Source organism: Clostridium ljungdahlii DSM 13528, assembly GCF_000143685.1.
Taxonomy (GTDB): Bacteria; Bacillota; Clostridia; order Clostridiales; family Clostridiaceae; genus Clostridium_B; species Clostridium_B ljungdahlii.
In genome coordinates this window covers 4497158-4612500 of sequence record NC_014328.1, presented here as the reverse complement: position 1 = coordinate 4612500, position 115343 = coordinate 4497158, and the positions used below count along the sequence as shown (strand labels likewise).

Annotated in this window: 107 protein-coding genes, 14 tRNA genes and 1 pseudogene (2 of these 122 running past the window's edge); 85 read left to right on the top strand and 37 right to left on the bottom strand. The window is 31.0% G+C overall.

All coding sequences use genetic code 11. The annotated features are described in order from the left end of the window. The 4 genes from CLJU_RS21055 to CLJU_RS21040 form a co-directional block, all read left to right on the top strand. Window positions 1-958, top strand: the end of a protein-coding gene (locus CLJU_RS21055) for a DHH family phosphoesterase (RefSeq protein WP_013240837.1). Its footprint begins 1028 nt before the window's first position; 958 of the gene's 1986 nt are visible here — the last part of the coding sequence; the start codon falls outside the window, past its left edge; the stop codon is at window positions 956-958. After that, window positions 959-1402: a 50S ribosomal protein L9 gene (gene rplI / locus CLJU_RS21050; RefSeq protein ID WP_013240836.1), complete on the top strand. Its 444-nt coding sequence runs from the start codon at window positions 959-961 to the stop codon at window positions 1400-1402. It begins immediately after the preceding gene. A gap of 12 nt (window positions 1403-1414) precedes the next feature. Further along, a complete protein-coding gene (gene lonC, locus CLJU_RS21045) occupies window positions 1415-3310 on the top strand; it encodes a Lon family ATP-dependent protease (RefSeq protein WP_013240835.1) in 1896 nt (631 codons plus the stop codon). 99 nt (window positions 3311-3409) lie between these two features. Continuing rightward, on the top strand, window positions 3410-4744 hold the full coding sequence (locus tag CLJU_RS21040) for a replicative DNA helicase (RefSeq protein WP_013240834.1): 1335 nt from the start codon (window positions 3410-3412) through the stop codon (window positions 4742-4744). Between the two features lie 72 nt (window positions 4745-4816). Here CLJU_RS21040 and hsp18 (CLJU_RS21035) read toward each other — a convergent pair whose 3' ends face one another. Further along, window positions 4817-5263, bottom strand: a complete 447-nt coding sequence (gene hsp18 / locus CLJU_RS21035) for a heat shock protein Hsp18 (protein WP_013240833.1) — start codon at window positions 5261-5263, stop codon at window positions 4817-4819. A gap of 54 nt (window positions 5264-5317) precedes the next feature. Beyond that, entirely contained in the window at window positions 5318-5764 is a 447-nt protein-coding gene (gene hsp18 / locus CLJU_RS21030) for a heat shock protein Hsp18 (protein ID WP_013240832.1), read from the bottom strand. Window positions 5765-6066: 302 nt separating this feature from the next. On the opposite strand from hsp18 (CLJU_RS21030), the gene CLJU_RS21025 reads away from it, so the two are divergent. The 4 genes and pseudogenes from CLJU_RS21025 (at window position 6067) to CLJU_RS21010 (ending at window position 8630) form a co-directional block, all read left to right on the top strand. After that, window positions 6067-6142 (top strand) — tRNA-Thr (locus CLJU_RS21025). A 141-nt stretch (window positions 6143-6283) separates the two neighbouring features. Then, window positions 6284-6960, top strand: a pseudogene (locus CLJU_RS21975) (ammonium transporter); the annotation flags it as partial. 252 nt (window positions 6961-7212) lie between these two features. After that, a complete protein-coding gene (locus CLJU_RS21015; RefSeq protein WP_013240829.1) occupies window positions 7213-7578 on the top strand; it encodes a P-II family nitrogen regulator in 366 nt (121 codons plus the stop codon). 215 nt (window positions 7579-7793) lie between these two features. Further along, a complete protein-coding gene (locus tag CLJU_RS21010; RefSeq protein WP_013240828.1) occupies window positions 7794-8630 on the top strand; it encodes a methyl-accepting chemotaxis protein in 837 nt (278 codons plus the stop codon). 197 nt (window positions 8631-8827) lie between these two features. On the opposite strand, the gene CLJU_RS21005 is transcribed toward CLJU_RS21010, so the two are convergent. Next, complete coding sequence (locus CLJU_RS21005; protein ID WP_242825739.1) at window positions 8828-9670, bottom strand: LysR family transcriptional regulator; 843 nt, start codon at window positions 9668-9670, stop codon at window positions 8828-8830. Between the two features lie 364 nt (window positions 9671-10034). Beyond that, entirely contained in the window at window positions 10035-10793 is a 759-nt protein-coding gene (locus CLJU_RS21000; protein ID WP_013240826.1) for a DeoR/GlpR family DNA-binding transcription regulator, read from the bottom strand. A gap of 497 nt (window positions 10794-11290) precedes the next feature. Here CLJU_RS21000 and rhaB point away from each other — a divergent pair, with 497 nt between their 5' ends. The 7 genes from rhaB to arcC all read left to right on the top strand — a co-directional run bounded on the left by rhaB (window position 11291) and on the right by arcC (window position 19063). Beyond that, complete coding sequence (gene rhaB / locus CLJU_RS20995) at window positions 11291-12745, top strand: rhamnulokinase (protein WP_013240825.1); 1455 nt, start codon at window positions 11291-11293, stop codon at window positions 12743-12745. A gap of 17 nt (window positions 12746-12762) precedes the next feature. Then, on the top strand, window positions 12763-14022 hold the full coding sequence (gene rhaA, locus CLJU_RS20990; RefSeq protein ID WP_013240824.1) for an L-rhamnose isomerase: 1260 nt from the start codon (window positions 12763-12765) through the stop codon (window positions 14020-14022). A gap of 9 nt (window positions 14023-14031) precedes the next feature. Then, a complete protein-coding gene (gene rhaD, locus CLJU_RS20985) occupies window positions 14032-14874 on the top strand; it encodes a rhamnulose-1-phosphate aldolase (protein ID WP_029170184.1) in 843 nt (280 codons plus the stop codon). Between the two features lie 108 nt (window positions 14875-14982). Next, window positions 14983-16248, top strand: a complete 1266-nt coding sequence (locus CLJU_RS20980) for an MFS transporter (RefSeq protein ID WP_013240822.1) — start codon at window positions 14983-14985, stop codon at window positions 16246-16248. A 34-nt stretch (window positions 16249-16282) separates the two neighbouring features. After that, a complete protein-coding gene (gene rhaM / locus CLJU_RS20975; RefSeq protein WP_013240821.1) occupies window positions 16283-16597 on the top strand; it encodes an L-rhamnose mutarotase in 315 nt (104 codons plus the stop codon). Window positions 16598-17060: 463 nt separating this feature from the next. Next, window positions 17061-18077, top strand: a complete 1017-nt coding sequence (ptcA, locus tag CLJU_RS20970; RefSeq protein WP_013240820.1) for a putrescine carbamoyltransferase — start codon at window positions 17061-17063, stop codon at window positions 18075-18077. A gap of 47 nt (window positions 18078-18124) precedes the next feature. Continuing rightward, a complete protein-coding gene (gene arcC / locus CLJU_RS20965; RefSeq protein WP_013240819.1) occupies window positions 18125-19063 on the top strand; it encodes a carbamate kinase in 939 nt (312 codons plus the stop codon). A gap of 97 nt (window positions 19064-19160) precedes the next feature. On the opposite strand, the gene CLJU_RS20960 is transcribed toward arcC, so the two are convergent. Together CLJU_RS20960 and CLJU_RS20955 are read right to left on the bottom strand one after the other, a co-directional pair. Further along, window positions 19161-20603 (bottom strand): HAMP domain-containing protein, encoded by a 1443-nt coding sequence (locus CLJU_RS20960; protein ID WP_013240818.1) that lies wholly within the window; start codon window positions 20601-20603, stop codon window positions 19161-19163. A 137-nt stretch (window positions 20604-20740) separates the two neighbouring features. Further along, window positions 20741-21610, bottom strand: coding sequence for an amidohydrolase family protein (locus CLJU_RS20955; RefSeq protein WP_013240817.1), 870 nt, complete (start codon window positions 21608-21610; stop codon window positions 20741-20743). Between the two features lie 148 nt (window positions 21611-21758). Between CLJU_RS20955 and CLJU_RS20950 the strand changes: the two genes are divergently transcribed. From CLJU_RS20950 to CLJU_RS20925, 6 genes are all read left to right on the top strand, one after another. Continuing rightward, window positions 21759-23096: a sigma-54 interaction domain-containing protein gene (locus CLJU_RS20950; RefSeq protein ID WP_013240816.1), complete on the top strand. Its 1338-nt coding sequence runs from the start codon at window positions 21759-21761 to the stop codon at window positions 23094-23096. Between the two features lie 151 nt (window positions 23097-23247). Beyond that, on the top strand, window positions 23248-24585 hold the full coding sequence (locus CLJU_RS20945) for a sigma-54 interaction domain-containing protein (protein WP_013240815.1): 1338 nt from the start codon (window positions 23248-23250) through the stop codon (window positions 24583-24585). A gap of 476 nt (window positions 24586-25061) precedes the next feature. After that, window positions 25062-26441: an APC family permease gene (locus CLJU_RS20940; protein WP_013240814.1), complete on the top strand. Its 1380-nt coding sequence runs from the start codon at window positions 25062-25064 to the stop codon at window positions 26439-26441. A 41-nt stretch (window positions 26442-26482) separates the two neighbouring features. Continuing rightward, complete coding sequence (aguA, locus tag CLJU_RS20935; protein WP_013240813.1) at window positions 26483-27580, top strand: agmatine deiminase; 1098 nt, start codon at window positions 26483-26485, stop codon at window positions 27578-27580. A 168-nt stretch (window positions 27581-27748) separates the two neighbouring features. Beyond that, entirely contained in the window at window positions 27749-29842 is a 2094-nt protein-coding gene (locus CLJU_RS20930) for a methyl-accepting chemotaxis protein (RefSeq protein WP_013240812.1), read from the top strand. Window positions 29843-30058: 216 nt separating this feature from the next. Beyond that, window positions 30059-30559: a putative ABC transporter permease gene (locus CLJU_RS20925; protein ID WP_013240811.1), complete on the top strand. Its 501-nt coding sequence runs from the start codon at window positions 30059-30061 to the stop codon at window positions 30557-30559. Between the two features lie 69 nt (window positions 30560-30628). On the opposite strand, the gene CLJU_RS20920 is transcribed toward CLJU_RS20925, so the two are convergent. Next, window positions 30629-31024: a response regulator gene (locus CLJU_RS20920; RefSeq protein WP_013240810.1), complete on the bottom strand. Its 396-nt coding sequence runs from the start codon at window positions 31022-31024 to the stop codon at window positions 30629-30631. A gap of 11 nt (window positions 31025-31035) precedes the next feature. Beyond that, window positions 31036-31791, bottom strand: a complete 756-nt coding sequence (locus CLJU_RS20915) for a sulfite exporter TauE/SafE family protein (RefSeq protein ID WP_013240809.1) — start codon at window positions 31789-31791, stop codon at window positions 31036-31038. 156 nt (window positions 31792-31947) lie between these two features. On the opposite strand from CLJU_RS20915, the gene CLJU_RS20910 reads away from it, so the two are divergent. Next, a complete protein-coding gene (locus CLJU_RS20910) occupies window positions 31948-32811 on the top strand; it encodes a LysR family transcriptional regulator (RefSeq protein WP_013240808.1) in 864 nt (287 codons plus the stop codon). Between the two features lie 6 nt (window positions 32812-32817). Here CLJU_RS20910 and CLJU_RS20905 read toward each other — a convergent pair whose 3' ends face one another. Beyond that, window positions 32818-33153, bottom strand: a complete 336-nt coding sequence (locus CLJU_RS20905) for a cupin domain-containing protein (protein ID WP_013240807.1) — start codon at window positions 33151-33153, stop codon at window positions 32818-32820. A gap of 185 nt (window positions 33154-33338) precedes the next feature. Between CLJU_RS20905 and CLJU_RS20900 the strand changes: the two genes are divergently transcribed. Continuing rightward, window positions 33339-33725: a GtrA family protein gene (locus CLJU_RS20900; RefSeq protein ID WP_013240806.1), complete on the top strand. Its 387-nt coding sequence runs from the start codon at window positions 33339-33341 to the stop codon at window positions 33723-33725. Between the two features lie 88 nt (window positions 33726-33813). Here the strand turns inward: CLJU_RS20900 and CLJU_RS20895 are convergent, their stop codons facing one another. Continuing rightward, window positions 33814-35118 carry a M18 family aminopeptidase gene (locus CLJU_RS20895; RefSeq protein WP_013240805.1) on the bottom strand — a complete coding sequence of 435 codons (1305 nt, stop codon included), beginning with the start codon at window positions 35116-35118 and terminating at the stop codon, window positions 33814-33816. Window positions 35119-35156: 38 nt separating this feature from the next. Continuing rightward, window positions 35157-36236: an FAD:protein FMN transferase gene (locus tag CLJU_RS20890; RefSeq protein ID WP_013240804.1), complete on the bottom strand. Its 1080-nt coding sequence runs from the start codon at window positions 36234-36236 to the stop codon at window positions 35157-35159. A 121-nt stretch (window positions 36237-36357) separates the two neighbouring features. On the opposite strand from CLJU_RS20890, the gene CLJU_RS20885 reads away from it, so the two are divergent. Further along, entirely contained in the window at window positions 36358-37587 is a 1230-nt protein-coding gene (locus CLJU_RS20885) for an Nramp family divalent metal transporter (RefSeq protein ID WP_013240803.1), read from the top strand. 63 nt (window positions 37588-37650) lie between these two features. Here the strand turns inward: CLJU_RS20885 and hydF are convergent, their stop codons facing one another. From hydF to CLJU_RS20870, 3 genes are all read right to left on the bottom strand, one after another. After that, window positions 37651-38886 carry a [FeFe] hydrogenase H-cluster maturation GTPase HydF gene (hydF, locus tag CLJU_RS20880; protein ID WP_013240802.1) on the bottom strand — a complete coding sequence of 412 codons (1236 nt, stop codon included), beginning with the start codon at window positions 38884-38886 and terminating at the stop codon, window positions 37651-37653. A 19-nt stretch (window positions 38887-38905) separates the two neighbouring features. Further along, window positions 38906-40303, bottom strand: coding sequence for an aspartate ammonia-lyase (locus tag CLJU_RS20875; protein WP_013240801.1), 1398 nt, complete (start codon window positions 40301-40303; stop codon window positions 38906-38908). Between the two features lie 160 nt (window positions 40304-40463). After that, a complete protein-coding gene (locus CLJU_RS20870) occupies window positions 40464-40760 on the bottom strand; it encodes a hypothetical protein (protein ID WP_023162498.1) in 297 nt (98 codons plus the stop codon). Window positions 40761-40936: 176 nt separating this feature from the next. On the opposite strand from CLJU_RS20870, the gene CLJU_RS20865 reads away from it, so the two are divergent. The 3 genes from CLJU_RS20865 to CLJU_RS20855 all read left to right on the top strand — a co-directional run bounded on the left by CLJU_RS20865 (window position 40937) and on the right by CLJU_RS20855 (window position 44777). Continuing rightward, window positions 40937-42340: an NAD(P)/FAD-dependent oxidoreductase gene (locus CLJU_RS20865; protein WP_013240800.1), complete on the top strand. Its 1404-nt coding sequence runs from the start codon at window positions 40937-40939 to the stop codon at window positions 42338-42340. A 64-nt stretch (window positions 42341-42404) separates the two neighbouring features. After that, window positions 42405-43691 carry an adenylosuccinate synthase gene (locus tag CLJU_RS20860; RefSeq protein WP_013240799.1) on the top strand — a complete coding sequence of 429 codons (1287 nt, stop codon included), beginning with the start codon at window positions 42405-42407 and terminating at the stop codon, window positions 43689-43691. Between the two features lie 330 nt (window positions 43692-44021). Further along, window positions 44022-44777 (top strand): acyl-[acyl-carrier-protein] thioesterase, encoded by a 756-nt coding sequence (locus tag CLJU_RS20855; RefSeq protein ID WP_013240798.1) that lies wholly within the window; start codon window positions 44022-44024, stop codon window positions 44775-44777. A gap of 24 nt (window positions 44778-44801) precedes the next feature. On the opposite strand, the gene CLJU_RS20850 is transcribed toward CLJU_RS20855, so the two are convergent. Then, window positions 44802-46031, bottom strand: a complete 1230-nt coding sequence (locus CLJU_RS20850) for a BaiN/RdsA family NAD(P)/FAD-dependent oxidoreductase (RefSeq protein ID WP_013240797.1) — start codon at window positions 46029-46031, stop codon at window positions 44802-44804. Window positions 46032-46234: 203 nt separating this feature from the next. Here CLJU_RS20850 and CLJU_RS20845 point away from each other — a divergent pair, with 203 nt between their 5' ends. The 9 genes from CLJU_RS20845 to CLJU_RS20805 all read left to right on the top strand — a co-directional run bounded on the left by CLJU_RS20845 (window position 46235) and on the right by CLJU_RS20805 (window position 48387). Continuing rightward, the gene (locus CLJU_RS20845; RefSeq protein ID WP_013240796.1) at window positions 46235-46615 is read left to right on the top strand and encodes a CoA-binding protein; all 381 of its coding nucleotides are present in this window, start codon (window positions 46235-46237) and stop codon (window positions 46613-46615) included. 10 nt (window positions 46616-46625) lie between these two features. Next, window positions 46626-47441 (top strand): pyruvate, water dikinase regulatory protein, encoded by an 816-nt coding sequence (locus CLJU_RS20840; RefSeq protein WP_013240795.1) that lies wholly within the window; start codon window positions 46626-46628, stop codon window positions 47439-47441. Window positions 47442-47666: 225 nt separating this feature from the next. Continuing rightward, a tRNA-Glu gene (locus CLJU_RS20835) sits at window positions 47667-47741 on the top strand. A 15-nt stretch (window positions 47742-47756) separates the two neighbouring features. Beyond that, window positions 47757-47832 (top strand) — tRNA-Val (locus tag CLJU_RS20830). A gap of 5 nt (window positions 47833-47837) precedes the next feature. Then, window positions 47838-47914, top strand: a tRNA-Asp gene (locus CLJU_RS20825). Between the two features lie 144 nt (window positions 47915-48058). Then, window positions 48059-48133 (top strand) — tRNA-Glu (locus tag CLJU_RS20820). 15 nt (window positions 48134-48148) lie between these two features. Continuing rightward, window positions 48149-48224, top strand: a tRNA-Val gene (locus CLJU_RS20815). 5 nt (window positions 48225-48229) lie between these two features. Then, window positions 48230-48306: transfer RNA gene (locus CLJU_RS20810), tRNA-Asp, on the top strand. 5 nt (window positions 48307-48311) lie between these two features. After that, window positions 48312-48387: transfer RNA gene (locus tag CLJU_RS20805), tRNA-Thr, on the top strand. A 51-nt stretch (window positions 48388-48438) separates the two neighbouring features. Here CLJU_RS20805 and CLJU_RS20800 read toward each other — a convergent pair. Further along, a complete protein-coding gene (locus tag CLJU_RS20800) occupies window positions 48439-49425 on the bottom strand; it encodes an ATP-binding protein (protein ID WP_013240794.1) in 987 nt (328 codons plus the stop codon). After that, window positions 49418-50416, bottom strand: a complete 999-nt coding sequence (locus tag CLJU_RS20795; RefSeq protein WP_013240793.1) for a DnaD domain protein — start codon at window positions 50414-50416, stop codon at window positions 49418-49420. Before CLJU_RS20795 ends, CLJU_RS20800 begins: the two co-directional genes overlap by 8 nt. 355 nt (window positions 50417-50771) lie before the next feature. Between CLJU_RS20795 and CLJU_RS20790 the strand changes: the two genes are divergently transcribed. The 13 genes from CLJU_RS20790 (at window position 50772) to CLJU_RS20730 (ending at window position 62514) form a co-directional block, all read left to right on the top strand. After that, complete coding sequence (locus CLJU_RS20790) at window positions 50772-51839, top strand: NAD(P)H-dependent flavin oxidoreductase (protein WP_013240792.1); 1068 nt, start codon at window positions 50772-50774, stop codon at window positions 51837-51839. A 38-nt stretch (window positions 51840-51877) separates the two neighbouring features. After that, window positions 51878-52354: a MarR family winged helix-turn-helix transcriptional regulator gene (locus CLJU_RS20785; protein ID WP_013240791.1), complete on the top strand. Its 477-nt coding sequence runs from the start codon at window positions 51878-51880 to the stop codon at window positions 52352-52354. After that, window positions 52347-53327: a beta-ketoacyl-ACP synthase III gene (locus CLJU_RS20780; protein WP_013240790.1), complete on the top strand. Its 981-nt coding sequence runs from the start codon at window positions 52347-52349 to the stop codon at window positions 53325-53327. The genes CLJU_RS20785 and CLJU_RS20780 overlap by 8 nt, the downstream gene beginning before the upstream one ends. A 70-nt stretch (window positions 53328-53397) precedes the next feature. After that, entirely contained in the window at window positions 53398-54336 is a 939-nt protein-coding gene (gene fabK, locus CLJU_RS20775; RefSeq protein ID WP_013240789.1) for an enoyl-[acyl-carrier-protein] reductase FabK, read from the top strand. 21 nt (window positions 54337-54357) lie between these two features. Next, the gene (gene fabD, locus CLJU_RS20770; RefSeq protein WP_013240788.1) at window positions 54358-55296 is read left to right on the top strand and encodes an ACP S-malonyltransferase; all 939 of its coding nucleotides are present in this window, start codon (window positions 54358-54360) and stop codon (window positions 55294-55296) included. A 10-nt stretch (window positions 55297-55306) separates the two neighbouring features. Then, on the top strand, window positions 55307-56053 hold the full coding sequence (gene fabG / locus CLJU_RS20765) for a 3-oxoacyl-[acyl-carrier-protein] reductase (protein ID WP_013240787.1): 747 nt from the start codon (window positions 55307-55309) through the stop codon (window positions 56051-56053). A 25-nt stretch (window positions 56054-56078) separates the two neighbouring features. Further along, window positions 56079-57317 carry a beta-ketoacyl-ACP synthase II gene (gene fabF, locus CLJU_RS20760; RefSeq protein WP_013240786.1) on the top strand — a complete coding sequence of 413 codons (1239 nt, stop codon included), beginning with the start codon at window positions 56079-56081 and terminating at the stop codon, window positions 57315-57317. A 2-nt stretch (window positions 57318-57319) separates the two neighbouring features. Then, window positions 57320-57832, top strand: a complete 513-nt coding sequence (gene accB, locus CLJU_RS20755) for an acetyl-CoA carboxylase biotin carboxyl carrier protein (protein WP_013240785.1) — start codon at window positions 57320-57322, stop codon at window positions 57830-57832. A 22-nt stretch (window positions 57833-57854) separates the two neighbouring features. After that, entirely contained in the window at window positions 57855-58310 is a 456-nt protein-coding gene (gene fabZ, locus CLJU_RS20750) for a 3-hydroxyacyl-ACP dehydratase FabZ (protein ID WP_013240784.1), read from the top strand. A 24-nt stretch (window positions 58311-58334) separates the two neighbouring features. Continuing rightward, the gene (locus CLJU_RS20745) at window positions 58335-59678 is read left to right on the top strand and encodes an acetyl-CoA carboxylase biotin carboxylase subunit (RefSeq protein WP_013240783.1); all 1344 of its coding nucleotides are present in this window, start codon (window positions 58335-58337) and stop codon (window positions 59676-59678) included. Between the two features lie 101 nt (window positions 59679-59779). Beyond that, window positions 59780-60655, top strand: a complete 876-nt coding sequence (gene accD / locus CLJU_RS22750) for an acetyl-CoA carboxylase, carboxyltransferase subunit beta (RefSeq protein ID WP_013240782.1) — start codon at window positions 59780-59782, stop codon at window positions 60653-60655. Between the two features lie 27 nt (window positions 60656-60682). Then, window positions 60683-61528: an acetyl-CoA carboxylase carboxyltransferase subunit alpha gene (locus tag CLJU_RS22745; protein ID WP_013240781.1), complete on the top strand. Its 846-nt coding sequence runs from the start codon at window positions 60683-60685 to the stop codon at window positions 61526-61528. Window positions 61529-61566: 38 nt separating this feature from the next. Then, window positions 61567-62514 carry a phosphoglycerate dehydrogenase gene (locus tag CLJU_RS20730; RefSeq protein ID WP_013240780.1) on the top strand — a complete coding sequence of 316 codons (948 nt, stop codon included), beginning with the start codon at window positions 61567-61569 and terminating at the stop codon, window positions 62512-62514. 73 nt (window positions 62515-62587) lie between these two features. Here the strand turns inward: CLJU_RS20730 and CLJU_RS20725 are convergent, their stop codons facing one another. The 12 genes from CLJU_RS20725 to CLJU_RS21955 all read right to left on the bottom strand — a co-directional run bounded on the left by CLJU_RS20725 (window position 62588) and on the right by CLJU_RS21955 (window position 73791). Next, complete coding sequence (locus CLJU_RS20725) at window positions 62588-63787, bottom strand: S8 family serine peptidase (RefSeq protein ID WP_013240779.1); 1200 nt, start codon at window positions 63785-63787, stop codon at window positions 62588-62590. Window positions 63788-64109: 322 nt separating this feature from the next. Further along, complete coding sequence (locus tag CLJU_RS20720) at window positions 64110-65003, bottom strand: selenium metabolism-associated LysR family transcriptional regulator (RefSeq protein WP_013240778.1); 894 nt, start codon at window positions 65001-65003, stop codon at window positions 64110-64112. Window positions 65004-65100: 97 nt separating this feature from the next. Beyond that, window positions 65101-65532, bottom strand: a complete 432-nt coding sequence (locus CLJU_RS20715) for a DMT family transporter (RefSeq protein ID WP_013240777.1) — start codon at window positions 65530-65532, stop codon at window positions 65101-65103. A 114-nt stretch (window positions 65533-65646) separates the two neighbouring features. Beyond that, a complete protein-coding gene (locus CLJU_RS20710; protein WP_013240776.1) occupies window positions 65647-66111 on the bottom strand; it encodes a dUTP diphosphatase in 465 nt (154 codons plus the stop codon). Between the two features lie 298 nt (window positions 66112-66409). Further along, window positions 66410-66655, bottom strand: a complete 246-nt coding sequence (locus CLJU_RS20705) for a TM1266 family iron-only hydrogenase system putative regulator (protein WP_013240775.1) — start codon at window positions 66653-66655, stop codon at window positions 66410-66412. Window positions 66656-66757: 102 nt separating this feature from the next. After that, the gene (gene asnS / locus CLJU_RS20700) at window positions 66758-68149 is read right to left on the bottom strand and encodes an asparagine--tRNA ligase (RefSeq protein WP_013240774.1); all 1392 of its coding nucleotides are present in this window, start codon (window positions 68147-68149) and stop codon (window positions 66758-66760) included. Window positions 68150-68393: 244 nt separating this feature from the next. Further along, window positions 68394-70211: a DUF4434 domain-containing protein gene (locus CLJU_RS20695; protein ID WP_013240773.1), complete on the bottom strand. Its 1818-nt coding sequence runs from the start codon at window positions 70209-70211 to the stop codon at window positions 68394-68396. A 123-nt stretch (window positions 70212-70334) separates the two neighbouring features. Then, complete coding sequence (locus tag CLJU_RS20690) at window positions 70335-70835, bottom strand: SEC-C metal-binding domain-containing protein (RefSeq protein ID WP_013240772.1); 501 nt, start codon at window positions 70833-70835, stop codon at window positions 70335-70337. 231 nt (window positions 70836-71066) lie between these two features. Further along, the gene (locus tag CLJU_RS21960) at window positions 71067-71228 is read right to left on the bottom strand and encodes a CxxH/CxxC protein (protein ID WP_013240771.1); all 162 of its coding nucleotides are present in this window, start codon (window positions 71226-71228) and stop codon (window positions 71067-71069) included. Window positions 71229-71291: 63 nt separating this feature from the next. Beyond that, window positions 71292-72077 carry an MBL fold metallo-hydrolase gene (locus CLJU_RS20685; protein WP_013240770.1) on the bottom strand — a complete coding sequence of 262 codons (786 nt, stop codon included), beginning with the start codon at window positions 72075-72077 and terminating at the stop codon, window positions 71292-71294. 29 nt (window positions 72078-72106) lie between these two features. After that, window positions 72107-73369: a UDP-N-acetylglucosamine 1-carboxyvinyltransferase gene (locus CLJU_RS20680; protein ID WP_013240769.1), complete on the bottom strand. Its 1263-nt coding sequence runs from the start codon at window positions 73367-73369 to the stop codon at window positions 72107-72109. 254 nt (window positions 73370-73623) lie between these two features. Then, a complete protein-coding gene (locus CLJU_RS21955) occupies window positions 73624-73791 on the bottom strand; it encodes a DUF1540 domain-containing protein (RefSeq protein ID WP_013240768.1) in 168 nt (55 codons plus the stop codon). 217 nt (window positions 73792-74008) lie between these two features. Between CLJU_RS21955 and CLJU_RS20675 the strand changes: the two genes are divergently transcribed. Continuing rightward, window positions 74009-74557, top strand: coding sequence for a 2'-5' RNA ligase family protein (locus CLJU_RS20675; RefSeq protein ID WP_013240767.1), 549 nt, complete (start codon window positions 74009-74011; stop codon window positions 74555-74557). A gap of 230 nt (window positions 74558-74787) precedes the next feature. Here CLJU_RS20675 and CLJU_RS20670 read toward each other — a convergent pair whose 3' ends face one another. Further along, window positions 74788-76686 carry a type I glutamate--ammonia ligase gene (locus CLJU_RS20670; protein WP_013240766.1) on the bottom strand — a complete coding sequence of 633 codons (1899 nt, stop codon included), beginning with the start codon at window positions 76684-76686 and terminating at the stop codon, window positions 74788-74790. A gap of 341 nt (window positions 76687-77027) precedes the next feature. Here CLJU_RS20670 and murI point away from each other — a divergent pair, with 341 nt between their 5' ends. Beyond that, complete coding sequence (gene murI / locus CLJU_RS20665; protein WP_013240765.1) at window positions 77028-77813, top strand: glutamate racemase; 786 nt, start codon at window positions 77028-77030, stop codon at window positions 77811-77813. A gap of 87 nt (window positions 77814-77900) precedes the next feature. Beyond that, window positions 77901-78569 carry a helix-turn-helix domain-containing protein gene (locus tag CLJU_RS20660; protein ID WP_013240764.1) on the top strand — a complete coding sequence of 223 codons (669 nt, stop codon included), beginning with the start codon at window positions 77901-77903 and terminating at the stop codon, window positions 78567-78569. Between the two features lie 103 nt (window positions 78570-78672). Here the strand turns inward: CLJU_RS20660 and CLJU_RS20655 are convergent, their stop codons facing one another. Together CLJU_RS20655 and CLJU_RS20650 are read right to left on the bottom strand one after the other, a co-directional pair. Next, window positions 78673-79572, bottom strand: a complete 900-nt coding sequence (locus CLJU_RS20655) for a radical SAM protein (RefSeq protein WP_013240763.1) — start codon at window positions 79570-79572, stop codon at window positions 78673-78675. Window positions 79573-79650: 78 nt separating this feature from the next. Continuing rightward, window positions 79651-80700 (bottom strand): YkvI family membrane protein, encoded by a 1050-nt coding sequence (locus tag CLJU_RS20650; RefSeq protein WP_013240762.1) that lies wholly within the window; start codon window positions 80698-80700, stop codon window positions 79651-79653. A 415-nt stretch (window positions 80701-81115) separates the two neighbouring features. Between CLJU_RS20650 and CLJU_RS20645 the strand changes: the two genes are divergently transcribed. The 3 genes from CLJU_RS20645 (at window position 81116) to CLJU_RS20635 (ending at window position 84214) form a co-directional block, all read left to right on the top strand. After that, the gene (locus tag CLJU_RS20645; RefSeq protein ID WP_013240761.1) at window positions 81116-82219 is read left to right on the top strand and encodes a hypothetical protein; all 1104 of its coding nucleotides are present in this window, start codon (window positions 81116-81118) and stop codon (window positions 82217-82219) included. A gap of 59 nt (window positions 82220-82278) precedes the next feature. Then, window positions 82279-83211, top strand: a complete 933-nt coding sequence (gene mnmL, locus CLJU_RS20640) for a tRNA modification radical SAM protein MnmL/YtqA (RefSeq protein ID WP_013240760.1) — start codon at window positions 82279-82281, stop codon at window positions 83209-83211. A 292-nt stretch (window positions 83212-83503) separates the two neighbouring features. Beyond that, window positions 83504-84214: a 2-phosphosulfolactate phosphatase family protein gene (locus tag CLJU_RS20635; protein ID WP_013240759.1), complete on the top strand. Its 711-nt coding sequence runs from the start codon at window positions 83504-83506 to the stop codon at window positions 84212-84214. Between the two features lie 38 nt (window positions 84215-84252). On the opposite strand, the gene CLJU_RS20630 is transcribed toward CLJU_RS20635, so the two are convergent. Further along, entirely contained in the window at window positions 84253-84651 is a 399-nt protein-coding gene (locus CLJU_RS20630; RefSeq protein WP_013240758.1) for a hypothetical protein, read from the bottom strand. 64 nt (window positions 84652-84715) lie between these two features. After that, window positions 84716-85369 carry an HAD family hydrolase gene (locus CLJU_RS20625; RefSeq protein WP_013240757.1) on the bottom strand — a complete coding sequence of 218 codons (654 nt, stop codon included), beginning with the start codon at window positions 85367-85369 and terminating at the stop codon, window positions 84716-84718. Window positions 85370-85565: 196 nt separating this feature from the next. On the opposite strand from CLJU_RS20625, the gene CLJU_RS20620 reads away from it, so the two are divergent. Both CLJU_RS20620 and CLJU_RS20615 read left to right on the top strand, forming a co-directional pair. Further along, window positions 85566-86600, top strand: coding sequence for a helix-turn-helix domain-containing protein (locus CLJU_RS20620; protein WP_013240756.1), 1035 nt, complete (start codon window positions 85566-85568; stop codon window positions 86598-86600). Beyond that, on the top strand, window positions 86597-87304 hold the full coding sequence (locus CLJU_RS20615) for a CPBP family intramembrane glutamic endopeptidase (protein ID WP_013240755.1): 708 nt from the start codon (window positions 86597-86599) through the stop codon (window positions 87302-87304). The genes CLJU_RS20620 and CLJU_RS20615 overlap by 4 nt, the downstream gene beginning before the upstream one ends. Before the next feature lie 316 nt (window positions 87305-87620). Here the strand turns inward: CLJU_RS20615 and CLJU_RS20610 are convergent. The 3 genes from CLJU_RS20610 to murC all read right to left on the bottom strand — a co-directional run bounded on the left by CLJU_RS20610 (window position 87621) and on the right by murC (window position 89788). Next, a tRNA-Pro gene (locus tag CLJU_RS20610) sits at window positions 87621-87696 on the bottom strand. A 328-nt stretch (window positions 87697-88024) separates the two neighbouring features. Beyond that, on the bottom strand, window positions 88025-88348 hold the full coding sequence (locus tag CLJU_RS20605; protein ID WP_023162491.1) for a hypothetical protein: 324 nt from the start codon (window positions 88346-88348) through the stop codon (window positions 88025-88027). A 66-nt stretch (window positions 88349-88414) separates the two neighbouring features. Beyond that, a complete protein-coding gene (gene murC / locus CLJU_RS20600; RefSeq protein ID WP_013240753.1) occupies window positions 88415-89788 on the bottom strand; it encodes a UDP-N-acetylmuramate--L-alanine ligase in 1374 nt (457 codons plus the stop codon). Between the two features lie 263 nt (window positions 89789-90051). On the opposite strand from murC, the gene purR reads away from it, so the two are divergent. The 28 genes from purR to ftsH all read left to right on the top strand — a co-directional run. After that, complete coding sequence (gene purR, locus CLJU_RS20595) at window positions 90052-90867, top strand: pur operon repressor (RefSeq protein ID WP_013240752.1); 816 nt, start codon at window positions 90052-90054, stop codon at window positions 90865-90867. A 101-nt stretch (window positions 90868-90968) separates the two neighbouring features. After that, window positions 90969-91259 (top strand): septation regulator SpoVG, encoded by a 291-nt coding sequence (spoVG, locus tag CLJU_RS20590; RefSeq protein WP_013240751.1) that lies wholly within the window; start codon window positions 90969-90971, stop codon window positions 91257-91259. A gap of 183 nt (window positions 91260-91442) precedes the next feature. After that, the gene (glmU, locus tag CLJU_RS20585) at window positions 91443-92813 is read left to right on the top strand and encodes a bifunctional UDP-N-acetylglucosamine diphosphorylase/glucosamine-1-phosphate N-acetyltransferase GlmU (RefSeq protein WP_013240750.1); all 1371 of its coding nucleotides are present in this window, start codon (window positions 91443-91445) and stop codon (window positions 92811-92813) included. 22 nt (window positions 92814-92835) lie between these two features. Continuing rightward, window positions 92836-93795: a ribose-phosphate diphosphokinase gene (locus CLJU_RS20580; RefSeq protein WP_013240749.1), complete on the top strand. Its 960-nt coding sequence runs from the start codon at window positions 92836-92838 to the stop codon at window positions 93793-93795. 214 nt (window positions 93796-94009) lie between these two features. After that, window positions 94010-94696, top strand: coding sequence for a response regulator transcription factor (locus CLJU_RS20575; protein WP_013240748.1), 687 nt, complete (start codon window positions 94010-94012; stop codon window positions 94694-94696). Then, the gene (locus CLJU_RS20570; protein ID WP_013240747.1) at window positions 94697-96112 is read left to right on the top strand and encodes a sensor histidine kinase; all 1416 of its coding nucleotides are present in this window, start codon (window positions 94697-94699) and stop codon (window positions 96110-96112) included. Between the two features lie 82 nt (window positions 96113-96194). Then, entirely contained in the window at window positions 96195-97373 is a 1179-nt protein-coding gene (locus tag CLJU_RS20565) for a S1C family serine protease (protein WP_013240746.1), read from the top strand. Window positions 97374-97464: 91 nt separating this feature from the next. Next, entirely contained in the window at window positions 97465-98040 is a 576-nt protein-coding gene (gene pth, locus CLJU_RS20560) for an aminoacyl-tRNA hydrolase (protein ID WP_013240745.1), read from the top strand. A 275-nt stretch (window positions 98041-98315) separates the two neighbouring features. Next, window positions 98316-101837: a transcription-repair coupling factor gene (mfd, locus tag CLJU_RS20555; protein ID WP_013240744.1), complete on the top strand. Its 3522-nt coding sequence runs from the start codon at window positions 98316-98318 to the stop codon at window positions 101835-101837. A gap of 75 nt (window positions 101838-101912) precedes the next feature. Then, entirely contained in the window at window positions 101913-102938 is a 1026-nt protein-coding gene (locus tag CLJU_RS20550; protein WP_013240743.1) for a peptidylprolyl isomerase, read from the top strand. A 158-nt stretch (window positions 102939-103096) separates the two neighbouring features. Continuing rightward, window positions 103097-103654 (top strand): stage V sporulation protein T, encoded by a 558-nt coding sequence (gene spoVT, locus CLJU_RS20545; protein WP_013240742.1) that lies wholly within the window; start codon window positions 103097-103099, stop codon window positions 103652-103654. 151 nt (window positions 103655-103805) lie between these two features. Further along, window positions 103806-105341: a putative polysaccharide biosynthesis protein gene (locus CLJU_RS20540; protein ID WP_013240741.1), complete on the top strand. Its 1536-nt coding sequence runs from the start codon at window positions 103806-103808 to the stop codon at window positions 105339-105341. 14 nt (window positions 105342-105355) lie between these two features. Next, entirely contained in the window at window positions 105356-106801 is a 1446-nt protein-coding gene (gene yabN, locus CLJU_RS20535; RefSeq protein ID WP_013240740.1) for a bifunctional methyltransferase/pyrophosphohydrolase YabN, read from the top strand. 280 nt (window positions 106802-107081) lie between these two features. After that, window positions 107082-107357: an HU family DNA-binding protein gene (locus tag CLJU_RS20530; protein ID WP_013240739.1), complete on the top strand. Its 276-nt coding sequence runs from the start codon at window positions 107082-107084 to the stop codon at window positions 107355-107357. 59 nt (window positions 107358-107416) lie between these two features. Then, window positions 107417-107665 carry an RNA-binding S4 domain-containing protein gene (locus tag CLJU_RS20525; RefSeq protein ID WP_013240738.1) on the top strand — a complete coding sequence of 83 codons (249 nt, stop codon included), beginning with the start codon at window positions 107417-107419 and terminating at the stop codon, window positions 107663-107665. A 69-nt stretch (window positions 107666-107734) separates the two neighbouring features. Continuing rightward, on the top strand, window positions 107735-108025 hold the full coding sequence (gene yabP, locus CLJU_RS20520) for a sporulation protein YabP (protein ID WP_013240737.1): 291 nt from the start codon (window positions 107735-107737) through the stop codon (window positions 108023-108025). Between the two features lie 26 nt (window positions 108026-108051). Beyond that, a complete protein-coding gene (gene yabQ / locus CLJU_RS20515; RefSeq protein ID WP_013240736.1) occupies window positions 108052-108462 on the top strand; it encodes a spore cortex biosynthesis protein YabQ in 411 nt (136 codons plus the stop codon). Window positions 108463-108589: 127 nt separating this feature from the next. Then, window positions 108590-108862: an FtsB family cell division protein gene (locus CLJU_RS20510; RefSeq protein WP_013240735.1), complete on the top strand. Its 273-nt coding sequence runs from the start codon at window positions 108590-108592 to the stop codon at window positions 108860-108862. Between the two features lie 186 nt (window positions 108863-109048). Beyond that, window positions 109049-109459 carry a S1 domain-containing RNA-binding protein gene (locus CLJU_RS20505; protein WP_013240734.1) on the top strand — a complete coding sequence of 137 codons (411 nt, stop codon included), beginning with the start codon at window positions 109049-109051 and terminating at the stop codon, window positions 109457-109459. 130 nt (window positions 109460-109589) lie between these two features. Then, window positions 109590-109678 (top strand) — tRNA-Leu (locus CLJU_RS20500). An 8-nt stretch (window positions 109679-109686) separates the two neighbouring features. Further along, a tRNA-Met gene (locus CLJU_RS20495) sits at window positions 109687-109762 on the top strand. A 16-nt stretch (window positions 109763-109778) separates the two neighbouring features. Beyond that, window positions 109779-109855 (top strand) — tRNA-Met (locus CLJU_RS20490). Between the two features lie 11 nt (window positions 109856-109866). Beyond that, window positions 109867-109955 (top strand) — tRNA-Leu (locus tag CLJU_RS20485). 8 nt (window positions 109956-109963) lie between these two features. Continuing rightward, a tRNA-Met gene (locus tag CLJU_RS20480) sits at window positions 109964-110039 on the top strand. A gap of 306 nt (window positions 110040-110345) precedes the next feature. Then, window positions 110346-112733, top strand: a complete 2388-nt coding sequence (gene spoIIE / locus CLJU_RS20475; protein ID WP_013240733.1) for a stage II sporulation protein E — start codon at window positions 110346-110348, stop codon at window positions 112731-112733. 427 nt (window positions 112734-113160) lie between these two features. Then, window positions 113161-114567 carry a tRNA lysidine(34) synthetase TilS gene (gene tilS / locus CLJU_RS20470; RefSeq protein ID WP_013240732.1) on the top strand — a complete coding sequence of 469 codons (1407 nt, stop codon included), beginning with the start codon at window positions 113161-113163 and terminating at the stop codon, window positions 114565-114567. Next, entirely contained in the window at window positions 114554-115099 is a 546-nt protein-coding gene (gene hpt, locus CLJU_RS20465) for a hypoxanthine phosphoribosyltransferase (RefSeq protein WP_013240731.1), read from the top strand. Before tilS ends, hpt begins: the two co-directional genes overlap by 14 nt. Window positions 115100-115181: 82 nt before the next feature. Continuing rightward, window positions 115182-115343, top strand: partial view of an ATP-dependent zinc metalloprotease FtsH gene (gene ftsH / locus CLJU_RS20460; RefSeq protein ID WP_013240730.1) — the 5' portion only. 1647 nt of this gene lie beyond the right edge of the window; the window shows 162 of its 1809 coding nt (coding positions 1-162); the start codon lies at window positions 115182-115184; its stop codon lies off the right edge, out of view.

Sequence of the window (115343 nt, the reverse complement as noted above, 5' to 3'; positions counted from 1 at the left end):
AATAAAGGATAGTAGAAATGTATTTATAATTGGACACATGAAACCAGATATAGATTGTTTAGGATCTGCTGTTGGAATTCGCAGTGTAGTTAGTTTAATGAATAAAGAATGCTTTATCATATTAGATGATAGTAATGAAAGCATAAAAGTTATATTAGATAAGATAAAAGAAGAGAAGGAATACGATAATGTTTTTATACACAGCAAAAATTGTGAAGATAAGATAGATGAAAATAGCCTTCTTATAATTGTAGATGTACATAGTGAAGGACATGTACAAAATATGCAATTAGTTAAGAAGTTTGATAGAATAGTTATAATAGATCATCATAGAAGAACTACAGATCTCATTAAAAATTCTCTTTTAAGTTACATTGAACCTTATGCTTCATCTACCTCTGAATTGGTTACTGAAATGCTGCCTTATATGGTAGAAAAACCAAATATAAAGCCAATAGAGGCAGAAGCACTTCTAGCAGGCATATGTGTGGATACAAAGAATTTTTATTTTAAAACTGGTGTAAGAACTTTTGAAGCCGCTTCATTTTTAAGAAGATTGGGAGCAGACACCATAGATATAAAAAAGCTTTTTTCCTATGATTTTGAAACTTATTTAAAGAGAGCTGAAATTATAAAATCAGCAAAGATAAATAATGGTATTGCTATAGCAGTATGTCCCCCAGAAATGGCAAATTTATTATTAGTTGCCCAAGCAGCAGATGAGCTACTAAATATTACAGGTATTCAAGCATCCTTTGTTTTTGTTAAAATAAAAGATGAAGTATTTATTAGTGCTAGATCCTTAGGGGATATAAATGTTCAAATTATACTTGAAGGCCTAGGAGGGGGAGGACATATGACTATGGCAGGAGCTAAATTAGAATCTGTAACCATAGATGAGGCTATAGAAAAATTAGATGAGGCTATAAATGAATATACTGAGGAGAGTGAAGAATAGATGAAAGTTATATTATTAAAGGACGTAAAAACTTTAGGGAAAAAAGGGCAAGTAATAAATGCTTCAGATGGATATGCTAGAAATTATTTAATACCAAGGGGAGTTGCAGAAGAAGCAAATCAGTCAAATCTTCATATATTGAATAACAAAAAGGAAGCAGAGAGAAAAGAAAAACTTGCTGAAATAGAAGCAGCACAAAAACTTGCTGCTAGCTTAAAGGGCAAAGAGATAAAACTAACTGTAAAATCAGGGGAAAATGGAAGGTTGTTTGGATCAATAACAGGAAAAGACATTTCAGATGAATTAAACAAAAAATTTCATATAAATGTGGATAAAAAGAAAATAGCAGTTAACAACATAAGACAACTTGGTACCTATGATGTAGAAGTTAAATTGTATCCTGAGATATCCACTAAAATAAAAGTAGTTATTGCAGAGAAATAAGGAGGAAAATTTGTGAAATTACAATTTGTTGATGGATTAAATAGGGAATTAAATGATTCTATTCCAATAAATACTCAAGTAAAAGTTTTATATGATCTTTTGAAAAAGATAATGGATAAAGGTACTGTGAATGCCAGAGTAGTAAGGTATAATTTAAAAGGCTATATGAATAGTGAGAATTTATTTGAAAGAATATATGCTCTAAATAAAATAGTTAGTGATGGAAAAGGATTAACTGAGATACCAGATGAATCAAATGTATATGATGCACTAGAAAGCACCAACAATTGGATAGCAGAAACATTAGCAGAAAGATATGTAAGAACTAAGATTGAAAAGGAAGTAGAGAAAAACCTTACAGAACATCAGGACAAATATATGGATGAGGTTAGACTCAGTATTATAAAAAAGCGAAAAGGACCTGAAAACGCAAAAACCTTGAAAAAGTATGCTCAACTTGAGGTACTGGATTCTAAGGGGCTTAGCAAAAACATTCAAAAACTTCTAAGACCAGAAACTTTTGATGAAATAATTGGCCAAGAGAGAGCTATAAAGTCTATACTGTCTAAAATAGCATCACCATATCCGCAGCATATAATTTTATATGGGCCGCCGGGAGTAGGGAAAACTACAGCAGCTAGAATTGCTTTAGAAGAAGCAAAAAAGTTAAAATTTACACCTTTTAGAAAAGATGCTAAGTTTGTAGAGGTAGATGGAAGTACTTTAAGGTGGGATCCTAGGGAAATTACAAATCCACTTCTTGGATCTGTACATGACCCTATATATCAAGGAACTAAGAGAGACTTAGCGGAAGTAGGAGTACCAGAACCAAAACCTGGACTTGTTACAGAAGCTCATGGTGGAGTTCTTTTCATTGATGAAATAGGAGAATTGGATGAAATGCTCCAGAATAAGTTGCTAAAAGTACTGGAAGATAAAAGAGTTGAGTTTTCATCTTCATATTATGATCCAGATGATGAGAATATACCTAAGTATATAAAGTATTTATTTGAAAAGGGAGCTCCTGCAGATTTTTTACTTATAGGAGCTACAACTAGAGAGCCAAGTGAAATAAATCCTGCCCTTAGATCAAGATGTACTGAGGTTTATTTTGAGCCGCTTTCTGTGAAGGACATACAGAGAATAGTGGAAGATGCCGCTGAAAAACTTAATATTGAAATTGAGAGTGGGGTTTCTGAACTTATAAGTAAATATACAATTGAAGGTAGAAAAGCTATTAACATATTATCAGATGTCTATGGGTATGTACTTTATAATAATGGAATAAGTGATTTAAATGATAAAGTTAAAATTTCAGTAGAGGATTTAAAGAAGGTTATATCTATAAGTAGATTTGTACCTTTTGAAGAAGTGCCTTCAAAGTCTACCTATGAAATTGGCCATATTTATGGATTAGGAGTAAGTGGATATATAGGCTCTACTATAGAGATAGAAGCTGTTACATTTGAAGCTAAAGAAAAAGGCAAGGGAATTGTAAGATTTAATGATACAGCAGGAAGTATGGCAAAAGATTCTGTATTTAATGCAGCTTCAGTTATAAGAAAAATAACAGATAAAGATATGAGTGATTATGATATCCATGTAAATGTAATAGGCGGAGGAAGGATTGATGGTCCTTCAGCAGGAGCTGCTATTACAGTATGTATTATAAGCGCCCTTTTACAAAAACCTTTAAGGCAAGATGTAGCTGTAACAGGAGAGATATCTTTAAGAGGAAAGATAAAACCTGTAGGTGGAATATTTGAAAAAGCTTATGGTGCTAGGAGAAAGGGAATAAAGACAATGTTACTACCTGTAGAAAATTTAAAAGAAGTACCTACTGATATTAAGGATATAGAAATTAAGGCTGTATCAAATATTGAGGAACTTATAGAATTGATCTTCTGATTCTAAATAAACAGAGTGTTAATTTGAAACAATTTCTATTTCACCTGTAGATCAATTAAGCAAATGGTAACATTTAATTCTAGGGAGTGAGACATCTGTATGGATACATCTATTAGAAGCATACCTCATAATATAGAGGCTGAACAAGGTGTAATTGGATCTATGCTTATTGATAAAACTTCCATAGCTGAAGCTATGGAAGTTCTAAACACCGAGGATTTTTATAAGGATTCACATAAGGTTATTTTTGATTCAATACTTGATTTGTATAAAAAAGATATAGCTGTAGACATAATAACTTTGACTGAAAACTTAAAATCGAGATCAAAACTTGAAGCAGCAGGTGGTATAACTTATATAAGTGAACTAAGCGGATCAATAGTGTCCACTGCTAATTTAAAATCCTATATAAAAATTGTAAAAGATAAATCTGTTCTGAGAAAACTTATTAGGGCTTCTACCAAGATAATAGAAGAAAGTTATAAAAATCAGGATGATGTTGTAGGAACCATTGATATGGCTGAAAAATCTATATTTGATTTGTCAAGTAATAGAAAAGTTTCTGATTTTGAGCCTATGAATGTTGTACTTGAAAGAGGATTTACTGAAATAGAGAGGTTATTTAACAATAAAGGTGAAACTACAGGAGTAGCCTCTGGATTTAGAGAGTTAGATGCTAAGACGTCAGGTTTTCAAAAGGGAGATATGGTACTTGTGGCGGCTAGGCCTTCTATGGGTAAAACAACTTTTGCCTTAAATATAGCGGAATATGCGGCTTTAAGGGAAGGTAAAAAAATAGCTATGTTTTCTCTTGAAATGTCAAAAGAACAATTAGCTTATAAGCTTTTATGTTCCGAGGCACATGTAGATATGCTTAATTTAAGAACGGGAAATTTAGAAGATAAGGACTGGGAAAATATAGCTAGAGCTTCAGGGCCTCTTGCTGCTGCAAAGATATTTATAGATGATACTGCAGGTATAACCATTATGGAAATGAGGTCTAAATGCAGAAGATTAAAGATGGAACATGGTATAGATATGATAGTTGTGGATTACCTACAGCTTATGAGTGGAGGTAAAGGCTCAGAGAATAGGCAGCAGGAAGTTTCAGAGATATCCAGATCCATAAAAGCACTAGCAAAGGAAATGGAATGTCCTGTTATTGCCTTGTCCCAATTATCACGTGCGCCTGAAGCTAGAACGGACCATAGACCTATGCTGTCAGATTTAAGAGAATCCGGATCAATAGAGCAGGATGCAGATATAGTTATGTTTTTGTACAGGGATGAATACTATGATAAGGATACAGAAGATAAAAATGTTGCGGAATGTATTATTGCAAAACAGAGAAATGGTCCTACAGGCACTGTAAAATTGGCCTGGATGGGTCAGTTCAGTAAGTTTGGTAATTTAGATGTTATACATCAGGAATAGCTAAAAAGCACTGTAAAGTTTATTTACAGTGCTTTTTAGTCTGATTATATTGATTTCGTAGTAAGTAATTTTTTATTGTATATCTATTTTCTTACCTTGTCTTTTACCTTGTGAAAGTTTTGGAAGGATAACTTTTAAAACTCCATCATTAAAAGAAGCTGTAATGTTTTTGTCATCTACATTATCAATATAAAAACTTCTTCTGAATTCACCATATCTTCTTTCACGTCTTACAAAGTTTTCGTTTTTATCTTCTATAGAGTCATCCCTTTTTGCAGATATGGTCAAGTAGTTATTATTAAAGTCTAAGTCTATAGAATCTTTATTTATTCCTGGTAGATCAGCACAAACTATATAAGAAGTTTCATTTTCCTTAAGATCAACTTTAAAACCATTGCCAAAACCATTCATGTTCATAGGTGCAAAAAAGTCATTATTAAAGAATGAATCTACAAAGTTATCGAATGCATCGCCTCTTTTTAAAGAATTGTTTTTTCTAAATGGAACCATATCAAACATAATGAATACCTCCTAAATAAAATTTTATTATTTTCTAAAAATTATCAAATTTTATTAATGTATATCTATTTTTTTGCCGTTTCCTTTTTCTCTATTAAGTTTTGGAAGATCAACTCTTAAAACTCCATCTTTAAAGGAAGCTGTAATATTTGAATCATCTACATTGTCGATGTAAAAACTTCTTTTGAATTCACCGTATCTTCTTTCACGCCTTACAAAGTTTTCATTTTTATCTTCAATAGAATCATCTCTTTTTGCACATATAGTCAAATAATTGTTGTTAAAATCTAAGTCTATGGAATCTTTATTTATTCCTGGTAGATCAGCACAAACTACATAAGAAGTTTCATTTTCCTTAAGATCAACTTTAAAACCATTGTCAAAACTATTCATGTTCATAGGTGCGAAAAAGTCATTATTAAAGAATGAATCTACAAAGTTATCGAATGCATCACCTCTTTTTAAAGAATTGTTTCTTCTAAATGGAACCATATCAAACATAATGAATACCTCCTTATAGATTTTATTTTCTATGTTTTCTAAATTGTTTTTATATTTTGTAAATCCTTATTACAGTTATTATAGTACAATAAAGGTCAAAGAAAGTCAAAGTCTAAAAATAAATGAATGGCATAGATATGATTAGTTATTATTAGAGCTAACTATATAATTTAGTATTATCCATATATTTTCAAGATATGCTAAGAAATCAATCATATTTGGATGATTATGATAACAATATAAAAAAATTTTTTTTATATTTGATTAAAATAGAATTTTGTATTAAAATAGTATTGTGTTTTGCTCCTATGGCTCAGATGGTAGAGCAACTGATTCGTAATCAGTAGGTCACAGGTTCGAATCCTGCTAGGAGCACCAAGAAAGAATTTCACAGGTTCTAAATACAGAAACACTCACTTGTTTATTGTAGTGATATTACAGTAGACTAGTGGGTGTTTTTGTGTGTTCTTTGATTGGACTTAATACCACTATAGGGTGTTTAATTAAAATTTATATCCTTTAGGGTATACACTATGTTTTGGAAAGGATATAGGAGGATTAATAGGTGGTCTTAATTTTGCTGGCTTAAAAGGAGTAGAATTTGCGCCAAACGTCAATTATGGAAGTACAATTCCACAGCAAGCATTTATGCTATTTCAGCTTATGTTTGCCATAGTAACTGCAGCAGTTTCGGTAGTAAGTTGGAGTGTTTGTGAATTTACTTATAGAAAGAAAGTAACTTCTCTTGGAGTTGTTAGTGGAATAGTTGCAGGTCTTGTAGCTATAACTCCAGCTGCAGGTTTTGTAAGCCCTCTAGCTTCAATGATTGTTGGTTTAGTAGCAGGAGTTATATGTTATATATCTATTACTTTTATTAAGGCTAAGTTTGGATATGATGATGCATTAGATATCTTTGGATGTCATGGTGTAGGAGGAATATGGGGGGAATCGCTACTGGAATATTTGCATGGAAGTCAGTAAATTCAGCTGGTGGAAATGGATTAATACATGGAAATCCGAAATTGATTGGAATTCAGGTTATAGGCATTTTATCTAGTATTATATATGTAGCAGTAGTTACATTTATTATAATTAAAGTAATTAATGTCGTAAGCAGTATAAGAGCAAGTGAAAAAGATGAACAGATGGGTTTAGATATTACAGAACATGGTGAAGAAGCCTATGGAGGATTGTAAGTTTAATATAAATATAAAAATATAGTTGAAAAGTCTTTATAAAATAGTATAAAATTTAAATACATAATATAAATTTGTATTTTAAGTGATTTCGGAATTAAAATCTGAAAAGAGTAGGTAACCTTTGAAATCGTACTTGATATAATATTATGTAAAGGATTAATTTACGGATTTGTACATTTTAAGTATCCAGATCAATGCTAGTAGAATTATGAAAGAAACTGAAATATATTTAATAAGGGAGGTAAAACAATGGGTAATAAACTTAAAAAGGTGGATATTATTACTCACAAAGCTAAATTAGAGGAATTAAGAGAAGCATTAAATGACATTGGTGTTACAGGTATGACTGTTACAAATGTTTTAGGGTGCGGAGTACAAAAAGGTTATAAGGAATATTATCGTGGGTTGACCATGGATATTAATCTACTACCAAAAGTAAAATTAGAAGTGGTAGTCTGTGAGGTACCCGTAGAGCTTGTTATTGAAACTGCTAAAAAAGTACTTCATACAGGAGAAATGGGTGATGGAAAAATATTTGTTTATGATATTGAAAACGTTATACGTATAAGTACTGGTGATGAAGGGAGAAAAGCCTTACAATATAGTAAGCCTTAGATTTAATATTAAATGGAAATACCCACTTGTTTATTGTAGTAATATTGCAGGAGACTATTGGGTGTTTTCTTATTTGTAGTTTTTTCATAAAATAGACATATGGTGGATTCAACACAAATTTACTTATATACAAATGTAAGGGATATATTTCAATTTATATAAATAAGATGTATAATATATGTTGTATTTATAGTAAATTACTTGGGGGGAAAGATATGTTATCACCAATAGTTGAAAATACAATATTCAATTCTTTAAATGATTCACTGCAATACATAGATATACTTTTTTATCATCATATGACTATATATATTACTGATACAGAAAAAATTTTGAAAATTCTTTACAGCGATAAACTAAGTTTAGGAGACAAGGAAGGAGATCCGATACCTAAAGTAGGTCCTCCAGCTGAGGCATTAAAAACTGGGAAACCAGTAATAGAAGTTGTTCCTAAAGAATTGTATGGAGTACGTTTTAGATCATATTCAATTCCAATTAAAGACAACAATAACAAGGTGATAGGTCTTTTGCTAGCAGCACAAAGTCTTGAAAATATGGATAAGGTGCTGACTCTATCTAAAAATGTATCTGGTTCTCTTAAACAAATGTCTTTGGCAAGCAGTGATATTTGTGAGCAAATCCAAAACATAGTTAACTCAAATGAAGATACTTCTAATGCATTAAATAAAGCTAATAAAAATGCTAAAGATACAAATGAAATCTTGAAATTTATACAAAGCATTTCAAAGCAGACAAATCTTTTAGGATTAAATGCAGCTATTGAAGCTTCAAGAGCAGGAGATAATGGAAAAGGATTTGGTGTAGTTGCACAAGAAATAAGAAAGTTGTCTAAATCAAGTAGTGAATCAGTTAAAGAAATTGATTCTGTTCTAAAAGAAATTACTAGCTCTATGGAGCTTGTTACTAATAGCATAAATAAATCAAATTCCAATTTTGAGGCAGCAAGTAGTGCAATAGAGGAAATAACTTCATCTATTCAAGAACTTTCTTCAACTGCTGAAGTATTGGAAGAAGTATCTAAAAAAATTTAATTAGCATAATATAAAAATGCTAATTGATAATCAGTAGGCCTGCAGGGTCAAATGCTGCTATAACTGCCAAAAAATGAATGGTTATAGGAATTACAACTGCTTATCTTTTGGCTTTTGAGTGCAACTGGAAATCCAATTAATTATAGTACAGAGGTTACGGCAGCTTAGTAAGTAAAAATAGCGCATGTATAGTAGTTTTAGTAATTTAGCATATAATTTGTGAATATTTTCACTAAATTGGGCTCAAATCGATGTTTCTTAGTTATTAAACAAATTTCCCATTTGAAAGAAGGGTCTTTAAAAGGAATCGGATAAATGTCCTCATAGTTAATATCTTTAGCCATGAAATCAATACTTATTCCAATACCTTTATTGAAATGACTTAGTTTATGAACGGTAATAATTTCTGAGGTAGTAAAGACTATATTTGGTTCAAAACCTGATTCTCTGCATTTATTAATAAAGTTGTGATAAAAATGAAATTTTTCATTAAGAATAATAAATCTTTCGTTTTTTAATTCTTTAAAATCCACTGATGTTTTTTTAGACAATGGATTTTTTTTATTTACTAAAATGCAAGGATACTGAGATTTAATGGCAGTAGAATTAAAAGTTTTTTCATTAATAGGGCCAATTGAAACAGCTAGATCTGCTTTTTCATTCATAACAACTTCTTCACAAATTGAATCAGGATAAGTTTTTATAACTAACTTAATGTTAGGATAAGTTTTTTGAAAGTCAGATATAATATCTGGTGATAGAGCATTAAGAACTCCAAAGCTAAAACATACGGTTAGAGTTCCCTCATTGATATTAGCCATTTTATTCATGTCATCTAAAATCAAATCAAACTCCTGTACAATATGTTCCGATCGTTTTTGCAAGTATTGCCCATATTTTGTTATTTTGATTCCTTTAGGTGTAGTATGAAGTAAAGGATATTGAAGTTCTTCTTCCAAATTACTAATTGCCTTGCTTAAGCCCTGTTGAGTAATATAAATTTCTTTAGCAGCCTTTGAAAAACTCTTATGTAGGAACAGGAATATGGCTGAAGTCGTGTTGAGGTATAAATGGCATGATGTTGTATAGAAATATTCCTGCGTCTTTAACAGTTTTAGCTATTGAACCTATATGTTGGTTATTAATGCCTGGAATCAATACCGAATTTACCTTATTTACATAGGATATATAATTTTACTTCCAATACATGGATCCACAGCGTTTACAGTAACTGTTATAGTTCTTACTCCTACATCATAAATTTCTTGGGCATACTTATTAGGAATAGGAGCTAATGGGCACATAGGCTTTAATGAACCAGATGTTAATTTTTGGATGGAGATGAACATAGATTTATATAAAAATTAAATCTATGCTCATCCCCCAAATATATGGAGTAAGGATTTAGAAGATAAGTTCTATATTGTGTTTATGTAAAAAATCTATCCAATCTTGAGAAGGACTAATATCTGTAACTATATAGTCTATATTATTAAAATCAAACAAGTGGATAAAAGCTACTTTGGTAAACTTTGAACTGTCTACTAATAGAAATACTTTGCTAGATTGACTAGCCATAGCTCTTTTAAGTTCAACTTCAGATTCATTAGAATCAGTAATACCTTTATTTTTATCAAGTCCCTTACAACTTATAAAAGCTAAGTCAACATTATATTTTTTTATAACATCTTTGGAGATAGAACCTGTTAATGACATTGAATTGTAATTAAAAATTCCTCCAGTTGAAATAACATTTACGGAGGATCTTGATAAACTATTTAATATTTCAATGGAATTGGTCATAACAGTAATATCTTTAATTCCTTTGCATAGTTTCAATAATTCTAGAACAGTAGAACTTGAATCTGCCATAATTGTAGATTTTTCTTTTATAAATGGAAGTGCTTTTAGGGCAAGTTTTTGTTTTGCATCTAAATTTCTTGTTGCTCTTTTCAAGAATGGTTGATCATCATTAGTCTGTTCTCTATTTAATATAGCCCCTCCATAAGTTCTTGTTACGATGCCTTCCTGTTCTAATTTTTCTAAATCTCGACGAATAGTTTCTTCTGTAACTTCAAATAGTTTACTTAAATTATTTACATAAATCTTTTTTTCGTTCATAATAATTTCTTTTATCTTTTGTTTTCTTTCTATTGCTAGCATAGGACAAAATACCTCCCATTAGTATATAAAACTATAATATATTATTTATTGTAACAGAATATAGTCCTTAAATCTATAGAAAGCAATACAAAATGTTGCTTTATGTTGTTTTGAGACTTAAGTAAAGATAATTCTAAAATAGATATAACTAATCTTTTATCTACTTATTAGTTGTACAATTTTAGTAACAAATGATAATAAGGTTTTAGTGAATACTGTGGTATAGTCTATCCAATAAAGCTAGTATCTATTAAGATATTTATAAAGTAGTAAAAAATATAATATTAATATTTCCAAAGGTTTTAAAATAGTAAATAAATTTGAAATAAGAGGTTGATTTAATAACGAATGTAGATAAAATACAACAAAATAAAAGATAAAAACAATAGATAACAATAAAATATGTTGACAACAAACACTGACAAATATATAATATGTATGTAAACGAGTACAAAACATTTAATTATTGGGAGTTCTAAAAAGAGGTGTTAAATAAGATGAGATTTCACATAGCAGTAGATATAGGGGCATCTAGTGGACGTTTAGTATTAGGAAAAATGGTAAATAGTAAAATAGTCATTGAAGAGATCCACAGATTTGAAAATAAAATTATAAGAAAAGATGGAGAGTATTTTTGGAATATAAATAATTTATATAACAATATAATAATAGGACTTCAAAAAGCTGCTAAGTTAGGAATAGATAAATGTACATTAGGAATAGATACCTGGGCAGTTGATTATGTTTTACTTGACAAACATGGAAATAGAATATCAAAAGTTTATTCTTATAGGGATGAAAGAACAAAAAATGCTATAGAGGAATTTTCAAAATTCATGTCACTTGAAGAAATATATAAAAAAACGGGGATTCAATTTTTAAATTTTAATACACTGTATCAACTTTATGTACATAATAAAGATGAACTCAAACAGGTGGAAAAAATATTATTAATTCCAGACTATTTATACTATTTACTTACGGGAAATTATATAAATGAGCTTACAAATGCCTCAACAACACAATTATTGAATTTGGAGACCAAAGAATATGATGGGGACTTATTAAATATTTTAGGGCTTAAAAGAAGCCAATTTGCAAAACTAATTCAGCCTGGACAAAATGTTGGCAGTATAAAACAAAGTTTAAAAGAGAAGTATAACCTTCCAGAATGTACACTTATATCGGTTGCAACGCATGATACAGGATCGGCAGTCCTTGGAGTACCAGGATGTGATAAAAATTTTGCTTATTTAAGTAGTGGAACCTGGTCTTTGCTTGGCGTAGAAATGAATAAGCCGATAAATAATAAAGCTGCATTTGAAAATAATTATACAAATGAAAGAGGAGCCTTTAGCACCTACAGATTTTTGAAAAATATAATTGGGTTGTGGTTAATACAGGAGGTGCGTAGAAATTATAATAACAAATACAGTTTTTCGGAATTGGTTGACGAAGCTCTTAAAGTGCAAGCTTTTAAATATATTATAAATTGTAATGATTGTAGATTTATAAAACCTGAAAACATGATAGAGGAAATTCAGAGGTATTGTAAAGAAAGTGAACAAAATGTTCCTCATACTGCAGGTGAGATATCAAGGTGTATTTTCGACAGTTTAGCTCTTACTTATAGAAGATCGATTGAAGAGCTGGAAGAAGTAACCGGAAATAAAATTAATACTTTGAATATAGTTGGTGGTGGAGTGCAAAATAAGCTTTTGTGCCAGACGACCTCAGATGTTATAGAGAGAGAGGTAATAGCAGGTCCGGTGGAATCGACGGCACTTGGAAACATAATAGTCCAAATGATATCAAGTTTTGAAATTCAAAATATTACCGAAGCCAGAAAATTAGTTAGGCAATCTTTTAAGATAGATGAATATAATCCTTGTAAAGTTAAAAATTTAAGTGGTATATATGAAAAATTCTTAAAATTGTGTATTTTAAAATAATTTATGGAGGTAAGAATATGAATCAGAGTATATTAACGAGATATAGTGAGGCTAGAAAATTATATGGTAAATATGACATTGATGTGGATAAGGTTTTGGACAAGCTATCCAAAATAAAAATATCGCTGCACTGTTGGCAAGGAGATGATGTCAGAGGATTTTTAAACAAAGACCAAGAATTAACTGGAGGAATATCAGTTACAGGAAATTATCCTGGAGCAGCTAGAAACGTATTAGAACTTAGAAATGATATAGAAAAGGCACTTGCATTAATTCCTGGAAAGCATAAGGTAAATTTGCATGCAATATATGCAGACACCCATGAAAAAGTTGAACTAGATGAATTAGAACCCAAGCATTTTGAAAGCTGGGTTAAATGGGCTAAAGAAAATGGACTGGGACTCGATTTTAATCCCACATGTTTTTCTCATCCAAAATCTGAAGATGGATTTACACTAAGTAATCCTGATAAAAAAATTCGAGATTTTTGGATAAAACATTGTATGGCATGCAGGAAAATAGGAGAGTATTTTGGAAAAGAACTTGGACAAAAATGTGTAACTAATATTTGGGTGCCAGACGGATATAAGGATACTCCAATAGATAGGTTGGAACCGAGAAAGAGATTGAAGGATTCTTTAGATGAAATATTTTCTCAGAACGTAGATGAAAAATACAATTTGGATGCAGTTGAAAGTAAAGTATTTGGGATAGGATCAGAAAGTTATGTAGTTGGTTCTCATGAATTTTATATGGGATACGCAATTAAAAATAACAAGGCAATATGCCTGGATGCTGGACATTTTCACCCAACAGAAACTATCTCAAATAAAATATCATCAGTTTTGATGTTTACTGATGAACTGTTATTACATGTAAGCAGACCAGTTAGATGGGATAGTGACCATATAGTTATAATGAGTGATGAACTTGAAGAAATTGCTCATGAACTTGTTAGAAATGATTTAATAAAGAGAACTCATATAGGATTGGATTTCTTTGATGGAAGCGTAAATCGTATAGCAGCATGGGTTATTGGAGCAAGAAATATGATAAAGGCACTGCTTAAGGCTATGCTGGAACCTACAGAATTATTAAAGAAATTGGAATTAGAAAAAGATTATACTTCAAGAATTGTGTTATTAGAGGAATTTAAATCATATCCATTTTCCGATGTATGGGATTATTACTGTGAAAAAATGGATGTCCCTGTACGTGAAGAATGGTTTGATGAAGTAAAACAATATGAAAAGGATGTATTAGTTAAGAGGAAATAGTTGAAAGGAATGATTACATTGGATAACAAATGCTGTAATAATAAAATATTAGAAGCTCCATTTTTAAAAGAAATGATGAAAGTTACTTATAATATGTGGAGAATGGGATGGGATGAACGAAATGGAGGAAATATAAGCTATTTGCTTTATGATGATGAAGTAAGTAAATATATTGATACAAATAAATTCACAAGGGAAATCAAATTATCTTTCCCGGTAAAAGAATTGGCAAACAAGATATTTTTAGTTACAGGAACAGGTAAGTATTTTAAAAATGTGATTGATTCTCCAGAAACAAATTTGGGAATAGTAAAGGTTTCAGAGAATGGAAATAGTATATACGTTCTTTGGGGATATGAGGATGGATCAAGTCCTACAAGTGAGCTGCCAGCCCATTTTATGAGTCATATAGAAAGGTTGAAAATTGACAAAAATCATAGAGTAGTTATACATACACATGCTACAAATGTTATAACTATGACATTTGTTCATGAATTGGATGAAGCAACTTTTACTAAAACATTATGGAAAATGTGTACGGAGTGTCTTGTTGTATTCCCAGATGGTGTTGGTATATTACCGTGGATGGTGCCCGGAAGTGATGAAATAGGAAGAAAAACTGCTGAAAAAATGAAAGAATATCGTCTAGTTATATGGCCTTATCATGGCATATTTGGGACAGGTTCTACTGTAGATGAAGCTTTTGGACTAATTGAAACTGTAGAAAAGGCAGCAGAAGTTTACGTTAAAGTTCATTCATGTGGTCAGATTAAACAAGAATTAACTGACGAACAGTTAAAAGAGCTTGCAAGGGAATTTAAAGTTATCGTGAGAGATGGAATATTAAAATAAAAACGTTTTTTAGAAAAATTATTTCATGAGAACATATTTTATTTTGGAAGATGTTCTCATGAAAGTGTAATAATCAATAATTTTAATAAACGGGGAGGATGTTATGTAATGGAAGTTTCTGAAAAAAGAAAACACTGGAGATGGACCATATCAGCAGCTTTGGCTAATTACTTGGATTCAGGCTCTATTGTATCTGGCGCAAGTGCATTGACTCTTTGGGCAGCCCAATTTCACTTGAGTAATACAACTGTTGGACTATTAGGAGCTATAAGTTCTAATGCAATATCTGCCGGGGTAGGAGCACTTATAGGAGGAAGAATCTGCGATAAGTTTGGAAGAAAAAAGATATATGCTTATGATCTTTTAGTATATATAATAGGTATGTTTATATTGGTTTGTGCTGTAAAACCATGGATGTTGTTTTTGGGATATATAGTGGCTGGATTGGCTGTTGGAGCAGATATACCAGCATCATGGACATTAATTGCAGAGCAGGCACCCGCAGATTCAAGAGGAAAACATGGAGGTTTGGCACAAGCTTTGTGGTCACTTGGACCTGTTTGCACATTAGCTTTATCATTTATATTAACTCCTTTGGGTATATGGGGAGCTAGAATAGTATTTTTACATCTTATAGTAATAGCATTTATAACATGGTTAATGCGTCATGATATGTCAGAATCTCAGACATGGGAAGAAGAACAGAAAAAGTTAAAGAACATAGATAAAAGTGAAAAAGTTAGTGTATCCAGCTTATTTAAAGGTCAAAATTTAAAGTCAATTATTTTTCTTGTAGCTATGTATGGATTGTGGAATTTGGTAGCAGGAACTGGAGGATTTTTCTTACCATATATTCTTCAAAATTTTGGATCCCAATCCCAAGCAACTAGTGTGGGACTTCAATGTCTGGAATTTGCAATATCTGTATTTACAACAGTAACTATATTTATGCGTTTTAGCGATAGTTCCAAAGGTAGAAAGTGGACATTTTTTATAGGGGCTATAGTAAACGTTACCTCTATGGCGTTGTTTGCATTCTTCAAATTAAATTTTGTTATTTCTCTATCATACGTTATACTTTGGGGCATTGGACAGGGTATGGCACAGCAGCCATTTTTTCAATTATGGTCAAGTGAACTTTTCCCTACAAGATTTAGATCTACAGCACAGGGAATTATGTTCTCAATTGTACGTATTGGACTTGGATTTTGGAGTTTCTTCGTACCAACATTAGCAACATTGGGATTTCAGGGATTAGCTTTAACCATGACTGCTTTCTTATTAGTAAGTATGATAGTTGGCATAGTATTTGCCCCTAAGACATCTGGTAAGAGCTTAAAACAAATTGAAAAAGAAATGAATATGTCTATATAGTATAATGTAAATATTATAGGTGGGGGATTGTTATATGATTAGAAAAGTTTGTAAAATGAAGTTATATAAGAATTGTTATGATGAATATAAAAAAAGGCATGATGAAATATGGCTTGAAATGAAAGAAGAATTAAAAAAGCATGGCTATGATAATTATTCTATATTTTTAGATGAGGAAACAGGATATTTGTTTTCATATGTTGAAGCTAGAGATGAAAAATCATACAATGAAATGGCAAATACTGAGATTTGTCAAAAGTGGTGGAAGTATATGAAAGATATAATGGAAACTAATGAAGATAACAGTCCTAAAAGTGTAGATTTGAAGAAAATATTTTATTTACCTTAAATGTGATATTTTGAGCCTAGATAGCATAAAAGTTATTCTAGGCTTTATTTTTGTATAGTGAAATTATTTACAAGGAGCATTTTAGCTTGTGAGGCTATTCATAATAGAAGTTTAACTTTATGAAATCTTTAAATATGTTTTAATTATTTTTAATAACACGAAAAAGTTTTTACTTGATATAGATTTTCTTGTTATGTCAAATAAACTTGCGTACAATTTCTAATATATAAAAGGTATATGTCATTTTGAAATATAGAAACTGATTTAAACACAGTAAATTTTTGTGACATATCCCAAATTGAAATAAATTATTTAATATTTCAAGTATGGTATTTCAGTAAAATAGCCATTTCCTTATAATTAATTTTTGGCATGGATATTGCTAAATAGTTATGTGAGAAAACTTTTACAAGTAGTAATAAAAAATTCATAACAAAACATTAATTTTTAGGAGGAAGAAAAAATGGCAGTAAAAGATTTTATAGACACAAATGATTTTACAAAGGAAGAATTGATGGATATTATTAACTTATCCTTAAAGTTGAAAAGATGTATCAAGAATGGATATTATCCACAGTTACTTAAACATAAAACATTAGGAATGATCTTTCAACAGAGTTCAACTAGAACAAGGGTATCTTTTGAGACAGCAATGGAACAACTTGGTGGACATGCCCAGTATTTAGCTCCAGGTCAGATTCAATTGGGAGGACATGAAACTATCGAGGATACAAGCCGTGTTTTATCTAGATTAGTAGATATTCTTATGGCACGTGTAGACAGACATAAGAGTGTAGTTGATCTTGCAAAAAATGCTACAGTACCAGTAATTAATGGTATGTCTGATTACAACCATCCAACCCAGGAAATGGGAGACATTTGTACTATGACAGAACATTTACCAGAAGGAAAGAAATTAGAAGATTGTAAAGTTGTATTTGTAGGAGATGCTACTCAGGTATGTGCTTCCTTAATGTTTATTACAACTAAATTAGGAATGCATTTCGTTCAATATGGACCAAAAGGTTATCAATTAAAGAAAGAACTTACTAAGATTGGAGAAGAGAATTGTAAAGTATCTGGTGGTTCATTATTGATTACAGATAATGAAGATGAAGCATTAAAGGATGCAGATTTTGTTTATACTGATGTTTGGTATGGTTTATATGATGCTGAACTTTCTAAAGAAGACAGAATGGCAATATTCTATCCTAAATATCAAGTAACTAAAGAGATGATGGCAAAAGCAAGCCCTAATGTAAAATTTATGCATTGTCTACCTGCAACAAGAGGAGAAGAGGTAGTAGATGAAGTAATAGATGCTGATTATTCTATCGTGTTTGATGAAGGCGAAAACAGATTGACAGCTATGAGAGGATTACTTGTATATTTCTTAAACCAAAATGCAAAAAAAGAAGATAAAGTTGCACAAATGAAGGCTAGAGCTGAATTGGAAGTAGTTCTAAATTCTATTGGCTAGTAGGAATAATTATCTATAGAAATTTGTACAAATAAAGGAGAAAAAATATGTCAAGAATTGTAATTGCCCTTGGGGGAAACGCTTTAGGAAAAACTCCAATAGAACAACAAAAAATGATAGATAATGCAGCTCCATCTTTAATTGGATTAATCAAACAGGGGCATGAAATAATTATAAGTCATGGCAACGGCCCTCAAGTAGGAATGATTAGTCTGGCACTTGATATTGCTTCAGCTAATAATGATAAAGTTGCAAAGTTTGAGCTACCAGAGTGTACGGCTATGAGTCAGGGATATATAGGGTATCATTTGCAAAAGGGGTTAAAAAAAGAACTAAAGAAGCAGGGAATGCCATGGCATGTGGCAACTGTAGTAACACAAATGTTAGTAGATAAGAATGACAATGCTTTTAAATGTCCTACAAAACCAATTGGAGGATTTTATTCAAAAGAAGAAGCATTAAAGATGATGGAAGAAGACCCTAAATTAGTAATGAAAGAAGATGCAGGCAGGGGTTACAGGCAGATGGTTGCATCCCCTAAGCCAGTTGATATTGTAGAAAAGGATTCTATATTAAACTTGCTTGACCACGAATTTATAGTAATTGCTTGTGGCGGCGGTGGTATTCCTGTTGTCTTAAATGATAATGGTGATTATGAAGGAATTCCAGCAGTTGTCGATAAAGATTTTGGTTCTGCGAAATTGGCAGAACTTGTAGATGCAGATTATCTGTTTATTTTAACAGCAGTTGATCGTGTTGCTATCAATTATGGAAAGCCAAATCAGAAGGAGCTAAAAGAAATATCCGTAGAAGAGGCAAAAAATTTAGCTAGTGAAGGCCATTTTGCACCAGGAAGTATGCTGCCTAAGGTAGAGGCTGCAGTTCAGTTTGCCACTAGTAAAGCCGGGAGAAAATCAGTAATTGCTTCTTTAGAAAAGGCACCACTTGCTATGAAAGGCCTTAGTGGTACAGTAATTACTTTGTAATAAGATCTATTAAAACATTTGCTAGATTAAAAGTACCATATAAAATTCCAGGTTGGAAATTTATATGGTACTTTTTAATACTGCCTAAATATAATTATTAGTTTTTCTTATAGTAGTTAATCTTTTTAAGGTTCTTATTTAAATTATTTGAAATCTCTTTTAAATTTACTATTTCTTCGAGGATTCCCTCAATTGCTTTTGCCTGATCGTTTATGCCATCAGATATGTAAACATTAGCACTGTTGACTTTGTCAAACTTTTCAATTATTTTATTGTTATAATTAAATAGTTCGTTTTCCGATAATTTATTATTTCTTATATCATTGGCATTTAGTTCATGTAAAATATCTAATGACAGATTAAACATACTATTTATCTCTTCTAATTCGTTATCAAGATTATCCATATACTTTTTAATAAGTTTTGTATCAGGGCTTTTTGTATTATTTAAGCATACAAGTTTCAGCTTATTAAAATTGTCAGTAACTTTTCTAATTTCTTCATTGAAATTGTCAACTAAGTTTTTAAAACCAGTATAAGTTTTTTCAAGGTTTGTTGTATAATTATTTTTATTTTTTCTTATAGTTTCTATAGTAAAATTTCTTATGTTTTCATAGGTATAAACCATTTCCTCAACTATTGATGTAATTACTTGAGCAGATAAATTTACTTTATCTACTAAAGAGTTCAATTTCTCTGCTTTTAATTCAATTTCTCTGGAATTTTCAGAAACTATTTTTATTAGAAAGCTTATGTTCTTATTCATAGTGTTAATAGTATGAGTAAAATCTTTTATCTCCTTGATTTTAATAATAGATTCATCAAAGTCTGAGGAGAAATCACCCTTTGAAACTTTTAATACAAGTCCATTCAATGATTTTATAACCTTATTTATAGGTTTAACAGAGAAATAACTAATAAATATTCCAATTAAACAGGTTAGTAAAAACAATAAAATAAATGTTATAAATATTTTATGTTTTAAATTTATTATTTGCTGTGCTGATATATCTACTCCGATTAAAGCTACTACTTTTCCCTTGGAATTATAAAGAGGAGCATATGCTGAATAAAATGTGCCCTCAAGGTCAGTAATAGGAGTATCTAAAACTGTAATTTTTCCATTGTAGTATGCGGACTTCATTTTATCATTAAACATATAGTCTTTCATAAAGGTTGATTGTGCATCATAGGAAGCAAGTACAAACTTTGTATGTGAGTTATCTGATTTTATCATAGTATATACATCAGACACATTACTTTTACGTCTAAAATCTGTAAGAATATTACACATATCTTTATATTGCTGTGAGGTATCAGTAGTTATTTTTTCGTGTTCGTCTCCATTTATAATATACTGAGATGCTACTGCAACTTTTTTTAGGGCATCTTTTGTATCATTTATCATTATATTTGTACAATATACATAATAAATTACTGATGTTAATGCTACACATAAAATTATTATAAATAAGAATCTTTTTATTATGTATTCATAAAATGTTATTACTTTGTCAGATTTAAGCTTCGATTTTTTCATTCTATCCCTCCGGATCTTCTAGTGTATTTAATATTGTGATACTCTTATAATAATGTTAAATGTAGTTATTTTCAATAAGAATATAGTCCCATTGAGAATAGAATAGGTAAATGTTATGAGTTAAATACTCATAACATTTACTTAAAAAAGCTATTCAATCTAGGAAATACTTTTAAAGCATTTTTATAAAAAATATAATCATAAAATTTTTCATCAAAAAGGGACTTTATAAGTTCAACATAATTTTTTATAGGTACCAACGGCCAGTCTGTTCCAAATAGAAATTTTTCGTACCAATTTGGAATAACTTTAATAAATGTAATTCCTCTTTGAATATGCTGGATAAAATACTGGTCATTTTTAAATGCCTCAATATCATTTTGATTGCCTACTAGAAGTCCTGAAAGATCAGTGTAAACATTGGAATTTTTATATATCACTTCAGCAGCACTCATTATCCAGGGGTTTCCAAAGTGAGCAATAACAAAATTTATATTTCTATGGCTTACTGCAAGTTCATCTATGTGTATTGGATGAGAATATTTTACAAGGGCTTTGCTTGAATATGGGTCACCGCCATGGATGACAACTGGTATTTTATAAGATGAAGCTAATTTATATATAGGGTCGTATATTTTGTCCCAAACATAATAAGGATAATATCCCGGATAAATTTTTAATCCTACTACTTTACTATTTTTAATTCTTTTTTCAATTTTTGATAGTTCTTCATCATTTAATTTTTGTGGATTAATTCCTAAACAGTAAACTAGATTATCGGGTATTTTTTCTTCAAGATCTAAATCCATAGGATTATCAGAATTTAAATCTGGAAATCCTCCAATTTCTTTTTCTGTTAATCCCATACCTATGCCAATGATTACGTGGCTTTTTTGAAATTCCTCCTTTAATCCTGTACTGGAGTAGTTTACGTTTGATAAGTTTAAGGCTGTTTCTTTAAAACTATTAATATTTGAAAAATGTAAATGTGAATCAATTATTTTCATTTAAATCACTCCTTCAAATTAAATAATAAAGCATAAACTATACCAAATGATTAAGTAAAGTATAATTAAAAGTGAATTTTAATGTTTGTAGAAATTTGTAGAAAATTATGATATTATAAAGCTAATTAGAAGAAAAGAGTGATTGTATATGTTCATTTTGAAGTATTATGATGAAAAAAATGCTTTCAATAACAGTATTCTTGATAAATATATCAATATTATGAATATGTATGATAAAGGCGTAATATTTTTTGATTTAATCAAAAATACAGCTTACTTCAATGAAAAATGCAGAAATATTTTTAATACTAATAGTGGTATGAGCGAAATTGGAAAGTTTATAAATGGTATAGAAAAAGATTTTTATGAAGATGATAGAGAAAATAAAGAAGTAAATTTGATAGGTTTAGAAACTGATATTACATATACGATTAAGCATTTAATAGAAGAAAAAAAAGTAAAATATGTTTTATGTACTATTGAAATGAAATCTAATAAAAGAAACATCAGAAAAAGTAATTATATTTCTAAAATCATTGGTGAAAGCGATGTCATGTTAAATCTCAAGGCGAAAGTTAAAATAGTTGGAAGATACGATTCTACCATTCTTTTATTGGGACAGACAGGTACGGGAAAAGAACTGTTTGCAAAAGCTATTCATGATATTTCACCAAGGAGGAATAAGAAGTTTATAGTAGTTAACTGTGGTGCTATACCTGATTCACTTCTTGAGAGTGAACTCTTTGGTTATGAAAAGGGAGCCTTTACAGGTGCAAACTCCAATGGAAAAGTTGGAAAGTTTGAAGAAGCTGATGGAGGAACAATTTTTTTAGATGAAATAGAAAATATGAGCCAGTTTATGCAAAATAAAATATTAAGAGCTATAGAAGACAGGAAAATATGCAAAATAGGTTCAAATAAAGAAGTCGGTGTAAACGTTAGAATAATAGGGGCAACAAATATAGAGCTTAAAAAGATGGTAGAGGAAGGTAAATTCAGAAAGGATCTATATTATAGATTAAATGTAATATGCTTTAAGATTCCCAGCTTGATAGAAAGAAAAGATGATATTTTTCTCATAAGTGATTATTTAATTGAAAAGTATTGTAAGGTGTTTAAAAAAAATATAATTGGCTTAAGTCCTAAAGTTAAAAAGTTATTTAATATTCATAAGTGGGAGGGTAATGTAAGGGAACTTAGAAATGTAATTGAATATGCGATGAATTTTGAAAACAGCAAGTATATAACTGAGGCAAGTTTGCCAGATGAATTTATAGGAGAAAATGAAGTAAAAATAGAGCCAAAAGATATTATATCAATTGAGGAAATGGAAAAAGAAATACTTAGAAAAACATTAGACTGGTTTGGGTGGGATGAAGCCGGAAAGATTAAAGCTGCAGAAGCTCTTGGAATAAGCAGATCATCAGTTTACAGAAAAGTTATAAAGTATGGTCTTGAATATAGTGTAAACGATATTTCAAATTGATATGTCAAATTGAGATGAATTTATAATTTAATATAATGAAAAGCCTTATAAATCATATATTTATAGGGCTTTTTTATTTGGTATAAATGTTGCTTATAAAAAGTATTATAAGTTTATAAATTAAAAATTAAGTTAAAAAGGGATGTTGTATATGTTTACTTTAAAATATTATGATAAAAAAAATACTTTTGATAACAGTATTCTTGATAAGTATATTAATATCATGGATATGTATGATAGAGGCGTAATATTTTTTGATCTAATTAAAAATGCAGCTTACTTCAATGAAAAATGCGGAAATGTTTTTGATACTTATAGTGATATGAGCAAAATTGAAAAGTTTATAGATGATATAGAAAAGGATTTTTATAAAGATGACGAAAAAAATAAAGAAGTGAAGTTAACTGACCTAGAAGACAGTATTACATATACAATTAAACATCTAACAGAAGAAAAAAAAATAAAGTATATTTTATGCACTGTTGAGAAAAAAGCAAATGCAGGAAATAGTAAAGAAAGAAAGTATCTTTCTAGAATTATTGGTGAGAGTGATGTTATGTTAAATCTCAAGGAAAAAGTTAAAATAGTTGGGAGATACGATTCTACCATTCTTTTATTGGGACAGACAGGTACGGGAAAAGAACTGTTTGCAAAAGCTATTCATGATATTTCACCAAGGAGGAATAAGAAGTTTATAGTAGTTAACTGTGGTGCTATACCTGATTCACTTCTTGAGAGTGAACTCTTTGGTTATGAAAAGGGAGCCTTTACAGGTGCAAACTCCAATGGAAAAGTTGGAAAGTTTGAAGAAGCTGATGGAGGAACAATTTTTTTAGATGAAATAGAAAATATGAGCCAGTTTATGCAAAATAAAATATTAAGAGCTATAGAAGACAGGAAAATATGCAAAATAGGTTCAAATAAAGAAGTCGGTGTAAACGTTAGAATAATAGGGGCAACAAATATAGAGCTTAAAAAGATGGTAGAGGAAGGTAAATTCAGAAAGGATCTATATTATAGATTAAATGTAATATGCTTTAAGATTCCCAGCTTGATAGAAAGAAAAGATGATATTTTTCTCATAAGTGATTATTTAATTGAAAAGTATTGTAAGGTGTTTAAAAAAAATATAATTGGCTTAAGTCCTAAAGTTAAAAAATTATTTAATATTCATAAGTGGGAGGGTAATGTAAGGGAACTTAGAAATGTAATTGAATATGCGATGAATTTTGAAAACAGCAAGTATATAACTGAGGCAAGTTTGCCAAATGAATTTATAGGAGAAAATGAAGTAAGAATAAAGCCAGAGGGTATTGTGCCAATTGAGGAAATGGAGAAGGAGGTGCTTAGAAAAACACTAGATTGGTTTGGATGGGATGAAGCTGGAAAGATTAGAGTTGCAGAGGCTCTTGGAATAAGCAGGTCATCAGTTTATAGAAAAATTGCTAAATATCATCTCGAGCCCCCCGACATGATTAATATTTCTTGATAAAGATTAGTATGTTATTATATTTAAAATTAGTATGAAAAATATAATAACATGCTAATTTTAATTTTTTGTACAGTAAAATACAATTAGATTACGTTTCATTTTATATTTAAAGTATATAGTTTTATCATATATTTCAATATGAAATGCATTTTTAAATCCAGAAACCTAGATATAATACGGTGTTTATATATTTTTATGTCACTTTGACATGATTTTTTAAATTAGTATAAAAAAAAGGCTTGAATTGGCGCGATTCAAGCCTTTTTTTATTGGCACGAAGATTGCTTAATAAAAATATTGTAAACATTTAAATGTAGTAATATGAAAAATAAAATTTAGGACCTAAAGATAATCTAGATTATGCTATTTCCGGAATGTAGTGTAATGAATAAAGGTTATGTAAGACAATATGTAAACAATTTATAAGAACAAGAAGTGAAGAGAAAATTAAAGTAGGAAAGGAGAAATTTAAAATGGATAGTGATAAAAAAAAGTTTAGGATGTTTGATGTCATTTTAACAGTTATATGTGTAGTATTTGTAGCAGAAGCAGCTGCTCCTGTAGCTGCAATTGGAAATCAGCAGTTTTTTTGGTGGATATTACTTATAGTGGCATTTTTATTACCTTATGGATTAATAGCAGTAGAACTTGGTACGACTTATGAGGGACAAGGAGGTATGTATGATTGGGTAAAGAGAGCTTTTGGAAATAGAATGGCATCTAGGACAGCTTGGTATTACTGGCTTAATTTCCCACTGTGGATGGCTTCTTTGGCCGTTATGATACCTCAAATTTTACAAATAATTACAGGGGCTTCAATACCAACATTGCCAACAATTATAATAGAACTTGCATTTATTTGGATTGTTGTATTTATTAGTTTTTATCCAGTAAGTGATAGTGTATGGATTCTTAATGGAGCAGCAGTTCTAAAAATGCTTTTGGCACTCACACTTGGAGGCCTAGGAATTTATGGCGCTATGACACATGGTGTGGCTAATGCATTTACAGTAAGGTCCTTTTTACCAACTTTGGATATGAAGAGTATATCACTTATTTCAGTAATAATATTTAATATGCTGGGATTTGAAGTTGTATGTACTTTTACAGATAGCATGGAAAACCCAAAAAAGCAAATTCCACAGGCAATTATTATCGGTGGTATTGTTATAGCTGCAATTTATATATTTTCAAGTTTTGGTATTAGTGCTGCAATACCTACATCTCAAATTAGTACAAGCAGTGGAATGATTGATGCTCTTCAGATATTGACGGGCCAAAAAACTGGGATGTTTATTGGAGTTATGGCTTTTATATTTATGCTTACATTGTTTGGAAATATGATTTCATGGTCATTAGGTGTTAATAATGTAGTTCAATATGCGGCAGAAGATGGAAATATGCCAAAAGTATTTATTGGAAAAAGTAAAAAAAATGGTATGCCTATAGGAGTATCTATAATGAATGGTATTGTTGCAACTGTTGTTGTTGTAATTGCACCATTTATACCTAATCAAGATTTATTTTGGAGCTTTTTTGCCTTAAATTTAGTTATGTTTTTATCAAGCTATATACCAATGTTTCCAGCTTTCTTAAAGCTTCGTAAAATTGATTCTGATAAGGAAAGACCATTTAAGGTTGGTGGAAGTAATTTTGTTATTAAACTAGCTGCATATGCTCCAATGACAATAGCTATAATAGCTATCATCTTGACGGCTATACCATTGTCTGCAGACGATATTGGATCAAAATTGCCAATTACAATAGGAGCTATTATAGGTTATGTAGTTGAAGAAATTTTTATAAGAGTGAAAAAAATTAAAAATGAAGAACTAGTAAAGCAAAACCAATAATTAACATAAAATATTGATCTAAAATTAGGAGGGTTATAATTATGACAAAAAGAATTGAAGGAACAACACCAAAACAGGATGGATACAGAATGCCTGGAGAATTTGAAAAACATACAAGGACTTGGATGTTATGGCCAGAAAGACCAGATAACTGGAGAGATGGAGCAAAACCTGCACAGAAAGCATACGCTGAAGTAGCAAAAGCTATCAATAAGTTTGAACCAGTTACTATGTGTGTTTCTAAAGAACAATATGCAAATTGCCGTGAGCAATTACCATCAGAAATTAGAGTAGTTGAAATAGCAAGTAATGATTCTTGGATCCGTGATTGCGGTCCCTCTTTTGTAATTAATGATAAGGGTGGAATTAGAGGATGTGACTGGGAATTCAATGCATGGGGTGGCCTTGTAGATGGACTTTATTTCCCTTGGGACCAAGATGACTTAGTAGCACGTAAGGTATGTGAAATTGAAGGAATTGATACATACAGAACTACAGGTTTTGTATTAGAAGGAGGTTCAATCCATATAGATGGAGAAGGTACAGTAATAACAACTGAAATGTGTTTGTTAAGTGAAGGTCGTAACCCTCACATGAGTAAAGAAGAAATAGAAAAAAAGCTTTGCGATTACTTGAATTGTGAAAAAGTAATTTGGGTTAAAGATGGTATTGATCCAGAAGAAACTAATGGACACATTGATGATGTAGCTTGTTTCATACGCCCTGGAGAAGTAGCTTGTATTTATACAGACGATAAGAAAAATCCATTCTACGAAGAGGCACAGGCAGCATATAAAACTTTATGTGAAGCAACAGATGCAAAGGGACGTAAATTAAAGGTTCACAAATTGTGTTTACCAGAAAAACCAGTTACAATTTCAGGTGATTTTGCTATAGATGCCATTGAAGGAACTATGCCAAGAGAAGACGGAGACATTTGCATTGCTTCATATATGAATTTCTTAATTGTAAATGGTGGAGTTATTGTTCCTCAGTATGGAGATGAAAATGATGCATTAGCATTGAAACAGGTTCAAGCTATGTTCCCAGAACGTAAGGCAGTTGGAGTTAATACTCGAGAAGTAGTATATGGTGGAGGAAATATTCACTGCATTACACAACAACAGCCAGCAGTTTAAAATGTATTGAGAGTTTATGATACTAGAATCACAAATGTAGAGAAAATGTAAAATAGAATACCTTTTCAAATTGACCCAGTGGAATGATTTAAATTTAAAGTTTCACTGGGTATTAATTTAAAAAAGTACATGAAATGAACTTAGTCCGTTAAGGAGGAAGGTTTCGAGTTGAAGAATAAAATCATAACAAAAATAGTTTCTACTATAGTAGTTTGTTTTATTTTAGTTGCTATTATAGTAGGTGGTGTCAGCGTTATAAAATCAACGCAGGTAATTAAATCGGAAGCAATTGACAAGCTGTTGAATATAGCATCCAGTAAAGGAAATGAGTATTCTATACAACCTGCCAAAATGGAAAACACAGTTAGTGAATTGTCAAAAGCAATTCTGCAGAGTATGGATGTTTCAAAGATAAATGATACTAATTATATGAATGAATATGAAAATAATATAGGGCTACTAATGAAAAGCTTAGGTGAGAATAATAAAAATATAGTAGATTTATATATGAATTTTGATCCAGATTTTACAGGAGGACATGAAACTTATGATATAGGATATGAATATGACAATGTGAAAAATCAAGGTAATATTAAATTAAATTTATACACACTTGCAGACTATAAAAAGGGTGATAGTAAGATGTCCTGGTATTATGATCCTATTAAATCAAGGAAAGGACTATGGTCTAAGCCCTATGTTGATTCTTTAAGAAACATAAATGTGATATCATATACTGCACCTATATATCTTAATAATGTACTAGTAGGGGTAGTAGGAGCAGATATGTCTTTTGAGAGCCTAAAAAGCTTGATATTAAATACAAGAGTGTATGATACTGGCAGGGCATTTTTGTTAAGTAGCGACTATACTTTTATAGTTGATAAAAGCATAACATCTAAATATAATTTAGGTACTATGAATGGCGGAAAGTATAAAAGTGTAATAAGTAAAATAAAAAATAATAAGTCATCGGTTATTGAAATAAATTTTGAAGGGCAAAAAATGTTATTTGCATATTATACCGCATATAATGGGCAAATTGTAGGGCTTATTGTTCCTAATAAAGAAGTACTTAAGAGTTTAGATAATACAATATATACAATTTTAGGAGCTATTATAATAGGAATAATATTTTCAACAGTTGCTGCGTTATATATGGGAAAAAGAATATCTAAACCAATAGAAGTGGCAACTGATTTTATTACTAAAATGGCCAAGTTAGACTTAACAAAAAATGATTGTTCTAATTTAAATATTATAATATCTAATAAAAATGAAATAGGTATTATGGGAAACAGTTTGGAGCTACTTAGGAAGGAACTATTAGAAACAGTCCAAACGATAAAGCAACATTCCACAGAAATTGTACAATATTTGGATTGTATGGCTGTGTCTTCATCACAGACAACATCTTCTATTGCTGTTATTACGAAAACTATTAATGAACTAGCCAAAGGAACTAGAGAACAAGTAGATAAAATACAAAATAGCTTTTCCAAACTAAATTTACTTGCTAGTAATATAGAAAAATCCGTATTAAGTATTTCTAATCTTGGAAAGTATTCAGAAGAAATGAAAAAGATGCAGGCACAAGGTTGTGAATCTATTGAAGTACTTAATGAGAATTTAAACAAAAATGATAAGATCTCAAAAAATTTAGGCGGTAATATAGACAAGTTATGCAAAAAATCAAATTTGATAGGTGAAATTATGTCTACAATTAATTCTATTGCGGAGCAAACAAATCTTTTAGCTTTAAATGCGTCTATTGAGGCGTCTAGGGCTGGAGAAAGTGGTAAGGGGTTTGCAGTTGTTGCAGATGAAATTAAGAAACTTGCAGATAGTTCTCTTGATGAAACTCGTAAAATAGGCAAGATATTGAACGAGATACAAGAAGAAATAGCTTTAAATAAGGATAATATGGATGAAGCTAAAATTACTGGTAGGGAAGTGAATAAGTCAATGGTATTATGCATGAAATCATTTCAATTTATCGGTAAATCAATTTCTAATACTATGCTTCAAATTGAAGACTTAGAATGTACTATTAATGAGGTTAATGAAGGCAAAGATCATTTGATTAGGTCTAATGAAGAAATATCTGCAATAATAGAAAAGTCATCATCATCAACAGAAGAAGTTGCAGCAATAATGGAGGAGCAAGAATCAGCTGTTGAGAATATAGTTGAATCTATAGAGAAAATAAATACATTGGCAGTAACTTTAGATGGCATAGTTCAGAGGTTTAAAATTGTTTAAAAGATTAAATTCCCAGTTTTATAAAATTTTCAATGTAAAGCTAGGATGTAATTTGACAGAGAAAAATTACAGGTTTTAAATATAGAAACATCCACTTGTCTATTGTAGCAATATTTACAGTAGGCTAGGGATGTTTTTTTTGTGTCACAAAAAGTAATAATAAGAAATTAAATAGAACAAACTAGTATATGGACTTATACATGAGAGGTGTTTTGTTTGAAATATAAAAAGAACAAGATAATCCATTTTTTTATATTTGGAAGTATTTATTTAAATGTAGAAATAATTTCCAGAGCATGCTGTGGTGCATTAACAGGTTTTAGTGGTATCTGTAAATGGAGTTTATGCGGATGGACTTCCCTTTGGATGTTTCCTATAGGAGGATTATGTGCTGCATTAATTGGAAGTTTGAATGATAGACCTGAATATTATAATTTGAAAATGTGGCAGCAGGTTATAATGGGAGGTTCTTTAATTTGTATAGTGGAACTACTTACAGGAGTATTTTTTAACTTATATTTGCATTTCAATTTGTGGGACTATTCACAAGAGAAATTTAACTTTATGGGACAAATATGTTTAAAGAACAGTATTTACTGGTATGTATTAAGTATTGTAGTAATATGGTTTGATGATGTTTTATCTTACTATTTTTATGAAGGAGAAAAACCATCCAGCTTATTAAGTTACGTTGTAAAGTTAGTTAAGTTGCAATAAAATAAATTTATATATGATTTTTAACTTAGTGTATACAATAGTAGAAAAGAATTTTCGCTTTGTATATAATCAAAATTTCAAATTCTTCAATATATTTTTAGCATTTTTTATACATTTTTTAAATTGTGTAAGTTTAATTACTTTTTTTAGAATTTCTATTACTTCAGAGGAATATATCGGTTTAACAATGTAATATTCAATTCCAAGAGAATATGATTTGGCAATAACTTCTTTATCCTTTATTTGTGAAACTATGATGATTTCGCCGCTAAACAAATTAGTTAATTTGTACAATCTTTCAAGGCTGCGGTTAGCAGGCTTTGATAGTTCCATAATAAGTATATCTGCTTTTTCGTAATTCAACAAATGGTTGCCTTGAATAATTTTACCTAAGCCATTATTTTCAATAATTTCAGCTAATGGACAATAAACTTCTTTATTATTACTTACAATAAGAAAATTCATAGCATCACCTTTTATAGTACCATACTATAAAGTAGTTTAACCGCTACAGTTAAAGACATGGTAATAAAAATAGGCTTTATGAGTTTAGAACCTTTCATTAAAGCGATCCTTGTCCCAAGATTTGCACCTATTATCATGCATAGTGCGATGGGGATACCTATCTTATAATTAATTTCTCCCCTTATTGCAAATACGAGTACAGAAGCAACATTCCCTATAAAGTTCATTATTTTACAATTTCCGCTGGCTCTTACAAAATCAAATTTGTATATGCTTACAAGTCCGAAAATTAAGAAAGTACCTACACCAGCACCTAGAAAACCATCGTAAAATCCTAAAGATAAAGCAAGAATAATGCCTAAACATATATTCTTTGGTGATATATGCTTAAATTTATCTTCAAGTCCTATATTTTTAGAAAATAAGCTGTACAACCCTACAAATAGTAATAATATAAGCACTATTACATTAAGGTAATGTGATTTTATGCTAAGTACAACATTTGCCCCTAAAGTAGCCCCGATAAAACTAAAAGGAAGTAAATACTTTAGTATTTTAAAGTCTACCTTTTTAGATTGAGTAAATTTAATTGGACTGGATAATGTTGAGCAGCAAGAAGTAAATTTATTTGTACCTAATGCTAGGTGAGGAGGAATTCCCATTAGTAAAAAAGCTGGCAAACTTATTATTCCACCACCTCCAGATATAGAATCTACAACAGCTGAAAAAAAGCATATTATACATAAAAAAATTAGGTTGTTAGTCATTGATATCCCCCTAATATAAATAAATATTTTATGAATGTAATGTGGTTAAATTTTCATGTGTAATTATAACAAAGAAGATTACATACAAAAAATATATAAAAAGTATTACAATTATATTAATAAAATATAACTATAATTTGGGAAGTGATTATTTATATGGACATCAAACAGTTAAAATATTTTCTTGCAATTGCAAAAGAGAAAAATATAACGAAAGCTGCTGAAAAGCTATATATGGCTCAACCTCCACTTAGCTATCAATTGAAATTACTTGAGGAGGAGTTGGGTGTTAAGCTTATAGAGAGAAATACTCACAAAATACAATTAACAGATGTAGGCAAGAGATTACAATACCGTGCCCAGCAAATGTTAAAATTAATGGAAACTACTGAAAAAGAATTAAAAGATATAAATGAAGGTCTCCAAGGAACATTATCAATTGGTACAGTACCATCTTCAGGAGCAGCACTTTTACCAGATAGAATTCAGAAATTTTATAAAAAATATCCAGGCATTGATTTTCAAATATGGGATGGAGATACTCATAGAATATTAGATTTACTAAAGAGTGGAATAATAGAAATTGGAATTATACGAACACCATTTAATGGAGAAATTTTTGAATCTATATGTTTACCAAAGGAGTCAATGGTAGCTGCTAGTAGCAGTTTAAATTGGAATGAAAAACAGAATTATATGGAGATGACTGAGCTTGCAAATAAATCTCTAGTAATAGACAGGAGATTTGAAAATTTTATAGTTAAGGCATGCCGTAAGGAAGGATTTGAACCTAAAATTATTTGCAGAGGAGATGATGTCAGGTCAATATTATTGTGGGCAAGTACTGGAATAGGAACAGCTATTGTACCTGAGGCTGCTATTGGACTTATTCCCAATTCAAATTTGAATTATAAGAAAATTGAACTAGTTTCTGTAGAAACACAGACAGCTATAATATGGATGAAAAATCAATATTTGTCTTCAGCAGCCAGACACTTTTTAAAAACATTTAAGGTGTAAAATTATTTAATATTTTACTACTGTTAAAAGCATTTTGAATTTTTCTACAGCTTTTAGTCCATGAGGGATGTCAGAAGGCATTATTATAGTTTCACCTGATTTTAAAATAAAAACATTACCACCTATTGTAATTTCAGCTGTGCCATCTAGTATTTGAACCATAGCATCGCCAGAAGTCACATGCGTGCTTATACCTTCACCTTTGTCTAGTGAAAATAAAGTAATATTTGAAGTAGGAATTTGTGCTATAGTTTTGCTTATAACCTGACCTTCTTGATAAGAGATAAGATCTTTTAAATTAAGCACTTTTGAAAATTCTATGTTCCTCATTAAATTGTTCATAATGTTACCTCCTAGAAATTTTAATTATAGTATAAGCTTGTTTTTGGTAAAAATACGTACCATAAGATACCATATATAATAATTATTTTTTAAGGGATTATTAAGATTAATAGACTAAAATCATCTATAATCAATACTTATTTTGTTTCAAAATTAAACAATAATGAATATGGTAGGGATATAAGATGATTCTAAGTTTATTAGGTAGAAAAAAACAATTTATAAAATATGCTACTTCAGGAACTTTAAATACGATTATAACATTGGTTATTTATAATTTACTCATTAAGGTTAATGTTGATTATATAGTTTCAAACACTATGGCGTATATTTTTGGAGTTGCCAATGGATTTGTCTTAAATAAGATATGGGTATTTAAAGCTGATGGGAGAGTAAGTGCTTTACTTACGAAATTTGTTATTGTAAATTTAATTTCACTTATTTTTAGTACTGCAATTTTATTTTGTCTGATCAACAATTTATATATCAATGAAATATTAGCTCAGGTGATAGCAACTATTATTACTGGAATAGTTAACTATATATTAAATAAGTTATGGACATTTTCTTGAACATATATTAATATTTTGCTTCTTTATTAATAGATAGATAACTAAAAAAGGTTTTTGGAAAATCTAAAAACCTTTTTTATATAAAATATTATAGATCGTAAAATTTATTAAAGGATTCTAAGGCATACACATAATCTTTTATGCCACCTAATTCTCTTACAGAATGCATAGATAATATAGCTAAGCCCATGTCTAAGGACATCATGTTTATATGACTTGAAGATATTGGACCTATAGTTGAACCTCCTCTTTCATCTGACCGATTCACAAATACTTGAACAGGAACTCCAGCCTTGCAGCATATATTTTTATATATGGCACTGGATACAGCGTCTGTAGTATAGCTCTGGCTGGCACTTATTTTTATAATAGGGCCTTTATTTATAATAGGTCTGTTTACAGGATCAGATTTCTCTCCATAATTTGGATGCAGTGCGTGACCCAAATCACAGGATATTATAAATGATTTTGATATAGCTCTGTAAAAATCATCTTTGCTTTTACCAAGATTGAAAGCTATTCTTTCTAATATAGACAAGAGCATAGGTGAATTTGCACCTTGTTTTGTGGTGCTCCCTACTTCTTCATTGTCAAAGCATACCATTACATTTGTAGTATTTTTAATCTTGCTATTTGAAATTGCTTTTATTCCTGAATAAACCATGCTTAAATCGTCCAGTCTTCCTGAGGATATAAATTCCTGGTCAGCTCCTATTATGCTGCCTTTTTCAAATTCATATAGGAATAAGTCAAAATCCAATATGTCTTCTTCGGGTACTGAAAGTTCTTCGCTTATAATTTGAGTAAGGTAATGCCCCTGCTTGAATTTGTCATTTACTAGTGCTAAAAGAGGGAGCATATGCTTTTGTCTATTTAATTCAACACCTGAATTTATATTCCTATTCATATGTATTGCTAAGTTTGGTATTATCATGAGAGGTCTTTTTATGTTTAAAAGTTTTATTTCAGGATGAAAGGAGTCTTTACCTTTTAGAACAATCCTTCCTGCTAATGAAAGAGGTCTGTCCATCCATGTATTTAATATAGGGCCTCCATACACTTCTGTATTTAGCTTTACATAAGCACCTTCTACTTCTATGTCTGAATTTGGCTTTACTCTAAAGCTGGGTGAATCAGTATGGGCTCCTATTATTCTAAACCCCTCATTTTCAAGTTCACCTTTTCCAACTGTAAAAGCAATAAGGGCAGATTGATTTTTAGTTACAAAATATTTACCACATTTTTTTATTTTTAAAGCTTCTTCCTCTTTAATTTCTACAAATCCAAATTTTTTAAGTTCAGATATAGCATTTTTTACTGCATGAAAGGAAGTTGGACTTTCATAAATATAATTTATAAGTTCCTCTGCCTGTTCAATTTCATAATTTTTCATAATATCCTCCTTAAAATTCAATAGATAATTTATCTATGTTAGTTTGCCATTTTAAAATTTTTATTTAAATCAGAAAATTTATCTTTAAACTTTGATGATGTGTAAATTTTAGTATCTTTAGTAGTTACTTCACAAGATATACCAGGCATTTTGTTTACAAGGTTCACACCATCTTTGGGGCCTAATTCAAATACAAGAAGAGACATGATGTCGGCTATGGTATTACTATCAGAGATATTATTGTCAACTATAACAGTTACACTCATAACTCCATTATCTACAGGATATCCTGTTGAAGGATCAAGTATATGGTGATATCTTTTACCATTTTTTATAAAATATCTTTCATAATCACCTGAGGTAGATAATCCTTCGTTTGATAGTTTAACTGTACCTAACATATCATCACCTCTAGGGTTTTTAATTCCTATTCCCCAAGGGGAATTACTTTCATTTTTACCAACTGCATATATAGAACTTGAACCTAAATCTATAAAACCGTTTTTTATATTATATTTTTTGTAAATCTTTAATACTTCATCGGCAGCAAAACCTTTGGCAATTCCGCCTAAATCTAAGGCCATGCCGGGCTGTGTTAGCATAACACTCTTATTTTTTTCATCAACTTTAATCTTATCATATCCGACCAGTGGTAATTTAGATTTAATTTCTGAATCAGATGGTAGTCTTGCTTTGTCGGTACCTATTCCCCATAGATTTACTAGAGGACCTACTGTAATATCCCATTTATTACTTATTTTTGAATATTTTTGTGAGAGGTTTATCATTTTAATTATTTCAGGATGAACCTTTACATAATTTTTGCCTGAAGCATTGTTAATTTTCATAATATCGCTGCTATTTACAGTAGTACTTGCCATATCATTTAGTTGATACAATTTTTTAACACTTTCATCTACTGCTTTTTGAGCATTAGGCCCATAGGCTTTTAAATCCATTGGCGTATCCATCGTTATTATGTTTTTTTCATAAAGCTGATTATTAGAAGTATTATTGTAAGAACATGAACTAAGTAGTAAAATGAATGACAAACAAACTATTAGTTTTAAAACATGGAATTTTATCTGTGAACTGTATTTTTCACCATTTCGTAACATTTTACATCACCTCATATGTTATATTATATATGACTCATGTTTGTACATCAACTAAAGGAAAAGAGGTATAATTTATGTATATATAAATGTAATGTATATATAAAAATAGGAGAATAAAAATATGAAAAAGAAAAATAAATTTTTATTGATATTAAGCATAATTGGTCCTGGATTAATTACAGTAAATGCTGGAAATGATGCAGGAGGTATTACTACTTATGCGACTGTTGGAGCATCCTATGGTTACAACATGCTTTGGGGATTGTTATTAATAACATTTAGCTTGTCTGTTATACAGGAAATGAATGCTAGAATGGCTGTTGTGACAGGAAAGGGACTTTCTGATTTAATCAGAGAAAATTTTAGCGTTAAGCTTGCTTTTTTTGCAATGATAATTTTATTTGTTGCTAATTTTGGTGTTTGTGTAGGTGATTTTGCTGGTATAGCTGCTAGCATGGATATGTTTGGAATAAATAAATATATTTCTGTTCCTATAATGGCGTTTGTTGTTTGGTTTCTTATTACAAAAGGGTCTTATTCAAATATAGAAAAGATATTTTTAGCTTTTACATTTGTGTTTTTTTCTTATATAATAACTTGTTTTATAGAAAAACCAGATTGGAATCATGTAATAAGAGCAACTTTTACTCCTACTTTAAAATTTGACAGTGGATTTATTTTGGCATTTATAGGAATGATAGGTACTACAATTACACCATATATGCAGTTTTATCTTCAATCTTCTGTAGTAGATAAGGGATTGCAAATAAAAGACTATAAATATGAAAAATTAGATGTATATTTAGGTTCCATTTGGGGAAATTTGGTTGCATTTTTTATAATAATATGTACTGCTGTTACCTTATACAAAGCAGGAATAAAAATAGATAGTGCCAGCCAAGCTGCACAGGCACTTAAGCCGCTAGCAGGAAACTATGCGTCGATCCTCTTTGGAGTTGGACTTTTCGGAGCATCTGTGCTTGCATGTATGGTTATTCCATTGTCTACTTCATATGCAATATGCGAGTGCTTTGGACTTGAAAGCGGATTAGATCATAAGTATAAGGAATCACCTGCTTTTTATGGTATTTTTACTTTTATGATAATATTTAGTTCAATAATAGTATTGATACCTAATGTATCATTAGTAGGGGTTATGCTTATTACCCAACAGCTTGCAGGAATTTTATGTCCTATTATATTAATATTTATGGTATTACTTACTAATAACAAAGAACTTATGGGTGAGTATGTTAACAATGGATTACAAAATATTATTATATGGGTAACAGTAATATTTATAATTGTTCTTTCAGTAATTCTTTTTGTTTCACCTTTTATTAAAATTTAGTATATATAAAAAATTAGAAATAAAAAATCAACGGTAAAAATTGCAGCCGCTGATTTTTTTAGGTCAATTTTCATCATCCCATGCCATTTTAGCTAGTGGAAATGGTTTTAAAGCTCTATCTAGTATACCTTGGACATATGCAATAAGTATGCCATAGTTTACAATAGGGACATTAAGCTCTTTTGCAGTATTTATTCTATAAAGCATTGCGGCTCTATTTAACATGCAAGCACCGCAGTGAACTACTAAGGCATATTTCTTTATTTCTTCTGTAAAAGAAACGCCAGATGAAAATTCGAAATCTATTTTTTTACCGGTAATTTGTCGTATCCATCTAGGAATTTTTACTTTACCTATATCATCAGATTGTCTATGGTGAGTGCAGCCTTCTGCAATAAGTACTTTGTCTCCATCTTCTAATTTTTTTACAGCTTTTACTCCTTTTATAAGTTCTACTAGGTCTCCTTTGCATCTTGCAAATAGGATGGAGAAGGAAGTCATCAATATATCTTTTGGGGTATCTGCTGCTACTTTTAAAAATGCCTGAGAATCTGTAACTACTATTTTAGGTTTTTTCCCTAGGTTTTGTAAGGTTTCTCTAAGTTCGAATTCTTTAGTTACCACTGCAGTAGCATCACTTTCCAGTATATCTCTTATGGTTTGCTGCTGAGGGAGAATAAGTCTTCCTTTAGGAGCTGCTTTATCTATTGGAGTTACAAGAACCACAAAGTCTCCAGGGTTTATTAAATCACCAATTACTTTAAATTTATCTTCACTTTGAGGTTGCGCAGCTATTATTTGATTTTTTAACTCAAGTATACCTTTTCTTTTAAGTGCAGATACTTTTACAATTGGTATTTTGAGTTCTTTTTTCATATGTTCTACATCTAAATCTTTTATATCAGCAGCATCGATTTTGTTTAAGACTCCTATAAGGGGAATTTTTTTATTTTTTATTTGATTTATTATAGACTCGTCATAATCTGTAATTCCAACAGTTGAATCTATTACAATTATTGATATGTCAGTTTTATTTAAAACACTTAATGTTTTTTCTTTTCTAAGTTCGCCGAGCTCGCCCTCATCATCAAGACCTGCGGTATCTATTATTACACAGGGGCCTATGGGAAGTATCTCCATAGATTTATAGACTGGATCTGTAGTAGTACCCCTTACATCTGATACAATGGCTATATCTTGTCCTGTTAAGGCGTTTATAATACTTGATTTGCCTGCATTCCTTTTGCCAAAGAGTGCTATATGTGTTCTTACTGAGCGAGGTGTTTCATTTAAACTCATAAGTAATCTCCTCCAATATTTATTTGCCAGGTATACCTGGTTTTGTCAGCTGATATGGATTTATTATTTCATCTATTTTTTCCTTAGGCAGTATTTTTTCTTCATATAGAATTTCTCTTATAGTTTTATGATTTTTTAAGGCTTTCTTTGCAAGCTCACTAGCTTTATCATAACCTATGTAATGTACTAATGCAGTTACCAGTGCTGTGGAATTTTCAAGATTTTTTTTACAATTTTCTTCATTTACTTTGATTCCGTTAATGCACTTTTCTCTAAATAGTGTAACTGTTCTTTCTAAAAGTTCTAGAGATTCAAGTAGACATTCTGCAATGAGAGGAGTGAATGCATTTAACTCCAATTGACCTGAACTGCTGGCCATAGTAATTGCTGTGTCGTTTGATATTACTCTCATACTTACTTGTGCCACCATTTCAGCTATGACTGGATTTACTTTTCCTGGCATAATAGTAGAACCTGCTTGTACCTTTGGAAGAATGATTTCTCCTATTCCTCCAAAAGGTCCTGAATTTAAAAGCCTTAAATCATTTGAGATTTTTAAAAGGTTGCAGGCTAGGGACTTTAAAAGTCCTGAGACCTCAACAAATACATCGCAATTTTGAGTAACATCCATAGGATAATCGGAACGGGCAATTCCAAGACCGGTTAAGTCTTGAAGTACATCGGTTATCTTATATATAAATTTATTAGTTGCATTAAGGCCTGTACCTATAGCGGTACCGCCTATGTTGATTTCCCTGAGTCTTTCTTCTACTTTATATATTCTCCATCTATCTCGAGCGATTGCTTTGGCGTAAGCCCCAAAACCTTGTCCTACCATCATGGGAAGCGCATCCATTAGCTGAGTTCTACCTAATTTCAATATATCTGAAAAATCGTTTTCTTTAACTTGAAGTTCTTCCTGAAGATCGGACAGGCAACTGCTTAGTTTTCTTATGCGTCGTATAGCTGCGATTCTAAGAGCAGTAGGATAAACGTCATTTGTGGATTGAGACATATTAACATCATTTAAAGGATGTACTAATGAATAGTTTCCCTTTTCGCCGCCAAGTATTTCTATAGCTCTATTTGCTATGACTTCATTTACATTCATATTTGTGGATGTGCCGGCTCCACCTTGAAATGCACTTAACTTAAATTGATTGTCAAATTTGCCGCCGATAACTTCTTCACTAGCTTTAATTATGGCATCGGCTTTTTCAATTTTAAGTTCTCCTAAATCTTTATTGACTAGGGCAGCTGCTTTTTTTATGAGTGCAATTTCTTTAACTAAATTTAAATTAATAGTTTTGTTCTGTAAATTAAAATTTTCTAAAGCTCTTTCAGTATTAATACCAAAATAGGAAGAGGCTTCAACTTCCTTTTCTCCAAGTAAATCTTTTTCTACTCTAAAGTTCACATTTTATCCCCCTTAAGTTAATAACTAAAATTTAACTTATTAATATTTTATAACAAAAAAGCTAAAAATAAAATAGAATGCAATTTTGAAGACAAACATAAAAATAAGCACTTAAATTTAATTAAGTACTTATTTTCAAGAGGTATAGAAGTATTAAGATTTACCAATCCCAGTCATCAAAATCAATTGGGAATACAATCGGGAATATGAATGGGGAATATGGCATTCTGTGTCTACGTCTACGTCTGTGTCTTCTTCTCCTTCTTCCATGTTGCCTGTATAGATCATCTCCTGATTCAGCAAAATCATCCTCTTCATCCATCATTTCTGGATTGTAGGGGCAGTTATATACAGGGCAGTAATAAGCAGGGGAAGAAGTATAAGTATCTTCATCAGCACGATCATAATACTGGATGTTTTCTTCTTTATCATTTGAGTTATTTTGACTGGTATTCATTTAATGCCTCCATAAGATTTACTATATTATCATAGTATGATGAAAGGAAAAACTTGTTACAGAAAATTTAACTATGGAGTTTTACGAATTTTATTATTATTTTAATAAAAATTATTCGTACTTTTCTGTTGACTGTAACATACAATTTTGATACCATATTGTAGGAGGGATGCTATTTGAAAGAAAAATATGATGTAATAATAGTTGGAGCTGGTCCTGCGGGAATATTTACTGCTTTAGAAGTTACAAAGCTTAACAAAAATCTAAGTGTACTTATAATTGATAAAGGCAGAAATATAGAGGATAGAAAGTGTCCGGCTAGGATAAATGGAAAGTGTGTAAATTGCAATCCATGTGGTATCACTTCTGGCTGGTCAGGTGCAGGAGCTTTTTCTGATGGAAAGCTTTCTTTAAGCCCAGAAGTCGGGGGTAGAATTTTAGAGTATTTTTCAGAAGATGAATGTAAAAGGTTAATAAAATATTGTGATGATATATATTTAAATTTTGGAGCTAACAAGGTTGTATATGGATTAAACAATGAAAATATAGATAAGATAAAATATGAAGCAAGCAAATATAATATTCGTCTTATACAGTGTCCTGTTAGGCACCTGGGAACAGAGTTAGCCTATGAAGTACTGAAAAAAATGTATTACCATCTTTTGAATAACACAAACACTGAATTTAGTGAACTTACTACAGTAGATGAGATATTGGTAGAAGGTGATAGTGTAATTGGAGTTTGTGTGGAGAACAAGGATGGTAAGAAAAAGGTTTTAGCAGATAATGTAGTAGTTGCTCCAGGCAGGGGTGGTGCAGAATGGTTTTCAAATCAATCCAAAAAGTTAAAATTAAGAACTACAAATAATGCTGTAGATATAGGTGTTCGAGTTGAAGTACCAAATTCAATAATGGATCATTTGACTAAAGACTTATATGAAGCCAAACTTGTATATTATTCTGATACTTTTGATAATAAGGTTAGAACTTTTTGCATGAATCCAGGTGGTGTAGTATCAGAAGAGCACTATGATGGCACCATAGCAGTTGTAAATGGGCATAGTTATGAAGAAAAAGAATTGAGAACAGAAAATACAAACTTTGCAATGCTCGTTTCTACATCCTTTACGGAGCCCTTCAACCAACCTATAACCTATGGTAAGTATATTGCAAAGCTTGGAAATATGCTTACTGGAAATGGCATAATGGTGCAAAGGCTGGGAGATTTATTAAATGGAAGAAGGACTGATTATTCAAGACTTAAAAAATCTACTACTATTCCAACTTTAAAATCAGCAGTGCCTGGAGACTTAAGTTATGTTTTGCCTCAGAGATATCTTACATCTATAGTCGAGGCACTAAAAGCTTTTAATAATGTTGCACCAGGACTTTATAGTAAAAATACACTTTTGTATGGAGTGGAGGTAAAATTCTATTCTAGTAAATTTGATACAAATGATAAGTTTGAAACTCCTATAAAGAATTTATATGCCATAGGAGATGGTGCAGGTATTACAAGAGGACTTATGCAGGCATCAGTAACAGGTGTAGTAGTTGGAAGAGACATAGTTAGCAAGTAATTGTAAATTATTATATATTATTTTGAAAGATTTGGGTTATACAAAAAAAGGGGAGGAAATTCTCATGTCAGCATTTATTGTTTTAGGATCCCAATGGGGTGATGAAGGAAAAGGAAAGATGACAGATTATCTTGCAAAAGGGGCAGATGTTGTTGTCAGATTTCAAGGTGGAAATAATGCAGGTCATACAGTTGAAGTAGGAGATAAGCAATATAAACTTCATCTTGTACCATCTGGAATATTGTATAAAGATAAGGTGAATGTAATTGGAAATGGAGTAGTGCTTGATCCAAAAGCATTATTTGAAGAAATGGATTATTTAAAAGACCTAGGAGTAGACATATCACCTGAAAATTTAATAATAAGTGATAGAGCCCAACTTATTATGCCGTACCATAAGATATTAGACGGTATAAAAGAGAGAGCAAGAGGTAAAAAAGATATAGGAACTACAGGAAAAGGAATTGGACCGTGCTATACGGATAAAATGGAAAGAAGCGGCATAAGGGTTTGTGACCTTATGCACCAGAACATATTTGAAGAAAACCTAAAAGAAAATTTAAAAATAAAGAATGACATAATAACTAAGGTTTATGGAGAAAAGGCTCTTGACTTTGATACTATATACAATGAATATATTGATTATGCAAAGAAATTAGCCCCTTATGTTAAAGATATATCTGTAGAAGTATATAATAGTATAAAAGGTGGAAAAAAGGTATTATTTGAAGGTGCACAGGGTACTTTGCTAGATATAGATTATGGAACTTATCCTTATGTTACATCTTCAAGCACTATTGCTGGTGGAGTATGTATTGGTTCAGGAATAGGACCTACTATGATAACAGGAGCAGTAGGTATTGCAAAGGCGTATACTACAAGAGTAGGAAAAGGACCTTTCCCTACAGAGCTTTTTGACAAAACAGGAGAATGGATTAGGGAAAATGGTCATGAATATGGAGTTACTACAGGAAGAGCTAGAAGATGTGGATGGCTAGATCTAGTAATACTTAAGACTAGCAGCAGAGTTTCTGGACTTACAAGCTTTGCTATTACAAAAATAGATACTTTAGCAGGACTTGAAAGGGTAAAAGCATGTGTAGGATATAAATTTAATGGAAAAGTTATAGACTACGTACCTGCAAGTTTAGAAGATTTAGCTAAATGTGAACCTGTATATGAAGAATTTGAAGGTTGGGGCAGGGAAATAGAAAATGCCAAAACTTATGACGAGTTACCACAGAATGCTAAAAAATATTTAAATAGAATAGAAGAATTTACGGGAACAAAAGTATCTATAGTATCTGTTGGACCAAGAAGAGATCAGACAATAGATGTAAGTGAAATATAAACAGAGTTCTTGGCATCATATGGAGTTTTGGCTCCACCTGATGCTTATTAACAGGCTTCTTAGTGCTTCAGCACTTAGAAGGCGTTATCCTTTAGGGAAAATCGTTATCCAGGGACGTAGCTGCTCTTTACTCCTACTTGGAGAAGAAGGAGGATTAGAGCAGGTAGTCATCGGATAAATTAAATTTATCACCCTTAAATAAATTTATTAAATTAAGTTTATTTAAGGGTGAATTTTTTATCTTTAGCAATTTTATTCTACAGAAAAAATGAAAATTATATTATAATATAGATGTGATCAAAATGCATAAGGTGAGGAGGGTAAATAAAATTGGGAAAGTTAGTTACTGAAAAAGAATACGAGGTCCAATACTATGAAATAGATTTTAGAAAGAAGTTGCTTGTAACAAGTCTTATGAATTATTTTGAAGATGTATCTACAAAACAATCAGAAGACATAGGAGGAGGACTTGATTACTTAAAACGAAAAGGGGTAGCTTGGGTACTATATAAATGGGATATACATATTGATAGGCATCCTAATTATGGTGAAAAAATAGCAGTTCAAACTAAAGCATATTCCTTTAGAAAGTTCTATGGATATAGGACCTTTAAGGCTTTAGATGATAAGGGAAATGTCATTGCATCAGCCAATTCAATATGGCTTCTTATAGATAAGGAAAAACGTAAAGTAATCAGGATAACTGAAGATATGTATAAAATGTATGGTGTAGCTGAAAATGAGATAAAACCGTTGATCATTAAAAAGATAAAGTTACCAGAACAGTTTGACATAGAAAAAAGTTTTAATGTAAGATACAGTGATATAGATACCAACAGGCATGTCAATAATGTTAAGTATGTAGACTGGATTGTGGAAACTATACCTCTTGATATAGTGCTTAATTTTACTATAAAAAATCTAAATATAACTTATGAAAAAGAGGCATTATATGGAGAAAAAATAAAAATATATACTAAACTGCAAAAGAAACAAAATAGTTATATATCTCTGCATAAGATAGTAGATCAAGAGGAAAAGGAATTATCAGTAATAGAAGCGGTTTGGGATAAAAATGAAGAATAAAAAGCAGAGAGAAAGGCTGATGAATTATGTTTCAGCAGCACTTTTCCCTGCAGTAAATCCTGAACTCCAGGCCCATTGTAAATTAAAACCACCACAGTCACCATCCACATCCAAAATCTCTCCTGCAAGATATAAATTTTTTATTTTTTTTGATTCTAAAGTAATGCTATTTACTTGAGAGGTGTCGACTCCTCCGCAGGTAACTTGAGAATTTTTGAAGGAATTAGTATCATATACTGTAAATTGCCAGGATTTGAGCAAGCGACATATATTCTTTTTTTCCTGCCAGTTTAATTCACTACATGGTTTGTGAATATCTTCAACGGATGATTCCTTTAAAAGTATAGGTATGATTTTTTTATTTATCACTCCTATGAAGGAGTCGAATATACTTCTGTAACCAAAAGTTCCCCAACGATTTTCTAAGAATTCTATTAAATCCTTTTCTTCAAAATCTGGAAGCATGTCAATTTTGATCTTAACGGACTTTTTACTAAATAAATTACAGGAGGCTATACGACTTATATCAAGTATAGGTGGCCCTGATATTCCATAGTCTGTAAATAATATTTCTCCATATTCCCTTTTTTGTATTATATTATCCACAATTATATATACATACCCATTGAATTTTACTCCCGATAAGGCTTTTAAATGATTATAGCTTAATTTCAACTGTACAAGGCCAGGAAGGGGAGGTATTATACTGTGGCCAAGGTTTTTACATAGAGTAAATCCCGAACCGTCAGATCCTGTATTAGGGGCAGATTTGCCACCTGTACATAATATTAGTTTATTACATTCGTAAATTTCATCATTACAGTATATTTTAAAGGATTTTTTATTAAAGGCTATATTACTGACTTTTGAATTTAAATAAACAGGTATATTTCGATCTTCAATAGCCATTTTTAATATATCTAGTACGGAAGATGATTGAAGAGAAAGGGGATACATCCTTCCATTTTCCAAGGTTGTAATCGGAAGACCTAGTGAATTAAAAAAGTTTATTGTGTCGTCAAGGGAAAAACTATTTAAGACACTTTCAAAAAAATGAGTATTTTTACTGTGATATCTGCAAAAATCTATATTTTTATTAGTTATATTACATCTACCATTTCCAGTTGATAATATTTTATTACCTATTCTACTTTTAGATTCTAAAATTGCTACGTCTTTTCCTCTGTCTTTTACTGTAATTGCAGCCATGATACCAGAAGCACCTGCACCAATTACTATGATTTCATGAAACATGTAGATACATCTCCTATTTAAAAAAATTCATTTATAGCTATATTTTAACTTACTTGTACTTTTTTTAATACAGTTTGCAAAAAAATATATATTTAACTGCAGTTTGTAATATAATAAAAACAACATTATAAACATGAACGAAGTAAAAATTCGTTTCTATAACCTTATATATTATATATTTTGTAAAAAGGAGTGTTGTCCAAATGGAAGCTGCTAATTTTCTATACTATAAGAACTGGGTAGTAGTTGGTGATGTGTCTAATGAAGAAAAATATGCTTTTAAAATATTAAGTTCTCTTAAGGGTGCAATGTATAATGCAGAGGGAGTGAATCCTAGAGATGCTAGCGGAAAGGTATACAAATCTTTAAGTGAAATACCTTTTAAAGTAGATGTACTTGATTTATGCATAAATCCTAAAACTGGTATTGATATAGTTAAAAAGGCTTTTGAGATTGGTATAGACAAAATATTAATACAGCCAGGTGCAGAAAGTGAGGAAATATTAAATTTCTGCAGTAATAATGGAATTTCTGCAGTAAAAGGATGCGCACTTGTAGAACTTACGAAAAAACATAAAGCTTAGGAGGTTTTTTATGCTTAAAATATATGCAGTTTCTGACTCTATAGGTGAGACTGCAGAACTTGTTGCTAAAGGTGCTGCTAGCCAATTTTATTCAGAGATAGAAGTACATAGGGTACCTTATATAAAGAGTTATGAGGATGTAAATGAATTTATAAATGGGTTAGAAAGCAAAGAAAATATCATGGTTATATCTACAATAGTCCTTGTAGAAGTAAGAGAATTTCTGGTTCAAAGGTGTGTAGAATGTGGTATTCCTATAAATAATATTTTAGGACCTTGTATAAGTATGGTATCAAGGATACTAAATAAAATACCTGAATATAGGCCAGGTGCTGTATGGGAAATAGATTCTGAGTATTATAAAAAGGTAGAGGCAGTAGAGTTTGCCATAAAGTATGATGATAGCAAGGATAATTCAGGAATAAAATATGCGGATGTTGTTCTTTTAGGCCTTTCTAGAACTTCTAAAACGCCACTTTGTATGTACCTTGCAAATAAGGGAATAAAAGCTTTGAACATACCGCTTATGCCGGAAGTACCTGTGCCAGAGGAGTTGTTTGAGATTGATAGAAAAAAGATTGTAGCCCTTACTATAGATCCAGTCCACTTAATCGAAGTAAGAAAACATAGAATAGATAGATACAATACTATATCTAATAGGTTTAAGTATGCAAATGAAGAAAGGGTTCTTCAGGAATTAGAATTTTCAGATAAGCTTATAAGAAGATTAAGGTGTAAGGTAATAGATGTGACAAAAAGGGCAATAGAGGATACAGCATTAATTGTAATGGAATATATAGGATACATGGAATCAAAAGGTTATTAAAGTACAAATTTTATTATAAGAAGGCCGTTTTTTGCTTTTAGATTCAAAATTATATGAGAAATTTTAAATTATGAAATTTACTTAATACGTTGATACATAAGGGATTACAAAGAAAAGCCTAAAGATGTCCAATAAAATATCACAAAAAAGTATTGACACTTTATAAAAAATTTTGTATTATAGTGTATGTCAGGTCGTCAGGTACGACTTAATAAAACAGTATAAGGCCCCTTGGTCAAGTGGTTAAGACACCACCCTTTCACGGTGGTAACAGCAGTTCAAGTCTGCTAGGGGTCACCAAGAGTAAGTATATGTGGGCGCATAGCTCAGCTGGGAGAGCATCTGCCTTACAAGCAGAGGGTCACAGGTTCGAGCCCTGTTGTGCCCACCACATATGGCTCAGTAGCTCAGCTGGTTAGAGTGCCGGCCTGTCACGCCGGAGGTCAAGGGTTCGATCCCCTCCTGAGTCGCCATTATCTATGGTTATGCATAGAGTTGATTTTTAAGTTTAACTTAAAGAGAAGTCTACACTTAAGGTGAGGGTTACTTGTTTAAGTTAAAGCTCTTAGCTTATGCTGTGTAGTAATAGTTAAAGATTTGCATTGACAATTAAATAAGGCCCCTTGGTCAAGTGGTTAAGACACCACCCTTTCACGGTGGTAACAGCAGTTCAAGTCTGCTAGGGGTCACCAAGAATAAGTATATGTGGGCGCATAGCTCAGCTGGGAGAGCATCTGCCTTACAAGCAGAGGGTCACAGGTTCGAGCCCTGTTGTGCCCACCACATATGGCTCAGTAGCTCAGCTGGTTAGAGTGCCGGCCTGTCACGCCGGAGGTCAAGGGTTCGATCCCCTCCTGAGTCGCCATATGTGCTGGCATGGCTCAGCAGGTAGAGCAACTGACTTGTAATCAGTAGGTCGTGGGTTCGATTCCTACTGCCAGCACCAAAAATAAGAATGTATTTTTAAATACATTCTTATTTTTTTTATTTAGATATTTTATTTGAAATTTTTATTTTGTATATTTTGTTTTATTCTTATGTCCTCTCCGAAAAATTTGTATAAGGTAAATTCTCCAAGCAATCTAGATGAAATTCTCTCTGAATAGCATTTTAAAATTTCTTCTAAGTCATAGTTTGTTGATACAAGCATTTTGCTTTGTTTCAATAGTTTTTTATTTAAAAGGTTAAATAGTTCAGTTTTAGAAAAATCGGTTATTTGTTCAGATCCTAAATCATCTATTATAAGTAGATCACAATTCATTAAAATATCTTCTAATTCTATGCTATTGTTGAACCTTATATCCTTTAGGTCTTTAATCAAGGATTCAGAGGTTCTATAAATTACTAAAAAACCTCTGTCTATCAATTCTTTTGCTATACAATTTGATAAGAAGGTCTTTCCAGTTCCGGCAGATCCATAAAATAATAAATTCTCGCTGCAGTTAGAAAAATTTTCTATGTATTTCCACGATGTAGATGCTATTATTTCTATATTTTTTCTAGGGCTTGTAGGATTTCCCTCACTTTTGGTGGAGGAATATAGTTGAAAGTTAAAGTTATCGAAGTTATTCTTAACTAACATATTTTTGAAGTCAGAATTGCTATAGTAAAGTTTAATAAGTTTTTGTTTGTAACAGTTGCATTTTTTGTTCCCAATGAATCCAGTATCTTTGCATTTATCACATTTATAGGACATATCTAAATAATTTACAGGATAATTATTAGATGTTAAAATATGAGCTTTTTTTATCCTTAAATCTGAAATTTTTTGGTGAAGCTCCTTTAAGTAAATATCCTTGTTTGAAACATTGTTTAATATATTTATTGATAATTTTAAGGAAAGTCTACCTATTTGATTTTGTATGTTTAATACTTCAGGTAGGTTTTTTTTAATTTCTTCCTTCCGTAAGCCTAAAGCCTTTTTATCATCGTCTCTTATTTTTTCATATATCTTCATTATATTAGAGTGATAGCTTTTAATCATTCTTATCCCATCCTAGTAGTTTTTTCTCCAAGTCTTTAAAGTCATAGTTTCTCTGTTTAAAATTGTTGAAGGTTCCTTTTGAACTTTTATTTTCTGTAATTCTCTTTACATTTTTAAAATTGCTTTTATTTACTTTCTTTAAATCCTTTTTTTCTATATCTTCTAATGTCTTAATTTTATCTTTATTCCAGCTTGTTAATATTCCATCAATATATTTAAAGTCAGCCTTATTTATTCTTTGAAAACATATATCACAAGCTTTATATATAATTTCCACTGAGAAATTATAAGCTTGAATCCATTTAGAAAGTAAATCCTCTTGAGGCTTCATTATTTCCCCATCTTTTATACCAAGATAGCCTAAAATTTTTCTTATTTTAATCCATTTATCTTCATGTTTTTTTATAAAAGACTGTGCATCATTTATATCTTTTATTTTAGCGTCAAACCAAGATATTGCAGTTTTTTCTATATATCTGCTGTTGGTTTTACCTTTTAAAGCACAGTATTGAACTAAAAGAAGTATAATCTCTGGAGAAAAATTAAAATCATTTAACCAGCTTATGTACATAGTCATTTCTTTTGAAGACAAGGTCCTACCCAAGGATTTTTCTATGTCTTCAAGCATATCTTTAATAGAAGTTTTATTTAATTCTTCAAGTAAATTTATATCATCTTCTTTTTCATTGTCTCTATCTGATAAATCTAAAAATTCTATGTTATAATTCCCCATATTGTCAACAGGTACCATTTTAATAACATTTTCGTCATTCCAGTAGTTCCAAGCATTTAAAACATCCGTTTCTAAAAGATGCAAAGCACTTGCAACAATTTGAGAGCTAACTCCTAACTCACCTGATTTGCAATATTTTAGCCCAAGCAGGTATACTTTAACAAATTCCCCTCGGGCTTTAGGCATAAACTTATCTATAAAAACGTTGCTTACAGGAGTATAATTAGCTTCAGCAGTCTTAAATACAAAAGTACTCATATATTTTTTACCTACCTTTATAAGCTTTGTTTTAAAAAGCTATCATATAAATATTATAACAAAATATAAAAAGTATAACAATGTAATACTTTTGGAATTATTTTCTATATTTAAGTTTACTAACTTTTCAATTTATTATATTATAGAGTTTAAAGACATAGTTTTAAACTATTTTATTTTAATATTATATTAAAATTACTTGATTATACTAAGGCAAATAGGATAAAATTAAATTTTAGGATATAGTAGTCTTTAATCTTAAAATTTTAAGATGCTGGACAGTTAAAAGTTTTTAATATATACTTTGAATATCAAAATATTCGAGTATCAAAAATTATTTGAAGGAGGGGGTCACATGAAATTACCTCCATTAATCATAGGAGATCTAAAAGCTAAAATACCTATTATACAAGGTGGAATGGGCGTAGGAATTTCCCTACATAATTTAGCACAGGCAGTAGCAAATGAAGGTGGCATAGGTATAATTTCTACAGTGCAGATAGGATATAGAGAACCTGATTTTGAAGCTAACCCAACGGAGGCTAACCTTAGAGCATTGAGAAAGGAAATACAAAAAGCTAAAGAATTAAGTCCTAAAGGTATAATTGGAGCAAATATTATGGTGGCTATAAATGATTATAATGATATGGTAAAGACTTGTATCGAGGAAAAAGCTGATATTATAATATCCGGAGCAGGACTTCCACTTAATCTACCTAAGCTTGTTGAGGGAAGCAGCATAAAGATAGCACCTATAGTTTCTTCAGGAAAGGCAGCTTCTCTTATAATTAGACACTGGTTGAAAAAATATTCTAGACTTCCGGATTTAGTTGTAGTAGAAGGACCTAAAGCTGGGGGACATTTGGGATTTCATTTAGAACAATTGCAAGAGGGAAAAGAATGTTTAGAAGATATAGTATGTGAAGTAATCAAAGTAGTTAAATATTTTAGAGAAAAATATAATAAAAATATTCCTGTAGCAGCAGGTGGTGGAATATATACAGGAGCGGATATTGCAAAATTCTTCAAGTTGGGTGTAGATGCAGTACAGATGGGAACACGTTTTGTGGCAACTGAAGAATGTGATGCTAGCATAAACTTTAAAAAGGCATACATAGATTCAGAAAAAGAGGATATAAAAATAATAAAAAGTCCTGTAGGGCTTCCTGGAAGAGCTTTAAGAAATAAGCTTATAAGGCAAGCTGAAGAAGGGAGAATTGCGCCTAAAAGGTGTTACAATTGTTTGAAAAAGTGTAATCCTAAGGAAACTCCTTATTGTATATCTAGAGCACTGATCAATGCTGTTAAAGGAAATATAGATGAAGGGCTTATTTTTGTTGGAAGTAATGCTTATAGGGTAAACAAAATTGTAAAGGTTAAGGAACTTATGAAAGAGTTAGTTTTAGAGGCAGAAAGTATTTGATATAAGTGGCATAAATTAATTGTCAAAGTGGTGATCTAGTGAACAAAGGTATAAATGTTATAAATGAATTGTTAGTAGATCTTTTTAACGATATTTTAGTAATAGAACAAAAATCCCTTCAATATGCAACATTTAAAGATTTATCTGTTACGGAGGTACACACTATAGAAGCTATAGGTATGGATAAACCGAAGAGAATGAAAGATGTTGCTTGTCAACTAGATATAACTATGGGGACCTTAACTACGGCCATAAATCGTTTAGAAAGAAAGCAATATGTTACACGAACAAGGAGTAAAGAAGATAGAAGAATTGTATACATACAGTTGACCCAAGAAGGAAAACTTGCCTTTAGAGTTCACCATAAGTTTCATTCTAATATGGTTGAAGAAATCGTAGGAGAGTTAACGGAAGAAGAAGAAGGGGTTTTAATTAAATCATTGGAGAAACTCAATAATTTCTTCAGATCAAAGTATAATCTAAAAATTGGATCAAAGGAGAAGAATAATGAATAAAGTAGAAATTACAGGTACAGGAAGCTATGTTCCTCCCAAGATTGTGGATAATAATGATCTGTCTCTCATAGTAGATACCAGTGATGAATGGATAACAAGCAGAACAGGGATAAAGGAGAGAAGGATATCTCAAGGAGAAGATACCTCAGATATGGCAACAAAAGCAGCTATAGAGGCAATTAAAGATGCTAAAATAAGTGTAGAAGATATTGAACTTATAGTGCTTGCAACTGTTACTCCAGACAGCTTTATGCCTTCTACTGCCTGTATAGTTCAGAAAAATATAAAGGCAGTAAATGCTACATGCTTTGATGTATCGGCAGCTTGTTCAGGTTTTGCATATGCAATGGATATTGCAGTTCAATTTATAAGGGCTGGAAGGTTTAAAAATGTTCTTGTCATAGGAGCAGATACATTTTCTAAAATACTTGATTGGAAAGATAGAAGCACTTGTATATTGTTTGGTGATGGTGCGTCAGCTGCATTTTTGCAAAGTGGAGAAGAAGATCAGATACTTTCAACTTATACTGGATCAGATGGAAATAAGGGAGATTCATTAACATGTCCTGCAGTAGCTGTAAACAATCCTTATGTTGATGGTGTTATAAGCCCTATTAAGAGTGTAGTTGGAATGGAAGGAAGAGAAATATTTAAATTTGGAGTAAAAGTTTTAGAAAAATCAGTTAAAGCCCTGCTTCAACAGGCTAATTGTACTTTAGAAGAAATTAAATATATAATTCCTCATCAGGCAAATTATAGGATAATAGAATGTGCAGCAAAAAAACTTGGAATAGGTATGGATAGGTTTTACATCAATTTAGATGCTTATGGCAATACCTCTGCTGCAAGTATAGGAATAGCTCTAGATGAAGTTCGCAAAAAAAACTTAGTTAAAAAAGGGGATAAAATACTTATTGTAGGTTTTGGAGGAGGATTAACCTATGGAGGATTTATATTAAAGATAAATTCATGATTTATATAAAACTCTGGAGGTTAAAAATGATATTAGAAAAAATTAAAGAGGATAAAGGGAGGTTAAATTTATGATTAATTCTGTATTTTCAAATATGGTAGGAATAAAGTATCCGATTATTCAAGGAGCGATGGCTTGGATTGCAGACAGCTCACTAGCAGCTGCAGTATCAAATGCAGGAGGACTTGGAATAATTACTGGAAACGCACCACTTGAATGGGTAAGAGATGAAATACGAAAGGCCAAAAAACTTACAGATAAACCTTTTGGCGTAAATATAATGCTTTTATCAGAAACAGCTGAAGCAGTAGCTAAGATGGCATGTGAAGAAAAAGTTAAAGTTGTAACTACTGGAGCAGGAAACCCAGGAAAATACATAGATATGTGGAAGGAAAATGATATAAAGGTTATACCTGTTGTAGCATCTGTAGCATTAGCTAAAAGAATGGAAAGAGCAGGAGTGGATGCAGTTATTGCAGAAGGCTGTGAATCTGGAGGACATGTAGGAGAGCTTACTACTATGTCATTAGTACCTCAAGTAGTAGATGCTGTAAGTATCCCTGTAATTGCAGCAGGTGGTATTGGAGACGGAAGAGGTGCAGCAGCTGCTTTTATGTTGGGAGCTCAGGGAATACAGCTTGGAACTAGATTTTTAGTTGCAAATGAATGTACAGTCCATGCAAATTATAAAGAAAAAGTGTTAAAGGCAAAAGATATAGATACACAGGTTACAGGTAGGGTCACGGGCCATCCCGTTCGTGTTCTTAGAAATAAACTAGTGAGAAAATTTCAGCTGTTAGAGAAAAATGGAGCACCTATGGAAGAATATGAAAAGTTAGGAAGAGGAGCTCTTGCAAGGGCAGTTCGAGAAGGAGATATAGATAACGGTTCTGTTATGGCAGGTCAGATAGCAGGGCTTGTATGTAAAGAACAAAGCTGTGATGAGATTATTCAGGAAATATTTAAAGAAACTCAGGAGAACTTAAAAAGAGTTGAAAATATGTTTTAAAAATAAAATTTGGAGGTATATATGGGTAAAATAGCTTTCTTATTTTCAGGACAGGGAGCCCAGTACGTAGGTATGGGAAAAGACCTTTTTGAAAATATAGATGTATGTAAAAATGTGTTTAAAGATGCGGATGAGGTATTGGATTTTTCAATAAGTAATATGTGTTTTGAAGGTCCGGAAGAAGATTTAAACAAAACTGAAAATACCCAACCTGCAATTTTAACTACAAGTATAGCAGCTTTAAGAGCATTGGAGGGCTTTGGAATTAAGCCTGATATAGCAGCAGGTTTAAGTCTTGGTGAATATTCAGCTCTTGTATGCAGTGGTGTTATGGAATTTAAAGAAGCAGTTTCCCTAGTTAAAAAGAGAGGAAAGTATATGCAGGAGGCAGTGCCTGAAGGTATTGGTACAATGGCCGCAATACTAGGATTAGATTATGTAAAAGTGGAAAAAATATGTGCAGATAGTTCTTCTTTTGGTATAGTGGAAACTTCAAATATGAACTGTCCGGGTCAGGTAGTAATTGGAGGAGAAATAGAAGCTGTAAAAGCTGCTTGTAAGCTAGCAAAAGAGCGGGGGGCTCGCAGAGCTATAGAGCTTTCAGTTAGCGGACCTTTTCATACTTCTATGTTGAAGCCGGCAGCAGAAAAGTTAGAAGGAGAATTAAATAAATTATCCCTTAAGGAGTTTTCAATTCCAGTTGTAACAAATGTTACAGGGGAGGTAATTGAAAAACTAGATAATGTGAAACCTTATTTGAAAAGGCAGGTTATGAGTACTGTACTCTTTGAAAAAAGTATAAATACTATGATTGAAGCAGGGGCAGATACTTTTGTAGAAATAGGACCTGGAAAGGTTTTGAGTGGATTTGTAAGAAAAATAGACAGAAAAGCCCTTATATTAAATGTTCAGGATATTAAATCATTAAATTCTACTGTGGAAGAATTAAAAAATAGATAGGAGAATTAAAATGGATATTGTTGGTAAAAAGGCAGCGGTAGTTACAGGCGGAGCTAAAGGTATTGGAAGAGCCATTGCACTTAAATTGGCAGAAGACGGATTTAATATAGTAGTTAATTATAGAAGCAGCTTAAATTCAGTAGAAAAAGTAATAGATGAAATTAGGGAAAGAGGGTCTGAAGCCATTGCAGTTCAGGGTGACGTAAGTATATTTGAGGATGCAAAAAATATTATGAAGCAGGCAGTAGATACTTTCGGTAGAATAGATGTGCTCGTAAATAATGCAGGAATAACTAGAGATGGACTGATACTTAGAATGAAAGAAGAAGACTTTGATAAAGTAATAGAGGTAAATTTAAAAGGAGCCTTTAATTGTATAAGGCATGTGAGTCCTATAATGGTTAAACAAAGAAGTGGTAAAATAATAAGTATATCTTCAGTAGTAGGAGTTACAGGGAATGCTGGCCAAGTAAACTATTCTGCAGCAAAAGCTGGAATAATAGGCATTACGAAGTCTACAGCTAGAGAATTAGCATCAAGAGGAATAAATGTGAATGCTGTAGCACCTGGTTTTATAAAAACCGATATGACAGAAGTTCTTTCAGATAAAGTTAAAGATACTACATTAAATAATATACCTCTAAAAAAATTTGGAAATGCTGAAGATGTAGCAAACGTAGTAGCCTTTTTAGCATCTCCAAGTGCAGATTATGTAACAGGTCAGGTAATAAACGTAGATGGTGGAATGGTAATGTAAAAATTTTTAAGGGTTGGTGAAAGATATGGAAAAGAGAGTAGTAATTACAGGACTTGGAGCAATTACACCAGTAGGAAATGATACCAATACATTTTGGAATAATATAAAAAATGGAGTTTGTGGAATAGACTTTATTAAGGCTTTTGATGCAGAAAATTATAAAGCAAAAGTTGCAGCAGAAGTTAAAGGATTTGATCCGCATGAGCATTTAGACAGAAAAGAATCAAAAAGGTTTGATAGATTTTGTCAGTTCGCTATGGTTTCAGCAATGGAAGCTGTAGAAGATTCTAAACTTGATATTGAAAGTGTAGAGAAAGAAAGGTTTGGAGTAGTTATTGGTTCAGGTATAGGGGGAATAGGAACTATAGAAAAACAACATTCTGTGTTAGAGGAAAAAGGACCTAACAGAATAACTCCTTTATTTATACCAATGATTATAAGCAATATGGCTGCTGGAAATATAGCTATAAAATTTGGAGCTAAGGGACCATGCAGCAATATAGTTACGGCTTGTGCTACAGGTACAAATTGTTTGGGTGAAGCTTTTAGAATGATTAAAAATAATCTCGCAGATGTAATGATAGCAGGTGGAACCGAAGCATGTATTACACCATTGTCTATGGCTGGATTTGCTGCAGCAACTACTTTAACTAAGAGCACAGACCCTAAAAGAGCATCTGTTCCTTTTGATAAGGAAAGAGATGGATTTGTAATGGGAGAAGGTTCCGGTATATTGATATTGGAGTCATTAGAACATGCTCAAAAAAGAGGAGCTAAAATATATGCGGAATTAGTTGGATATGGTTTTACATGTGATGCATATCATATGACATCACCAGCACCAGGTGGTGAAGGCGCAGCAAGGGCTATGAGCCTTGCTATAGAAGAAGCTGGAATTGAAAAAGAAGAGGTATCTTATATAAATGCTCATGGAACAAGTACAAAAATAAATGATAAAGTTGAAACAGAGGCAATTAAAAAAGCTTTCGGAGATTATGCAAAGAATATACCTATAAGCTCTACAAAATCAATGACTGGACATTTGCTTGGAGCTGCAGGAGCAATAGAGGCTATAATAAGTGTTAAGGCTTTAGAAGAAGGAATTATACCTCCTACAGTAGGATATAAAGTTCAGGATGAGGAATGTGACTTAGATTATGTTCCAAACAAGGCAAGAAAGGCTGAACTTAAATATGTTATGTCTAATTCTTTAGGATTTGGCGGACATAATGCAGTAATTTTATTAAAAAAGTGGAGTGAGTAAATATGGACTTTAAAGCAATTGAGAATATGATAAAAACTATGGATAATTCAAAGCTTGGATATTTAGAAGTTAATTGGGATAACGTATCTATAATTATGAAAAAGCAGGGTGAAGAAGGAAATATAAAACAGGTAAACATAGTAAAAGGAAATGGAGAAAATGTAAAACCTGTCTTTGAAAAACAAAGTGACAAAATTGAAGCAAAAGAAGATAATATAGATAAGGTAAAAAAAGTTGAAGAAAAAAAAGATGATGATATAGAGGACAGCAATATAAAAGAAGTAAAGTCACCTATAGTAGGTACTTTTTACAATTCATCAGGACCTGAAAAACCTGTTTTTGTAAATGTAGGATCTAAGGTAAAAAAAGGAGACACTCTGTGTATAATAGAAGCTATGAAACTTATGAATGAGATTCAAAGCGAGGTAGATGGAGAAGTAGTGGATATTTTAGTTAAGAATGAACAGATGGTAGAGTATGGCCAGCCGCTATTTAAAATAAAAACTGAATCTTAACAGCTGTGGGAGGAGAATACTTATGGAACAAGACGAATTTAATGTGAATTTTGGAATAAATGAAATAAAACAAATTATTCCTCATAGATATCCATTTCTTTTGTTGGATAAGGTAACGTATATGGAGCCAGGTAAGAAAGTTATAGCATATAAGAATGTTACTGCTAATGAATATTTTTTTCAGGGACATTTTCCAGAAGAACCTGTAATGCCTGGAGTACTTATAATAGAAGCATTAGCTCAGGCTGGAGCTGTAGCTATTTTAAGCAAAGAAGAATTTAAAGGAAAAATAGCTTTCTTTGGAGGAATAAATAAGGCAAAATTCAGAAGAAAGGTAGTGCCTGGGGACACACTTAAATTAGAAGCAGAGATTGTAAAAATTAAAGGACCTGCAGGAATTGGAAAGGCAGTAGCCTATGTGGAAGGCAAAAAAGCTGCTGAAGGTGAATTGTTGTTTATGATAGGAGACAAAAATTAAATTGTCAGGAGTTGAATTTTAAAAGTGTTTAATAAGATTTTGATTGCCAATAGAGGAGAAATAGCAGTTAGGATAATTAGAGCTTGCAGGGAAATGGGAATAGAAACTGTAGCAGTGTATTCAGAAGCAGATAGGGATGCACTTCATACTCAGATGGCGGATGAAGCCATATGTATAGGACCGGCATCTCCTAAAGAAAGTTATTTAAACGTACAAAATATAATAAGTGCCACAGTTTTATCAGGAGCGCAAGCTATTCATCCTGGATTTGGTTTTTTATCTGAAAACAGTAAGTTTGCAAGTATATGTAAACAGTGTAATATTACTTTTATAGGCCCTACTCCGGAATGTATTGACAATATGGGCAATAAGTCTAATGCTAGAGATATAATGGGAAAGGCAGGAGTTCCTATCGTTCCAGGGTCAGATGGTGCTATAAAAACAAATGAAGAACTTTTGGAAACTGCAAGAAAAATAGGATATCCTGTTATGATAAAAGCCTCTGCAGGCGGTGGTGGACGTGGTATAAGAGTCGTATATGATGAATCTGAGATTATAAAAAATTATGAAAATGCTAAAGCTGAAGCTAGTGCAGCCTTTGGAGATGACACTATATACTTAGAAAAGTTTATAGAAAGACCAAAGCATGTAGAAATTCAGATACTTGGAGATAATTTTGAAAATGTAGTTTATCTGGGGGAAAGAGACTGTTCCATGCAGAGAAGAAATCAAAAAGTAATGGAAGAAGCACCTAGCAAGGTAGTTACGGAAGAACTTAGAAAATCCATGGGAGAAACAGCTGTAAGGGCAGCCAAGGCTGTACATTATAATAATGCTGGAACTGTAGAATTTCTTTTAGACAAAAATAATAATTACTATTTCATGGAGATGAATACTCGTATTCAAGTAGAACATGCTATAACAGAAATGGTAACAGGTATAGATCTTGTAAAAGAACAGATAAAAATTGCAGCAGGAGAAAAGTTAGATTTTTCTCAAGAGGATGTTAAGATAACCGGTCATTCTATAGAATGCAGAATAAATGCAGAAGATGTAAAAAGAGGTTTTATGCCTTCTCCAGGAAAGATAAAAGACTTATATGTACCTGGAGGTTTTAATGTAAGAGTAGATAGTGCAGTGTACTCGGGATATAATATTCCTCCCTATTATGATTCTATGATAGCAAAGCTCATTGTATATGGAAAAGATAGGGATGAGGCTATATGCAGAATGAGGAGAGCCTTGGGAGAGTTTATTATAGAAGGGGTTAGTACCAATATAGACTTCCAATTTGAACTCATAGATAGTAAGGAATTTATAGAAGGAACTTATGATACAAAGTTTATAGAAAATAATTTCAAGTATTAATTCCTTCCTTTATTTGTAGTAAAATAGTTATATTGCTTTACTATAAAATAAATTGACTATTTACGATTTGGTGGTCAATCTTATAAGAGAGGTGATAAAGCTTGTTAAATAAATTCTTTAAAAAAACAAAATATATTACAGTTAGTCAGAGGGCTTTAAATAATATCCATGAAGATTTAGATTCAAAGCCAAGTATACCAAATGGAATGTGGGTAAAATGTGATGGATGTGGTAAGGTACTATATAAGCAGGATCTAGAAAAAAATAATAGGGTATGCCAGTATTGCAAGCATCATTTTAGGATGAATGCTAAAGAAAGAATAGATCTTATAACAGATAAGGATAGCTTTTGCCAATTTGATGAAAACATGACGTCTACTAATCCTATAGGATTTAAAGGATATGAAGATAAAATCAGCAATATGCAGAAAAAGACTAACCTCAAAGAAGCTGTAATTACAGGAAAGGGTACTATAGGAGGAGAGTCTGCAGTAATTTGTGTTATGGATAGTAATTTTATGATGGGAAGCATGGGTTCCGTGGTAGGAGAGAAAATTACTAGAGCTGTAGAAAAAGCTATTGAGTTAAAAATACCTCTAATTATTTTTACAGCTTCTGGAGGCGCTAGAATGCAGGAGGGTATTTTTTCATTAATGCAAATGGCAAAGATAAGTGGAGCTATAAACAGGTTGAATGATGCAGGACTTTTATATATATCGGTTCTTACAGATCCTACTACTGGTGGAGTTACAGCAAGTTTTGCTATGCTTGGTGATATAATTTTAGCAGAACCTGGAGCACTTGTTGGATTTGCAGGAAAGAGAGTAATAGAGCAGACCATAAAGCAAAAACTTCCCGATGGATTTCAAAGTGCAGAATTTCTATTAAAACATGGATTTGTAGATAGTATAGTTTCAAGGGAAAATTTAAAGAGTACCTTGAAGAAGATATTGTATATTCATAATAGGAATAGGTAAATTTTCTAAATGAAAGGAAGCTCTTATATGGAAAAATTAGAAAAGGTTCAAAAAATTTTTAATAAAAAATTTGAGAGTAAAAGTGCGTGGGATAGGGTTACTTTAGCTAGAATGATAGAAAGGCCAACTTCACTTGATTATATAAATAGAATATTTGACTCTTTTATGGAGCTTCATGGAGATAGATATTTTAATGACGATCCTTCTGTAGTAGGAGGCATTGGATTGTTAAATGGTGAGCCTGTAACCATTGTGGCCCAGCAAAAAGGTAGGAATACACAGGAGAATATAAAGAGAAATTTTGGTATGCCGGAGCCTGACGGATATAGAAAAGGATTAAGACTCATGAAGCAGGCAGATAAATTTGATAGGCCTATTATATGTTTTGTGGATACACCTGGAGCTTTTTGCGGCATGGAAGCAGAGGAAAGAGGACAGGGAGAGGCAATAGCCAAAAATCTGATGGAGATGTTTAATTTAAGAGTACCTATAATATCTATAATAGTTGGAGAAGGTGGAAGCGGAGGTGCTCTTGCTTTTGCTGTAGCGGATTCAGTTTGGATGCTGGAGAATTCTATATATTCTATTTTAACCCCAGAAGGTTTTGCAGGTATACTATGGAAAGATGCTTCCAAAGCTAAGGAAGCAGCTGAGATTATGAAAATTACAGCTCAAGATTTAAAAAAATACGGTATAATAGATAAGATATTAAAGGAACCTGCAGGAGGGGCACAAAAGGATGTAGATAAAATGTCCTGCACCATAAAAGAAGAACTTATAGAAAAAATAGGCATACTTAGGAAAAGGTCTAAAGAGGAATTACTTGAACAAAGATACAATAAATTTAGAAAAATGGGTAAGTTTATGGAATAGCTGGATGTTAGGTATTTGATTTTATAGGGGTGAGTCTTATGGGAATTAAATTACTGTGTACTCGTGATTTTGGTAAGAAAAGTATCAGTGGCATACAAAGATTGGGATATGACATAGAAGTAGTTGAAGATGACAATTTGTATTATAAGGATGAATTTAAGGAAGCAGAGGTTTTATTATGCTATGATCCTTTTAAAACTCTAGATATAGGTAAAATGAACAAGCTAAAATGGATACAGCTTTTTAGTGTTGGAATAGATCAGGCTCCCAAGGATGATATTAGGAAGAAAAATATAATCTTGACTAATAATAAGGGTGGATATAGCATACCTATGGGGGAATGGATAGTATTAAAGATATTAGAAATGCTGAAACACAGCCAGAAATTCTATGAAAAACAAAAAAATAAGATCTGGAAAATGGATATGGGAATATTGGAGTTGTGGGGCAAAACGGTAGGATTTATAGGCACAGGTAGTATAGCTAAAGAAGCGGCAAGTAGATTGAAACCATTTGGTGTAAAAATTTTAGGCTTAAATACAAAGGGTAGTGACGTGGAATATTTTGATAAGTGTTTTTCTTTGGAAAATGTAGAAAATATGTTAAAGTTATCTGATATAGTAGTAGTGTCTATTCCCTATACTAAGAAAACTAATCATTTAGTAAATGAAAACTTATTTAAAAGTATGAAAAATGGAGTTTACATAGTGAACATTGCTAGAGGATCTATATTAGATGAAAAATCTTTGCTAGAGAATATAAAAAATGGGAAAATAGCAGGAGCTGCTTTAGATGTGGTAGAAAATGAGCCTTTAGATGAGAGTAGTCCTTTTTGGAAATTTGAAAATGTAACTATAACGCCTCATAATTCTTGGGTATCGGATCAAGTTGACATTAGGAGATTTAATATGATTTATGATAATCTAAAAAGGTATGCATCAGGAGACAAATTAGTAAACATAGTAGATATAAATAAGGGTTATTAGAATTAAATTATATTTTGTTAAATGATAAACTACAAAGAATAGATCAAACTATTCATTTGTAGTTATTTTATATTTAAGGCAATAATTTATTTAAATCTAGCATACCAGAACCTTGACACCACTTTGGTACGTTGAGTAGGTTGCAGGATATTTTTAAAAGAGAACTTAGATCATTGAAAGTGAGCTCAGGATTATTTTCATACAGTAAGGCACATACACCACTTATATAGGCTGCGGCACAGGAGGTACCAGTATAATATACATATGGATTTTCAAGCGGTTTTGGATATAGTTTTGCTCCATTTCGCTGGGGTATATATTGTGTATTTGAGTTTATAGAGCATATATTTACGCAGGCAGCACTCAGATCAGGTTTTTGAACTTTATTAATAGGACCGCAAGAAGAGTATTTATAGGATTTAGGATCTTTAAAAGTTGTATCAATACCTGCAGCAGTTATACAATTGTTTAAAGTGGCAATGCCTTTTATGCTGCCTTGAAGGTTACCTTGGTGACCAGACGGCACTATAATTGTTATGTTTAATTTAACAGCTATTTGAAACATTTTTTCAAATAAGGATAGTATGAAATGATTATCAATATCTAGTTCAAAGGGAAGGCAAATTATTTTTATTTTTTCATCTGAGCTTTCATTCAATAATAGTTGAAGTGAAAATAATATATCCGATACATAGCCTTTACCTAGGGCATTAAAGGCTTTTATAGAGTAAATACTGCTGTTTTCTGCAATACCTTTATATAGTCCTTTGGACTCAATACCGCTGCCGCACATAATTCCACTCATAAAAGTACCATGTCCATTGTCATCATAGGGATATTTATATGAGTTTATTAAATCCACAAATTTTGTTATCTTATTTTTAGGATTCAAAAGATCTGGATGAGGGTAAGAACCTGAGTCTATTAACCCTATACACACATTTTTGCCTGTGAGCTTATAGTTACCTTCAAAGACTACACCATTTGAAGCAAGCACGCTATTATTAGCGCACAGTAGAGCACAGCAGTCATTTAGCACATAACGTACTTGAGGAAATTCTATTATCCTGTTTATAGAACGGGAGGTTAAGGTAGCACATATGCAATTTATAATTGGAATTGAACGTATTATTTTACCGTTGTACAGCTTTACCTTTTTTTCTATAGTTTCCATAAGGGAATTGCATTTTATTATAACTCTGTAAGTTTTATATAATCCCTTGTCCATTGATAATTTTAGGTTAAGTTCCAATTTGCTTTTTATGGAAAACATATTATTCTCCTTAAAATTTATTACAATATATTATAATGCTTATTACAGTATATGTGCTATAGATATAAATGATAATTAAAAACTCAATTTTAGCAGTTTAAAAAAATTACGAAGCAAAGCTTTTGAAAATAACAAAGTTCAAATAACAAAGAACAGATAAAGATGATTTCCCTCGTACCTCAGGAAATCTATAATTTTAATATTTTCTGACGTTAGAAAGAAAATTATCCTTATTTGATATTTGATATTTGAACTTTGAACTTTATTCTTTAAAAAAATTTTATGTATAAGTTAATTTATGAAAGAAGGGCCCTATATCATACTAATCTATCTTAAAACATTTTTTACAAAAGTTAAAAAATGATTTTGCTGTTGGAGTAAGGGATCTTTTAGAACTTATAATAAGATATATTGATCTAGTTAGTGGAATATTTTTTATAGTACTTTCCTTTACAAGTCCTAGGGATACATAATTTTTAAGTACTTCTTTTGAAACTACAGCTATACCAAATCCTTTTCTTACAAATTGTATAAGAGTACTTATATTATTTACTTCTAAACTTGAAGTTATGTGAGAAATGCTATATCCATTTTTTGTTAAGGCATCTTCAAAGGTCTTTCTTGTAGCAGAACCTTTTTCTCTTAATATAAAATTGTATTTAAAAAGGGAAGGCATGTCTATAATATCAGGAAAGTTAAAGGAAGGATGAGATATAATCACTAGCTCATCTTTAGTTAATTCATAACTTTCAATTTTTTCATCGTCTATAGGTTCTCCTATTAATCCAATTTCAAAATTAAATTTTATTATGTTATCAATTATTTTTGAAGAGTTTAATTCTAATACATCGAAGGTTACACTAGGATGTATATTATGAAATTTTTCTATTAAGGAAGGAACTAAGGTGTTACAAGGAGTAGTACTAGAAGCTAATTTTAAATTACCAGTTATAGTTTCATTGAAATTAGTTAATGTATATATGGCGTTATCACGGATTTCTAAAAGTTCTAATGCAAAGTTTAGAAAAGATTCTCCTGCAGGAGTAAGATGTACCTCTTTAGGAGTCCTGTCAAATAAGTATACTTTTAATTCTTTTTCTAAAATAGAAATGTGAGAACTAATGGCAGGCTGGGATAAAAAACTGAAATTTGCAGCCTTTGAAAAGCTTTTAAATTTGGCTACATTTATAAAAGCTTCTATCTGTTTAAAATCCATTAAAGATTCCCCCTCAAAATGGTAACTTTAGTTTTTTAACATATCCTGTATTAATTATATATTTATTTAATTAATTAGTCTAATATATTAAAAATTACTAGCTTCTCCATTTAAGTATAATTATGCCTAGAACCATCATAATTAATCCTATTATTTTATTTGTTGTAAAACTTATTTTCTGGGAATCAAACAGTCCCCAAAAATCAATTAAGGCTGCAGTAGCAAGTTGAGCAACTAAAATTATTGCAATAGAATGAGTTGGTCCTAGAAATTTAATGCCCTGTATTACAGTTACTGTTATGATTATACCTAAAATCCCACCTAAAAGATATAACTTTTTACAGCAGCCTATGTTTTGCAAGGTGTTTTTTTTGCTGAAAAAAGCTAACATAAGAGCTATTACAAATCCAGTACCTTGAACTATTGTAGTTGTGATCCACAGCCCTAATTTATCGCTCAATCTAGTATTAAATACACCCTGAATGCTCATGCTTACTCCTGCTACTATTGAATAAAGTATACCAAACAATTTATATCGCCTCCCACAGTAGTTTAACCATAGGAGATCTATATTATTAAAACTTTATTTGTAAAAAAATATTCTCAAGGCTATGCACTTGAGAATATTAGAAATTAAAATTATTTACATAAGAACAGAATGTTTAGAGTAGTAAGCATTTTCTATAGTTTTAGTAGAAAAACCTAGGCTGTATCCTAAACTCAAAAAATCTTCGAATAAAGTTATGTAATGATCCTTAGATGAACAGACGATAAAGTCGTTTATATCAATATATAAATTTAAAAATTGAGATGTAATATCTCCATCGTTGGTTTTTATGTTTATTTTAATATCAGTAAATTCTTTTTCAAGTCCTAGAGTTAATATAAAATTTAAAGAATTTATATACTCCTTTAAAATTAAATCATTGTTTGCAGTTACATCATTACTCCAAAAATTAAAACACTGGGTTTCATTAGCCAGTTCAGCCATCTTTACTTGAAGTGCAAGAGTTTCCTTTGAAATTAAAGAATCTTTTTTTATAGAAGTGTTATTTCTAATTCTGCTATTTAAATTTTCTTGTAATTCAAATAATTTTACTATATTCATGCATAGGCCGCCTTTCTCTATATATAATTATTATAAAATTTTTTTACAATGACTTTTCCTACATATTATATTTTAGCGAAATTTAATAAATATTGAAACAATGTGCAACCGGTTACAATGAAAAAAATTATAAAAATTTATAAATTTTTATAATTTTTCGTATAAAGTAATTTTGATGTCAAAAATAAAAGGTTTACAAAGCAATTCTAGTATGTAAGGTTATTTTAAACACAAAAATAAGACCTCCTTAATTTTATGCAAATTTTAGAAGTCTTATTCTTATTCTTATTTAATAAAATTACTTTTTAGTTATAGCAGTTTTTACCGTTATTCCATCTAGTTTACCTAACTTGCCGGTCATGGAACTTATTTCATCTGAAGTACCGTCTACTATTACTGATATAACTGAAACGTTTCTTTCTCTGTATGGAATACCTAATCTTCCTACTATGATATTTGAAAAAGAGTGAAGTATAGTATTTACTTTTGGAGAGTTTTCAAGATCGTTTACTACTATACCAACTACACCTATTCTTTTTTCCATACAATATTACCCCCCTTAAGGCATTTGAAAGAAAATAACAAGTTAAAAATAGTCTAGCATACTGACTAGTTGTTTCTTTCAAAATGCCTAACAATTAGTGCGTTAAAATTCAGCAGAACCAGTTGTTCTAGGAAATGGAATTACATCTCGTATATTAGACATACCAGTTATATACATTAGTATTCTTTCAAACCCAAGGCCAAAACCAGAATGTTTAGTTTCTCCATATTTTCTAAGTTCTAAGTACCACCAATAATCTTTTTTATTAAGTCCAAGCTCTTCTATTCTTTTTTCAAGAACTTTATATCGTTCTTCTCTTTGGCTTCCTCCAATTATTTCTCCTACTCCTGGTACCAAAAGATCTGCAGCTGCAACTGTTTTACCATCTTCATTTTCTCTCATATAAAATGCTTTTATGGCTTTTGGATAATCAGTAACAAATATAGGCTTTTTAAATACCTTTTCAGTTAGATATCTTTCATGTTCTGTTTGAAGGTCAATACCCCACTCTACTGGATATTCAAATGATGCCCCACTTTTCTTTAATATATCTACAGCCTCAGTGTAAGTTATTCTACCAAATTCTGAATTAGCTACATTATCTAATCTACTAAATAAAGTTTTATCTATGAAAGAATTGAAAAAGGCCATTTCTTCTGGTGCGTTTTCAAGCACGTAATTTATTACATACTTTACTAGTTCCTCTGCTACATCCATATAATCTTTTAATTCAGCAAAGGCCATTTCAGGTTCTATCATCCAAAATTCAGCAGCGTGTCTAGCTGTATTTGAATCCTCTGCTCTAAAAGTAGGACCAAAGGTATATACATTTCTAAAAGCAAGAGCCATAGTTTCTGCGGACAATTGACCACTTACAGTTAAATTTGTTTCTTTGCCAAAGAAGTCTTTTGAATAGTCTACGCTGCCATCTTCCTTTTTAGGAATGTTATTTAAATCCATAGAAGTTACTTTAAACATTTCTCCAGCACCTTCACAGTCACTTCCAGTTATTAAAGGTGTGTTTGCATATACAAATCCTCTTTCTTGGAAGAACTTATGAACTGCATAGGCGGCTATAGAACGAACTCTAAATACTGCAGAAAAAGTATTGCTTCTTGATCTCAAGTGAGCGATGGTTCTAAGATATTCTAAAGTATGTCTTTTCTTTTGAAGAGGGTAGTCTGAAGATGAATTACCTTCTAATGTTATTTCCTTGGCCTGTATTTCAAAAGGCTGTTTTGCGTTAGGTGTAAGAACCAAGGTGCCCTCTATAGACAATGATGAACTGATAGCTAATTTTGTTAGTTCTTTAAAGTTAGGCAATTTTTCATCAAAGACTATTTGAATGTTTTTGAAAAATGATCCATCATTTAATTCTATAAAGCCGAATGATTTAGAATCTCTTAGGGTTCTAATCCAGCCTGAAATTTTAATATCTTTGTTTACAAATTTTTCAGTTTCTCTATAAAGAGATCTTATCAATGTGGTTTCCATAAATTTTCCTCCATAGGTACATTGTATTTTAAATTTTCATAACTGCTTTAAAATATTGGATTAACTGAATACACAGCTTTTAAGATTAGCATGAACTTTATAAATAGGTTCTTGGTATCAGAGGGAGTTTTAACTCGATCTGATGCTTAGGAATCGTTATTTAGTCACATTCTATTATATTATACAATAATATAATAGGTATGCAAACGAAAAGTTTACATTAAACATATGTACAGTGGTGTTTTTAGTTACCTCGTACTTCAAATTCATCTATAAAAGTATAATAATTAGGTTTAGTAACAGAAGTCAGTTTTACGTATCTTGCATTTATAGGCCTGGACAAAGTTAAATATAGTGGATATTTGGAACCATATCTATCTGAAAAAGGTACAGAAGGAATCCTAAAAAGTCCTACAGGTGTAAAATTTACACCATCTTCAGATACGGCAATAGAAGCTCTATCAGGAAGTTCAGCCCAAGAAATTGTGTCTTTAAAATAACTTACCATGAATTGTTCCACTTGTTTTGAGCTTCCTAGGTCTATAGTTATATCTATGGGTTTAGTGTACCAACCTACCAAAGCTTTGTCTTTTACTGAATTTACAGAAGCAAACTTTCCGTCAGTAAGTTTTTTAAGCATTGCATCATTGTAATTTTCGTGGGGCATAGGAAGCAAGGTATAAGTACAATTCCTTGAAAGCAAGTTCGGAAGCTTTTTTATAGAATCCACTGCAACTACTGCAGGCTTTGAAGGTTTTGATACATTGCCTGAAAAACCTAGAGATCTTACCTCATAAGTACAATGTTTTGTATCTTCCCGTAGTAAAGGTATATCTGTAATGGATTTAGTAAAAGATTGAGGATTACCCCCATATTTCCTTTGGGTCATAATACGAGAAATTAGGGTACCGTTTCTGTAAATTTCATAGCCGCAAATATTATTAGAGTTTTTAGGGCTTGACCAAGTTATTTTAAACTTATTTTTCTCTATAGTTGATACAGTTAAATTTTGGGGAATATCTAATTTTTTTATAGGAAGTTTTCCTTTTTTTACATAATAAGAATATGCTTCATTAAAGCCACTGTCTATATTATTTGGACTATAATAATGGCTGTAAGAAAAACATATTATATTATCCACGCAGGGCTGTTCCAAAGTGAGTTGTTTTAAAAATCTGTCTAAAGGTGCACTGGAGTTATTGGCATAATCAAAGTTTTCAGCGTTGGCCCAAAATAACATGCCAGGTTTGCTGTCTACAGCCTTTCTAAGGGCAGTATACCATGAATTAACTTCTTCTAGTTTTAGTCTGCCACTTCCTACGCAATCTTGAGGACAAAATACATCTCCTTTTCTAAAGTTTGTTTTTGAAAATACATATTTCCAGTCTGCTTCATATTCTTTGGCAGTACCTGCAGATGAATTCATGAAAGGAGATAATAAAATAGGAAGACGCTCGTTTCTTTCACTAAGAGTTTTAAGGTGGACATTTATAGCATTTATTAGATAGTCATACTTATTGAATTTATTAAATTTGGCATTGTCTACTTCATAGGGAAAGTACCATCCATAAAAAGCATTAGGATATTTACGGTGATAGTTCCTATATAAATCATCAGCTATAAGACTACTTCTTTCCATTTGAGAATTTAACCAGGCGGAGTTTTCAGGAGATATTTGCCACCACTCATCGTTATAGTTGGTATCCATAAAAACTTTCATGTTTAATTTTTGGGCATTTTTTAAACATAAATCCACAGGATCAACATTAGGATATAATTTTGGGTAGTTTGTGTTTGAATTTTTATATGAAATCTTAGTAATGTTGCCATTAGTTTGGGAAACACCAGAGAGCACCAAATAATTCATTTTGTTTTGTTTTAGATATGTTAGCTCCTTCTTCCAATCACTATCGGACCAATTTTGAGTTAGATCTAACTGAATAAATGATCCGGTGACTATGGGGTAATTTTTATTAGACTTGAGTGGGCTATTAAAATAAATAAACGTAAAAAGAGCAATTGCTAAAATTGAAACTATTAGTATAGCTTTTTTATTTTTCATATTTATAAAATCCCTCCTTTATGAAAACTTAAGGTTTATTTAATAATAATACATATAATATAATAATAAAAATGGAGCAAACTTTAAAAAGCTTACTCCAAATTAAACATGAAAATCATATGCTTATTTTTTGCCACAGCATTGTTTATACTTTTTACCGCTGCCGCATGGACAAGGATCATTTCTACCAACCTTAGTTTTATTTACTATGGTTTTAGAAGAAACCCATTGTTTATGTATTTCTCTTCTTTTTTGATTTGAAAATATAGACTCCCACTGAGGAAGATCATACAGATAATCAGCTTTGGCATCTAACATGTTAAAGTACAATTTTTCAAAATTAATTTTTATAGCAATCTTTGAATCTACATTTAAGTCTTCAAGAACTAAAGGTTTTTCAAGACTGTCATTTATTCCATCTAAAAATCCCATAAAAAATACTTCTGAAGTTTCAAATTTTTTTGCTAAATCCTTTATAGCTCCATCTATAGTGCCCTCATGTTCAGATAAAATTTTTGTATAAATATTTTTTTCAATTGAGCCATATTCTTTCCAAAAGGCAGCTTCACCTTTTGACTTTACAAAATTTACAACCATATTTGTCCAATCTTCATACAAACTCATACTTTATCCTGCTGCATACATTTTTTACAGCAGTACCTCCCTTCAAACTACAGATAAATATATAGGTGTTCTAATTTAAGGACTAATTTGTATTAATACAATGCTAGCCTTTGCCTAAAACAACCACATTTATCTTCTATTTTAAATATTTTGTCTAAGTTAAAAATCTCTTTAATAAAAAACCTATACTGAGGTATTATAATAAAAATTATTATATTTTGCAATTCCTTTTTAAGGTCTTGATTTTAAGGCGTAAGAGGCCTCTTTGTTGCAATAAGTACACTTATGACCTGTTATATTCACCAAATAGGGAAAAGTTTCATTATCCACCAAAAAGTCATCAAAAGCTATGTCAACATGATGATCACAGCAGTATGTAGTTTCTCTTTCCATTCTAATATCACTCCTGACAGTTTTCACAAGACAAAATTAACGGTATAAAACCCTCCCATACTTTTAAAAGCTTATATAATTGCTGGGCTGATCACGTCTTGCCATGGATATACTTACATCAGTATTTAATTTAATACCGCATTCTCTTAAACTATTTGTTACAGTTTCATAGGCCAATTCAGGATAATTATTTATTTTACTTAAATGTCCTAAAATAATTCTTTTGAATTTTCCATTTAAAATGTCTGGGATGACCATTCCACAGTCATCATTAGATAAGTGACCTACTTTACTTAGAATTCTCCTTTTTAAATCATAGGGATAAGGTCCAAACTTTAACATTTCTACATCGTGGTTACTTTCTAAAAGAATTAAATCTGAATCTTTTAATATATCTTTGATGTGATCTGACATAAAACCTAAGTCTGTTGCTACACATGCTTTCTTGTTTTTGCAGTTAACTGCATATCCATAAGGATCTGCAGCATCATGGGATATACCATAACTTACTATGTCCATGTCTTTTATGTTTATATAATTGTCATAAATTATTTTAATATTATGCTCTTTTATCTTGCCTATAGATTTTAACATGGCTTTCCAGGTAAGGGTGTTTGCATATATAGGTATATCATATTTCCTAGATAACACACCTACACCTTTAATATGGTCACTGTGTTCATGGGTAACTAGTATGGCGTCTATGTCATTTGGCTTATGTCCAATTTTTAAAAGAGCATTTTCTATACTTTTACCAGAAAGTCCTGCATCTATCAGAATTTTAGCATTATCAGATGCTATAAATATGGAATTTCCACTGCTGCCGCTGTATAAAGGACAAAAAATCATAATAAATCTCCCTATTAACAATATTTGTATTACTCAGAATAAGATACTCTCTTTATATCGGCACCTAGAGCTCTAAATTTATCTTCTATGTTGGGGTATCCTCTATCAATGTGCTTAATACTTAAAACTTCAGTAGTGCCCTCGGCAATAAGGCCAGCTATAACCATTGCAGCACCAGCTCTTAAGTCTGTTGCTTTTACAATAGCTCCACTGAGCTTACTTACGCCATCTATAATAGCGGTTCTACCTTCTACTTTAATATTGGCACCCATTTTTTTGAGCTCATCTACATGCTTAAATCTACTTTCCCATATACTTTCATTTATAATGCTTCTTCCTTCTGCTACGGTTAAAAGAGTACTTAAAGGTTGTTGTACATCTGTAGGAAATCCAGGGTAAGGTTGGGTTTTTATATTTACACCCTTTAATTTTCCACTTGATTTTACAGTAACAGAATCACCATCTTCTATTACCTCAGCTCCCATTTCTATAAGCTTTGCTGATATAGATTCCAGGTGTTTAGGTATAACATTTTGTACAACTACTTCTCCACCGCAAGCTGCTGCTGCAATCATATATGTACCAGCTTCTATTTGATCTGGTATAACACTATAGGAGCAACCTTTTAGTTCTTTAACCCCTACTATTCTTATTATATCAGTGCCTGCACCTTTTATATTTGCACCCATGCTATTTAAGAAATTTGCTACATCTACTACGTGGGGTTCTTTTGCTACATTTTCTAAGGTAGTTACACCTTCTGCAAGGGAAGCAGCTAACATTACGTTTATAGTGGCTCCTACGCTTACTACGTCAAAAAATATACTTGTTCCAATCAATTTTTTAGCTTCTACTAATACACAACCGTGTTTAATTTTAACTTGGGCGCCTAAAGCTTCAAATCCTTTTATATGCTGATCTATAGGTCTAACCCCTATAGGGCATCCTCCTGGCAGTTCAACCCTAGCTTTTTTAAATCTGCCCAGCAGTGCGCCTATGAGATAATAAGAAGCTCTCATTTTTCGTACATCATCAGTGTTTGCATCTATACTATTTATAGTAGTACTATCAATTACTACTGAATTTTTACCTGTTTTTATTTCGCAGCCTAAACTTTCAAGAATTCTTTCTATGCAGTGGACGTCTTCTATATTAGGTATATTATCAATTGAGCATAGTCCTTTACTGGCCATTATTGATGCCGGTAATATTGCCACAGCAGCATTTTTTGCACCGTTAATTTCTATAAAACCGGAAAGAGGCCTTCCACCATTAATTACCAATTTATCCATTCACGTATCCATCCTTATCACAAATTTATATTTATATAAAGTTTAGAAAATCTCAAATTTAATTCATATTACACAAAATTTATTATATCATAATTTTGTGTTATTTTAACATAAAATTTGAAAATATGAATGATACTCTTAAATTATAATATAAGTGAGATCAATTATTCTTAAAATTAGAGCCCAGCTTTAATGACAAAGCTGGGCTCTAATTTTAAGTTTTTATTGTTTAAGATAGATACTGTGGAGAATAATTATTCTTGTTTCATAAAACTACCACAGTCAGTACATTGTACGTCTTTAGCCATAGATTCATGCTTTGTAACTTGTATTTTGTCGAGAGTGCAATAGTTTGTATTCTTTGCATGAAATCTGCATTCATTTACTATACATCCAATACTATTATTTTCAGTATTATTCATAATACACCTGCTTTTAAAAGATAAATATATTTTAAAGCAGGATTTCACCTCTTTCTTTTTGTAAATTTTATAACATTAGTATTTTTACACTTAGACATATTTTATATACCTATAATTACTGGTAATTTTTAATGCTATAAGAATGATAATTATGTGATATAATGTTAGTTACATACTATACATTTTTGTAAAATTAATTTGGGGGATTGAGAAAATAATGAAATATTATTTAGTAGCTTTGTTTGATAAGGATTCTTATTCTTATATTGAGCATATACAAAGGAATATATGTAGAAAGTATAGACTGTATAAAAATATACCACCTTTACATATAACTCTTGGAGCTGTGGAAAATCCAGATATAGAGAAATTTACTAAGATTGTTTCTGATATATTAAAACCTTATAAGAAGTTTAAAGTAAAAGTGAATGAAGCTATTTGTTTTAATCAATCTTATAAGTCTGTTAATTTAAAGGTAGAAAATAAAGGATATGTAATAAGACTGGCAAGACAGATAAATGAAACTTTAAAGCTTTATAAGTTTGATGTTAAAGAAAATGGAAATGATTGGGGTTTACATACTGTACTTGCAAATACAAATTACTCCATTAAGGAATTGACATCCAAAGAGTATGTTTCAGCTTGTAATAATGGGAAAAAAGATGAAACTTATAAAATGGCTCGAATAGATAGAATAGCACTTTGGAAACCTATAAATAATAGAAAGGAAACACTTATAAAAAATTTTCCTTTAAGGGATTTTTAATATAATTTGATTAAAAAGGTAGTAGACTTTAAGTTTACTACCTTCTTTATCTGATGGCTACCTACTGTAACACTCTCACTTCTATCAAAGTGGGAGATAACAGTAGCTACGCCCCTAGATAATTCATCTAAACTTAGTGAGAGAAATAAAACTCTAAAGAGAAAGCGACTATCATCAAATCAAAGATTTGGTCATAGTCACTTTTCCCACTAAGTAAGATTCATTGATATTTAGATATCTAATAAATTTTTCTTATAACTTGAGTATAAATCTTTGAGTTCAGCAATTTTATTTTCAGCTTCTACTTGAAGTTTAGATACTTCTTCGTAATCTCCAGCTTCTGATGCAAGTTTTATTCTAGTAAATAAGCTTTTATTAGAATATGAATCTTTCATTAAGTAATATCTTAAGTCATTTATTTTTTGCCAATTAGCTACATCTAGATCTAAAGCTTTATCTATGGAATGTAACATCTTACAATTTCTTATTTCATTGGAGTAATCATTTAATATTCTATGATTTAGTTCTATTAGCCATCTAGTTGTAGCTCCTAATCTAAAGCTGTTTATTAATTTCTCATCTAATACACCTTCTGCAGTTAGGACAGCTTTTTTCTCTGGGTATTTATCGAGAGCGCTGAGATTTTCATATACAGTTGCAGGGGCTGTACCAAATAATCTTACCCTTTCTTCATCAGTAAAGGATTCAAATACATTTTCCTCACTTCTATATGCTCTTCCTTTTTCTAAATAATCTGCATCATCTTCAGCTTTCTTGGAAAGTTCCTTTAATAAGTCATCTTCTGTTTTTTCATTTGTAACTGCATATTTTATTCCGTCCATCATAGCTAAATATAATGTAGTTACAGCTAAATAGGTGTTTGTGTGAGGATTTGGAGCTCTTAATTCAAATCTTGTAGCTAAAGGATTTGCAGAATCTCTTATAACCCCTATAAGTACAGTTCTGTTTCTTGAAGGAATCTCTGCAGAGTGACCTAGAGAAGTTACTATACATATAGGTGCTTCAAATCCAGGTTTTAATCTTCTGAGGGAATCAGTAGTGTTAGAAACAAAAGGATTTATAACTTCGTAGTTTTTAAGTATTCCCATTACAGAAGCATATCCAAAAATACTTAAGAAGTGTTCTTTAGTAGAAGAAAATAGATTTATAACTTTACCATTTTTAAGCTGTAATGCTATTCCTATATGGGTATGTTCTCCACTGCCAGCTACTCCTTCAATAGGCTTAGCAAGGAAAGTAACATCTAATCCATTGCTTCTAAAAGTTTCTTCAACTATATTTTTTACAAGTAATTCATTATCTGCTGCTTGAACAGCAGTACAGTATTTCCAGTCTATTTCTAATTGTTCCATTACATGATTGAAGTTTCCTGATTTATCTACTTTAGCCTTTACACCGCCTACTTCTTTATGTCCCATTTCAGGCTTTAAACCGTATAAGTTCATATTTAACAGAGTTTTCTCTAAGGCTGTTTTTACTATACCTTTTGTTCTAGTCCAATACTGTTCTTGAAGTTCCTGAGATGTGAATAATTCTTCAGTGTGTGCTTTATCGTTAGGTGTCATTACCCAAAATTCTAGTTCTGTAGCACAAGTAGCAATTACATCATCTATATCCTCATATTTTATTCCGAAAGATGATATGGTACTAGGGTATTTTTTAAATAAGTCTAAGAGATTTGATTTGAAATGTTCTACACAATTTTTTAGAGCGTATCTAGAATCTACTGCTTTGTTTTCATGATATAGGAAACAAGGAATTCTCAGTGTTCCAACAGGCTTATTTGTTTCAAGGTCAACATTTTCGTCATTGTATTCTACATACCAATTTACATCAAGATCAGGCAACATATCTACTTTTGCATTGTTTAGAGTTGCTATTCCTGGAAGAACTACAGATGAACCATCAGTTTGAATTGCTCCATTTAAAAAGCCATTTATATCTTTCAAAAAGACCTCAATAGGGATTTTCTCATCAGTGTTGTTACCAGAAAGATCTATACCTATAAGGGACACAAATTTTATTTCTGAATGTGCAGTTAGCATTTTCTTTAAATTTTCCTCTGAGTGCGTTTCTTTAGGCACTACATACACTAGATCTTTTAACATAATTCCATTCCTCCTATAAATAATTAGAAGAGTATCTCATTTTTAATACTCTAATATTTTTACACCTAATAAATTGCTACTTTCGTTATTTTAATAACTCAATTTTATATATCTATGATTTTATAATTAATATTGATATATGTCAATAGAATTTTGAAGGAATTTATAATTGTAATTGCAATATTAATAAGAAAGCAAGAAATTTATAACATACTTATGTTGTAGATTTAAACGATTAATTATACTCATAATTTAGTTTTTTAGATTTTTTTTGTATAGTTTAAATGTATAATATATAATGAACATAGAAAGTTTTTTGATTAGAATAATGAGGTGATAGAGTGGATTTAGAAGATAGACCTATTGGTTTTTTTGATTCTGGAATAGGTGGAATAAGTGTTTTAAAAGAAGCAGTTAAAATCTTATCAAATGAAGATTTTGTGTATTTTGGAGATTCTAAAATGGCTCCTTATGGGGTAAAAACTGCAGAAGAGGTAAAAAGACTTACTTTTAATGCAGTAGAGCTTCTATTAACAAAGAACATAAAGGCGTTGGTTGTGGCTTGTAATACTGCAACTAGTGCAGCAATAATAGATTTGAGAAAAAAATATAGCAAATCTATGCCTATTATAGGCATAGAACCAGCTTTAAAACCTGCAGTAGAATTTAATAGAAAAGGTAAAATAGTAATAATGGCAACTACTATGACCCTTTCAGAAAGAAAGTTTAGTAATCTTATGAAAAAGTATGAAAGTAGATCATCGATACAACCACTGCCATGTCCTGGTTTAGTAGAACTTATTGAACAGGGTAAGACAGAAGGAGAGGAAGTAGAAGGCTATTTAAAAGAAAAGCTAAATTCACTAAAAGATGAAGGAATTGCAGCAGTGGTATTAGGATGTACTCATTACCCGTTTGTAAAGAAAAGCATACGTAAAATTTTAAATGAGGACATCCCTATAATAGATGGAAGCAAGGGTACTGTAGAGCAACTTAAAAGACAGCTTGTTAAATATCATATAAAAAATAATAAGAATAAAGCAGGAAAAGTGACAATATTTAATTCTATGGACAGTGAATTTATAATACAATTGAGTTATAAACTTTTAAAAGAGGGAAGTATATAGAAAGTTTAAAGTTCAAATATCAAAGTTCAAATAATAATTCAAAATTAGAAAGATACTATTCAAAATCTATTAAATTAGGAGGAGAAAATGAATAGAGTAGGACAAAAAATAAAATTAGCAAGAACTGAAATGGGTATTAGTCAAAAACAGTTAGCTAAAAAACTGGGAGTTTCAGAGAAATTTATAAATGAAGCGGAATCTGGAAAGAGAATAGTAAATCAAAATATAATTGATAAACTTTCCAAAATATTAGGTAAAAGTATAAATGATATAACCATGTCTTTTGAAGAGGAAGTATATAAAGAAGATAGAACTCCAAAATCTTCTCCAATAACTAAGAAGGAAAAAGTGCAGGACGTTTGGAGTGAAGCTTTTGGATCTGTTTTAAAAAAGGTACCTATTTATAAATATGATATGAGAACAGTAGTAGGATTTAGACAGCTTCCGTTGATTGATAATAAAATAGAAGGATATGCTCAGGATAAAGTGATGTATGTGCAAGTAGAAAGTGATGATATGGAAGGATTTAGAATACAAAGGGGAGATTTAGTTTTTGTACATAGTACAGGAGAAATTTATAATAATTCCATATATCTAGTAGAGTATAGCGGAAAAAGGGAATTGAGACAGATAAAGAAATTGGATAGTAATAAGGTGCTTCTTATTAGCAGCAGAAGTGGTATAAGAACAGAAACTATTGAGATTAAAAGTTTAAAGATAATTGCTAAATTGGATAGACTTGAAATAAAACTTTAACTTGGAATTAAAGATGAATATTTAGGATGCAGCTAGGTAAATACAAAATATAATGAAATTGGCTAGGATAGGAACAGAGATTCTATTCTGGCCAATTTCTAATTTAAATTCCTTCTAAGTTGAAGTCAGGTACAAAACTTTTAGAAGAACTTGTACTCTCTTGAATAAATGCATTTTTTATCCCTAGAGATAGACAATAATTTATAAATGAATCATAGTGCTTTGGGCTTAAAGGCCTATTTATTTCAGGAAACTTATAAGAATTATACATAGGTGTATACTGATTCATTATGCTTATGTAAACTGAATCTCCAAAGGTATTGTATATATAATCTATTATTTTCTTTGAGTCAAATAATAAACCGGGCAGCATGAGGTGCCGTATTATAACGCCTTTTGTTACCATGCCGTTTTTATCAAATTTTATAGCGCCTACTTGGTTAAACATTTCTTCTATGGCTTTTGAAGCATAGCTAAAGTAGCCGGGGGCATGGGAATACTTAACTGCATATTTGTTGTTAAAATATTTTAAATCAGGAAGATACACATCTATATATCCTTTTAGGTCTTTTAAAGTAGCTGCATTTATATAGCTATTAGTATTGAATAATACTGGTAGATGAAGCCCCTTTGATTTAGCTGTATCCAGGGCTTCAATTATTTGTGGAATGTAATGGGTTGGAGTAACTAAATTTATGTTGTGGGCATTTCTATCCTGTTGTTCTAGAAAAATTTCACTAAGTCTTTTTATGGATACTTCTTTTCCTATGTTTTCAGCACTTATAGTGTGATTCTGACAAAAAACACATCTTAGATTACAATTAGAAAAAAATACAGTTCCTGAACCATTAATACCAGAAATGCAGGGCTCTTCCCACTTGTGTAAGGATACTTTGGCTATTTTTACATTTTTGCCAGCATTACAAAAGCCAGTTGAGCCTTTTAATCTGTTTGCTTTGCAGGATCTAGGACATAAGATGCAATTTTCCAAATAGTTTTGCATAAAAGCACTTCCTTTAAAGTCTAGATAATTAAAAATCAATATGAGTATAGCTTTTTAATTATAACATAAAGGAGAAATTCATTTATTATAATTTCTAAGATAAAAAACAATACATTGTACTATAAATATAAGACTTACTAAACCAAAAGCAGGATATAAAAATGAAATTAGTTTTACAAAACCAATTTGGGATACAGGAATTGTAATTAATATTATTATAATTACTGAGCTTTTATAGGGTATATTAAATACTTCTTCAAAATTCTTTCCTACACTATATATATTAGATACCTCTGTAGAAAACATCTCCAACCAAATTATAGCAAGCAGTACTATTTCTAATATTTTTCCAAAACGATTAGCTATGTATAGGAGAGGAATTTCATATTTGAATATATAGGGTATATTCAAAATTAGCATGAAGTTTATTATAAAAACCAGTATTGTAAGGATTAGGGAGCCTATAATAGAACCTGCAATAAGACTTTTCTTTTTGTTTATGGAAAGACTTAAAGGTACTAAAACGCCGCTGCAAGATAACATATTAAAGCCGGAGTATATTAATGAAGAGAAAAGCCAGCTTCTTTTACAGCAATTTATGTTTTTTAAGCTAGATACATTTAAGTTTTTATAAAAAGCTAAATACAATATAAACAAGGTTACTATTACTAGTATAAGTGAAGGAACTATGACTGAATTTATTTCAAGCAGACCTTTAGTATCTCTAAATAGTATAATTATAGCTATAAATATCATAAATATTATACCTATCCACCGTGATACCCTAAAGTATTGATGAATTAGGGCACCACTTCCAGCAAGTATTATAGCTGATCCACCAATTAAGAAAAAAGTAGTTAAGGAGTTGGTAACTATACCCAAAAACCCAGGGCTTACTAGGGATATGAGGCCGTCATAAGAGTTTAACTTATATTTTTTACTTATGTTAATTATTATAATTGACATTATTATGTATACAATACAGCAGATCAATATACCTATGAAGCTTTTGTAACCATATTGGGTAAAAAATTGGCTTATCTCTTGTCCTGATGCTAAGCCAGCACCAACTATTGTACCTATAAATACAGCGGCTACTTGGAAAATCAAAATAATCTCTTTACTCAAAAATATACCTCCAGTAATATAATTTTTAATTTTACTTATGTCCACTTTTCCGAAAAGGCAGCCATCGGATAAACAGAGTCCTTGGCATCAGATGGAGTTTTGACTCCAACTGATGTTTAGAAATCGTTATCCAGGGACGTAGCTGCTTTTTACTCCAACTTGAAGAAGTAGGAGTATTAGAGCAGGTAGTCATCGGATAAATATGTCCTATATATAAATATATAAATAACATATAAAAATAATGAATTATAAATTAAAATTTTATTTACGGGAAAAATAAAGTTTAAGTGAATTAGTTAAGACATTTGAAAGAAAATAGGCTGGCATGATAACTAGTTATTTCTTTCAAAATTACTTAACTTAATAGAAGGAGGTGAATTTCTACTGCAGAGTAAAAACTGAGAGTAGGAAATATATGAGAAAAAGAAGTATAATTTGTACCTTAGTACTTATAATTTTTTCTTGTAGTTTAATATGCGGATGCAATTTAAATAAAAAAGAAGATACTAAAGAGTCAAATGAAAGTTTTGATATGAAAGCAGCAGGCAATACGGTAGATACTTATATGAAATATCTCATGAAAAGTGATGTTGAGAATATTAAAAAATTATATTCCAAAGAACTCTTAAAAAGTCCCATAAAGAGTGAAAATCAAAATCTAAAAATTGTTGGATATAGTTTAAGTGACAGCAGTGAAATTGGAAAGTCGGGTCAATTTAAGGTAAAGGTGGCAAGAGTAGATTTAAGCAAACCTTTTGCAGTGTTAGATGAATATTCTATAAAAGTAGTAAAGGAAGGTAATGACTATAAGATTGATAAGACTAGTGATGTTGTCGATAGGGAAGCATTTATTGAAAAAGATAAAATAAAAATGAGAAATAAAAATGATGTAAAGACAAATGTAGTAATAGATATAACAAATGTACCTAATTATGTATTCCCAAAAGATGATAAGGTAAATATAGATAAGGCTGCTGTACCAAAAAACAACTTTGGCATAATTGATTTTTCCTATACAGGAGATAACATGGCAATGGTTACTTATAACAAAGATTCATATATAGGTGTAATAAAAATAGATGAAAGCATGTCAGCACAATCCCAAGATTCTGACGGACAACAGGGTGATGGCGGTGATAGTAAGGATGGAGGAGAAGGCGGTAAAAAGGGTGAAGTCGAGAAAACAGTAGGTAAAAATATAACTACTTTAGATCTTCTAAAGGGTTCTAAAGTAGAATTTGTAACATTTTCTCAAGATGAGAAGTTTGTCATGGCACAATATACAAATGCAAATATAGGGCATTGTATAAGACTCTATAAGGCAAATTCAGGAGATATAGTGGATTACAAGTTTGAAGAAAAATTTCCTCTTGATAAAGTGGATGTAGTTTTTTCCTCTTTTGATGAAGATATATTAAACTTTGATGTTACACCAAAAAATAATAGTAGTGAATCGCTTTCTAAACTAACTGGTAAGTGGAAGTTAAGCTTAAAGAATTTTAAAGCAGTGAAAATGTAATATTGTGATATAATGACAATGTATTATTTATTGGGAGATTGAGAGGATGAAGGGTTAGAATGCTGTGGGGAGACAAAACATACTATAGTTTGAATTATTATTTGAGGAGAAAATTTGGATGTAAAGTATTTAAGATATCTTTGGATGGTGGATTTTCTTGTCCTAATAGAGACGGTACTATAAGTACAGGCGGATGTATATTTTGCAGTGAAAAAGGATCTGGGGATTTTGCAGGAAATAGGAATGTATCTATATCAAATCAGTTTCAGGGTATAAAGCAAATGATGAATAAGAAGTGGAAAGATGGAAAGTATATAGCCTATTTTCAAGCATATACAAATACTTATGCTCCTGTAGAAATACTAAAGCAGAAGTATGAGGAAGCTATAAATCAAGAAGGTGTAGTTGGTCTTGCAATAGCTACTAGACCTGATTGCCTTGGAGATGATGTGTTGGAATTACTTGAGAAATTTAATAATAAAATTTATACTTGGGTAGAGCTTGGCCTGCAAAGTTCCGATGATTTTACAGCAGAAAAGATAAACAGGGGATATAAATTAGAAACTTTTGAAAGATCCGTAAAAAATTTAAGAAAAATAGGAATTGAAGTGGTAGTTCATTTAATAATGGGACTGCCCTATGAAAATAAAGACATTATGATGAATACAGTAAAATATGTATCAACTCAGGATATACAGGGAGTAAAGTTCCATTTGCTTCACTTAATGGAACATACTCCTCTTGTAAAATTGTATAACGAAGGACAGTTGAAGCTTATGAGTCAAGAAGACTATGTAGATGTAATATGCTCAGCACTGTCAAATACCAGGCCGGATATTGTAATTCACAGGTTAACTGGAGATGCCCCTAGAAATTTACTTATAGGACCTAAATGGAGCCTTAAAAAGTGGGAAGTTCTAAATGACATAGACAAAACTATGAAGGATAGGAACATCTATCAGGGAATATATTGCGAGGATAATAAGAAGTAATTAATTATTCAACTTTCACAGTTTAAAATATTGCGAAGTAAAGTTTTTGAAAATAACAAAGTTCAAATAACAAAGAACAGATAAAGATGATTTCCCTCGTACCTTAGGAAATCTATAATTTTAATATTTTCTGACGTTAGGAAGAAAAATATCCTTATTTGATATTTAAACTTTGCACTTTGCTCTTTAAAAAAATTGCTTCATAAGTTTTTTATATTAAGTCAAAATTTTATATATGTAAAAGTTGAGATATAAATAATACATGATTACTTTTAGAGGAGGAAATTGAAAATTGAAGATAGATGTAATAATATCAGCAGATGATATAAAAGATGAGAAAATTGTGGACAAGTCTGTGGTGATAGTGGACATGCTTAGGGCAACATCAGTAATTACTACGGCTATGGACAATGGATGTAAGGCAGTGATACCTGTTCTAACTGTAGAAGAAGCTCTAGAAATAGCAGGGAGAGATAGGAAAAAATATATACTTGGAGGGGAGAGAAATGCCTTAAAAATACCAGAGTTTGATTGTTCAAATTCTCCACTTGAGTATACTAGAGAAGTTGTAAAAGATAAAATTCTTATAATGACTACAACTAATGGAACTAGAGCAATAAAAAGAAGTGCTGCAGCAAAAAATATGCTAATAGGAGCCCTTATAAATGGAGCTAAGGTGGCAGATAAGCTAGTAAGCTTAAGAAATGATGTAACGATAGTTAATTCTGGAACAAGCGGACAATTTTCTATGGACGATTTTATATGCAGCGGATATATAATAAAGCGTATATTGGAAAAGACAGAGGTGGAACTTACAGATATATCCAAAACAGCATTATACGTTTATGAAAAGAATCCAGATATTGTAGGATTTATACAAAATGCATCTCACTACAAAAGGATACAACAGCTAGATTTGTATGATGATTTAAAATACTGCTGCAAGAAAGATATAATAAAAGGTGTTCCCGAATATTTAGATGGAGTTATCAAGTTATTATAGAAATGTTAAAAAGCCCTAGTTTTAAGTAATAAAGGGCTTTATTCAATTATCCTTATATAATTAGATTTTATCCATCCTTTAGAATTCAACCTGTTGTCTCCAGGTAAAAAAACTTCATACCAAAGTTGACTTTGAATTTGGGCACTATCTTGAATTTTTAAAGAAGTATTTTCTTTTAAAGTATTAACTATACTGGAGTTTGAAATAGGTGAAAGATGAAGAGTTCCACTTATAGTAACTACTGCATTTAAAAATTGAGGAGTGACGTATTTAATGTCTATTTTCTTGGGAGTTTGTTTTGATAATTTTGATTTCAAATCATCATTTTCATACTTTAAAGAAAGTATTTGTCTTCTCTGGACTGAGACCTTATCGTTAAATTTGTATAGAATAACAGCATTTCCTGCTATAATTAGAAGGAATAAAAAAGCTAGCATTTTAAATCTCCTCATTTAAGTACTTTTATATTAGTATATTCAATAAGGTGCTTAAAAATGAAAATTATATTGCTTCCATTAATTCATTATAATTAGATATATGCATGTCCGAATAGTTTATTATTTCATTCCACTGGTACTCAGAATATAGGTCATGTACACCTATTACAGTCATACCTGCTGATTTTGCACCTTTAACGGCACACAGCACATCTTCAAAAACTACACAATCCTTTGAATTTAAATTTAACTTTTGGGCAGCACAAATATATATATCAGGGAAAGCCTTACTTTTTGAAACTTCATCGCCTGTAATTATTGAGTCAAATAAGTCATATATTTTATTCTTTTTGAGACATACGTTTGTTATTTTTCTATAATTGCTTGTAGCTAAAGCTATTTTAATACCTTTTTTCTTTAATAAAAGCAAAAACTCTTTAGCTCCTGGTTTAAGTGAGATATTATGAGAATATTCATAAATGGCCATATCATACCATTCTTTTTGAATTTCTTCTATACTATCAGAAATATTAAATTTGTTTTTAAAATACTCAGCAGTTTCATAAAAGTTCATATGTTCTATATCACTTTTTAAGTTTGGAGGAACCCTTAGTTTTTTCCTTGCTAAATAGTTTTCATCAATGTTTTCCCACATCCACATAGAGTCAATAAGAGTGCCGTCCATATCAAAAATAGCACCTTTAATATTTTTAAGCATTTATACATCACCTCATTTTAAGTATAACATCAAAATATGGCAATATAAAAATAAGATCATAGGGGGTTTCTGGGTTAAACGCCTAAAATAGGCAGGTGGCTTAACAGTCGAGTAGGTATTTTGAGTAATTTTATTGACATATTTAAGTATAACATTTATAAAGTATGTAGTGTTTATTGGAAGGGGAGTTAATTATATGAAAGATAAAGCAGCGTTTGGAAAGTTTATAATAAAAAAACGTAAAGAAAATAATCTCACACAAAAAGAACTAGCAGAAAAGCTTTATGTCTCAGAATCAGCGGTATCAAAATGGGAAAGAGGTATTTCATATCCTGATATATCTCTTATATTAAGTATATGTGATGCCTTGAAGATCAGTGAACATGAGCTTATTACAGCTAGCGAGGATTTACATCAGCATGAAATTGAAAGACAGGCTATGAAGTTAAAAAGAGCAATAAAAACTTATAAAGTGGTATTTTATATTATATATGGGGTTACCTTGCTAGTATGTTCTATCTGTAATTTGGCAACTAGCCATACTTTATCCTGGTTTTTCATTGTACTCACGGCTATAGCAGTGGCTTTTTCACTTACATCCTTGCCTTTGATGTTTGAAAAAAACAGAAGACTTATAACACTTATTGGCTTCTTTATATCTCTAAATGCCCTGCTTTTGGTATGCTGCATTTATACGAGAGGAAATTGGTTTTTGGCGTCTTTTACATCGTTATTGTTTTCTTTTGCAGTTGTGTTTTTGCCATATGTTTTAAGAAGTATTGAATTACCGCAGGCGTTATGTTCACATAAGGCGCTGATATGTTTTTTTGCAGACACACTTCTATTATTTGTGATGCTTTGGATGTGTTCTTTATATCAAAATTATATGAATCAGTTTTTTACAGTTGTATGTCCAGTTACGCTGGTTGCATTATTGTTACCTTGGATGTTCTTAGTTACTATTCGATACATAAAAATAGATGTACTTTTTAGAGCAGCTATTTGTTTTGCAATTAGCGGAGTGTATATATTTCTAATCAATAGTGTACTAGCTACTATTATTGCTCATAAGCCATTTGCACTGCAGAAATACAATTTTAATGTATGGACAGGTAAATATGTAAACGGAAATATTATTCTTATCACCACAATGATACTTTTAATTATGGCAGTTGTATTATCAATTGCAGGAATTGCACTATTAATAAAAAGAAAGGAAAAGGAACTATGATTAAAAGAGAAACATTTGAAATGGGAAAAATCACAAGTAGAAGATTGATGATTTTTGGAGGTATTACAATAGCTTCACTTTGCTTCATAAGTATATTATATTGGAATATTAGAAATAAAAATCTTCTAACTTTATTAATGATATCACCTATAGTTAGTGTAGTATTAACAAGGATTGTTACAAAAGAAGGAAAAGCTGAACTATATTTAAACCCCAATTTTAAAGGTAATGTTAAATGGTATATTGCAGCCTATTTTTTAACACCTGTTATAGCGTATATAGGAGCTTTATTATATTTTATAATTTTTAGTTATGATTTTAATCCATTAGGCTCTTTATGTGCATTAGAATATAAAGCATCATCACTGGCTGGATATTACAAACTTCTTTTTAAAATGATTCCAGTAGCAGTGGCAATAAACCCTATAATGTGTCTTGCTCAATGCTTTGGTGAAGAATTTGCCTGGCGAGGTTACTTACTTCCTAAGTTATGTAAAGTTTTTTCACCCTGGAAAGCGACCTTATTAACAGGAGTTATTTGGGGAATGTGGCATAGTCCTATTATTGTAACAGGATATAATTACGGAATAGAACATCCGGTATTTGGAGTTATAGCAATGATTATTTTTACGACTGTTATAGGTATAATAGCAGCATATTTGTTTTTTAAAACAAATATGCTGCTGTATTTCATGCGTCAATGAATTCAATAGATTTATTTCCTCCATCAAGTTTATTTATGAGTAAGGAAGAAAATCCGTTTATTGGTCCTAATATAACAGGCGTTATTGGCGACATTGGTTTTGTAGTATTAGCTATAATTTGTTTTACTAGGATATATAAAAATAAACTTAAAGTTTAAATTGGTGCTTTGCAATCCACAATGCACAATTAAGGATAATTTTCTGTTGTTACAAAATAAAAATATTGCGAAGCAAAGCTTTTGAAAAATAGTGGACGAAAGGTGGGTATTACTAAAATATTAATAAGCTTAAATCATATTTAGTCCATTTATATCAATGGTCGGAGTGACAGGATTTGAACCTGCGACCTCTTGCTCCCGAAGCAAGCGCGCTCCCAACTGCGCTACACCCCGCTTATGTATGCTATTTTATACCATATATAAAGAAAACACAAGATACTTGTAAACTGTAGTGCACAATGCACGATTTGTAATTGAGGATAATTTCCTGTTATCACAAAAATAAAAATATTGCGAAGCAAAGCTTCGCAAGTTAAGAATTAATAAGGGTGATTTTTAGCTATTGCAAAAATCTTTAAATATATAAGTCAGTGTTTAGTAATGTTTTGCTTTAGCAAAACGAGTGGTGAAAAGCTTAATCAAAGATTTTTTGTAGTATAACGAAAAAATTCTACATTAATTATTAATTCTTCATTCTTAACTATTAATTAAAAATACAGTATCATATACTCTTCATTTTATCCTCATTATCGCCTTCGCCTCTTGTAGGAACTGTAGACATGAGAAATCCAACTAGTACTGATACTAGGGCCGGCGATATTATATTTATATAAGCTATGTAAGAGGTTCTATATAATATTAGTGCAGTTATGCCTGTTAAAAGTATGCTAATTATAAAAATATAAATTACAAATTTAGCAAAAGAACTAAAAAACTTTTTATATAGTTTGTGCCTTGTAGGGCCGCTTATTATTTTTTGAAACAAAAAATAGGATAATAGAATTAAAATTACATCTACTGAAGCAGATATTAAAAAATTTTTCAAATAAAACACCTCCAATAGGTTTATTAATCTATAGTATTACCTTATTGGAGGTATTTTACACCCAAATTATTCGCTTAAATACATTTCTCCTACGTTAAATACATCTCCTGCACCTACAGTTAAAAGAAGATCTCCATCTTTTAAATTAGATTTTAAATAATCAACTATGGATTTAAAGTCTGAGATATTAGTGGACTTTATACCACGTTTTGCAATTTCTTTAGACAGCATAGCAGAACTTACCTTGCCAGTGTCTTTTTCTCTTGCAGGATATATATTTGCCAAAATTAATTCATCTACGTTGTCGAAAGCCTCAGTAAATTCTTTAAATAAGCTTATAGTTCTTGAAAAAGTATGGGGCTGAAATACACAAATTATTCTCTTGTGAGGGTAATTTATAGCAGCATTTAAAGTTGCTTTTATTTCAGTAGGATGATGAGCATAATCGTCTATTACTGTTATGCCTTGTTTTTTACCTTTCAACTCAAATCTTCTGTGAGTACCTTTAAAGTTTTCCAATCCCATTTTTATGTTATCAGTGGATATATCTAAGATTAAAGATACGGCTGTACTTGCCAGTGCATTTAATATATTGTGTTTACCTGGAACATTCAAATGTAAAGATGATATTTTAACATCATTTTTGTATATATCAAAGGATGCACAACTTTTTTCATCAAAACATATATTTTTAGCTGTAATGTCACCAGCATTAATTCCATAAGTTAATACGTTGCAGTTAACATTTGATATAACATTTTTCATCCTTGCATCATCCACACAACCAACTAAGTATCCTTTTTCTGGAATTAAATTTGCAAATTTTATAAAGGCATTTTGTATATCATCTATGTCTTTATAATAATCAAGATGATCTGCATCTATATTTAAAATTACTCCTATGGATGGAAAAAATTTCAGAAAAGATCCTTTGTATTCACAAGCTTCAGTAATGAAATAAGGGCTGTTTCCTATTCTTACATTACCATTTATATTGTCCAAGTTTCCTCCTACTAATATGGTAGGATCTAAATCTGCTTTAAGCGTAATACATGACAGCATGGATGTAGTTGTGGTTTTACCATGGGTACCTGCTACAGCTACATTATACTTATGCCCTTTCATTATATGACCTAAAAGCTCAGCTCTGGACATTAGAGGAATGTTCAAGGTTTTAGCTTTTAAAAATTCCTCATTATTTTTTTGGATTGCGGCAGTATATATAACTAAATCTATATCTGGCTTTATATTTTCACTGATTTGTCCTATATAAATTGTAGCTCCTTTTGATTTTAATTTTTCTGTTGCAGGAGAAGTTTTTATATCTGAACCAGATACTTTAGAACCCTTTTCTAATAAAATTTCAGCTAAAGCGCTCATGCTTACTCCGCCTATACCTATAAAATGTACTTTCTTATTTTTTATAAAATCAAATGACAACTAAATCACTCCTTTAATTTAACTAACTCATCTAATAATTATATACAAAAATTAATTAAAAAACATAACTTTATGGATATAATTTATAATTTACAATATTTGAACCCTAAACTTTTTAAAAACTTTGAAGAGATAAATTCTTAAGTTACTAGTTGAGCTTGTAGTAAATAGGTGTTGATAAATAACATTTTTTAGAATACAATATGAATAATAGAATAAAATAATAACATATTATTCGTAAAATTATATAGATGGGTGATAGAATGCAAAAGTTTAGTAGAAATCAGAGAATAGCTGCAGTAACAAAAATCTTACTTGAAAATCCTAATAAAATAATGGGTTTGAATAACTTCACAGAAATGTTTAATACTGCAAAGTCTACTGTGAGTGAGGATATTGTAGTAGTGAAGGATACTTTAAATAAATTGGACATGGGAAAAATAAATACTGTATCAGGAGCAGCAGGGGGAATTAAATATGTATGTGGTATGTCTAATGAAAAGAAAAGGGAATTTGCTGAAAAATTATGTATTATTTTGAAAGATAGAGAAAGAATAATACCAGGGAATTTTTTATATATGACAGATATAATGTTTAACCCTAAGATAATATACACGGCCGGATTGATATTGGCATCTATTTTTATAGAAAAGGATATTGATTATGTAGTTACTGTTGAGACAAAGGGAATTCCACTAGCTTATGAAGTAGCCAGGATGCTTGGAGTTCAACTTGTAGTTGTAAGAAGGGAAACGAAATTTACTGAAGGCTCTACTTTAACTATAAATTATGTATCAGGTTCTACAGGAAGAATTCAAAATATGTCTTTGTCTAAGAAGGCATTGAAGAAAGGAAGTAAGTGTATTTTTATTGATGACTTTATGAAAGCAGGAGGAACTGCTAAAGGTATAGTAGATCTTTTGAAGGAATTTGAAAGTGAACTTTTAGGAATAGGAATTTTAATAGACAATATAGGAATATCTAACAAATTAGTTGAAAACTATGTGTCACTAGTTGATTTTAAAGGCATTGATGAAAGTGGAAATGCAATTCTATTTCCTTCTAAAATGTTTAACTAATAAAATTTTCAAAAAATTTTATTTATTTTTAATAAAATAGGAAGGAAAAATACAAAATATAGAGAATAGTATATACATAAGCATCTTGGAGGTGGATTTATATGCAAATTACAGACGTTAGGGTAAGAAAAATTGCAGCAGAGGGTAAGATGAAAGCTATTGTTTCAGTAACCTTTGATAACGAATTCGTAGTTCACGATATAAAAGTTATAGAAGGTCAAAATGGTCTTTTTATAGCAATGCCAAGTAGAAAGACTCCTGATGGAGAGTTTAAAGACATTGCTCACCCTATAAATACTCAAACAAGGGAGAAAATACAAAAGGCAATTCTTGATGAGTATGAAAAAGTAAAAAGTGAAGAAACTGTTACCGAAGAAAAGGTTAAGGAATAATAAAAGGGAGTATTTATACTCCCTTTTATTATTCCTTAATAATTTTGAAAATACATTTAAAAATTATTATCCGAAAGTTATTTATAAGGTTGCAAATAATTTTCATATAAAATATAATATTATAGGATGTTTTAATAATATAATGTATAAAATTGAAGCTTATAACCATAAAGAGGTGTTAAAATGTATAATTGTGCTATAATATTGGCGGCTGGAGAAGGAAAAAGGATGAAATCATCTAATCCTAAAGTACTTCATAAGGTTTGCGGAAGAGAAATGGTGAATATAGTTATTGATACTGTAAAGAAAGCACAAATAAAAAATATAGATGTGGTAATTGGCAAAGGTTCAGATGAGGTAAAAAAACATACTGAAAGCAGGAATGTAAGTTATTCTTTTCAGGAAAAACAATTGGGTACAGGAAATGCAGTTTTATGTTCGGCAAGCTTTTTAAAAGATAAAAAGGGAACTGTAGCTATATTTACAGGAGATGCACCTTTAATAAAAGAGGATACCATAAAAAAGATGCTAAGCTTTCATAATGAAGGTGAATATAAAGCTACTATACTCACTTCTTTAGTGAAAGATCCTTCTGGATATGGAAGAATTATTAGAGAAAAAAATGGAGAAGTATCTAAAATAGTTGAACATAAAGATTGCTCAGAGGAAGAGCTTAGAGTAAATGAGATAAATTCAGGAATGTACTGCTTTGACATAGAGAGCTTAATGGAAAGCCTAGATAAAATACATAACGATAACGCTCAAGGCGAATATTATTTGACTGATGTCATAGAAATATTGAAAGGTCAAGAAAAAAAAGTTGGAGCATTACCAATTCCATTTGAGGAGACTATGGGACTTAACTCAAGGGTTCAGCTTTCAGAAGCTGAAAGAATTATGAGAAAAAGAATAAATAGAAAACATATGGAAAACGGTGTTACTCTTATTGATGCTGATAATACTTACATAGAGTTAGACGTTAAAATAGGTAAAGATACTATATTATATCCTGGAAATGTACTTCAGGGTAATACTGTAGTGGGCGAAAATTGTACATTGTATCCTAATTCTAGAATACAAAATAGTACAATACAAGATAATGTAACAATTCAAAGTTCAGTAATACTAGATAGTACTATAGGAGAAAATACTACTGTAGGACCTTTTGCATACATAAGGCCTGAAAGTACAATAGGTAAGTCTGTAAGAATAGGCGATTTTGTGGAAGTAAAGAAGTCAACTATAGGTGATAAGACAAAAGTGTCTCATTTGACATATATAGGAGATGCGGAAGTTGGAAGTGGATGCAATTTTGGCTGTGGGACTGTAGTAGTAAATTATGATGGAAAGAAAAAGAATAAGACGTTAATTGGAAACAATTCATTTATAGGATGTAATACAAATTTGATCTCTCCAGTTAAAGTTAATGACGATACTTATATAGCAGCAGGTTCTACAATAACAGATGAAGTTCCAGAAGGAGCGTTAGCAGTAGCTAGGGCACGACAAATAAATAAGGAAAATTGGGTATATAAAAAAGGATTAAAGAAATAAAATTTTAGGAGGGCTTTACATAATGATAACCCATGGTAAAAACATTAAAATTTTTGCAGGCAATTCTCATCCTGAATTAGCTAAGCAAATAGCGGATATTTTAGGAACTAAAGTTGGAAATTCTAAAGTTTCTACATTTAGTGACGGAGAAATATCTGTAGATATTAATGAGACAGTTAGAGGAATGGACGTATTTATAGTTCAATCAACAAATGACCCTGTAAATGATAATTTGATGGAGCTTTTAATTATGATTGATGCATTTAAAAGAGCGTCAGCAGGGAGAATAACAGCAGTAATGCCTTATTACGGATATGCTAGACAGGACAGAAAAGCTAAGGCAAGAGATCCAATTACAGCAAAACTTGTAGCAGATATATTAACTGCTGCTGGGGCAGACAGAGTACTTACAATGGATTTGCATGCAGCACAAATTCAAGGATATTTCAATATACCTTTAGATCATCTTTTGGGAGCACCTATTCTTGCAAAGTATTTTATACAAAAGGAATTTGACAAGAGAGATGACATAGTTGTAGTTTCACCAGACCTTGGAAGTGTAACAAGGGCAAGAAAATTTGCCGACAAGTTAAATGCAAGTATAGCTATTATTGACAAGAGAAGACCAAAAGCTAATGTATCAGAAGTAATGAATATAATTGGGGATATAGAAGGAAAAACAGTTATATTAGTGGATGATATGATAGATACAGCTGGAACAATAACAAATGGTGCTAATGCTCTTATGAAACGCGGAGCAAAAGAAGTTTATGCTTGCTGCACACATGCAGTATTATCAGGACCAGCAATAGAGAGAATAAAGGATTCTGTTATAAAAGAACTAATAATGTTGAATACTATAAACTTACCTGACAGCAAAATGTTGGATAAATTTAAGATACTATCTATAGCTCCAGTATTTGCAGAAGCTATAAAAAGAATATATGAAGATGTTTCTGTAAGTAAATTATTTGAAGATTAGAATTAAAAGGCATGTAGAAAATATATTCTACATGCCTTTTAATTAAAAATATTAAAGCGTACGTAGTATTTATGACTTATTTGTAACTTTTGATAATATATTATTATTTATACAAGAATATGTGATAAATTTAATATAGGGAAATTTTCTTTATTATAAATAACATGATTGATGAGGTATTCATATATCAATATTTATTTAGGAGGGTGAAATTATGGAAGGGTCTATAGGTAAAATTTTAATAGTAGATGATGATGAAAATATATGTGAAGTAATAAAAATGTACGTAGAAAGTGCAGGATATGAGACAAAGGTTGTTAATGATGGTAAGACAGCGGAAACTATGTTTTTAGAATATAAACCGGATTTAGTGCTTTTAGATATAATGCTTCCAAATATAGATGGAATAGATGTACTTAAATGGATAAGAAAAGAATATGAGACACCTGTAATTATGCTTACTGCAAAAGGAGAAACTTTTGATAAGGTTTTAGGTCTTGAATTGGGAGCAGATGACTATATAGTTAAACCTTTTGAGGCCAAGGAAATGCTAGCTAGAATTAAGGCGGTACTTAGAAGGTATAGTGTGGATAACGAAAACAAAGAAGTGCTAAAGTTTAATCAACTAACTATTGATATAAATTCATATACAGTAGTTTATAAAGATGATGAAATAAAAATGCCACCGAAAGAGTTTGAACTACTACATTATCTTGCAAGTAATAAAAACAGAGTATTTACTAGAGAACAACTTTTATGTGAAGTTTGGGGTTACGATTATCCAGGAGATTCTAGAACTGTAGATGTACATGTTAAGAGATTAAGGGAAAAGCTTCAAGGAGGACCAAATTGGCAAATAGAAACTGTGTGGGGTGTGGGATATAAATTTGAGGTGAAGTAAATGAAAAAGGGGTTATTTTCAAAACTTATGGTTGCGTTTACTGGAATCATTATAGTTAGTTTTGTAATGACGTCAGGTTTTTTATCCTATTGGTTTGAAAGTTATTATTTTCAACAGAGGAAAGTAGAGATGCTTAGAGAATCTCAGCTTATAGAATATAAAGCTATACAGTATTTAAATGGAAATTTGACTTCAGATAATATAAATGAAACTTTAAGTTACATAGGAAAGTATTTATCAGCAGATATATGGCTAGTTGATAATTACGGATATATTTATTCCGTATCAAAAAGCGAGCATAAAAAACTGATAGCTACTTCTAGACAAATAGTTACCAAAGATTTACAAGACCTTAGAGAGAATAAAACAGTTAATAAGATACAAAATTACCCAGGTATATTTACAACTCCAGTTCATACATTTGAAATACCTATTTTTTCGAATGGAGTTTTCAGAGGTGCTATAATGATGCATACTTCTATAAGTGAATTAAAGAGCCCTCTAAAGAGAGTGTATGAAATTATATGGATATCAGCTGTTTTGGCCATTATAATATGCTGCATTGTAATTTACTATTTATCACAAAAAATAATAATAAATCCCCTTAAAAAAATAAATCATGTAGCAGATAAGATATCTAAAGGAGAAGTTGAAAAGAGAGTTCATATAGAATCCAAAGATGAAATTGGAGAACTTGCGAAATCCTTTAACATTATGGCAGATTCATTAGAAAAAGTAGAAAAGCATAGAAGAGAGTTTATATCCAATGTATCTCATGAAATAAGATCTCCAATAACTTCTATAAAAGGATTTATTGGGGGAATGATTGATGGAGTTATTCCAGCAGAAAAACAGAACTATTATCTGTCAGTTACTTATTCAGAGATACAAAGACTTACAAGGCTTGTAAATGATCTTTTGGATTTATCTGCAATTGAAGCTGGTGAATTTAAACTTAGAATAGAAGAAGTAGATATAAATGAGATTATAAGACTATGTGTTATAAAATTTGAAACTAAAATAAACAATAAGAAACTAAAAGTAGATGTATTGCTGGAAGATAATAAGTTGTATGTAGCTGCAGATAAAGACAGGATAACTCAGGTTGTTACAAATTTAGTTGATAATGCTATAAAATATTCAGATATTGGTGGAAATATAAAAGTTTCAACTAAGGTTAAAGGTGAAAAGGCAGTTGTATCTGTTTATAATGATGGATCAGGTATACCGGAGTCAGATTTAAAACATATATGGGATAGGTTTTATAAGGTGGACAAATCCAGAACTTCAAAAGTGAGTACAGGGCTTGGACTTTCTATTGTAAGAAGTATACTTACCCAATTAGGTGAAGATATATGGGCTGAAAATAAGGAACCTAAGGGAATTATGTTTACTTTCACTTTAAAGAGGGTTTAAGGAATAATTACATTCTGTTCATATTTGTGTAAAATTTTTTTATTATAATTACTCTAAGTTTAGAGATTATGAGGTGTAATTAATGAATGATGATAACATAAAAGATGCTAATTGGGAAAATGTAAAAGATGATGAGGCAAAAATAAAGTTTGTAAATAGTAAGAAAAGGTCAAATATAAAGAAAATAGCTAGTTTATTTTGTGTTGTACTAGTAGCTGCAGTTTCTGGAGGTATATCTGGAGCATATGTAATTAATAAAAAACAGGCCTCTAAAATGTATACACCTGATAATCGAATGTTAGTTGAACCAAAGCAAGATAATAGTGAAGTAAAAGATAAATCTGAAAATACGAAGGAAAATTCTATAACAGAAGTAGCTGAAACTGTTGGTCCTGCAGTAGTAGGAATAAGTAATAAATCAGAAGGATATTTTGGATTGCAGGATGCAGGAAGTGGATCTGGAGTAATAATTGATTCTAATGGATATATAGTTACTAATTATCATGTAGTGCAAGGAGCGGATAAGATTACTGTTAAGCTTTCAAGTAATAAGATATTAAATGCTTCTGTATTAGGAGCAGATCAAAGATCTGATTTAGCCGTAATAAAAGTGGATGCAAAAAACCTTCCCGTAGTTAGATTTGGAGATTCTTCAAAAGTAAAGGTTGGCGATACTGCAATTGCCATAGGAAATTCATTAGGCGAGCAGTTTGCGGGATCTGTTACGGCAGGAATAATAAGTGCATTAAACAGGAAGATAGAGTATAATGGATCAATATATAAAGTTATTCAGACAGATGCAGCTATAAATCCAGGAAACAGCGGTGGACCTCTTTGTGATTTACAAGGCAATGTTATAGGCATAAATAGTTTAAAAATAGGTGCTAATTTAAATGCAGAGGGAATGGGCTTTGCTATAGACATAAATGAAGCAAAGAATATAATAAAATCACTTATGAACAGTGGAAAAGTATCGAGACCTTATCTGGGTATATCTGGAGAAAGTGTAGTGTCAGAGGATGATAAAATTCAGGGAGTTTATGTTGAACAGGTAGAAAAAGATAGTGGGGCTGCCGTTGCTGGTATAAAGCCTACGGATATAATAATGCAGGTAGATGATAAAAAGGTAAGAGATGTATCAGATATAGAAGAAATAATAGAAAGTCATAAAATTGGAGAAAAGGTTGATGCCGAAATTTGGAGAGATGGTAAGACTATAAAAGTGGAAGTAGTTCTCTCTGAATTGAAGGGAAATAAATAAAGAGACTTTTGGTCTCTTTATTATTTATGTCTTTTAGTATAATATATATTATGTAATGGATTTAATATAGTATTGAGATTGGAGTGAAATAATGTTTTTAATAGTTGGATTAGGAAATATAGGAACTAAGTATCAGCATACAAGACACAATATAGGGTTTGATGCTGTAGATTTAATAAGTAGTAAGTATAATATTCCTATAAATAGGGAAAAATTTAAAGGAACCTATGGAGAAGGCATAATAGCAGATAATAAAGTAATGTTATTAAAACCGAGTACTTATATGAATTTGAGTGGAGAGAGTGTAATAGAGGCTGCAAATTTTTTTAAGATAAAAAGCAGCAATATAATAATTATATACGATGATATAGACCTTGAAATTGGAAGAATTAGAATAAGAAAACATGGAAGTGCTGGAGGACATAATGGCATAAAGAGCGTAATAGCAAATTTAGGTACAGATGTATTCCCAAGAATAAAAGTAGGGATTGGACAGCCTAAAGGGGATCTTGTATCTCATGTTTTGGGAAAATTTGACATAAATGAAAGAAATGATATAGAAAAGGTTTTAGAAACTAGCGCAGATGTATTGGAATGTCTCATAAATTGTGGAGTAGAAGAAGCTATGAATAAGTTCAATGGATTAAAAATATCAAGTGATTCTTAGGTTCAGATGGAGTTTGCTTATAAGGACAACTTTTTCCAGCTGAACTTTAGAAGAACTTATCCAGGCGCGTAGCAGTGCTTATCCCCTACTTTGATAGAAGAGGGGGGGGTTAGCAATGGTAGCGATCGGATAAAGCTTATTACAAAATAAGTCAGTTGATACCGTATAATCTCTTTAAACAAAGAGATTAACGGTTGTTGTGCGTTAAATTAAAAAACTTAAGTGCAATATTTATCTAGAGTTGGATGAATAAAATTTGTAGGGTGGTTGTTAAAATGAGATTAGATGGACTTATAAAACCTATGAGGGAGAGTAGAGAATTTAGAAATATTATTGATGGAATAAGCAAAAAAAAATTCCCTATAGGGGTATTTGGACTTTCAGAGTCAGCTAAAAGTTACTTAATATATGGAGTGTATAACGAAATAGACAAGCCTTTCCTAATTGTTACTCATAGTGATGTAGAAGCCAGAAAACTATATGAAGATCTATCCCTTTATTTAGCAGAAGTATATTATTTTCCTACTAAAGAGATGGTATTTTATAATATAGATGCCATATCGGGAGACCTGAGGTGGGAAAGATTAAAGGTAATAAGGAAAATGATAGATACAGGTAGAAAAATTATAATAACTTGTGTGGAATCTTTGGCCTCTGCATATATACCTGTAGGGTTATATGAAAATTATATAATTAACATATCTGTAGGGGAGGCTTTAAATTTAAAAGATATAAGTGAGAAATTGGTTCAAAGTGGATATGAAAAAAATGAGATTGTGGATTCAAAAGGCCAATTTTCCATAAGAGGTGACATAATGGATGTATACTCACCAATAGCTGCAGAAGCATATAGAATAGAGCTATTTGGGGATGAAGTAGAATCTATTAGAACTTTAAATTTAGAATCGCAGAGAAGTATTGATAAATTAGACAGTATAGAAATATTTCCTGCTAAAGAGATTATTCTTGATAAGGATAAGATTCAAAAGGGAAGAAAAAGTATAGAAGATGACGCAGCTTTAGTAGAAAAAAAATTAGAAAAAAGCAAGAATAAAGAAGCATTGGATAGAATAGATGAGTTAACAAAGAAAAACTTAGAGAGTCTAGAGGAGAACTGGAGCTTTGAAAATATTGATAGTTTTCTTCCATATTTTTATGATAAGCCTGCTTCTTTCCTTGATTATGCTAAGGACTATTTTGTAGTTATGGATGATGTGCAGAGATGCTCCGGGAAATTAGATAGTGTATATTTTGAATTTGAAGAAAATTATAAAAATCTTTTAGAAAGGGGAAATATACTCCCCAAACAGAGTAAAATGTTATGTGCAAAATCTGATTTATTTGAAGAACTTAAAAATAAGGAAATTATGACCTTAGATGCTATTGCTAAGTCTTCTAAGGTTATTCAACCTAAAACTATAACTAATTTTTCTCAGATAACTCTAAATAGTTACCAAGGACAGATAGATTTACTTATTGAGGATATAAAGGATAAAAAGTCTAGAGGTTATAAAATTTTGATCTTATCTGGAACAAGACCTAGAGGAGAAAGATTGGTAGACACTTTACGAGAAAAAGGCATAGAAAGTAGTTATAGAGATGTTATTCATGAGATTAAATCAGGGGAAGTTGTTATAACTTTTGGAAGCCAACTCAAGGGTTTTGAATATCCGGATTTTAAACTAGGGGTCATATCAGATAAAGAAGTTTTTGGGGAAGCAAAAAAGAAGAATACAAGGAAGGTTCTCAAAAAAGGAGTAAGCAAAATAAAAAGCTTTACAGAACTTAAACCTGGGGATTTTGTAGTACATGTAAATCATGGTATAGGAATATACAAAGGCATAAAGCAGTTGGAAGTTCAAGGTCACAAGAAAGATTATTTGGAACTTATATATGACTCAGAAGATAAATTGTATGTACCTGTAGAACAACTGGATATGGTGCAAAAATATATAGGTTCTGAAGGAAAGAGCCCCAAAGTAAGTAAATTGGGAGGATCAGATTGGGCCAAAGCTAAGAAAAAGGTAAAGAAATCAATAGAGGAAATAGCTGAAGATTTAGTAAAATTATATGCAATTAGGTCTACTCTAAAAGGTTACAAGTATTCAAAGGATACAGTATGGCAAAAACAGTTTGAGGATGAATTCCCTTATGAAGAGACTCCAGATCAACTTACAACTATACAGGATATAAAGCAAGATATGGAATCAGATAAGGTAATGGACAGATTACTTTGTGGGGATGTAGGATATGGAAAAACAGAAGTGGCAGTAAGGGCCGCTTTTAAGGCTGTTATGGATGGAAAGCAAGTTGCATTTTTAGTTCCAACTACCATACTTGCTCAACAACATTATAATAATTTTGTTCAAAGGTTTTCTGATTTTCCTGTAAAAATAGATATGATAAGCAGGTTTAGAACAACAGCACAGCAAAAAGCATCCATAAAGGCAGTTAAAGTAGGAGATGTTGATATATTAATTGGTACTCACAGAATATTACAAAAGGATGTACAATTTAAAGATTTAGGACTTCTTATAATAGATGAGGAGCAGAGGTTTGGAGTAAGTCATAAGGAAAAGATCAAAAAGATTAGAAAAAATGTAGACGTACTTACGTTAAGTGCTACACCTATACCTAGGACATTACATATGTCTCTCGTAGGGGCTAGAGATATAAGTGTTATAGAGACACCTCCAGAGGAAAGATATCCAATTCAAACTTATGTAGTGGAATATAATGATCAATTAATAAGAGATGCAATACTAAGAGAAATAAATAGAGGAGGACAGGTTTATTTTGTCTATAATAGAGTTGAGAGCATAAAAGAAATGGCTTCTTACATAGCCAAACTAATTCCAGAAGCAAAAGTAGCCGTAGCTCACGGACAAATGCAAGAAAGAGAACTTGAAAATATAATAGTTGATTTTATGAAAAATGAGTATAATGTTTTAGTAGCAACTACTATTATAGAAACTGGTATGGATATACAGAATGTAAATACAATGATAATATATGATGCCGATAAAATGGGCTTATCACAACTATATCAATTAAGAGGAAGGGTTGGAAGAACTAATAGAATGGCTTACTGTTACTTGAGCTATAGGAGAGATAAGGTTCTTACGGAAGTAGCAGAAAAAAGGCTTAAAGCTATTAAAGAATTTACTGAACTTGGATCTGGGTTTAAAATAGCACTAAAAGATTTGGAAATAAGAGGTGCAGGTAATATGATGGGAGCATCACAGCATGGTCATATGGCTGCTGTAGGATATGATCTCTATTGTAGGATGCTGGAGGATACTATAAAGCTTATAAAAGGAGATATAGACAAAGAACCTGTAGAAACTACTGTAGAATTGAAAATAGATGCATATATACCTGATAATTATATAAAGAGTGAAGTTCAGAAAATAGAAATATATAAGAAAATAGCAGCTATAAGTTCCTATGATGATATGCTTGATATAAAAGAGGAATTGGAAGATAGATTCTCTGATATACCAACTTCAGTATACAACTTGATGGATATAGCCTATATAAGAAGTATGAGTAAGAAAATTGGAATAGAGGAGATAAAAGAAATAAAGGACGAAGTTGTTTTTTCATTTCAAGATCAGGATAGGGTTGACAAAAATGTGCTTAGGGAACTGTTTAAAACTTATCCACATGAGTTTGTGTTGAAGATGAATAAAAAGCCCGGGTTTGGATATAAATTAAAAAATGTAAAAAGAGAAGATATTTTACATCAGATTAAGGAAATTGTGAAATATATGCTAAAAATATATGAACAAAAATAGCTTTGTAGTAAAAATAGTTTTGTGTTAAAATTAATTTATATTTTGCAAAACACAAAAAGAGTGGGGGAATAAACCGTGAAGAATATAAAAAGGTTGGTGGCTGCTGCATTTATAACAGTGTTCGCATTTTCAACTGCAGGATGTAATATGATAGAAAAAACACCAGAAGCTATAGCTAATAGTACTGTGGCAACAGTTAATGGAGAAAAAATCACAAGGGGTGATTTAGATAAAGATCCAAATACAATCCAATTGCTAAGTCAAGCTAAACAACAATATGGTTCAGACTATGCAAAAAATGATGAAGCTACTAGTGCTATTAAAACCCAAAAAGAACAGATACTTGACAATATGATTACTACTAAAGTAATCGAACAAAAAGCTAAAGAGTTAAAGCTTCTACCAGATGAAAGTAAATTAAAATCAGACATGGATAAAAAGATTGATGATATTAAAAAGCAGAATTTTAAAGGTGATACCAGTCAATTTGATGCAGCATTAAAAGCACAGGGATTTACTGAGGAATCATTTAAGACTATGTTTCTAGCACAATTGAAAACTCAAGCAATAGAAACAAACATAAGTAATTACCTTGCAAAAAGTGTAAAGGTAACAGATAAACAAATTAAAGACTATTACAATGCAAATAAGGATAAGTATACAGAGCAGCCTGATAAAATGCATTTAGCTCATATACTTGTAAAGACAAAAGATGAAGCACAAAAAGTGAAAGCAAGGTTAGATAAGGGAGAGGATTTTGCAAAGGTTGCAAAAGAAGTTTCTCAGGATACCGCTACTAAAGATAAAGGTGGAGACTTAGGATTTGTAAATTATAATGATTCAGGGTATGATGCTCAATTTATGGCAGGAGCAAAAGCATTAAAAGAAGGTGCCATATCAGATCCAGTTCAAAGTAGTTTCGGATATCATATAATCAAGTGTATAAAAAAGCAGGAATACCCAGTTAAGGATTTTAACAAAGTTAAAGATGATATAAAGAAGCAGCTGGAAAGTGATCAAAAGAGTAAATTAGTTTCTCAAAAAGTTCAAGAGTGGAAAAAAGCCGCAAGTATAACTAAAAAAGAAAAAAATATTATGTAAATTAATTTTTATTTAAATAGGTAGAAAAGAACTGTAGCAATTGTGCTGCAGTTCTTTTTATTTTTCTAATTTAAATAACAATTGTGTATAAAATTGCATATTTAGAAAGATAATAATAATACAAGTTATATATTATATTTTATAGGAGGAATTATAGTATGAAAGCAACAGGAATTGTTAGACGTATAGATGACTTAGGTAGAGTTGTCATACCAAAAGAAATAAGAAGAACTCTTAGAATAAGAGAAGGAGATCCTCTTGAGATATTTACCGATAGAGAAGGTGGGGTTATATTAAAAAAATATTCCCCTATTGGAGAACTTAGTGATGTTTCAAAAGGATATACAGAATCACTTCAACAAACTATAGGAAATATAATTATGATATGTGATAAAGACAGCATGGTGTCAATTAGCGGTATACCTAAAAAAGAATATATGGGAAAAAAGATAAGTAATGAACTAGAAAAGTTAATAGATAATAGAAAAACGGTTTCCATAGCTGGGGATAAGGATGAAGATGGAATTATTCCTTTGTATGATGATGAGGATGTACAGGGTAAGTACTCAGCTCAAATTATATGCCCTATAATAGCAGGAGGTGATGCAATTGGAGCTGTAATAATAGTATCTAAAGAAAAAGCTAACTTTGGAGATATGGAGATAAAGCTAGCTGAAACTGCATCATCCTTTTTAGGCAAACAAATGGAACAATAGATAATGGCAGCATTAGCTGCCATTTATATTCTGTTGACATTATTGACTATAATTTAAAAAATATTCATTTAAAGTAATAATACCTTCGAGTTTTAAATAATTATAAACATGGAACAAATTGTTTGCAATTATAGCGTTCGGAGGTATTTTTATGAAAAAACAATCCCTTATAAAAGGCACTTTTGTATTAGGGGCAGCGGGTATATTGTCAAAATTCTTAGGACTATTTTTTAGATGGCCACTTCAAATGCTTATTGGAGATGAGGGAGTGGGTTACTATCAAATGTCATTTCCGCTTTATATGTTTTTTATTGCTGCAGCTTCAGGTATACCTGTAGCGGTGTCAAAGATGGTATCGGAGAGAAATGCCATTGGAGATCATGAAGGGGTAATTCAAGTACTTAGAAAATCTATACTCTTAATGGTTATTTTAGGAACAGGGTTTACAGCTATACTACTTATATTTTCAAATCCAATTATACATTTTTTGAAGTGGGATAGAAAATCTTACTATTCTTTAATTGCCATTGCATTTGCACCTATATTTATATCCATAATGAGTGCTTTCAGAGGATTTTTCCAAGGACTTCAAAATATGAATTATACAGCTGCATCTCAAATTATAGAACAAATAGGCAGAGTAATAGTAGGAGTGGGATTGGCATATTTGCTATTGCCTAAAGGTATAGAGTATTCCGCAGGAGGAGCAGCATTGGGGGCAGCAGCAGGAGGACTATTTGGCGGTATATATTTAATAGTAAAGTATGTTTATGTAAGAAAAGAAATAAACGTATTTAAAGTTGCAGATAATAAGGATGTACTGAGTAAATTACTGTACATAGCTATTCCAGTATCTCTAGGAGCAGCAGTTAGCAGTATAATGAGTCTTATAGATTCAGCTTTGGTACCTCAGAAATTATTGGAGGCTGGATTTACATATAGGGAAGCTGCTATATTATATGGACAGCTTACTGGAAAGGCATTTGTGCTTATAAATATACCACTAACAATATCTTCAGCGCTATGTGCTTCTTTGATGCCAATAATTGCAGAATCGTATATATTAAATAGAAAAGTTGATGTCATAAATAAAGTGGATTTATCTTTTAAAATTTCTATGGTTATTGCAATTCCATCTACCATTGGATTATATGTCCTAGCACACCCTATTCTGGATTTGATTTTCCCAGGTCAATCTGCAGGATTTGATATACTTCAATATTCAGCATTGTCTATTCCTTTTATTGTACTTGTTCAGACATCTACAGCTGTGCTTCAGGGCATTGGACATTATGTTAGACCTGTAGCTAATTTGGCGTTAGGATGCATTATAAAGGTAGTTATAACCCTATTTCTTGTGCCAATACCTCATATAAATATTTATGGGGCAGTTTTAGGAAGTATAGGAGGATATATTGCGACCTGTATTTTAAACATAATATTTTTAAGCAGGAAATTAAAAATTCGTGTAAATTATTTTGAAACTATGGTTAAACCCGCATTTGCATCCATTTTTATGATGGCAGCTGTTGTAATTATATATTTGTATGTCTATAATTATAGCATGAATAGTAGAATAGCTTGTTTTTTAGCTGTAATTGCTGGTGTGATTATATATGTACCAATCATAGTTATATTTGGAATATTCAAATACAGTTATATAAAAAGGAGATTCTTAAAAAAATAAAGGAGGATTTACAAATGATTAAGGTAGTAGGTCTGGGGCCAGGATCCATAGAATCCCTTACAATAGGTGCTGTTAATGCACTGAAGGATGTGAATAAAGTATATTTGAGGACGGAGAAACATCCTACTGTGGGTTACTTAAGACAATTGGGTATAAATTTTGAAACGTATGATCATCTATATGAAAAAAAACAAAAATTTGAAGATGTATATAGATCCATAGCAGAAGATTTAATATTAAAAGAAAAAAGTTTTCATCAAATAATTTATGCAGTACCAGGACATCCCCTGGTAGCAGAAAAATCTGTAAAATTATTGTTAAAATTGTGTAAACAAAATTCCGTAGATGTGGATATGATACCATCAGTTAGCTTTATAGATGTTATTGCAGAGAAGTTAAACATAGATGTTATTGAAGGAATAAAAATAATAGATGCTTTTGATATAAAACACGAAACATTAGATAAAAGGGTAGGTACTATAATAACTCAAGTATACGATAGGTTAATTGCATCTGAAGTGAAATTAAGTCTTATGGATTATTATAGAGACGATGCAGACATATATTTTATAAGAGCTGCAGGAGTTAAGGATAGTGAAAGTATAAGAAAAATAAAATTGTATGAGCTGGACAGACAAGAGGATATAGACTATTTGACATCAATTTATATACCTAAAGATTTAGAGTGCAAATATGATTTAAAAGATTTATTAGATGTAATGGAGAAATTAAGAAGTCAAGAAGGTTGTCCTTGGGATAAAGAACAAAGCCATGAGAGTCTAAAAAAATATCTTATAGAAGAGAGCTATGAGGTACTAGAAGCTATAAATAAAAAGGATGATGTGGAACTGACGGAGGAACTAGGAGATGTATTATTTCAAATAGTTTTCCATTCTCAAATAGGAAAAGAAGAAGGATTTTTTAATATTAATGATGTAATCAATGGTGTATGTGATAAAATGATAAAGAGACATCCACATGTATTTGGAGATATAGAGGTAAATAATTCAGAGGAGGTGCTAACAAACTGGGATGCTTTAAAGAAAAAGGAGCAAGGGCTTAAAACTCATACAGATGAACTTAGACATGTTGCACAAGCTTTACCTGCCTTGATGAGAGCTTCTAAAGTTCAAAAAAAAGCTGCTAAGGTTGGATTTGACTGGGACAAAGTTGAATGTGCATTAGATAAAGTATTAGAGGAATATTATGAAGTAAAGGATGTATATAAAAGTAAGGAAAGGGCAAAAATAGTAGAAGAAATAGGAGATTTAATATTTGCTTGTGTAAATGTAGCCAGATTCCTTGACATTGACCCTGAATTTGCATTAAATTATACTATAGAGAAATTTATAAATCGTTTTGCATATATAGAGAAGTGTGCCAGAGAGAAAGGACTGGATATGGAAGACATGACATTAAATGAAATGGATGAACTCTGGGAAAAGGCTAAAAATATATAAATTTAATTTTTTATATGCAAAAAGAAGGAATTTTTTAATTAATGCAGAATATGCTACTATATCCATATAAGTATATTCAATGGATTAGAAAGTGATGAATATTTTTAAGTATATATAATTACATAGTAAGTTGCTAAAAATTTTTGAATAGTATACAATATTTATTGCTTTCAAAAGCTTAATTAGAAAAACTTGGTTAATGATGACCGAAAATTAGCCGTAAAGATATTTGTGAATATTTGTACACATTTATCTATGAAAATTAGAGGAGGTAAAAAAAGTGAATAAATCAGAATTAATAGCAGGTATAGCAGAAAAGTCAAAATTAACAAAAAAAGATGTAGAGGCAGCTCTTAAAGGGTTTATAGAAAGTGTAGAAGAAACATTGGAAAAGGGAGATAAAGTTCAATTAGTAGGGTTTGGAACCTTTGAAACAAGAAAAAGAGCTGAAAGAATTGGAAGAAATCCTAGAACTAAGGAAGAAATAAAAATACCTGAATCAACAGTTCCTGTATTTAAAGCTGGTAAAGAGTTTAAAGATAGAGTAAATAAATAATGTATTTTTCAGAAAGCCTGGGTGAAAATCTAGGTTTTCTGTTTTAAAGGGGAGTTTGTATGAGATTAGATAAATACCTTAAAGTATCTAGAATAATAAAAAGAAGAACTGTAGCAAAAGAAGCATGTGAAGGTGGAAGGGTTGCTATAAATGGAAAAGTGGCCAAACCTAGTGTTGAAGTCAAAGAAGGGGATATAATAGAAATCAAATATGCCAATAAGTGTTTAAAGGCAGAAATCTTAAATATTGCAGCTCATGTTACAAAAGAAAACGTTCAAAGTATGTATAGGATAATTTCAACTGAATAAGATTTAAAATAGAAAGTAATATAATCCCCAATGGCTACATATATTTATTATAGGTGGAGGGGATGTTTTATGGAGAAAAAAGAAATAAGTGTAGAAGATAAGAAAAGCTTATTAAGTCTTGAAAATAGAAGAAAGTTAATGTTAACTGGTGTTATTGAAGTAGTAAGTTTTAATGAAGATCAAATAGTTTTAAATACTAATCTTGGAACCCTCAATATTAAAGGCAAAAGTTTAAAGATGAATAAGTTAGATGTACAAAATGGAGATGTAGTTATAGTTGGTATGGTAAATTCTTGTGTATATACTAATAATAAGTCGAAAAAAAGGAACCAAAGTTTAATATCAAAGATGTTTAAATAAAATCACGTTACCATGAAAGGATTAGTATGATTATATCAATAAGTACTCAAATTCGACTTATAATATTTAGCCTTACAGCAGGAATAATAACGGGAATATTATTTGATTTTTACAGACTAATAAGAGGGTTTAAAGATTTAAATAAGATAATAACGTTTATCGAGGATACTCTATTTTGGGTATTTACAGCCATAATTGTATTTATATTTTTAATGTATACAAACTATGCCTATATGGGAATGTATGTGTATATCTTATTAGGTATAGGTATATGTTTATATTTGAAGTTTTTCAGCAATTTTCTTATAGAATTACATAATAAATTCTTCAAAGTATTGGGAAGATTATTTAGGGTATTTATATATATAATAATATATCCTTTTCAATACCTTATTTATAGTGTTAAAAGAAAAAATAAAAAAAAGTATAAAAATTAGCTTGAAGAAAATCAAAAATCAAATTACAATATAAGTGAGATGTGCTATGATAAATCGAGGAAGGCAATAGTTAATAGAATGAGTATATAGAAACGTAAATCGTTAGTGGGAGAATCGGTGATTATTAATGAAAATAAAAATCAAGTGGAAAAATATAATCTTTTTATTAATAGTTCTATATATAGGCTATATTTTTATAAGTCAGCAATTAACTATGCAAAACATAAATAAACAGATAAGTGAAAAAAAGATGGAAGAGCAGAGGGGTAAATATAAAAATCAAAAATTACAGGAAGAGGTTAAAATGTCTAATTCTAATGTGTATATAGAAAAATTAGCTAGAGAAAAATTAGGTCTTATTAAGCAAGGCGAAACTCCTGTAATAGACAATAAAAACTAATTACCAGTTATGCTGTAATAGAAAACTATAACAGGTTTTTTGAAATTATGCCTGTTGAGATTATGGAGGATAAGTGGTTGTGGATGTAGCAAAGATTTTTGGGCAAGATCCAAGAAGTCCTACTCTGTTAAAAGAGAAGAAGTTTATATTATATAGTATTATTTTTTAAGGAGGAGTTTTTTTAATATGACCTTAAAGGCAGGAAGCATACTAGAGGGTACAGTAGTTAACATTACTAGTTTTGGAGCTTTTGTAGATGTTGAAGGTAAAACTGGGTTAGTGCATATATCTGAGGTGTCAGACACTTATGTTAAGAATATACGAGATTATTTAAAGGAAAAGGACAAAGTAAAAGTTAAGGTAATTTCTATTGATGACAATGGAAAAATTAGTTTATCTATAAAACAGGCTGGACTTGATAAAAAGAGTGTTAGACCTATGGAAATAGATTGGCAAAAAGAAAAAACTAAGCAAAATCAAGGTAATTTTGAAGATAGATTATCTAAGTTTTTAAAAGATAGTGAAGAAAGATTCCAAGATATAAAGAAACATCAAGATGCAAAAGGCAAAGGATACAAAAAATCTTCTAATTACTAGTAGGATTACCTAAAGAGGCTGTTTAGCCTCTTTTTAAATTTTATTTATAGAAATTTTTAAAAATTAGTTGACAATATAGTTAGTACCATATATAATAATATATGTCGTCAATTTGTTGTGTATATATTTTGCTGGAGTGGCGGAACAGGCAGACGCACAGGACTTAAAATCCTGCGGGCTTTAAAACCCGTACCGGTTCGATTCCGGTCTTCAGCACCAATTAATGTCGCGGGGTGGAGCAGCTGGTAGCTCGTCGGGCTCATAACCCGAAGGTCGGAGGTTCAAGTCCTTCCCCCGCAACCACAGAAATATATAACATGGCGGAATAGCTCAGCTGGCTAGAGCATTCGGTTCATACCCGAAGTGTCGTAGGTTCAAGTCCTATTTCCGCTACCAATTGATGATGTGCTGGAGTGGCGGAACAGGCAGACGCACAGGACTTAAAATCCTGCGGGCTTTAAAACCCGTACCGGTTCGATTCCGGTCTTCAGCACCAATTAATGCCGCGGGGTGGAGCAGCTGGTAGCTCGTCGGGCTCATAACCCGAAGGTCGGAGGTTCAAGTCCTTCCCCCGCAACCACAGAAACTTGCATATATTGCAAGTTTTTTTTAGTTTCTAATTTACTTGCCATTGAAGTTCTTAATAATGGCTAAAGTCTAATCGGGTTACAGTATACCTTTCTAAAATTATCAAAATCACAAACTTATTAACATTGTGGATAAAATAGGATAACTAGTTTTTAGTGTATGTATAAAATAAAAATTATGAAAAAAAAATAAAATTAATGTCCTAAAAAAAATATAGGGGTATCTCACGTTATGACATTTATTTCCAGAAATTACTGCTATAATGTAAGCAGTAATTTTATAAGGTGGGTGGTATTATATGCAATATGGAGCAGAGGTATTTCCTTATCAAAGGACAGAAAAGCTAAAGAATGAAGAAAAAAACCATGAAGCCAGGGATATAACAAAAACAATTCAAATAATATTTTATTTCCTAGCAGGTTTTTTAGTTGGAAGGGTTATGATGGTAAATCTTATGGCACCCTTTGGAATAGCCTTTTTTATATCAATAGCAGAATGTGAAAAACGAAAACCTTCCCTGATTGCTGCGTTGGGAACACTATTAGGGTATATTTCAATGTATGGAAATATTAAATATCTTCCTGTATATTGTATAGTAATTGTAACATTAGCAACTTTAAATCATATATTAAATAACATTAGTGCAAAAAAGAAGTTAGTATTATTATTTTCTGCTGCATTAATAGAGTTTTTTGCTTATAAGTTTTTAATATTGAAATTAACTGTTGGGGTAGCTGCTTTTAATTCTGTTTTTGAAGTTATGTGTATCTTTCCAATATATTTTATTATTAATTATTCTATATTATGCTTAAAAAAATTAAAAACTAGACATTTATACAGCAGTGAGGAAATAATTAGTATGTCTATAACTGCATCTTTGATTATAGCAGGAACTTGGGGAATGAGTATACATGAAGTATCTTTTAGAAATATAATAGCACTAGGTTTTATACTTATATTAGGTTATGTAAAGGGAAGTCCATCGGGGGCAGCCGCTGGTGTAGCCATGGGAACTATAATAGGAGTTACCTCTAGCGATATGATGATATATATTTCAGTTTATGGATTATGTGGACTTATATCAGGTGTGTTTAGGGAAACAGGTAAGTGGATGAGCGGAAGCGCTTATATTATAGGATTTATGGTACTAAAGATGTATTCTAATATAGGAACAGAATTTAAAATAATAGAAATAATTATAAGTTGTTGTATATTTTTTGTAATACCTCAGAAAATATACAAAAAAATAGAAATGGAGTTAGACTGGGAAAAGAAGCAGGAGCATTTAAAAGAAAATTATGCAGGTAAAATCAAATCTATTTTTTCACATAAATTTGATAGCTTTTCTAAAGTACTTAATAACATGTCAGTTGTTTTGGCTAAATTGGCAGATAATGATAAGCTTGCTTTGAAAAATAAAAGTAGTGCACTTATAGAAAATTTGGCAGATAGAGTGTGTTCTGATTGCGATATGAAGCACATGTGTTGGAACAGAGAAGCTTTTTATACTTATAATGCTTTTGCAGAATTAATACAAAATTACGAGGATAACAAAAAACATATGCCAGGGGAACTTCAAAGAAAATGTACTAAAAGAACGGTACTTATAAAAAATACGGAAGAGATTGTAAATAATTATATTGTAAGTGAAATGAGAAAGAACAGACTCAGTGAATGTAGAGAATTACTAGCATCCCAAATAAAGAATATGGGAAAAACTATAGGTGATATAGTAGAAGATTTTAACTTAAATATGAAGTTCAATCCTGAGGTGGAAAATGATATACGAAGAATTCTAAACAAAAGCAACATACATTATAAAGATGTGTTTTGTTTTAATAATAAAAAGGGACACTTAGTTGTAAACTTATCTATGGAAGCTTGCGGCGGCAAACAGGAGTGTGTTAAAAATATACTTCCACTTATAAACAATGTAACTAAAAAATTAATGTGTGTAAGTGAAGACGGATGTAATATAAATTCTTCTATGGATAGCTGTAGTATAACTTTTGAAGAAACGCCTAAATATCATATAGCAGCTTATGTGAGTAGAGTTTGTAAGGATGGTGAAAAATGTAATGGTGACAGTTATAGCTTTGGAAAATTGCCAGATGGAACATATATGACGATTATAAGTGATGGAATGGGTTCAGGCCCTCAGGCAGGACAGGAAAGTAGTGCATCTGTTGAACTTATAAAGGAATTTACAAGTGCGGGTTTCAATAAAATGACAGCTATCAATACGGTAAATTCTATAATGGGTATAAAATTTACTGAAGATGAGAAGTTTTCCACATTAGATTTAAGCAGTGTGGATTTATATAAAGGCGAAGTAGATTTTATGAAAGTAGGAGCAGCGGCTAGTTTTATAAAAAGAGGGGAGGATGTTATAGTAATAAAATCAAAAACACTTCCTATAGGAATATTAGATAAAGTGGACGTGGACATTAGTAATAACAAAATAATGAATGGGGACTTCCTAATAATGGTAAGCGATGGAGTGATTGATTATGAAAGTGAGGCAGCAGGAAATTTATATTGGATGATAGAATTCCTAAAAGAATTAGATTGCACTGATCCTAAGGAAATGTGCAAGAAAATTACTGATAAAGCAAAAGAACTTTCTGGAGGGAAGGCAAAAGATGATATGACAGCAATAGTAGAAAAGGTATACAGCCTTTATTAAAGGAGATAGGTATTATCTTTGAGTATTCAACGTTTACAGTTTAAAAACATTGTGAAGCAAAGCTTTTGAAAATAGCAAAGTTCAAATAACAAAGAACAGATAAAGATGTTTTCCCTCGTACCTCAGGAAATCTATAATTTTAATATTTTCTGACGTTAAGAAGAAAATTATCTTTATTTGATATTTGAACTTTGTACTTTGTTTTTTAAAAATATTATGTCGTAATTTTGTTAGTTTACGCCACTTAGTTTTTAGATTTTTCATAATACTGGCGGATAAAAATCTTCTGAAATTGTGAATTGTGAATTGGTGCTGTAGGCAGTCTAAATATAGCTTTTATGTCATTCTTGCACAAAAAATAATTCATTTATGTTATAATAAATTAGCGTATTGTTTCTAAAATAATAATTTTTAGGAAGTGTTTGTTTTGATAGAATCTGTATTAGATACCATCACAAAAAATAAAATGTTTGATAGAGGAGATAAAGTAATAGTAGCTGTATCGGGAGGACCAGATTCGATATGTCTATTACACATATTGTATGTTTTGAGAGAAAAATTAGACATAACTTTATGTGTAGCTCATGTAAATCACTGTCTGAGAGGAAAAGATGCAGATGGAGACGAAGAATATGTAAAAAAGTTTTGTGAAAATTTGAAGATACAATTTAAAAGCTTAAAAATAGATGTAAATCATGTTTCTCAGGAAGAAGGAATATCTTGTGAGAGTGCTGGAAGAAAAGTAAGATATAGCTTTTTTGAAAAACTTAAAGATGAGTTAAAAGCTCAAAAAATAGCTATAGCCCATAATGCTAATGATCAGGCTGAAACAATTTTAATGAGAATTATGCGGGGTGCAGGGCTGGACGGTTTAGTGGGAATAAGACCTGTAAGAGATAATATATATGTTAGACCTCTGATATGCAGTACTAGAGATGAAATTGAAAAATACTGCAGCTTAAATAATCTTAATCCTAGAATTGATAAAACTAATTTAGAAACTTTATATTCTAGGAATAAAATAAGGTTACAACTTATACCATATATACAGGAGAACTTTAATAAAGATATAATTAAAGTATTAAATAGATTTTCTGATACAATAAAAATAGATAATGAATATTTAAGCTATATTTCACAAGAAAAATTTAAAAAACATTGTGACATAAAGGGAGAAAAGGTTATAATATCTAAAGAGGCATTCTTAGAAAAGGAAGCAATATTAAGTAGGATAATAAGAATGTCCTTAAAAATTGTAACTGGAAACTTAAAAGATTTTGAAAGAATTCATATTCTAAATATAATAGAAGTTCAAAAACATTCTACAGGTAAGGAACAGATGCTTCCCAATAATGTATTGGTTTTAAACGACTATGGAAATATTATAATAAGTAAAAATACAAAAAAAGCTGTATCAGATTATAAAAAGCAGTATATACTGCAAGTTGGATGCAATAATATCTCCCCAATTAAATCTACCGTGTACATAGAGCTAGTTGAAGCTAAAGAATATATACATTGTAAGAAAAATAAGTTCGTACAGTATTTTGATTATGATAAGATAGAAGGAGATGTTACATTACGAAATAGGAGAGAAGGGGATAAGTTTATACCACTTGGAATGACTGGAAGTAAGAAATTAAAAGACCTGTTTATAGATTTAAAAGTATCAAAAGATAAAAGAAATGATATTCCTATCATATGTTTTGGAGACAAAATTGGATGGATTGTTGGATATAGAATAAGCGAACTTTTTAAAGTTGATAAGAATACTAGAAATATTTTAGCTATAAAATTTGAAAGTGAGGAACTAGGAAAGCATGACCAACATTAGTGAAGATATCAAGGAAGTACTACTTGATGAAGGTAAGATTAAAAAGAAAGTTAAGGAAATAGGGAAAAGAATAAGTCAGGATTATGATGGAAAAGATTTGCTCCTTGTAGGTATTCTGAAAGGATCTGTCCCATTTATGGCAGATTTGCTTAAAGAAATAACTATTCCATGTAGCATGGATTTTATGGCAGTTTCAAGCTATGGAAATTCTACGAAAAGCTCAGGTGTTGTTAGAATTTTAAAAGATTTAGATTTTGAAATAGAGAATAAGCACATATTAATAGTAGAAGATATCATAGATTCAGGCATAACCTTAGCCTATCTTGTGGATTACTTGAAGGGAAGAAAAGCTAAGAGTGTAGAAATAGCATGTCTTTTAAATAAAGCCGATAGAAGAAAGGTTAGCGTCAATGCAAAATACATAGGATTTGAAGTGCCTGATTATTTTTTAGTAGGATATGGCCTAGACTATGCAGAAAAGTATAGAAATTTCCCATATGTTGGGATATTAAAAGAAGAAATTTACAAATAATTAGTAATAAATTTTATTGTAAAGGAATTTTAATTATGATACAATTTTACAGTATAAAACTAGAAAGAGAGGGGGGCCTTTAATGAAAAAATTTTCAAGTGCAACGGCCTGGGCAGTAGTTTTTATATTAGTGATAGTTGCAGCATTGTTGCTGGTAAGAACTGGTGAAAGTTCAACATCTATTAGTTTTAATGATTTTCAGAAGTATTGGTTAAGTAATGATGTAAAAAGTTTTCAGCTTAGA

Coding starts and splice junctions, on each gene's coding strand:
- rplI (WP_013240836.1), top strand. CDS start 959: ATGAAAGTTATATTATTAAAGGACGTAAAAACTTTAGGGAAAAAAGGG.
- CLJU_RS21040 (WP_013240834.1), top strand. CDS start 3,410: ATGGATACATCTATTAGAAGCATACCTCATAATATAGAGGCTGAACAA.
- hsp18 (WP_013240833.1), bottom strand. CDS start 5,263: ATGTTTGATATGGTTCCATTTAGAAAAAACAATTCTTTAAAAAGAGGC.
- hsp18 (WP_013240832.1), bottom strand. CDS start 5,764: ATGTTTGATATGGTTCCATTTAGAAGAAACAATTCTTTAAAAAGAGGT.
- CLJU_RS21015 (WP_013240829.1), top strand. CDS start 7,213: ATGGGTAATAAACTTAAAAAGGTGGATATTATTACTCACAAAGCTAAA.
- CLJU_RS21010 (WP_013240828.1), top strand. CDS start 7,794: ATGTTATCACCAATAGTTGAAAATACAATATTCAATTCTTTAAATGAT.
- CLJU_RS21000 (WP_013240826.1), bottom strand. CDS start 10,793: ATGCTAGCAATAGAAAGAAAACAAAAGATAAAAGAAATTATTATGAAC.
- rhaB (WP_013240825.1), top strand. CDS start 11,291: ATGAGATTTCACATAGCAGTAGATATAGGGGCATCTAGTGGACGTTTA.
- rhaA (WP_013240824.1), top strand. CDS start 12,763: ATGAATCAGAGTATATTAACGAGATATAGTGAGGCTAGAAAATTATAT.
- rhaD (WP_029170184.1), top strand. CDS start 14,032: ATGATTACATTGGATAACAAATGCTGTAATAATAAAATATTAGAAGCT.
- CLJU_RS20980 (WP_013240822.1), top strand. CDS start 14,983: ATGGAAGTTTCTGAAAAAAGAAAACACTGGAGATGGACCATATCAGCA.
- rhaM (WP_013240821.1), top strand. CDS start 16,283: ATGATTAGAAAAGTTTGTAAAATGAAGTTATATAAGAATTGTTATGAT.
- ptcA (WP_013240820.1), top strand. CDS start 17,061: ATGGCAGTAAAAGATTTTATAGACACAAATGATTTTACAAAGGAAGAA.
- arcC (WP_013240819.1), top strand. CDS start 18,125: ATGTCAAGAATTGTAATTGCCCTTGGGGGAAACGCTTTAGGAAAAACT.
- CLJU_RS20960 (WP_013240818.1), bottom strand. CDS start 20,603: ATGAAAAAATCGAAGCTTAAATCTGACAAAGTAATAACATTTTATGAA.
- CLJU_RS20955 (WP_013240817.1), bottom strand. CDS start 21,610: ATGAAAATAATTGATTCACATTTACATTTTTCAAATATTAATAGTTTT.
- CLJU_RS20950 (WP_013240816.1), top strand. CDS start 21,759: ATGTTCATTTTGAAGTATTATGATGAAAAAAATGCTTTCAATAACAGT.
- CLJU_RS20945 (WP_013240815.1), top strand. CDS start 23,248: ATGTTTACTTTAAAATATTATGATAAAAAAAATACTTTTGATAACAGT.
- CLJU_RS20940 (WP_013240814.1), top strand. CDS start 25,062: ATGGATAGTGATAAAAAAAAGTTTAGGATGTTTGATGTCATTTTAACA.
- aguA (WP_013240813.1), top strand. CDS start 26,483: ATGACAAAAAGAATTGAAGGAACAACACCAAAACAGGATGGATACAGA.
- CLJU_RS20920 (WP_013240810.1), bottom strand. CDS start 31,024: ATGAATTTTCTTATTGTAAGTAATAATAAAGAAGTTTATTGTCCATTA.
- CLJU_RS20915 (WP_013240809.1), bottom strand. CDS start 31,791: ATGACTAACAACCTAATTTTTTTATGTATAATATGCTTTTTTTCAGCT.
- CLJU_RS20910 (WP_013240808.1), top strand. CDS start 31,948: ATGGACATCAAACAGTTAAAATATTTTCTTGCAATTGCAAAAGAGAAA.
- CLJU_RS20905 (WP_013240807.1), bottom strand. CDS start 33,153: ATGAACAATTTAATGAGGAACATAGAATTTTCAAAAGTGCTTAATTTA.
- CLJU_RS20900 (WP_013240806.1), top strand. CDS start 33,339: ATGATTCTAAGTTTATTAGGTAGAAAAAAACAATTTATAAAATATGCT.
- CLJU_RS20895 (WP_013240805.1), bottom strand. CDS start 35,118: ATGAAAAATTATGAAATTGAACAGGCAGAGGAACTTATAAATTATATT.
- CLJU_RS20890 (WP_013240804.1), bottom strand. CDS start 36,236: ATGTTACGAAATGGTGAAAAATACAGTTCACAGATAAAATTCCATGTT.
- CLJU_RS20885 (WP_013240803.1), top strand. CDS start 36,358: ATGAAAAAGAAAAATAAATTTTTATTGATATTAAGCATAATTGGTCCT.
- hydF (WP_013240802.1), bottom strand. CDS start 38,886: ATGAGTTTAAATGAAACACCTCGCTCAGTAAGAACACATATAGCACTC.
- CLJU_RS20870 (WP_023162498.1), bottom strand. CDS start 40,760: ATGAATACCAGTCAAAATAACTCAAATGATAAAGAAGAAAACATCCAG.
- CLJU_RS20860 (WP_013240799.1), top strand. CDS start 42,405: ATGTCAGCATTTATTGTTTTAGGATCCCAATGGGGTGATGAAGGAAAA.
- CLJU_RS20850 (WP_013240797.1), bottom strand. CDS start 46,031: ATGTTTCATGAAATCATAGTAATTGGTGCAGGTGCTTCTGGTATCATG.
- CLJU_RS20845 (WP_013240796.1), top strand. CDS start 46,235: ATGGAAGCTGCTAATTTTCTATACTATAAGAACTGGGTAGTAGTTGGT.
- CLJU_RS20840 (WP_013240795.1), top strand. CDS start 46,626: ATGCTTAAAATATATGCAGTTTCTGACTCTATAGGTGAGACTGCAGAA.
- CLJU_RS20800 (WP_013240794.1), bottom strand. CDS start 49,425: ATGATTAAAAGCTATCACTCTAATATAATGAAGATATATGAAAAAATA.
- CLJU_RS20795 (WP_013240793.1), bottom strand. CDS start 50,416: ATGAGTACTTTTGTATTTAAGACTGCTGAAGCTAATTATACTCCTGTA.
- CLJU_RS20790 (WP_013240792.1), top strand. CDS start 50,772: ATGAAATTACCTCCATTAATCATAGGAGATCTAAAAGCTAAAATACCT.
- CLJU_RS20780 (WP_013240790.1), top strand. CDS start 52,347: ATGAATAAAGTAGAAATTACAGGTACAGGAAGCTATGTTCCTCCCAAG.
- fabK (WP_013240789.1), top strand. CDS start 53,398: ATGATTAATTCTGTATTTTCAAATATGGTAGGAATAAAGTATCCGATT.
- fabD (WP_013240788.1), top strand. CDS start 54,358: ATGGGTAAAATAGCTTTCTTATTTTCAGGACAGGGAGCCCAGTACGTA.
- fabG (WP_013240787.1), top strand. CDS start 55,307: ATGGATATTGTTGGTAAAAAGGCAGCGGTAGTTACAGGCGGAGCTAAA.
- fabF (WP_013240786.1), top strand. CDS start 56,079: ATGGAAAAGAGAGTAGTAATTACAGGACTTGGAGCAATTACACCAGTA.
- accB (WP_013240785.1), top strand. CDS start 57,320: ATGGACTTTAAAGCAATTGAGAATATGATAAAAACTATGGATAATTCA.
- fabZ (WP_013240784.1), top strand. CDS start 57,855: ATGGAACAAGACGAATTTAATGTGAATTTTGGAATAAATGAAATAAAA.
- CLJU_RS22745 (WP_013240781.1), top strand. CDS start 60,683: ATGGAAAAATTAGAAAAGGTTCAAAAAATTTTTAATAAAAAATTTGAG.
- CLJU_RS20730 (WP_013240780.1), top strand. CDS start 61,567: ATGGGAATTAAATTACTGTGTACTCGTGATTTTGGTAAGAAAAGTATC.
- CLJU_RS20725 (WP_013240779.1), bottom strand. CDS start 63,787: ATGTTTTCCATAAAAAGCAAATTGGAACTTAACCTAAAATTATCAATG.
- CLJU_RS20720 (WP_013240778.1), bottom strand. CDS start 65,003: ATGGATTTTAAACAGATAGAAGCTTTTATAAATGTAGCCAAATTTAAA.
- CLJU_RS20710 (WP_013240776.1), bottom strand. CDS start 66,111: ATGAATATAGTAAAATTATTTGAATTACAAGAAAATTTAAATAGCAGA.
- CLJU_RS20705 (WP_013240775.1), bottom strand. CDS start 66,655: ATGGAAAAAAGAATAGGTGTAGTTGGTATAGTAGTAAACGATCTTGAA.
- asnS (WP_013240774.1), bottom strand. CDS start 68,149: ATGGAAACCACATTGATAAGATCTCTTTATAGAGAAACTGAAAAATTT.
- CLJU_RS20695 (WP_013240773.1), bottom strand. CDS start 70,211: ATGAAAAATAAAAAAGCTATACTAATAGTTTCAATTTTAGCAATTGCT.
- CLJU_RS20690 (WP_013240772.1), bottom strand. CDS start 70,835: ATGAGTTTGTATGAAGATTGGACAAATATGGTTGTAAATTTTGTAAAG.
- CLJU_RS21960 (WP_013240771.1), bottom strand. CDS start 71,228: ATGGAAAGAGAAACTACATACTGCTGTGATCATCATGTTGACATAGCT.
- CLJU_RS20685 (WP_013240770.1), bottom strand. CDS start 72,077: ATGATTTTTTGTCCTTTATACAGCGGCAGCAGTGGAAATTCCATATTT.
- CLJU_RS20680 (WP_013240769.1), bottom strand. CDS start 73,369: ATGGATAAATTGGTAATTAATGGTGGAAGGCCTCTTTCCGGTTTTATA.
- CLJU_RS21955 (WP_013240768.1), bottom strand. CDS start 73,791: ATGAATAATACTGAAAATAATAGTATTGGATGTATAGTAAATGAATGC.
- CLJU_RS20675 (WP_013240767.1), top strand. CDS start 74,009: ATGAAATATTATTTAGTAGCTTTGTTTGATAAGGATTCTTATTCTTAT.
- CLJU_RS20670 (WP_013240766.1), bottom strand. CDS start 76,686: ATGTTAAAAGATCTAGTGTATGTAGTGCCTAAAGAAACGCACTCAGAG.
- CLJU_RS20660 (WP_013240764.1), top strand. CDS start 77,901: ATGAATAGAGTAGGACAAAAAATAAAATTAGCAAGAACTGAAATGGGT.
- CLJU_RS20655 (WP_013240763.1), bottom strand. CDS start 79,572: ATGCAAAACTATTTGGAAAATTGCATCTTATGTCCTAGATCCTGCAAA.
- CLJU_RS20645 (WP_013240761.1), top strand. CDS start 81,116: ATGAGAAAAAGAAGTATAATTTGTACCTTAGTACTTATAATTTTTTCT.
- mnmL (WP_013240760.1), top strand. CDS start 82,279: ATGCTGTGGGGAGACAAAACATACTATAGTTTGAATTATTATTTGAGG.
- CLJU_RS20630 (WP_013240758.1), bottom strand. CDS start 84,651: ATGCTAGCTTTTTTATTCCTTCTAATTATAGCAGGAAATGCTGTTATT.
- CLJU_RS20625 (WP_013240757.1), bottom strand. CDS start 85,369: ATGCTTAAAAATATTAAAGGTGCTATTTTTGATATGGACGGCACTCTT.
- CLJU_RS20620 (WP_013240756.1), top strand. CDS start 85,566: ATGAAAGATAAAGCAGCGTTTGGAAAGTTTATAATAAAAAAACGTAAA.
- CLJU_RS20615 (WP_013240755.1), top strand. CDS start 86,597: ATGATTAAAAGAGAAACATTTGAAATGGGAAAAATCACAAGTAGAAGA.
- purR (WP_013240752.1), top strand. CDS start 90,052: ATGCAAAAGTTTAGTAGAAATCAGAGAATAGCTGCAGTAACAAAAATC.
- spoVG (WP_013240751.1), top strand. CDS start 90,969: ATGCAAATTACAGACGTTAGGGTAAGAAAAATTGCAGCAGAGGGTAAG.
- glmU (WP_013240750.1), top strand. CDS start 91,443: ATGTATAATTGTGCTATAATATTGGCGGCTGGAGAAGGAAAAAGGATG.
- CLJU_RS20580 (WP_013240749.1), top strand. CDS start 92,836: ATGATAACCCATGGTAAAAACATTAAAATTTTTGCAGGCAATTCTCAT.
- CLJU_RS20575 (WP_013240748.1), top strand. CDS start 94,010: ATGGAAGGGTCTATAGGTAAAATTTTAATAGTAGATGATGATGAAAAT.
- CLJU_RS20570 (WP_013240747.1), top strand. CDS start 94,697: ATGAAAAAGGGGTTATTTTCAAAACTTATGGTTGCGTTTACTGGAATC.
- CLJU_RS20565 (WP_013240746.1), top strand. CDS start 96,195: ATGAATGATGATAACATAAAAGATGCTAATTGGGAAAATGTAAAAGAT.
- pth (WP_013240745.1), top strand. CDS start 97,465: ATGTTTTTAATAGTTGGATTAGGAAATATAGGAACTAAGTATCAGCAT.
- mfd (WP_013240744.1), top strand. CDS start 98,316: ATGAGATTAGATGGACTTATAAAACCTATGAGGGAGAGTAGAGAATTT.
- spoVT (WP_013240742.1), top strand. CDS start 103,097: ATGAAAGCAACAGGAATTGTTAGACGTATAGATGACTTAGGTAGAGTT.
- CLJU_RS20540 (WP_013240741.1), top strand. CDS start 103,806: ATGAAAAAACAATCCCTTATAAAAGGCACTTTTGTATTAGGGGCAGCG.
- yabN (WP_013240740.1), top strand. CDS start 105,356: ATGATTAAGGTAGTAGGTCTGGGGCCAGGATCCATAGAATCCCTTACA.
- CLJU_RS20525 (WP_013240738.1), top strand. CDS start 107,417: ATGAGATTAGATAAATACCTTAAAGTATCTAGAATAATAAAAAGAAGA.
- yabP (WP_013240737.1), top strand. CDS start 107,735: ATGGAGAAAAAAGAAATAAGTGTAGAAGATAAGAAAAGCTTATTAAGT.
- yabQ (WP_013240736.1), top strand. CDS start 108,052: ATGATTATATCAATAAGTACTCAAATTCGACTTATAATATTTAGCCTT.
- CLJU_RS20510 (WP_013240735.1), top strand. CDS start 108,590: ATGAAAATAAAAATCAAGTGGAAAAATATAATCTTTTTATTAATAGTT.
- CLJU_RS20505 (WP_013240734.1), top strand. CDS start 109,049: ATGACCTTAAAGGCAGGAAGCATACTAGAGGGTACAGTAGTTAACATT.
- spoIIE (WP_013240733.1), top strand. CDS start 110,346: ATGCAATATGGAGCAGAGGTATTTCCTTATCAAAGGACAGAAAAGCTA.
- hpt (WP_013240731.1), top strand. CDS start 114,554: ATGACCAACATTAGTGAAGATATCAAGGAAGTACTACTTGATGAAGGT.